This is a genomic window from Paraburkholderia sp. BCC1886, from assembly GCF_900996245.1.
GTDB lineage: Bacteria > Pseudomonadota > Gammaproteobacteria > Burkholderiales > Burkholderiaceae > Paraburkholderia.
The window spans coordinates 1-115,343 of record NZ_CAAJGK010000085.1; the positions used below are offsets into that span (position 1 = coordinate 1).

Below are 115,343 nucleotides of genomic sequence, written 5' to 3' on the forward strand. Positions count from 1 at the left end.
CTGCGCACGCTTTACGCCCAGTAATTCCGATTAACGCTTGCACCCTACGTATTACCGCGGCTGCTGGCACGTAGTTAGCCGGTGCTTATTCTTCCGGTACCGTCATCCCCCCAGGGTATTAACCCGAAGGTTTTCTTTCCGGACAAAAGTGCTTTACAACCCGAAGGCCTTCTTCACACACGCGGCATTGCTGGATCAGGCTTTCGCCCATTGTCCAAAATTCCCCACTGCTGCCTCCCGTAGGAGTCTGGGCCGTGTCTCAGTCCCAGTGTGGCTGGTCGTCCTCTCAGACCAGCTACAGATCGTCGCCTTGGTAGGCCTTTACCCCACCAACTAGCTAATCTGCCATCGGCCGCCCCTGTAGCGGGAGGTCTTGCGATCCCCCCCTTTCCTCCGTAGAGCGTATGCGGTATTAATCCGGCTTTCGCCGGGCTATCCCCCACTACAGGACACGTTCCGATGTATTACTCACCCGTTCGCCACTCGCCACCAGGGTTGCCCCCGTGCTGCCGTTCGACTTGCATGTGTAAGGCATGCCGCCAGCGTTCAATCTGAGCCAGGATCAAACTCTTCAGTTCAAACCTGTTACTGTTTTTCGGTCTCTTTCGAAACCGGTCGCTCACTCAACGTACTGACGAATTGTTCAACCATCTTGCGACGATCAAACCTTCCTTTCATTACTGTGTGAGACTTGATACTTTCGCTTTACCCGGCAAACCCCGAAGAGCCCGCCGGCGCATCGCGCATCAAGCGCCCACACTTATCGGCTGTTAATTTTTAAAGATCATTCGCTCAGAAGCTCTGCTTTCTTCGCGTCCGTCATCTAACGGGAGGCGAATTATGCAGGGCGATCTTCTAATGGTCAACCCTATTCACGAATTAATTTTTTCGATGCCCGGCAACGCGGTGAGTGCGCGCTCCCAGATCTGACGTGTGCGCTGCCAGACTACCGCGCGCCAATCGTCATCGGCGGGCATGAACGATTCGAATAGCGCCTGTGTGATCGCTCTACCCGTAGCGTCGAGTGGATCGCCATACAGATGCAACCAGTGATCGTCGCGTAGTGCTTTATGCATCGGCGCGTCGGGATACGTTCCGCACTCGATGACGAGTTGCATCAAATGCGTCGAGCTCAACGTGTCGAGCAGCGCCTGCGACGTATAGCCCGCCGCACGCGCCACGACACCGGTGTCGCTAATAGCCGCGTTGGAACCGGTCACCAACGTATAGAGCCACGGCCCGTATAAAGCCTCTGCATCCGCGAGTGCGGGATAGCGACGCTGCGCAATCGCCATCAACATCGGATGACCAAAGGCGCCTGCACCGGTGTGCAGATCGAATGCAATAGCCACTTGCGCAGGTTGCAGGAAGCGCTCCGCAATCGCGCGTAATGTCCGGTTCGACCACGTCGCTTCTGTCCCGCCGAAATAAACGCCGTCGGCATGCACGTACTGCCCCGCTCCGACAATCGCCTGATATTCCGCCGCGCGGATCGACTCGAATTGCGCAGCCAGCAATCGATCGGCACGTTGCCGCTCGGGACCGTCGATATCGCGGCAGGTATAAATCTCGTGGATTGCCTCGTACCGCGCGTTCACCGGAAGCGGCGCGTTGAAGTCCACGTAATTGCGATTCAGATCGACATTGTCTTCATTCACGCGCCGCGACCATGCCGTGCCCCACGGATTGATCAGATGCACCATCAACAGTGCGACGCCTTCGGGCAACGAGCGCGCGCCGAGCTCATACAGCCACGAACTCTGACACGCCGAGCCGTAATACCCTTCCACGCCATGTGTGCCCGAAATCGACACGAGCACGCGCTGCGCATCGGGCGCACCTAGCCACGCGACATCGGTAGCGAGTGCTTCGCCACCAGGGCCTTTCAAAGGATGCGCGCAGGACGTGAGCGTCGCGCCGGCCGCCGCCGCGGCTTCCAGAAACTGCGCGCGGAGCCGGTCGAACCCGGGGCGATGTGCAAAGCCGTACTTCATCTATTCCTCGACGAGTGCTGCGCGCAGCGGGAACGCCGCGCAGGAATTCACAGACAGAAACCCGTCATTGTATGGCGCTACGCGTTCTGCCAGACAACCGGAAACAGAGGATGATCGAGCGGCGCACCCTCCGGCAGACTCTCCGCAAGACCCGGAAAGTCGGGGGACGTACGCCACGGACGCGGCGCATGACGAATATCGTCGCCGACGAAACGCACCGAGAAAGCACGCCGACGCGTCTGCCCGCTCACGCCGCCGGACGCATGCAAGGTCAGCATGTTGAAGCACACCATGTCGCCGGGTTGCAGGTCCCAGCCCACGATCGGAAACGCCGCACGATCCGCCTCGACGTCGGGCAGATCGGCGAGACTGCCTTCGGGAAACCACTTCGCCTGGTTGTCCATGAACGTACGCGGCATGAGCCACGGTCCGAGATGCGAACCCGCGACGAATTCCAGCGTCGACTCGCGCGTGACCGGATCGACTGGAATCCACATGCTCACGTTGTCGCCGCCGACGATGTTGTAATACGGCTGATCCTGATGCCACGGCGTACGTTGCCGCGTATTGGGCTCTTTCACGAGCAGATGATCGTGATAGAGCCGCACCGTCTCACTGCCCAACAACGCACCGGCCACCGCTGGCGCCGCCGATTCGAAAATGAAGTCGCGATACGCGTCGTTTTCCTGCCAGTTGCAGAAGTCTTCGAAGAACCAGCCTGGATCGTCGGGACGGCTCGCGACTTTCGCGCGCGGGCTCGGCGTTTTCAGATTGCTCTCGATCCCTCTGCCCAGCAGCGCGACTTCGTCCTGCGTGAAGATCTGGCGGATGACCACCGCGCCGTCGCGGCGAAAATCGTCGATCGTCGCCGACGTCACCGCTCGCGCAACCCGCTCGCTCACACTGTCCACCATGCCCGCCTCCTGCGATAAACCGCCACCGTACGCCCGAATCACTCGCCGTAGATATCGAAGTTGAAATACTTCGCGGCAACTTTCTGATACGTCCCATCATGCCGGATCGCCACGATCGCCTGATTGATGCTCGTCGCGAGCGGCGTGTCGCCTTTGCGGATGCCGATGGCCACGTCACCCGACACGCGGCTGTCCTTGACCGGCTCGCCGGCCAGCGCAAAACCCTGACCGCGCGGCTTCTTCAGAAAACCGAAGTCGGCTTGCACGGCCGACTGAAAAGACGCATCGAGCCGCGCGTTCGTGAGATCTTCATAGATCTGGTCCTGCGTCTGATACGGCACCACCGTCACCCCGTTCGGCTCCCATTCGGTCTTGGCGAAGGTTTCCTGAGTCGAGCCCTGCACGACGCCAACCCGCTGACCCTTGAGCGCCTGAGCGGTCGGCAACAGCTTCGATCCCGCGCGCGCGATCAGCGACGAGGGACTGCTGTACAGCCTGTCACTGAAGTCGATTTGCTGACGCCGCGCCGCGGTTGCCGACATCGCCGAGAGAATCGCATCGAACTTTCGCGCCTTGAGCGCGGGAATCATGCTGTCGAAATTCTGTTCGACCCACACGCACTTTTCGTGGAGGCTCGCGCAGATCGCGTTACCCAGATCGATATCGAACCCGACCAGCGTCCCGTCCGGCGCCTTCGACTCGAACGGCGGATAACTCGGATCCACGCCAAAACGGATCGTCTGCTGATCCTGCGCGTGAACGACGGCGGGCAACAGCGCGAGCCCGCATAAGGCCGAAAGAAGAAGCTGCTTCATGAAATCCCCTGTGGAGAGCGGTTCGATCGCGAGTGAGCCCCTACCGTATCCCGCCAGAATGCGGCGAGCGAGAGCTAGAATCGTGAACGTGGCAACTTTTGGCGAACACGCCACTGCATTCCGGTCCACTCATGGGAATCCACCGACACGCATGAAACTCCATCAACTCAGCACGCTCGTCGCCATTGCCGACGCGGGCGGGATTCGCGGCGCAGCGCGTGCGCTGAATGCATCGCCCGCCGCCGTCACCAAGAGTCTTCGGCAACTCGAAGAAAGCGTGCAGATGCCGTTGGTGCTGCGTACGTCCTCGGGCGTCACGCTGACCGAGAGCGGTCGGGCGCTGCTGGTGCACGCAAGGCTCATGGTCGGACAAATGGCACGCGCGCAGGACGCCATGAACACGATGCGCGGCGCGCCCGAAGGCAAACTCGTCGTTGCCGTGACGCCGTGGATCGCCATTACGTTCTTGCCGGACACGGTGACGCGATTTTGCGCACGCATGCCCGATGTTCAGCTCGAGTTCTTCGAAGGCTTGCTGTCGATTGCGAACCCGCGGCTGCGCGACGGCAGTCTGGACTTCTTCGTGGGCCGGCCGGCGCCCGGTGTACCCGGTGTCGATTTCCAGTACCGCCCGCTGTTTTCGTCGACCTGTGCGCTCGTGGCGCGAGCGGGGCATCCGCGAGCGGACGCCCGTTCACTGGCCGAATTGATCGATCAGGACTGGATCCTGACGTGGGACCCGACCAACGAAGGCTCGCTAAGCGAAAACATGTTCACGCGTCATGGCGTCGCCATGCCGCGAAAGCTTCATCTGACGCATTCGTTTTCGATTGCCATCTCGCTGCTCAGAAAGACCGATATGGTCAGCGTGTTCCCCTGGCCGCTGGTCGAAGTCAGCGCGGTGCGCGAGAACCTGTGCGTCTTTCCGCTACGCGAGCAACTCGAAGATGCGATGGTCAGCGTGATTTCGCGTAAAGGGCATCCATTGAGCGCTGCGGCCGAGTGCTTCATCGACTGTCTGATCGAGACGATACGCGAAGGCTTCGAATCGACGTCCTCGCAAACGCGCAATGTGTTGCAGTCGGTAGAGTTGCTCATCTGAACTTAACCGAAAAAAAGCAGGCGCCGCCCACGACGGGCGGCGCCTGCTGATTGCCTGCTTATTGGCCTGATTCGGCATCCAGTTTTATTGCAATCGCGCCTTCAATTCGTTACCCAACTGACGCGTCGCGGCTTTCGTCGCTGCGTCGTCGGCGAGCGCATTCAGCAAGCCGAAGTCGTGAATCGTGCCGTCGTAACGCACGGTCGCCACTTCGTTGCCCGCTGCGTCCAGCTTGCGGCCATAGGCTTCGCCTTCGTCGCGCAACACGTCGGACTCCGCAACCTGAATCAGCGCCGGCGGCAAGCCCTTCAACTCGTCGTTAGACGCGCGCAGCGGCGACGCATAGACCTCGTTACGCTGTTTCGGGTCTTTCGTGTAGGCGTCCCAGAACCACTTCATCATCGGACGGGTCAGGAAATGGCCTTGCTGGAACGTGTTGTACGAGCCGTCTTCGAAGTTGTTGTCGGTGACAGGCCACATCAACCCCTGGAAGCGGATGGCCGGTCCCTGCCTGTCTTTCGCCATCAGGCTAACGACCGCCGCCATATTGCCGCCGACGCTGTTGCCGACCACCGCCAGCCGCTTGCCATCCACACCGATTTCGTCGCCATGCGCGGCAACCCATTTCGTCGCGGCATACGCCTGGTTGATCGCGACGGGGTAGCGTGCTTCCGGCGACGGCGTGTAGTTCACGAACACGGCCACGGCGCCCGATTGCACGACCAGATCGCGAACGAGTCGCTCATGAGTCTGGAAGTCGCCGAGAATCCAGCCGCCGCCGTGGAAGAACATGAAGACCGGCAACGTGCCCGAAGCACCTTGCGGACGCACGATCGTCAACGCAACGCTAACACCGTCCTGATCGATGGTTTTCGTGCTGACGTCGATGCCGGACAGGTCCACCTTGACGCCGTTCTGCGCGTCGATCAACACTTGCCGTGCTTTGGCGGGCGGCAGTGTATTGATTGCGGGACCCGTGCCGCTATTCAACGCATGCAGGAAGTCACTCGTCACGCGATCCGGTCTGGCCGGCGCGCCGGTCGTTGCGGCAGCGGCGAAGGTCGTGCTGGCAGCCAGGGCGGCCGCGACTAACAAAGGCTTGAAGGACTTCATGGTATTTCCCCGTTTCTCGATGGATTGGCAGCAATGTTCTGTTGGATGGCTTAGACCAACGTCAACGTGACGTCGATGTTGCCGCGCGTTGCATTCGAGTAAGGGCACACGATATGCGCCTTGTCGACCAGCGCTTGCGCCGCTTCGCGCTCCATGCCCGGCAGCGAGATCTTCAATTCCACCTCGATGCCGAAGCCATTCGGAATCGCGCCGATGCCGACGCTACCGTCGATTGCCACGTCAGCCGGAATCGAAATCTTGTCGCGCATCGCGACGAACTTCATCGCGCCAAGGAAACAGGCGCTATAGCCGGCCGCGAACAGTTGTTCCGGGTTTGCCCCTTCGCCGCCTGCACCGCCCAGTTCACGCGGCGTCGTCAACTTGAAATCCAGCGCGCTGTCGGCGACGACTGCGCGGCCATCGCGGCCACCGGTTGCATGAGCGTGAGCACGGTAGAGAACTTTTTCGATCGACATGATGAAACTCCAATTCAGGTATGAGAGAAATTTATCTACTACTAGATAGATAACAGTTTAAAAAGCGACAGCTCGACGGTCTTACGACCAACCCGGTTATCTATCTATGTACAGGTAGATAACCGGGTATAAATAAAGAGGTGGCAAACCACCCCAGTACACGACGTTACTTCGTAATCTTCAACGTGGCCTCGACGTCTTCGAGGCGCGACTTCGTACGAAACAGACGGCTGGCAAGAACACTACCCTGATAAGCCGCAAACAACGCACGTGCTGCATTCTCAGGCTTGCCATTCAACGCCAGGGTGCCTTCCTGCGCGCCCTGCTTCAGCACTTTAGTCAGCCATTCTTCGTTAGCCTTGAAGAACGCCTTGACGGCCAGGCGGATTTCTTCGGGCAACGATTCGATGTCCGCAGCCAGCATGCCACACAGGCAAATCTGGTTGCCATCGCCCAACGTTTTGCCGAACAGCTTGGTGTACTTGCTCAACTTCACATCCGCAGGCAGGGTTTCGTCCACCGCGTACACGGCAGCGAACACCGACTTGCTGTACTCATTGACCGCTTCCAGAACCAGATCGTCTTTCGACGGGAAGTAGTAATGGATACTCGATGTTTTCACACCCACCAACGTGGACAGGTCGCGATAACTAAACCCGTTGTAGCCGCGCAGCATGATTTGCGTGACCGCATGGTCCAGGATCTGTTCGCGTACGGATGTGTTCGTGTTCATGAGCCGAACTTTATCTACCTATAAGTAGATAGTCAAGCGGTTTTTATGAAACTACCGCTTTCCGCTGCCGGCCGCCGCCTGTTCGATCAGCTTCGCAATCTCGGCGGGATGCGACAGGTACGCGACGTGACTCGACCTGACTTCGACCGTCGTGCTGTTCGCGCGCGTTGCCATCCAGCGTTCGAGGTCCGGGTTGACGGTTCGATCTTCGGTCGCCACGGCGGCCCAGCTCGGCCTGGATTTCCACGCCGGCTCAGTGACGGGCGCGGTGAACGATGCAACCGACGGCATGACCTGCGAACTCGCCATGAAGGCGGTCTCGGCTGCCGGCACGTCGGCGGCGAAGTCGGCCCGGAAGTGCGACGGGTCGAGATACAGGTGGCCGTCGTCGGTCGCCTTGATCGACTTGCCCGCGGGCGGCATCCGCGTGACCAGATCCTTGAGGCTTTCACCGGCGTCCGGCTCGAATGCCGATACGTAGACGAGACCTGCAACACGGGCGTCGTTACCGGCCTGGGTGATCACCGCGCCGCCATAGCTGTGACCGACGAGAATGCTGGGACCGTCCTGCGCATCGACGACCCGCGTGGTGGCATCGACGTCGTCCTTGAACGAGGTTTCGGGTTCCTGCACGACGGCGACCTTGTAGCCGTCACGGGTGAGTATCTTCGATACGGCTTGCCAGCCCGAGCCGTCGGCGAAGTATCCGTGGACCAGTACGACGTTTTTGACCGGTGCGGCGACGGCGAGCTGCGAGGTCAGGGTCGCGGCACCGAGGGTAAGGGCAGCAGCGATACGGCGAAGGGTAGTTGCGGGTTTCATGTCAAAGCTCCAGAGGTTTCGAAAAAAACAGAGGGGGTAAAGGATCAACGACGCATGTCGGGCCAGTCCGAATACCCGGTCGAATCGCCGCCATACCAGTACTCTTTCGGCGCTTCGGCGAGAGGCGCGCCGGCGCGTAACCGGTCGACCAGATCGGGATTGGCAATGAACGGACGTCCGATGCTGAAGAGGTCGGCATCGCCGCTTGCCAGCGTCTTCTCGGCAAGGCTCAACGTGTACTGATTGTTTGCGATGTACGCACCGTTGAACCGCTTGCGAAGCTCGCTGAAGCTGACTTCGCTACCGGTCTCCCGGCTCACCTGCGTCACGCCTTCGATGTCGTGGATATACAGCAGTCCAAGCTCCGACAGAGCGCTCAGGTAGGCACCGAAAGTCGACATCGTGTCGCTATCGACGGGTGTTTCTCCGGGCGACGTGGTCACGGGCGAAATTCGGATACCCACGCGCTCGCTGCCCCACACGTCGATCACCGCCTTGACGACCGCGAGCGGGAAGCGCAACCGGTTTTCGATCGAGCCGCCGTATTCGTCGGTCCGGTGATTCGTGCTGTCGCGAACGAACTGTTCGAGCAGATAGTTGTTGGCGGAATGAATCTCGACGCCGTCGAAGCCCGCGCGCTTCGCATTCGCCGCGGCCCGTCGATAATCCTCGACGATGCCCGGGATTTCGTCGGCATCGAGTGCGCGCGGCGTCACGAAATCCTTCATACCGTCGTGCACGCGTATCTGCCCCTGCGGCCTGATCGCGGACGGCGCTACCGGCAAGGCTCCGTCGTGCATGTCGGGGTGAGACATCCGGCCGGTGTGCCACAGCTGCAAAAAAATCTTCCCTTCGCGCCGATGAACGGCGTCCGTGATCTGCTTCCACGCAACCACCTGCTCATCGGTCCAGATACCCGGCGTGCGCGGATAACCACGAGCTTGCGCCGAAATATTGGTCGCCTCCGTGATGATCAGGCCGGCGTTGGCGCGTTGCGCGTAATAGTCGGCGGCGTAGTCGGGCGGCACGCCGGCGTCGTCGGCGCGGCTGCGCGTCATCGGCGCCATCACGATGCGGTTCTTCAGTTCCAGGTGGCCGATGGTGGCCGGCTGCAGGACGGGGCTAACGGATTGAGTGGCCATGATTTCATTTCCTCGATGATTCGAACGATGGATCGACAGCTAACGGCGTCGCGGATCAGTCGACCGTCTTCACCCACACCGCTTGCGGATTGGTGAACTCGCGCAGACCGAAATGCGACAGCTCGCGTCCGTAACCGCTCTTCTTCACGCCGCCGACCGGAATGCGCGGGTTCGAGGCAGAGAATCCGTTGATGAACACGCCACCCGTTTCGAAGCGACGCGCTATGCGCCGGGCCGCAGCGACATCGTTCGTCCAGAGGCTTCCGCCGAGGCCGTAGTCGCTGGTGTTGGCGAGTTCGATTGCGTGCTCGGCGTTATCAGCCACAGTGATGGCGGCAACCGGGCCGAACGTTTCTTCGTCGAACGCGGCCATGCCGGGGGCGACATCGGCGAGGACGGTCGGCTCGTAGTAGTTGCCGACACCTTCCACCTTCCGGCCGCCGAGCAGCAGCGTCGCGCCCGCCGCGATCGTGCGCTGCACCTGGTCGTGCAGTTCGTCACGCAGATCGGGACGCGCCATCGGGCCGATCGTGCTGGACGGATCGAGCGGATCGCCGGCCTTGATCTGCGCCGCGGCCGCGACGAACTTGCGCGTGAATTCTTCGGCAATGGGTCGTTCGAGAATGAAGCGCTTCGCTGCCAGACAGACCTGACCGGCGTTCTGAAAGCGCGCTTCAATGGCCGCCTCGACGGCCAGGTCGATGTTCGCATCGGCCAGCACGATGAAGGCGTCGGCGCCGCCCAGTTCCAGCAAGGTCTTCTTGAGCGCCTTGCCGGCGGTCGCCGCCACTGCCGAGCCGGCACGCATGCTGCCCGTCAGCGTGACTGCGGCGACCCGGGAATCTTCGATCACGTGCGCCACCGTTTCGTTGTCGGCGTTCAGATTCGTGAACAACCCTGCCGGGAAACCGGCGGCTTCATAAGCGTCTTGCAACGCGTAGGCCGCGCCCATGACATTGCCGGCGTGCTTGAGGATGAAACCGTTGCCGGACAGCATGATCGGGCCCGAGGCGCGAATCACTTGCCACAGCGGGAAGTTCCACGGCATGACCGCGAGGATCGATCCGATGGGCAGGTACGAGACGTAGACGTCGTCGTCGCCATCGACCGGCGCGGCTTCGTCGGCGAGGAATGCGGGACCGTTTTCGGCAATCCAGTCGATCGCCGCGGCGCACTTTGCGACTTCGGCGCGGGCAGCGGCGAGCGTCTTGCCCATTTCGGCGGTGATCACCGAAGCCAGCGCTTCGGAGCGCTCGCGCAACGTGGCGGCGAGGCGGCGATAGGTTTCGACGCGCACGGTCATCGGCGTGGCGCGCCACAGACGGTAGGCTGCCGCGTTGTTTTCCAGCAGGCGTTCGACTTCGTCCGCCGTCTGGAACGCGTAGTGCGCGATGAACTCGCCGGTGGCGGGGTTACGTGACGTTGCGCCAATCGTGGTGGGAGTGTTCAGGTTCGACATGATTGCCTCGAAGAAGTGAAGGACAGTGGGAAAGTTGCTGCACTGGCGTCACTTTAGGCAAATCAAACCGGGCCAAGAAGGCGTCTTGTGATCCTATGAGTCGGAGTCCCTGCCAGAGACTCGCGGGATGTAAGTCACGACCGACAGGTCGGGTCTGCCGGTCGGCGTGAGCGCCACGTAGGTGAACTCGATGTGGCCGCCCGCCGGATGGCGCAGCCGTTTGTCGCCCTCGTCGAAACCTTTGACGTCGGTGTCCTGCCACCACGCGCGAAACTCCGGGCTCAATTCCGTCAGCTCGTCGATGAGACTGTCGAAGGGCGCTTTGTCCGGCGCCTGCGCGCGTGCGGCGCGAAAGGCGGAGATCATGCCGCGGGTCATCTGTTCCCAATCGAGAATCAACGTGCGGTACGGCTTGTAGAGGAACAGCAGGCGCAGCGTATTGCGCTCGTGCGGCTCAAGCGACCCGTAGTCGACGAACAGGTCGGCAATCGCGTCGTTCCACGCGAGGATGTCGAGCCGCGTGTTGCGCACGTAGGCCGGGAAGTTGATCGAGCGGACCAGCAGTTCGAGTCCGTCGCTGACGCCGGTACCGGTGGCGACCTGCGACAACTCGCGTGAGGACAGCGCGAAGAGATGCGCCGATTCGACGGCATCGAGCTTGAGCACACCCGCAATTCTACGCAGCGCATCGGCGGACGGTTGAATGTCGCGGCCCTGCTCGAGCCAGGTGTACCAGCTCACGCTGACGCCCGCGAGCACGGCGACCTCTTCGCGTCGCAGGCCCGGCGTGCGACGTGCGCCTTCCGGCAGGCCGAACTCGGCAGGCTGCAGGCGGGCGCGACGGCTCGACAGAAACGTCCCCAGTTCGCGTCGTTGTTCGGGAGAGGGTCTTCTCGACATAGAGGCTTGAATCACGAAAGGATCGACAGGCGATTGGGAGCGGAGCCGGGCACTGGATCGGGCGAAGACGGCGCGTTGCGATCCTGTGACCTGGTTGGGTCGTCGGTCGCGCGCCAGAGGGCACGCGGCTAGCACATGCTGTTGAGACGGGAGAGGCGAAACTTGTGGTGGGCCGGGTCGGAGTCGAACCGACGGTGTCCTTTCGGAGGCGGATTATGAGTCCGCTGCCTGCAACCAGCACGGCGTCCGGCCCAAGAAAAAGACCCGGTCTGAAGGCCGGGCCTAATCACTGATTGGCCGACATACTACACGAAAAAAGAGCCTCCGCAACCGCAACGCCTAAGCGCCACGACCGGAGGCTCTTTGCCGGTGCCAAACCGCAGCGCCGGTTCAGCGGGTGTCGATCAGTTGCCTTCGAGGAACGACTTCAGCTTGTCGGAACGGCTCGGGTGACGCAGCTTGCGCAGCGCCTTGGCCTCGATCTGACGGATACGTTCCCGCGTCACGTCGAATTGTTTGCCGACTTCTTCGAGCGTGTGGTCCGTACTCATCTCGATACCGAAGCGCATGCGCAACACCTTCGCTTCGCGCGGCGTGAGCGAGTCGAGCACGTCCTTCACGACGTCGCGCATGCTGGCATGCAACGCCGCGTCGGCCGGCGCCACCGTGTTCGAATCTTCGATGAAATCGCCCAGATGCGAATCGTCGTCGTCGCCGATCGGCGTTTCCATCGAGATCGGCTCCTTCGCGATCTTCATGATCTTGCGGATCTTGTCTTCCGGCATTTCCATCTTTTCGGCCAGCGTTGCCGGATCCGGCTCGAGACCGGTTTCCTGCAAAATCTGCCGCGAAATACGGTTCATCTTGTTGATCGTTTCGATCATGTGAACCGGAATCCGGATGGTGCGTGCCTGGTCCGCGATAGACCGCGTGATCGCCTGACGGATCCACCACGTGGCATACGTGGAGAACTTGTAGCCGCGACGGTATTCGAACTTGTCCACCGCCTTCATCAGGCCGATATTGCCTTCCTGAATCAGGTCGAGGAACTGCAGACCACGGTTGGTGTACTTCTTCGCGATCGAGATAACCAGACGCAGGTTGGCCTCGGTCATTTCGCGCTTGGCCTGACGCGCCTTCAGTTCGCCGGCCGCCATTTGACGGTTGGTTTCTTTCAGGTCCTTGAGCGGCAACACGACGCGCGCCTGCAAATCGAGCAAACGCTGCTGCTGCTCGACGATGGCCGGAATGTTACGCGTGAGGATCGCGCTATACGCGTGACCTTCGCCGACGATCTTGTCCGCCCACGTCAGGTCTGTTTCGCTACCGGGGAAACGCGCGATGAATTCGGCGCGCGGCATGCCGCACTTGTCGACCACCGTGTGCAGAATCTGCCGCTCGACCTGACGCACTTCGTCCACCTGGGCACGCAGCGTGTCGCACAGACGCTCGACGGTACGCGCGGTGAAGCGGATGCTCATCAACTCGTTCTGGATGGTTTCCTGCGCCTTCAGATACGACTTGGACTTGTAGCCTTCCTTCTCGAACGCGCGACGCATCTTGTCGAACCATTCGCTGATCATCGCGAACTTCTCGAGCGACGCACGCTTGAGCGCTTCCATCTGCGCGGCGTTGGCGGTGGCTTGCGCCGCGCCGTCGTCTTCTTCCTCTTCTTCGTCGGACTCTTCCTCGACTTCCTCGTCTTCGCTCTCGATGGCTTCCGCCTCCTGCGCGGAGAAACCGTCGACGTCTTCCGCGTCGGCGTCGATCAGGCCGTCGACCAGTTCGTCGATGCGGATTTCCTCGTTCGCGACGCGCTCGGCCATGGCCAGGATATCGGCGATGGTGGTCGGGCACGCGGAAATGGCCATGACCATATGCTTCAGGCCGTCTTCGATACGCTTCGCTATTTCGATTTCGCCTTCACGCGTGAGCAACTCGACCGTTCCCATTTCGCGCATGTACATGCGGACCGGGTCGGTCGTGCGGCCGAATTCGGAGTCGACCGTGGAGAGCGCGACTTCCGCTTCTTCTTCCACTTCGTCGTCCGACGAGGCGGCCGGCGCGTTGTCGTTCAGCAGCAGCGTTTCGGCATCGGGCGCCTGTTCGTACACCGCCACGCCCATGTCGTTGAACGTGCTGATAATGCCTTCGATCGCCTCGGTTTCGGTGAAATTGTCCGGCAGATGATCGTTGATTTCGGCGTAGGTCAGGAAACCGCGTTCCTTGCCGAGCTTGATGAGTGCGCGCAGTTTCGAGCGACGTTCCTCGAGTTCCTCGACCGTGCCAGGCTGCGACGACGCGAACGCGTCTTTCAGCAGGGCTTTTTCCTTCGCACGACGATCGCGAGCCTTAGCCTTTTCAACCTTGGCCGGAACGGCCGCAGCGGGCTCTTCGCTTTGGGTTGCGTCGTCTTCGACGGGTACTTCGTTCAGCTTTTTCGTCATGGAGTTCGCCGTACCGGCTGTAGTCTCGACTCGCGGCTGGTGGACAGCAGCCTGGCGAACCGTGGATACTGAAGTCTCGCGCACTACCGCATCGTCCCGCGCGGCAGCCGCTTCCCTTGCGCTTTTGACACCCGGCTCACTGGCCGGTGGTGGTACATGTTTCGCTGACTCCGCCGACGCCGCTCGCGCAGCGGCCGTGGTAGAAGCCAGCTTCCCGGCATGAATTGCGACGCTCGCGGAAGACGATTTTCTGGTGGAAGAAACTAAACTGGCCCCGGTTACCTTTCTGGTCGGCTTTCGTGAATCCGATGAGCCTGATGTGCCGGTTGCTTTCTTTTTGCCTGAAATTTCACCTTGAGTCTTTGCCATCGCATCGCCTTTCGCCTTTGCTAGGAAAACCTTTGAAAAACAGACCGCTAGAAACCTTCGATTGTACCACCCGGGTTTCCGTCTCCCCGCTTGCGGGCCTAGGTGCAAGCCCGCCCTGGAACCTGCCTTTCAGCCCGTTTCAGTGCCCGCTCATCGACCCATTTACAGGCCGAGCTGGCGCTTCATGTCGGCCCGTTTGCGATTGAGGTCCGAGAGTTCCGCGAACTCCTCCGGCGTGTGCCGGGATTGCCGGGAAAGCTGCTCGAGACGGTCGCAATAAGCGTCGTACCGCATCTTCAGAATCGCCGCCTTCAATTCCTCGCCGACGATCCGTTCCTGCTCGCGCCGTTCCTCGATAACGGTCGCATCCTCCGGGTCTTTCAGCAGCAAATCCCGGACGTTTTCATCATAGTCTAGAATTTTGCGAAAGATTTCCTCGAAAGTTGGGGCATTTGCGCCATTTCGCAATAGGTCCGACAGCAACTGGAATTCCGCCGAATCGCCCAAGGCACGCGCATGCGTGGTCACTTCCTCGAAGAGTTCGCCGTGCCGGGTGACGGTTAGCAATGCCTGCTCCGCCTCGTCGTCGAGCACGCCGACCGTGCGCGGGTACATCACCAGATTGCGCAGCGTCTTCTCTTCGATGCCGGTCACGCTGCGGCGGTCTTTACGCGCCGGCGCCGCACGGGCCGCGGCGGCGATTCGCGAGTCGACTTCGCACAGCGAGGCCACCTCGTCGAACGGCACATCCAGCCGGTCGGCGAACATGTGCATGATCTGCGCGCGCAATGCGTTGGCGGGCAAGGCCTGCAGCAACGGCTTGGCGTCGAACAACGCCCGCGCCCGACCTTCCGGCTGGTCCAGCTCCTTGCCCGTCAGCACCTCGTTCAGCATGAACTGCGACAGCGGCATCGCGCGCTCGACCTGCTCGGCGAAACCCTCGGTGCCGAATTCGCGCACATAGCTGTCCGGATCGTGCTCGGACGGCAAAAACAGGAACCGGATGGTCCGGTTGTCCGCCGCGTGCGGCAAGCAGGCGTCCAGTGCGCGCCGCGCCGCGCGCCGGCCGGCCGAGTCGCCGTCGAAGCTGAAAATGACCGTATCGGTCTGGCGCATCAGCTTTTGCACGTGAACCGGCGTGCAGGCCGTGCCGAGCGTGGCGACCGCGTTCTGAAACCCCAACTGGGCCAGCGCAACCACGTCCATGTAGCCTTCGACCACCAGCACGTAATGCTGTTCGCGGATCGCAAGGCGTGCTTCGAACAGCCCGTACAGTTCACTGCCCTTGTTAAATAGAGGCGTTTCCGGCGAATTCAAATACTTGGGCTCGCCGCCGTCCAGTACGCGTCCGCCGAAGCCGATGACCTGGCCCTTGACATTGCGGATCGGGAACATGATCCGCTCGCGAAAGCGGTCGTAGCGGCGATTCTGCCCCTGCGCGTCGGCTTTTTCGCTGACGATCACCAGACCGGATTCGACCAGCGCATCGTCCCGATAGTTCGGAAAAGCGGGTTCGAGGTTCTGCCAGCCGTCCGGCGCGTAACCGAGTCCGAATCGGGCCGCGATCTCGCCGGTCAAACCGCGTTTCTTCAGATACTGGATCGCGACGGGCGCGCCGCGCAATTGCTTGCGGTAGAAGTCGCAGGCGGTTTGCATCACCTCGGACAGCGCCGTGGTGACCGCCCTGGAGGCCGCCGGCGCATAGCCGCCCGAACCGCCCCCGCCGCCGCCCCCGCCCCCATAGCCCGGCGACGGCTCGTTCGGCACGGTGAGACCGACCGATTGCGCGAGTTCGTTGACCGCCTCGGGAAACGATGAGCCGACATGTTCCATCAGAAAGCCGATGGCGGTCCCGTGCGCGCCGCAGCCGAAGCAGTGATAGAACTGCTTGGTCGGGCTGACGGTGAAAGACGGGCTTTTCTCGTTATGGAACGGACAGAGCCCCATGAAGTTCGCGCCGCCCTTCTTCAACTGCACATACCGGCCGACCACGTCGACGATATCGACGCGGTTGAGCAGGTCCTGCAGAAATGACGGAGGAATCACGGTAAATGACGCAACCTGAAAAGCTCGAACCGCGACGCGCCGCCAGAAGCGGCATGGGGAGTTCGAAAAATACGGGAATTACTTCGTCAACGCGGCTTTGACCAGCGCGGAGACGGCGGTCATGTCGGCGCGACCGGCCAGCTTCGGCTTGAGCACGCCCATCACCTTGCCCATGTCCTGCGGACCGGCTGCGCCGGTTTGCGCGACCGCGGCCTGCACTTCGGCGGCGATGTCCGCGTCGGACAGTTGCTCCGGCATGTACGCCACGAGAATGGCCAGCTCGGCCTTTTCCTTGTCCGCCAGATCCGTGCGGCCGGCGGCTTCGAACTGGCTGATGGAGTCCTTGCGCTGCTTGATCATCTTGTCGACCACGGCGGTGATGGCCGTGTCGTCGAGCGTGATGCGTTCATCGACTTCGCGTTGCTTGATCGCGGCCAGCAGCAGGCGGATCGTGCCGAGACGCTCGGTTTCACGCGCCCGCATGGCGGCTTTCATATCGTCATTGATCTGATCTTTGAGACTCATGATTCACCCGAATGCGTTGGAATTTGAAAAAACCGCCGGCGGACCGCATCGACACGCTGAACACGAACGCCCGCTTGGGACAGCTTCCTCAAGCGGGTTGGCACGATGTGCGCGACTTGCGTAATGGATGCGACCCGGCCGACTGACCCGAAAAGGGCCGTGTTTTCCGCGCCGGCACATTGTTGCGCCGGCGCCGGTTGGATGCTGCTGCTCCGCTAAACCGGAACCGCGGCAACGCCAGAATCTGTAGAACTTTTGGGTGGTTTGCTAGCAGGCCGGCCGTTGCGTTTCACCACACCCGAACCGCTGCCATGCCCGCTTTCCTGTGGAAAACCGAACCTCGTGAAGGTTCAGGAGTATAGCAGAGCATGCCTGCAAAGCCATTGCGCGTCAGGCTGCCCGGGCGTACTCCGCGGCCGCCTGACCGGCCGCCACACCGGACGCCCACGCCCATTGAAAGTTGTAGCCGCCGAGCCAGCCTGTCACGTCTACCGCTTCGCCGACGAAGTACAGGCCGGCGGCACGCGCGCTCATCATCGTCGCCGAGGAGAGTTCGCGGGTGTCGACGCCGCCGCGCGTCACTTCCGCTTTCCGGTAGCCCTCGGTGCCGTTGGGCGTCAACGTCCAGCGCGACAGCGCCTCGCCAATACGCCGAAGCGTCTTGTCCGGCAAATCGGCCACGCGGGCATCGGCGGGAATCTGGTGGGTGTCCAGCCAGACATGAGCGAGCCGTTGCGGCACCCATTCCGCGAGCAGGTTGGCGATTTGCCGCTTCGTGCCGGTTTTGGCTTCCAGCAGCGCCGCCGTAGCGTCCCGCTCGGGCAGCAGGTCGATGTGAAGCGGCTCGCCCGGCTGCCAGTAACTCGAGATTTGCAGCACGCCGGGGCCTGACAGACCGCGGTGAGTCAGCAGCAGATCTTCGTTGAATTGCGCGACGGTTTTCCGGCTGCCGGTTGCGAGCTGCACTTCCAGCGAGACGCCGGATAGCGCCGAAAACGGCTCCCAGTCGGCGGCGGCAAACGTCAGAGGAACCAGCGCCGGCCGCGTGTCGATCAGTTTGTGGCCAAACTGTTTGGCGAGCCGGTACGCAAAGTCGGTGGCGCCGATCTTCGGGATCGACAGCCCGCCGGTCGCGACGATCAACGCGCGCGCGCCGATCGGCCCGGCGGGCGTGTCCAGCGTGAAGCGGTGCTCGGCGTCCTGCCGAACCTGGTCGACCGACAGCGGCATGCGCCACGCGACGCGCCCGGCGTCGCATTCGCGCTTCAGCACGTCGATGACCGCCTCGCTGGACTGGTCGCAGAACAACTGCCCCTTGTGCTTCTCGTGCCACGTCACGTGATGGCGCTTGAGCAAGTCCATGAAGTCGCGAGGCGTGTAACGCGCCAGCGCGGAACGGCAAAAATGCGGGTTAGCCGACAGGTAATTCGCCGGGCCGGCATGCAGATTGGTGAAGTTGCAACGGCCGCCGCCGGAGATGCGGATCTTTTCCGCGAGGCGCTCGGCGTGATCGATCAGCACGACCCGCGCGCCCGACTGGCCGGCCACGGCCGCGCACATCATGCCGGCTGCGCCCGCGCCGATTACCGCTATGTCAAAGGATTCCATGGGGCCGCATTGTACCTGCGCGTCCGCGGCGCTCTGGCCGCGCTGCTATACTTTCAGGCTTGTCTTTTCCGCTGCCCGGCCGCTGGAATCGCGGTTTCCTGCCATTTCCTGCGTTTGGCAGGACCGCGCCACGCTCGCTCAGTCCTCACTCACCGCTTACCAGGCATCGCGCACCATGCTCGTTCTCGGCATCGAAAGCTCCTGTGACGAAACCGGTCTCGCGCTCTACGACACAGAGCGCGGATTACTCGCGCACGCGCTGCATTCGCAAATTGCGATGCATCGGGAATACGGCGGCGTAGTCCCGGAACTGGCGTCGCGCGACCACATCCGGCGCGCGCTGCCGCTTCTGGAAGAAGTCATGGAGCGGGCCGGCACGGCACGCAGCGAGATCGACGCGATCGCCTATACGCAAGGCCCCGGGCTCGCGGGCGCGTTGCTGGTAGGCGCAAGTGTCGCCAACTCGCTGGCCATGGCCTGGGACAAACCGACGATCGGCATTCACCATCTCGAAGGGCATCTGCTGTCGCCGCTGCTGGTCGACGAGCCGCCGCCGTTTCCGTTCGTCGCCTTGCTGGTGTCCGGCGGCCATACGCAACTGATGCGCGTGACCGACGTCGGCGTCTACGAGACGCTCGGCGAGACGCTCGACGACGCCGCCGGCGAAGCCTTCGACAAAACCGCCAAGCTGCTCGGCCTCGGCTACCCGGGCGGCCCGGAAGTCTCGCGACTGGCCGAATCCGGCACACCGGGCGCAGTCGTGCTGCCGCGTCCGATGCTGCATTCCGGCGACCTCGATTTCAGCTTCAGCGGGCTGAAAACCGCCGTGCTCACGCAGGCGAAGAAGCTGGGCGGCGCAAATATCGGCGAGCAGGACAAAGCGGATCTGGCGCGCGGTTTCGTCGATGCCGCCGTCGACGTGCTGGCGGCCAAATCGCTGGCCGCACTCAAGCGCACCAAGCTGAACCGGCTGGTAGTCGCAGGCGGCGTCGGCGCGAACCGGCAACTGCGCGAGGCCCTCTCGGCGGCCGCGAAAAAGCGCAACTTCTACGTCCATTACCCCGATCTTTCGCTGTGCACCGACAACGGCGCGATGATCGCGCTTGCCGGCGCGTTGCGCCTGCAGCGCTGGCCGGAGCAGTCGGGCAAGGACTACGCATTCACCGTAAAGCCGCGCTGGGATTTGACCTCGCTGGCACGCTGAAATAGAAAAGCCGCCCGGTTTGAGCCGGGCGGCTTTTCAACGTGTACGACAGGCAAATTCCGCCCGCTCAAACCGCCCGCTTATCCCGCTCGATCACCGCATAGGCGCTGTGATTGTGAATCGACTCGAAGTTTTCGGCTTCGAGCACGTAAGCCACGATGCGTTCATCGGTATTCAGACGCTGCGCCACGTCGCGCACGAGGTCTTCCACGAACTTCGGGTTTTCATACGCGCGCTCGGTGACGAACTTCTCGTCGGGGCGCTTGAGCAAGCCCCACAGCTCGCACGACGCTTCTTCCTCGGCGATACGGATCAGTTCTTCCACGGCCACGTCGCCGGCCAGTTCGGCGTCGATCGTGACGTGCGAGCGCTGGTTGTGCGCGCCGTACTGCGAGATTTTCTTCGAGCACGGGCACAGGCTCGTTACCGGCACCAGCACTTTCAGAAACAGCCGTGTCGCGCCATTGCGGGTTTCGCCCGTCAGCGTGACTTCGTAGTCGAGCAGGCTTTGCACGCCCGACACCGGCGCGGTCTTGTTCACGAAATACGGGAACGACACTTCGATGCGCCCAGCCCCGGCTTCGAGCTTTGCCAGCATCTCGACGAGCAGCGTGCGGAAACTGGCCGGTTCGAGCGGCGCGTTGTTGCCCTCGAGCAGCGCGACGAAGCGCGACATATGCGTGCCCTTCTGGTCGGCGGGCAGATGCACGTCGAGGTTCCAGGTGCCGACCGTCGGTTGCGCTTCGCCGCCGGGCGTACGCACCGTCAGCGGATGACGCACGCCTTTGACGCCGACGCGCTGGATAGGAATCTGACGCGTGTCGGGCGTGCTCTGCACGTCGGGCATCACGAAGGCGGGGTTCATCTGGTTCATGGTTTTTGTCCTTTCGGGAAGACGCCGGGTCGTCCGGTTTTCCGCAGCTTGGGAGGCTGGCCGTACGCAACGTGACGGCCTGGCAACGCCCAGGTCAGGGAGAACGACGCCTGGCAACCGTGCGCGGCAGGCGATGGGCAGCGCGCGCAACGGCAAACGCCGGCCCCTGCCGGCGTCGGTCGATGAACCCGAAGGTTCATCGCGTCGAGATGGAGAAGTCGCTAGTCGACGCTGCTAGTCGACGTTCACAGCGATGACGTTAAAGACGACGCCGAACGCGCCCGCCATCAGGCGACGCGTTTCACCGTCGATTGACCAGCCAGTGCACCGCCGGTCAGAAAGCGCTCGCGAATCGAGCGGGCGATACCGGCCGCGTCGAGACCGCAGTCGGCGAGCAGTTTGGCCGGGTCGCCATGATCGATGAAGCGATCCGGCAAGCCCAGTTGCAGCACCGGTCGCGCGACGCCTTCGGCCAGCAGCGCTTCGACGCAAGCCGAACCCGCGCCGCCCATCACGCAGCCTTCTTCCACAGTGACGATGGCGTCGTGTGTCTCGGCCAGCTGGCGGACCAGCGCGGCGTCGAGCGGCTTCACGAAGCGCATGTTGGCCACCGTGGCGTCCAGTTGCTCGGCCGCAGCCAGCGACGGCGCGACCATCGTGCCGAACGCCAGAATCGCGATCCGCTTGCCGGCGGGCTGCGACGTCTCGCGACGGATCTCGCCTTTACCGAGCGGCAGCGCCGTCATCTGCTTGACGGTTGCCACGCCCGTACCGGCGCCGCGCGGATAGCGCACCGCCGTCGGATTCGGCTGCTGCAATGCCGTGTAGAGCATCTGACGGCATTCGTTTTCGTCCGATGCGGCCATCACCGTCATGTTCGGGATGCAGCGCAGGAACGCCAGATCGTAAGCGCCCGCATGCGTAGCGCCGTCCGCGCCGACCAGACCCGCCCGGTCGATCGCAAACACCACCGGCAGGTTTTGCAGCGCGACGTCGTGAATCAGCTGGTCGTAAGCGCGTTGCAGGAAGGTCGAGTAGATCGCGACCACCGGCTTCATGCCGTCCGCGGCGAGACCGCCGGCGAACGTCACCGCGTGCTGCTCGGCGATACCGACGTCGAAGTAACGCTCCGGGAAGCGCTTCTCGAATTCGACCATGCCCGAGCCTTCACGCATGGCCGGCGTGATACCGACCACACGCGGGTCCAGTTCGGCAGCGTCGCACAGCCATTCGCCGAACACCTGCGTGTAGGTTTTCTTCGACGGCGTGGTGGCCGGCTTGATCCCTTCGGCGGGATTGAACTTGCCCGGCCCGTGATACAGCACCGGATCGGCTTCGGCGAGCTTGTAGCCCTGGCCTTTCTTGGTGACCACGTGCAGGAATTGCGGACCGCGCAATTCCTTGATGTTCTGCAGCGTCGGGATCAGCGAATCGAGGTCGTGACCGTCGATCGGGCCGATGTAGTTGAAGCCGAACTCTTCGAACAGCGTGGCCGGCACGATCATGCCCTTCGCGTGTTCTTCGAGCTTGCGCGCCAGATCGAGCATGGGCGGCGCCACGCGCAGCACGCGTTCGACGCCGGCACGCGCCGCGGCATAAAAGCGGCCCGACATCAGACGCGCCAGATGGCGGTTCAACGCGCCGACCGGCGGCGAGATGGACATGTCGTTGTCGTTCAGGATGACCAGCAGCGGCACGTCGTCTTCGACGCCCGCGTTGTTCATGGCTTCGAAGGCCATGCCGGCGGTCATCGCGCCGTCGCCGATCACCGCGATGCCGGTGCGGTTCTCGCCCTTCAGCTTGCTGGCGATCGCCATGCCGAGCGCGGCCGAAATCGAGGTGCTCGAATGCGCGGTACCGAAGGTGTCGTACTCCGACTCGTCGCGCTTCGGGAAACCGGAGATGCCGCCGAACTGACGCAGCGTAGGCATCTGCTCGCGGCGACCCGTCAGGATCTTGTGCGGATAAGTTTGATGGCCCACGTCCCAGACGATCCGGTCACGCGGCGTGTCGAACACGTAGTGCAGCGCAATGGTCAACTCGACCGTGCCGAGGTTTGACGAAAGATGGCCGCCCGTCTGCGAGACGCTGTCGAGCACGAAAGCACGCAGCTCGTCGGCAAGCGGTTGCAATTGACGGCGATCGAGGCGGCGCAAGGCAGCCGGGTCGTCGATGGTTTTCAGCAAGTCGTACATCGTCGTTCCATTGTAGGAAAACTTACGCGCCCGCACTTCATACATGCGGCTCCTCGCGAAGCTGCAAGGCGGCGGGCTTTCGCGTTTAGCTGACCCGGTTCACCACCAGGTCGGCCAGTTCGGCCAGGCGCTGCGCCCGTGCGCCGAACGGCGCAATCGCAGCGTGGGCATCGGCGCGTAGTTGCGCTGCGAGCGCACGCGATGCCTCCAGACCAATGATAGATACGTAGGTCGGCTTGCCGTCCTTCGCATCTTTACCCGCCGTTTTGCCAAGCGTCGCGGAATCGGTCGTGACGTCGAGAATGTCGTCGACCACCTGAAACGCAAGACCGATTGCAGCGGCATAGGCGTCGAGCGCACGCATCGCGTCGGCATCCGGCGCTTCGCCCGCCAGCGCGCCCATGCGCACCGCGGCGCGCAGCAGCGCACCCGTCTTCATGCGATGCATGGTTTCCAGTTGCGCGCGCGACAGCGCGTGTCCCACGCTCGCGAGGTCGATAGCCTGACCGCCGCACATGCCGATCGAGCCGCTCGCCAACGCCAGTTCCCGCACCAGCGCAGCCTGTTGAACGAACGCCAGCACGTCCGATGTCAGCGCAACGAAAGCTTGCGATTGGAGCGCGTCGCCGACCAGCAGCGCCGTCGCTTCGTCATATTGAACGTGTACCGTGGGCTTGCCGCGACGCAACGCGTCGTCGTCCATGCAAGGCATGTCGTCGTGCACGAGCGAATACACGTGAATCATTTCCAGCGCGGCCGCCGCGGCGTCGAGACACTCGGCGCGCGCGCCGGTCAGCTCACCGGCCGCGTGGCACAGCAGCGGGCGCACCCGCTTGCCGCCGCCGAGCACCGCGTAACGCATGGCCTGATGCAACGTGGCCGGTTCGGTGGCCTCGGTGGGGAGGTAATGTTCCAGTGCCGCTTCGACGCGGTCCAGCGTCGAGCGTGTCCATTGTTCGAATGTCATAGGTCGTCCCCGCTGTCGGCAGCGGCTGTTGTGCCTGCGCTATTCACGGGCAGCGGCTTGAGCGTCTCGCCGTCGAGCACGCGGACCTGCTGCTCGACTTTTTCGAGCTGCTGCTGGCAGAAACCCACCAGAGCCGCACCGCGCCGATAGGCGGTGAGCGACTCTTCGAGGCTCAGATTGCCGCTCTCCATACGCGCCACCAGCCCTTCGAGTTCGGCCTGCGCGGCTTCGTAGTTTTCGGGCAAGCTCTCGGGCGACAGCGCGCTGTCGACGCCACCCGCGGACGCTGCAGGGGAATCTGCAGGGGAATCTGCAGTTGGGTCTGCGGTTGAGTCTGCAGTTGGGTCTTTCGACGCGGTCTTCGCCATGAATAGTCGCAAAATTAAAACAAGTCGGACATTCTACGGCAAAAGCGCCTTTTCCGATCCGCTCGCAGCCTTCCGCCTTACCGGCGCGCGGTTTGCCCGGGCACTCCGCCCCCGCAGTCTCGCAGAAAAAAATCTATTAGTCTGCGACGGAAGTCTCGAACTTTCTTGACATTTTTGACCCAAATCAGGCACTTAAGCGCCCCTGAAACGGGGAACCAGGTATAATCGCGGGCTCCCTAAATCGAATCTTCGATGGTTGGGTTGTTCACTGCTTTCACGTCTTCATCGGGAGTGGGAATGTCCAATCTGAGCAATGCATTGCAGTTGCGGTCTGTTCACAGCCAGCTGCCAGTCACGGCTTACTTTGACGAAGCGCTTCTTACGCGCGAAATCGACACCCTTTTCAAGAAAGGTCCTCGCTACATCGGCCACGATCTCATGGTGCCCGAAGCGGGAAATTATTTTGCTTTGCCTAGCGAGAGCGAAGGGCGTGTGCTCGTCCGTAACCAGCAGTCGCAGGTCGAACTGCTGTCGAACGTGTGCCGCCATCGGCAAGCCATCATGCTCAACGGCAGCGGCCGGACGGAGAATATCGTCTGTCCGCTGCATCGCTGGACGTACGATCTGAGCGGTCAGCTTCTCGGCGCTCCGCATTTCGCGGACAACCCGTGCCTCAATCTCGGCGCCACGCCGCTGCAGAACTGGCAAGGTCTGTTGTTCGAGGCCGAGGGTCGCGACGTCGCGCACGACCTCGCCCGCCTCGGCACCAAGCAGCATTTCGATTTTTCGGGCTTCATGTTCGATCACGTCGAAGTGCACGAGTGCAGCTACAACTGGAAGACGTTCATCGAGGTGTATCTCGAGGACTACCACGTCGCGCCGTTTCATCCGGGCCTGGGCAGCTTCGTCAATTGCGACGATCTGACGTGGGAATTCGGCGAGTGGTATAGCGTTCAGACCGTCGGCGTGCACAAGGATCTCGAGCAGCCGGGCAGCCCGACGTACCGCAAATGGCACGACGAAGTGCTGCGTTTTCGCGGCGGCAATCCGCCCGAATTCGGCGCGATCTGGATGGTGTACTACCCGGGCATCATGATCGAGTGGTATCCGCACGTGCTGGTCGTGTCGTGGCTGATTCCGCGCGGTCCGCAGCAAACCACCAATGTGGTCGAGTTCTATTACCCCGAGGAAATCGCGCTGTTCGAACGCGAGTTCGTCGAAGCCGAGCGCGCCGCCTATATGGAAACGGCGCGCGAAGACGACGAGATCGCCGAACGCATGGACGCAGGCCGCCGCGCGCTGATGAACCGCGGCGAATCGCAGGTCGGCCCGTATCAGAGCCCGATGGAAGACGGCATGCAGCATTTCCACGAGTTCTTGCGACGCGAACTCGGCGCGATCTGAGCCGCTTCGATTCAGGAAAGACGGACTTCGGTCCGTCTTTTTTTGTTTAGACTGACGGAATCGTTCGGCCATCGCCGGCGGCGACGAGCCGCGGGAACGGAGCCGTCATCGCCTGTTCAGGAGACATCATGCCCCACACTCACTACACCACCCTGATCTCCGCGGCCAATCTCGCGGAGCGTCTGAGCGCCGCGCCAGGCAGCGTCTTTCTGATCGATTGCCGGTTCGAACTGACGGACCCGGAGGCGGGCGAAAAAGCCTATCTGGCCGGGCATCTGCCGGGCGCACATTATCTGAATCTCGACCGCGACCTGTCGGGCCCGAAGACCGGTGCGAATGGCCGCCACCCGTTGCCGGATCGCGCACGGCTGGTCGAAACGCTCGAATCCCGCGGCCTCAAGCAAGGCCAGCAAGTGGTGGCCTACGATGCCCAGGGCGGCATGTACGCGGCCCGCGCGTGGTGGCTGTTGCGCTGGCTCGGTCACGATGCGGTGGCGCTGCTCGACGGCGGACTGCAGGCCTGGCAAGCGGCCGGTCAACCGCTCACACAGGATGCTCCTGCGCAAAACACCGGCGACTTCAAGGCCGGCGCGCCGCTCTCGGTGACGGTAGACGTGCAGACGGTCGAGCGCAATCTCGGCTCGAAGGAACGCGTCGTGGTCGACGCGCGCGCGAACGATCGATATCGAGGCGAGAACGAGACGCTGGACCGCGTGGGCGGCCATATTCCCGGCGCGCTCAACCGCTTCTTCAAGGACAACCTCACCGCCGACGGCCGCTTCAAGCCAGCTCATACATTGCGCGAAGAATTTCACGGCCTGCTGGCCGACACGCCGCCCGAACACGTTGTGCTGCAATGCGGCTCGGGCGTTACGGCCTGCGTGAATGCACTGGCGATGGAAATCGCCGGCCTGCACGGCGCGGCGTTATATGCGGGCTCGTGGAGCGAATGGAGCGCGGACCCGAAGCGTCCCGTCGCGACGGGCGCGAACCCATAACAGGTTAGTGGCAGCGGTGAGGCATTATCGTCAGCCTACGTCAGGCTGACGATACCAGGAGCATCACGACCCGACGCTCACGCCACTCCATGCTGCCTGAACCAAACCAGCGCGCGACGCCAGCCATCTTCCGCGTCGCCCTTCTTGTAACTCGGCCGGTAGTCGGCGAAGAAAGCATGGCCCGCGTCGTCGTACACGACGAATTGCGAGCCGCGTCCGGCTTGCGGACCTTGCGCGATCGCCTGCTTCATCTGCTCGAGCGTGTCTTGCGGAATGCTCTGGTCCTGCAGGCCGTATAAGCCCAGCACCGGCGCGTGCAGGTCGGCCACCTGATCGAGCGGATTGCTCGGCGTCATCGCGTTCTTCGCGCCGGTCACGCGGCCGTACCACGCCACGCCCGCTTTCAACTGCGGATTGTGCTCGGCATAGAGCCACGCAATCCGGCCGCCCCAACAGAACCCGTTCACGCCCAGCCGCTTCAGATCGCCGCCGTTCTGTCCGGCCCACGCGACGGTCGCGTCGAGATCGGCCAGCACCTGCTCGTCCGGCACCTTGCTGACCAGTTGTTCGTTGAGTTGCTGCATGCTCGTGTAGACCGTCGGGTCGCCTTCCCGCTCGTACAGATTCGGCGCGATCGCGAGATAACCCTGCTTGGCGAAACGACGGCACACGTCGGCGATATGTTCGTGCACGCCGAAAATCTCATGGACGACGATGATCACCGGCAGATGCGTCTTGCCCTTCGGCTGCGCGCGATACGCCGGCACCAGCGTGTCGCCGGAACGAACGGCGATCTCGCCGGCTTCGAGGCCGTCGCTATCGGTATGGATGGTTTGTGCGGAAACCGGCATGACAGCCGCGGCGAAGCCGGTGCCGAGTGCGGCTTTGATGAACGTACGGCGATTGAAGGGAACGTGCGGGACAAGGCTGTCGATCTCGGGTTTCAGCATGCGGCGCTCCTCGGGTGACGTTGGAGGCAACAGGATACGCCTCAACCGTATCCCGTTGCACATGCCACCTTGTCGACGATGCTGGCCGAAAAACTCAGTGCAGCTTGACGCGCGGTAGCGTGGTACGCCGCAACCAGTGCGCGACCGTATCGAGCATCATGCGCGCGTAGCCATGCAACGCGGCGATATGCAGCCGGTACAGCGACATGTACATGAAGCGCGCGAACAGCCCTTCGATCAGCATATTGCCGCCGATCACCCCGCCCATCAGATTGCCGACTGCGCTGAAGTGGCCGAGCGACACCAGCGAACCGAAGTCGCGGTAGGTGAATTCCGGCAGCGGCTGGTTATCGAGCCGCGCGGTGAGCGCCTTCAGCAAAAACGTGGACTGCTGGTGCGCCGCCTGCGCGCGCGGCGGCACGTTGCGTTCGTTGCCCGGCCACGGGCACGCGGCACAATCGCCGAGCGCGAATACGTTGTCGTCGATTTCGGTTTGCAGCGTGCGCCGCACGGTGAGTTGACCGAGACGATTCACCGGCAAGCCGTCGAGTTGACTCAGAATGGCCGGCGCCCGGATGCCCGCCGCCCACACCGTCAGATCGGCCCGCACCGTATGGCCGCTCGCGGTGCGGATGATGCCGGGTGCGACTTCGGCCACCGTTTCACCGGTCATCAGCTTCACGCCGAGTTTGGTGAGCAGTTCCGCGGTCGCCGTCGACACGCGTTCCTGCAAAGCCGGCAGGATGCGCGGCCCTGCTTCGATCAGCACGATGCCGACGTCATGTTTTGGATCGAGCTTGTGCAGCCCATACGCGGACAACACCTGCGCCGTATTGCGCAACTCGGCCGACAGTTCGACGCCGGTCGCACCGCCGCCGACAATCGCGACCTGAATGCGCGGCTCGGTAGAAACCGACGTGGACACAGCCGCCTCCACCGGTTCATGCACCTGGAGATCGGCGCGAATACAGGCTGCGATAAGCCGCTTGCGAAAGCGCTCCGCCTGACTGACCGTGTCGAGCGCCAGAGAGAATTCCGGCGCGCCCTTCACGCCGAAGAACGCCGTCGTGCTGCCGATCGCGATGACCAGCGTGTCGTATTCCAGCTCACGTTCAGGTAATAACTCGGCGCCGTCCTCGTCGGGCACCGCGCCGATCGTGAGACGACGCTTCGCACGGTCCAGCCCGATCAGTTCGCCCTGCTGGAACTCGAAACCATGCCAGCGCGCCTGCGCCGCATACTCCAGTTCCTGCGTGAACGGGTCCATGCTGCCGGCCGCGACTTCATGCAGCAGCGGTTTCCAGATATGCGTCGGGTTACGGTCGACGAGCGTGACCTGCGCTCGCACATTGCCTTTGTTCTTATGAGGCGCGTAACGATCGCCTAGACGTGTTGCCAGTTCCAGACCACCTGCGCCCCCGCCAACGACGATAAATCGATGCATCGAACTCTCCCGTGTATGCCGACGTGTCGTGCATGGCACGAAGCACAGCGCGTTCCAGCAGGTTAATGCGCCTCCTCCCAATTCAAACCGGCGCCGACTTCGGCCACCAGTGGCACCTTCAACGATGCGACGCCGCACATCAGTTCCGGCAGACGCTGACGCACTTCGGACAGTTCGGCGTCCGGCACTTCGAGAATCAGTTCGTCGTGCACCTGCATGATCATGCGCGTGCCAATCTTCGAGGCTTCGATCCAGTCCTGCACGGCGATCATCGACAGCTTGATGAGGTCGGCCGCGGTGCCTTGCATCGGCGCGTTGATGGCCGCGCGCTCCGCTCCCTGGCGGCGCGGTCCGTTGCCGCCGTTGATCTCCGGCAACCACAGGCGCCGGCCGAAAGCGGTTTCCACGTAGCCCTTCGCTTTCGCGCTCAGACGGGTTTCGTCCATGTAACGCGCGACGCCCGGGTAACGAGCGAAGTAACGGTCGATATACAGCTTGGCCGCATCGCGCGTAATGCCGAGATTCGCCGCCAACCCGAACGCGCTCATGCCGTAGATCAACCCGAAGTTGATGACCTTGGCGACGCGCCGCTGGTCGTTCGATACTTCGAGCGGAGTAACGCTGAAAATTTCGGCCGCGGTCGCGCGGTGAATGTCCTCGCCTTGCGAGAACGCGCGCAGCAACGACTCGTCGCCGGAAATGTGCGCCATGATCCGCAACTCGATTTGCGAGTAATCGGCGGACACGAGCTTGTGACCCGGCGGCGCGATGAACGCCTCACGAATGCGGCGGCCCTCGCCGGTGCGCACGGGAATGTTCTGCAGGTTCGGCTCGTTCGACGACAATCGCCCCGTCACCGCCACGGCCTGCGCATAGTTCGTATGCACCCGCCCCGTGTTGGCGTTGACCATACGCGGCAACTTGTCGGTGTAGGTCGACTTCAGCTTGGACAGCCCGCGGTGCTCGAGCAGAATCTTCGGCAGCGGATAATCTTCGGCGAGCTTTTGCAGCACTTCTTCGTCGGTGGACGGCGCGCCGCTCGGGGTTTTCTTGACCACCGGCAACTCGAGCTTCTCGAAGAAAATCTGCCCGATCTGCTTGGGCGAACCGAGATTGAATTCGCCGCCGGCCAGTACGTAGGCCTCGCTCTCCAGCTGAATCAGACGCGTGGCGATTTCACTGCTTTGCGCGCGCAGCTTCTCCGAGTCGATCAATACGCCGGTGCGTTCCATCTTGCGCAGCACGCGTGAAGTCGGCACCTCGATCTTGCTGTACACGTAATCCAGCGTCTTTTCGGCCGTGACTTGCGGGTACAGCGCGAGATGCAGACGCAAGGTGATGTCGGCGTCTTCCGCTGCGTATTCCGCGGCGATGTCCAGCGCGACCTCGTCGAAACCGATTTGCGACGCGCCCTTGCCCGCCACTTCTTCGTACTTGATCGTCTTGATGCCGAGATGGCGCAGCGCGAGGCTGTCCATGTCGTGCGTGCGATGCGATTCGACCACGTACGATTGCAGCAGCGTGTCGTGTTCGATACCCCGCATCTCGATGCCGTAATTCGCGAGCACCTGTTCGTCGTATTTCAGATGCTGGCCGACCTTCTTGTGTTCCGCGCTTTCGAGCCACGGCTTGATTCTGGCGAGCACCTCGTCGCGCGGCAGTTGCACGGGCGCGTCCGGGCCGCGATGCGCGAGCGGCACATAAGCCGCATGACCCGGTTGCACCGACAAGGACAGACCGACGATCTGCGCGGTCATCGGATCGAGCGAGGTGGTCTCGGTGTCGAACGAAGTCAGTTCGGCCGCCTCGATTTTTGCGAGCCACGCGTCGAACTGTTCCCACGTCTGCACGGTTTCGTAGTGGCGTTCATGGTCGACCGACAGCGCAGGCGGCACGTCCGTTTCCGGACCCTCCACGGCGTCTGCGATTTCCACTTCGCGCAGCCAGGTTTTGAAGCCGTGCCGCGCGAACACGTCGCGCAGTTCTTCGCGCGACTCCGGCCGGCTTTGCAGACTTTCTTCGATCGACACGATATGGTCGGTGAGATCGCAATGGCGATCGACAGTGACGAGTTTTTTCGCCATCGGCAGGAAATCGAGCGCACGTCGCAGATTGTCTCCTACCGCACCTTTGATCTCGTCGGCATGTGCGACGATGCCATCTAGCGTTTCGAATTGCGTGAGCCATTTGATGGCTGTTTTAGGCCCGCATTTGTCGACGCCCGGCACGTTGTCGACGGTGTCGCCGATCAACGACAGATAGTCGATGATGCGCTCGGGCGGCACGCCGAACTTGGCGAGCACGCCGGCACGATCGAGCTTTTCGTTCGTCATCGTATTGATGAGGGTGACATGATCCGACACGAGCTGCGCCAGATCCTTGTCACCGGTCGACACGATCACGTTCATGCCGCGCTTTTCTGCCGCAGTGCTGAGCGTGCCGATCACGTCGTCGGCTTCGACGCCTTCGATCATCAGCAACGGCCAGCCGAGCGCGCGCACGGCCACGTGAATGGGTTCGATTTGCCGCGACAGGTCGTCGGGCATCGACGGACGGTTCGCCTTGTAGTCCGCGTACCAGTCGTCGCGAAACGTTTTGCCCTTGGCGTCGAACACGCACGCGCTATACTCTGCCGTGACTTCCTTGCGCATGCGCCGTAGCATGTTGATCATTCCATACAGCGCGCCCGTCGGCCCACCTTCGGGTCCACGCAGATCAGGCATCGCATGGTAGGCCCGGTACAGATAACTCGAACCGTCGACCAACAGCAGGGTCTTTCCTTCCAGCTCAGTTCCCAGCTTAGATTCCAGGACTCGTTCTTCAGGCATTATGACTAAGAGAAAAGTGATTCCGAGTCTGCGATCACTCGCAGATCAAGAGCGCGCGACAGCCAAGAAGGCCCGCGCATCGTGGCAGATGTTCACGATTATGGCAGAGTTTATCGAGGCGACCGAGTACCTCTCGGAGATTCGTCCGGCCGTCAGCATTTACGGTTCAGCACGTTTGAAACCGACTTCGCCGTACTACAAACTCGCTGCGAAAATCGCCCGCAAACTGTCTGACGCGGGCTTCGCGGTCATCTCCGGCGGCGGCCCCGGCATCATGGAAGCGGCCAATAAAGGCGCGCATGCGGGCAAGGCGCCGTCGGTCGGTCTGAACATCGAATTGCCGCACGAGCAGTCGGGTAATCAGTGGCAGGACATCTCGCTGCGCTTCCGCCATTTCTTCACGCGCAAAGTCACGTTCGTGAAGAACTCGGACGCGGTCATCGTCATGCCGGGCGGCTTCGGTACGCTCGACGAACTGGCCGAAGTGCTCACGCTCATTCAAACCAAGAAGTCGCGCCACGTACCGATCATTCTGGTGGGCGCCGAGTTCTGGGAAGGCTTGCTAGACTGGTTCAAGAACTCGCTTACGCCAATGGGCCTCATCAATCCGGCCGACATGGACCTGATGCAGGTCATCGACGATCCGGACCAGGTGCTCGAAGCGGTGCTGAAGTTCTACGAAGACCGCGAAGAAGCCGAGCCGCAACCGGCCAAGTCCGACGACGACCGGATGTTTTATCTGTAATGCTTTCGCAGTAGAACTGCAACGGTTTGACTGTCAACGGGCGTCCGGAAGGTCGCCCGTTTTCGTTTGCGCGGTCTGATCGCCCTGTGTTTGCAGCCACTCGCAGAACAGCGCCACCAACGGCGCATGCGCGACCTCACGCCGCGCCACCCACCAGTAACCGCGCGCATCCACACGCGGCCCCGGCAACGGCATGACCAGCCGGCCGGAGGCCAGTTCGTCGGCCAGCATCGGCAATGGACCGAGCGCGACGCCCAGTCCGTCCACCGCCGCCTGTAACGCCAGATAGAAGTGATCGAACGACTGCTTCTTGCGGCATCTAACGTTGACGCCCGCCGCCGTGAGCCAGTGACTCCACGCGTCCGGCCGCGTATCCGAATGCAGCAACACATGCCGCGCCAGATCGTCCGCGCTATGAATCGGCAGACGTTGCAGCAGCGCGGGACTGCATACGGGCACTTCGCTTTCGCCGAGAAAATGGCCGCTCACGCAATTCGGCCAATGCGCGGGGCCGCGCCGCACGGCTACGTCGAAACTGTCCAGCGTCTCGACCGGCGCGTTCGATGTAGACAGCCGCAACTCCACGTTCGGCACCTTGCGCTGGAACTGATGCAAGCGCGGCAGCAGCCATTTCATCGCGAAGGTCGGCAAGGCGCTCACACGTAACACCTGGATCACGCCCGTATCGCGCAGTTGATCCGTGGCGAGCGCAATGCTGTCGAACGCGGCCTGCACGGTCGACAGATAGCGACGACCGTCGTCGGTCAGCCGCACGCGTTTGCCGCGCCGCTGGAACACCTGCACGCCGAGCCAGATTTCAAAGGCCGCCACCTGCCGGCTGATTGCACCATGCGTCACATGCAGTTCGTTGGCGGCGGCGGTGAAACTCTCATGCCGCGCGGCGGCTTCGAAGGCGCGTAGCGCCGGAAAGGGAGGGAGATTTCGCGCCATGCTTGTGATTCTAAGTCACAAGGGCGGGCGCAAAAATCGTTTTGTGCGCGAGCCGTTCGGCGCTACCCTCCTGAGCTTGAATAAAAAGCTGGCCATATGAACCACGAACTCCCCTCCTCCGAGCCCGATCTGGCGCCCACCCCCACGTCGCAGCAGATCTTCGCCGGCTTTCTCGGCCTCGGGCTGATTTCTTTTGGCGGTGCCCTGCCGCTTGCGCGGCGCGCGCTGGTCGAACAGCGCCGCTGGCTGAGCGCCGAGGAATTCACCGATCTGCTCGGTCTGTGCCAATTCCTGCCGGGCGGCAACATCATCAATCTGTCGGTGGCGATCGGCATGCGCTTTCAGGGCATTCGCGGCGCGCTGGCCGGTCTGCTCGGGCTGATTGCCGGGCCGTCGCTCGTCGTCATCGGACTGGGCGTGCTCTACGAACATACGCAGAACGACCCGCACGTGCGCCATCTGTTTGCCGGTCTGGCCGCCGCCGCAGCGGGCCTGCTGATCTCGATGGCGGTGAAAATCGTGCTGCCGTTGCGCCGCAAACCGCTCGGCATGCTGATCGCGGTGCTGGGTTTCGTCGCAATCGCCGTGCTGCGCTGGCCGTTGCTGCCGACCATGCTGGTCCTGACGCCGCTCAGCATCTATATCGCTTCGAGGAGCGCCAGATGACCCACACCCTGCTCGCGCTCGCGATTATTTTCAGTCAGCTTTCGTTGCTGGCGTTCGGTGGCGGCAACACGATTCTTCCGGAGATGCAGCGGCAGGTCGTAACCGTGCATCACTGGATGCCGGCCAGCGAATTCAGCGCGCTGTTCGCGTTGGCGCAGGCCGCGCCCGGGCCCAATCTGATGATCGTTACCCTGGTCGGCTGGCACGTGGCCGGCTGGGCCGGGATGCTCGTGACATCGGTGGCGAAGTTCGGGCCGTCGTCGATCGTGACGGTTCTCGCGCTGCACGCCTGGGACCGATTCAAGGACCGCCCGTGGCGGCGCTGGGCGCAACTGGGTCTGGTGCCGGTGACCTCGGGCATCGTCGCCGCGAGCGCGGCGCTGATTGCCCAAGCCTCCGACCCGACGGCTATTGCGTGGGCTATCACCGCGTTCACCGCCGCGATGGCGTCGAAGACGCGGATTCACCCACTGTGGTTGCTGGCCGCCGGCAGCCTGATCGGCCTGACGGGTTTCGGCCAGTAGCGAGCTCGCGTTACTGGAACGCCACTTCCGCAAAGCTGCGCAGCTTGCGGCTATGCAGGCGATGCAGCCCGTTCATCCGCAGCAGTTCCATCGCCTTCACGCCGATCTGCAAATGCTGATCGACCTGCGCGCGATAAAACTGATCCGCCATGCCGGGCAATTTCAGTTCGCCGTGCAGCGGCTTGTCGGACACGCACAGCAACGTGCCGTACGGCACGCGGAAGCGAAACCCGTTCGCGGCGATCGTCGCGCTTTCCATGTCGAGCGCAATCGCCCGGCTTTGCGACAGACGCTGCACCGGTTCACGATGGTCGCGCAGTTCCCAGTTGCGATTGTCGACGCTGGCGACGGTGCCCGTGCGCATGACGCGTTTCAGTTCGACGCCGTCCAGCTGCGTGACCTGCGCGACCGCGCGTTCCAGCGCGACCTGCACTTCGGCGAGCGCCGGAATCGGCACCCACAAAGGCAGATCGGCGTCGAGCACGTGATCCTCGCGCACATAGCCGTGCGCCAGCACGTAGTCGCCCAGACGCTGCGTATTGCGCAGACCCGCGCAGTGCCCGAGCATGATCCACGCATGCGGACGCAGCACGGCGACGTGGTCGGTGATCGTCTTGGCGTTCGAAGGTCCCACGCCGATGTTGATCATCGTGATACCGCTGCCGTCGGCGCGTTTCAGGTGATACGCGGGCATTTGCGGCAGACGCGGCGGCGCGCTGCCTTCCTGCGCCTGTTCGCCGAGATTCTCGTTGTACGTGACCACGTCGCCCGGTTCGACGAACGAGGTGTATTCGCTGCGATACGCGCGCAACGCGTCGTCGTCGGTATGGGCCATCATCGTGCGGCCGAGCTTGACGAACTCGTCGATATAAAACTGGTAGTTGGTGTACAGCACGTAGTTCTGGCAATGCGTCGGCGAGGTGGCCGTGTAGTGCTTCAGCCGATGCAGCGAGAAGTCCACCCGTGCCGCCGTGAACAGCGCCAGCGGATGCGGATCGCCCGCGAGCGGCTCGTAAGTGCCGTTGACGATGCGGTCGTCGAGCAGCGCGAGGTCCGGCGTGTCGAACACGTCGCGCATCAGGAACAGCCGCTCGCGGTCCAGATCGCCTTCCAGATGAATGCCCTCGGCGAACGCGAAGTGAATCGGAATCGGCTGGTCGGACACGCCGACTTCGATCTGCACGTGGTGGTTTTTCGCCAGCAGGCGCAGTTGCTCGCGATAGTAATTGCCGAACAGGTCCGGCCGCGTGACGGTGGTTTCGAACACGCCCGGACCGGCTACGAAACCATACGAACGACGCGAGTCGATATGCGTGTTGACTTCGGTGCACACGCGCACGAACGGATAGCAGGCGCGCACGCGGCTCTGGAACGATTCGTTGCGGCGATATCGCGCGAAGGCGTCGCGCAGAAAAGAGGTGTTCGCTTCGTAGATGGCCGACAGACGCGTGACGGCCTCGGTGGCATCCTCGAAGGACTCGGTGGGGAAGCTGTTGGCGGGAGTCTGCACCGCGCGTTGATTGGTCTCGTTGTTCATCGTCGTTTGCCTCTTCGTCTTACGCCCGGTTTCATTCGGCCCTATTGATGCGACGACATTACCACGGAAGTTACGATCGCCAAATGGCCGGAGCGCGGTGGAATTAACGGGGCGATGGTGCTCCGATGACGACCTTCTGCCAGGCGGGATTTGCTAGAATCGGGCGACCCTATCGGAGAATCACCATGAAGTCGCTCCTTCCCGTCGCCGTGGCACTGGCCCTAGTCTTCGGCAACGCCGCGATGGCTGCCCAGCCCGTCGACGACACGCCGCCCGCCGGCGTGCCGCAGTCCGCCAACGAACGTGCCGGCCTGCCCGACCTGGACAAGATCAACCGGCCCGGCGCCGAGGTCAGCTCGAAGGTCGAAATCAACGTGCCGCGTACGCCCAGCTTCTATGAGCGCAGCGCGAACGGCACTGAAATCACCGAATTCCGCGACAAAGGCAAGCCCGTCGAAATCAACGTGCACTCCAACCTCGGCACGCGTTATCAGATGAGCGCGCCGCTCGACACATCGCCCACCGTGCGCGACAACGGCCGCGCCAGCACGCGCCTGCCGTCGGTGCATCTGAGCTACTGAGCGCAAGCCGGAGCGCGGGCTTCCGTTCCGGCCGAACCTGTTTCACGCTCCCGCTTCCGGTTGCATATCGTCCGTCGACCACCGGACGGTTTCAGACGAAGCCCGCCTACCTTACCGCGCCTTGATCCAAGCGCTCTTCTACCCTGGCGCTGAACGATACGCGCCAGTCCGATCAACCTGACCGACGTTTCCCGCATGGCTGTCTTCACCGCTGTTACCGAACCCCAACTTGCTGAATGGTTACGCCATTACGATCTCGGCGACGTCGTCGAGTTTCGCGGCATTCCATCGGGCATTGAAAACAGCAACTTCTTTCTGACGACGACGCGCGGCGAATACGTCCTCACGATTTTCGAAAAGCTGACGGCCGAACAATTGCCGTTCTATCTCGATCTGATGCGGCATCTTGCGGCGCACAGCGTGCCCGTGCCCGATCCGATGCCACGCGCCGACGGCTCGCTGTTCGGCATGCTGCACGGCAAGCCCGCCGCCATTGTCACGAAGCTCGAAGGCGCCCCCGAGCTGGCGCCCAAGGTCGAGCACTGCGTCGAGGTCGGGCACATGCTCGCGCGTCTGCATCTGGCCGGGCGCGGTTACACGCGTCATCAGCCGAATCTGCGCAGCTTGCCGTGGTGGCAGGAAACCGTGCCGACCGTCCTGCCGTTTCTCGAAGGCGCGCAACGCGAGCTGCTCTCGTCCGAACTCGCGCATCAAACCGCGTTCTTCGCCAGCGCCGATTACGCCGCGTTGCCCGAAGGCCCGTGCCATGCCGACCTGTTCCGCGACAACGCGCTGTTCGCGCATGCGGCGCCGGAGTCGGGTCACGCGGTCAGGCTGGGCGGTTTCTTCGACTTCTATTTCGCCGGTTGCGACAAGTGGTTGTTCGACGTTGCCGTCACGGTGAACGACTGGTGTGTCGATCTCGTGACCGGCCGGCTCGACCTCGCGCGAACCGATGCGTTGCTGCGCGCGTATCAGTCCGTACGGCCGTTTACCGTCGAAGAGGCCCGCCACTGGGGCGACATGCTGCGGGCCGGCGCTTACCGCTTCTGGGTCTCGCGCCTGTATGATTTTTATCTGCCGCGCGCGGCCGAATTGCTCAAACCGCACGATCCCGGTCATTTCGAACGCATTCTGCGCGAACGTTTGTCCGGCGTTCCTCTCCCAGACGCGCCAGGCACTGCAGACGCGTCTGGCACCTCAGGCATTTCAGGCACCCAACCCTCATGCAACTGATCGAAGTCCCCGCGAAAACCGGTTACGTCTGGTTCCGGCAGGGAATCTGGCTGTTCCGCAAGAATCCGCTCGCGTTTCTGACGCTGTTTTTCACCTATCTGCTGGTGATGACACTGATGTCGCAAATCCCGGTGATCGGCGGCGTGTTGCCGCTGGTCTTCATTCCGGGCGTCGCGGTCGGCTTCATGGCCGCGTGCCGCAACACGATCGCGGGCAAGCCGGTATTTCCCACTCTGCTCGTGGACGGCTTTCACTCCTATGGTCCGGGGGCCACGAAACGTCTGCTGGTGCTGGGCATTATCTATGTCGTCGCGATGGCGCTGGTGCTGGCCGGCTCGGCGCTCGCCGACGGCGGCATGCTGCTGAAGGTCATGCTCGGCACCGCGACCATGGACCAGGATGCAATCGCCAACAGCAACATCCCGTTCGGGGTGATGGCCGCGCTTGCGTTCTACATTCCCGTCGCGATGATTTTCTGGTTCGCGCCGATTCTCGTCGCGTGGCACGATGTGCCGCCGGTCAAGGCGATGTTTTTCAGCGTCGTCAGTTGCTGGCGCAATCGCGGCGCGTTCATCGTGTTCGCCGCGTTGTGGTTCGCGGTGGCAATGGTCGTATCGCTCGGTTTTTCCACGATCATGCAGGCAATGGGCGCAGGCGATTTCGCGTTCGCCGTGTTGATGCCCGCTACGATGATCGTCACGACCATGCTGTACTGCTCGTTTTACGCGACGTATCGCGGCTGTTTCGGCGTGCAGACGCCGGAAGCGCCGGATCTGCCGACGACGCCCGCGGCCTGATAGCGGACCGGCATAGTCCCGCTATAGCCACCGCCCGACCTGCGACACGCTGATTCGGGCACAATGATTCGTGCGCAATCTATTCGCACGCTATTTTTGGTCGGGAGGCATCATGGCCCAGCGCCCCGCTTCATCCGCTTCGCTCCCTTTGACGCTCGACGAGCAACTCTGCTTCGCGCTCTATTCGACGTCGCTCGCGATGACGAAGGCCTACAAGCCGTTGCTCGATAAACTCGGGCTGACCTATCCGCAGTATCTGGCCATGCTGGTCTTGTGGGAAGCCGACGATGTCACCGTCAAGGACATGGCGGCGCGACTTAACCTCGACTCGGCGACGGTCACACCGCTCCTCAAACGCCTGGAGATGCAAGGCTTGCTCGAACGCGTACGCGGCACCGAGGACGAACGGCTCGTCTTTATCCGGCTCACTCAAGCCGGCTCTGCGCTCAAGCGCCAGGCTCGCGAGCTGCCGGGCGAAATTCTCTGCGCGACCCAGCAGACGCCGGAGTTCCTGGTGCGTCTGCGTAACGATCTGACGCGACTGCGAACCACGCTCAACGATTTCATGGAGCAGTAAACACGCGTCTTCGACAACGCTATGTCGCGTGGCTATCGTAACGATTTGCAAATTCATTTGCACGCTAATGATTAGCGCGATATCTTACTCGCATGCCGCTTCGATAGAGCGCCGCCTTAGACGGCCGGCGAACCGATAGCGGCAAGCATGCACATCCTGATAACCCAGCTAAAGGAGCCGCACCATGAACATTCTCTACAAGGCAAGCGCAACGAGCACCGGTGGCCGCGATGGTCGTGCCGTGTCGTCGGACAATGCGCTGGACGTGAAGTTGGCCGCACCGCGTGAACTGGGTGGCAACGGCGCAGCGGGGACGAACCCGGAACAACTGTTTGCCGCCGGTTATTCGGCGTGTTTCCTGAGCGCCATGAAATTCGTCGCCGGCCAGCGTAAGCAGGCCTTGCCGGCCGACACGCAAGTCACCGCCGAAGTGGGCATCGGCCCGAACGACGCGGGCGGGTTCGCGCTAGACATCGATCTTCGCGTGACGCTACCGGGCTTCGCCGCCGACGCGGCCAGGGAACTGGTCGATGCAGCGCATCAGGTTTGCCCGTACTCGAATGCGACGCGCAACAACGTCGACGTGCGCCTGGAAGTGGCTTGAGCAACGTTGCAGCGTGATATGACGCGGCGATGCGCGTGAACCTCGCATCGCCGTGAAAAAAGCGCCCGCCTTTTCTACGAGAAAGGCCGGGCGCTTTGTCATTGGCGGAGGGGTGCGGTTTGCAGATCGGCAATAACGTGTTGCAACACGTCGCTCCACTCGCCGCGCCGCTGCTGCGTGATGACACGTAAGCCCGGATACCAGGGACTATCGTCGCGCCCACGCAACCAGCGCCAGCAACCGGCGAAACGGTTCAGCAGCCAGACCGGCTTGCCCATCGCGGCGGCGAGATGCGCGACCGACGTATCCACGGAAACGACCAGGTCCAGATTCGCGATCAGCGCGGCGGTGTCCGCGAAATCGGCGACGTCGTCCATCCAGTCGATCAGGCCCGCTGTGTTGTTCGCGTCGGCGCGCTTGGAGTGGTCGTCCGCCTTCTGCAAGCTGACCCAACGCACGTGATCGAGCGCCAGCAGCGGCGTAATCTGCGCGGAAACGAGGCTGCGCGCGGTGTCCGCACTCCAGCCTGTGTTACCGCCTGCCCAGACGATGCCGGCACGCGGCAAGTCCGCGTCCGGCAGACGAGCGAAACGCTCGCGCCACGACGCGACGAGAGCCGGATCGGCATGGAGATACGGGGTGTGCGATGGAATCGTGTCGAGCCGGGTACCGAAGGCCATCGGCAGGGACAACAACGGGCTGTACCAGTCCCATTCCGTCGGATCGTCAGGCCATGCATCGAGCAGCACGATGTCGGGCCAGCGCGACGAAAACGACTGTTCGAACAGTCGCCTGAGCGGAGGTGGGCAGACAAAGCCAACTTGTGAAAACCGCTCGAGCGCCATCGGCAGGTAGCGCGCGAACTGCAGACTGTCGCCGAAGCCTTGTTCATGCACGACGAGCAGACGCCGGGGTTTTTCTGCACTGGACGCGCTCTGCGGCGTTACGCTGCCGCCGGTCCACTGCGGCAGCGGCAGTCTCGGGCGATCGTGACGCGGCTGGTCGATCGCCATCCTCACGCCAGCCCAGCGATCTTCGAAGTAAGGCCACGCCTCTTCGTAGCGACCCAGCGCCAGCAGGACGTGACCAAGATTGCTGCGTGCTTCGACGTTCTGCGGATCGAGATGGACAGCGTGCCGGTAATGCGACTCGGCGCCCTGCAGATCGTCCAGCGCCTTCAGCACGGTGCCCATGTTGTTGCACGCCGCCGAGTGGTCGGGCGTGAGTTCGAGCGTGCGCCGATAGCAAGCGGCGGCATCTTCGAGACGGTCCTGCAACTGGAGCGCGAGCCCGAGGTTGTAATTCAGCACGTCGAACCCGGGATTCAACGCCAGCCCGCATCGCGCACTCTTCACAGCGTCGATGAAGCGACGCGACCTCGTCTGAACGACGCACAAGCTGTTGTAGAAAACGGCAGTGGCCTCGACTTCGATTGCCCGCTCGATCCACGCCGCGGCCGAGTCGGCGTCGTTCAGCGCGAATGCCACTAACCCGCGCAGATGCAAGCCTTCGGCATGATCCGGGTTGAGCGCGAAGACGTTCGCCAACGCGTCGCTCGCGGCCTCGAAGTGGCCCGACTGATAGGCGTCGAGCGCCCGCGCGTAATGGGCGAGGCTTGGGTCTGTGGACAAGGAAGTGGTAGGCATGACAGGCGAAATTCCGGTGATCTGCTCGAGAAAGCGGCAGCGGCGGATTATGAACCACCGTTGTCGAGGCTCATCCCAGAAAGGCACGACGATTGCGACACGCGATTCGAGCCTCATTCCCGCACAACGGCCTCGACGGTTTATGCTAGCGGGCCGCACCCATCACGCTACGCGCACCGCGAACCGACAGCAGCGGCCCGCGCTTCTCACTCCACGATCCCGATGACACGCGTCCGACGCCTGAACGACTCCTTCGATACCGGCCTTGTCTGGTTCCGCCGCGATCTGCGCAGCGCCGACCACGCCGCGCTTTACTACGCGCTCAAGCATTGCGAGCGTGTCTGGTGCATGTTCGTGTTCGACACGACCATTCTGCAACCGCTAGTCGATACGTGGCAGGCGAGGCATCCCGATACGGAGCCGCAAGATCGCCGCATCGAGTTCATTCTGGCGTCGCTCGGCCAGCTCGACGAGGCATTGCGCGCGAAGGGCGGCGGTCTGATCGTGCTGTACGGCGATCCCGCGGATCTGGTGCCGAAGCTTGCCGCGGAACTCGGCGTCGAAGCCGTGTTCGTCAATCACGACTACGAGCCGGTGGCAATCGCCCGCGACGAGGCCGTGCGGGAACAACTGAGCGACGCGTCGCGCCAGATGCTGACGTTCAAGGACCAGGTGATTTTCGAGCGCGACGAAGTGCTGACCGGCCAGAACAAGCCGTTCACGGTGTTCACGCCGTACAAGAACGCGTGGCTCAAGCAACTGAACGCGTTCGACCTGAAGCCTTATCCCGTCGATACGTATGCGAAACATCTGGCCGCCGTGCCGCGCAAACTCGACCGCAAACTGCCCACGCTGAAGCAACTCGGCTTTGCGCCGAGCAACCTCGCCGAGCTCGAATTGCCCACTGGGATGAGCGGTGCGCAGCAGCTGCTCGACGACTTCAAGACCCGTATCGACAGTTACGCCGATCGCCGCGATTTTCCCGCGGCGAAAGGGCCGAGCTATCTGTCTTTCCACCTGCGCTTCGGCACCGTGTCGATCCGCACGCTCGCCCGGCTCGCCCACGAGATGTCGCTACAACCGGACGGTAAAGGGTCGTCGACGTGGCTCTCGGAGCTGATCTGGCGGGACTTCTATTTCATGATTTTGTCGCATCATCCGCGACTGGCGAGCGGCGCGTCGTTCAAGGAAGAGTACGACCGCCTGCGCTGGGAGCGCGGCTCGCACGCCGACGAAGCGTTTGCCGCCTGGTGCGACGGGCGCACGGGCTATCCGCTGGTCGATGCCGCCATGCTGCAACTGAATCGCACGGGCTACATGCACAACCGTCTGCGGATGGTGACCGCGAGCTTTCTGGTGAAGGATCTGGGCGTGGACTGGCGGCTCGGCGAGCGCTACTTCGCCGAGCAGCTGAACGACTTCGATTTCTCGGCGAACAATGGCGGCTGGCAATGGGCGGCATCGACGGGATGCGACGCGCAGCCGTACTTCCGGATTTTCAATCCGGTGACGCAATCGGAGAAATTCGATGCAGAGGGCCGCTTCATCAAGCGATATTTGCCGCAACTCGCCAAAGTGCCGGCGAAATGGATTCACGCGCCATGGCAGGCGGGAGCGGAGCGGCTTGCGGAATTCGACGTGGTGCTAGGAAAAGACTATCCCGCGCCGATCGTCGATCACGCCGAAGCACGGCAGCGCACGCTAGCCCGTTTCGGCAAGTAAGAACACGCTAGATGTGATTTGCGCAGATTGCGCGGAGAGTCGAAAGGGGGGCGTTCGTCGCGTTGAAACTCGCTAGCTGCGCTAGCTGGCGACCGGAGCGCCCGACCCGGACGACTTAATACTGACCCATTTCGCCCATCCAGGACGGCTGGCGATTACGTGCCGAGCTGTCCAGTTTGCGCATACGGAATTCGAGGTCGTAAAGGTCCGTGGCTTCGGCCAGGAAGGCGTCGGCACGTTCTTTTGCGAGTTGATCGGGGGATTTGGTGAGAAACAGGAACAGGCGGCTAAGCAGGTACATGGTCGGCCTCGGCAATGAGATTAGGCGTTAACTCCTAAGGGATAACCCGCATTATAGGGAAAACCCTAGTCGCCGCCAACTCATTTCAAAAATGTCTTTTGCCGTTTATCTTCCGCCGGAAGAAGCCTCTGCCATGGCGTTTTCCGCGATACGACCGGTGCCCGTGCGCCGCTGGTGCTTGAAAAATTCCCAGATCATTGCGCTGGCGTCGGGTCCGGTGGCCGAGTGAAACGGCACCGCTTCGTCGCCACCGCTCCACGCATGAGCGAGCCCTTGTACGCGGCACAGGCGCACTACCCGGCGTCCGCCACGCACGTAATCGCGCGTTACCACGCCATTCTTACGATCTTCCCGCATTTCGCCGGATTTCCGGACGCTGTTTTCGTCGACAATTCGGTTGAGTCGGAGAAACTGCATGGCCAGTTGCTCGGAATTGACCGGGGCGACCACCTGATCGGAGTCGCCATGCAGGATGATGGCCGGCATACCGGGATAGCGGGCGACATCCACACTGTCGTCGATCAGCGCCGCCGGCTCACGCCGGGCGCCGCGCCGCATCACGTCCATGGCGGTAATGCCCGAGCGGGCTTCGCCGAAAGCCGGGCCCGAGTGCATGGCTACTGCGGCGAAATGCTCCGGATAGGTGACGGCCAGCAAAGCCGTTAACCCGGCGCCCGCGGAAATACCCGCGGCGTATACGCGCTCAGCGTCGAAACCGTGCTGAGCCACTAGCGCGTCCACCAGAGACACCACCGCGCGAGCTTCCGCGCCACCGGCGCTTTCGCTCGTGTCGTACCAGTGCCAGCAGCGATGCGAGTGCACATGCTTCGACTGCTCGGGATAAACGACGGCGAAGCCGAAGCGGTCCGCCAGCACGTTCATTCGCGAGCCTTCGGCGAATTCGTCGATGGATTGGGTGCAGCCGTGCAGCATGACCACGAGCGGCATGGTTTCGAACTCGTGCCCCGCCGGAATGTACAGCCCGTACTGCAGATGGTTGACCAACCGCCCGGGCGCCGCCGGCGCCGAGTGGAACGAACGGGTCCACGCACCGCTTGCCCAGGCGGAAGCGCGCGGGCGCACCCGAGATTCGCGCAGCGTGCGCGGCGCTTCCCGTTTGACTGGCGTACGCAGCGCGGCAGTCGGCTTGATTGGACGGACCTTGGCCGAAACCTTTTTGGCTGCGGGCCGCGCCGGACGTGTAGTCGCGCGCTTAACGGTTGCCTGCGTCTGCTCCGTCTGGATGACGAGCAGCCGCTTCAAACCGCGCAGCCAGATTTTCGAGAGACTTTTTGCCATCGGCGAATAACCTCGCAAAAAGGGACAGGGCCCGTTCATCCGAACGGCATTTTGTTGTGCAATGCACAATAACACCATTCCCCGTGCGATGCTGGAGGCCGGACCCGCACTTTCGCGCCGAAATTTCCGCTTGATGAACCCAACGGTCGGCCATCGATAGCGTCACCGAAGGACCTTGTTCGCCAGCCCACGTCCGGGCACAGATAGCTTGGTCGTCGGCCAACCTCGCCGGCGCAGCCCGTCTATACTGGCGAGGAATTTATTGGCGTGCGAGCCTGAGCCGGTCAATTTGCGGCAGACGCAGGTGTCGAGCGCGCGCCAGCACCAGCAACCAGGCAGCACCCGTTTATCCACCCAATCCTATGCGGCCCCCGGTCGCACTTCAGCCATGCCTGATTTACCCGTCCACCTGTGGTTCGCGATCACCAGCCTCGGCGGCGCCGGTATGACGCTGCCGCTCGCGTTGGCCATCGCGCTCTGGCTGGCGGTCGGCTACTCGTGGCGGCTCGCGGCGGGCTGGCTGCTGTTGCTCGGCGCGGCGATCGGTGTGGTCACCATCACCAAGCTGGCGTTTCTCGGATGGGGTGTCGGCGTGCGCGAGCTGGATTTCACAGGCGTCAGCGGGCACGCTACGCTATCCACCTCGGTGTATCCGGTCGCGTTTTTCCTGATGTTCCTGCCCGCGCGGTCGAAGTTGCGCGTCGTCGGCGTGTTGCTGGGCCTGGCAGTCGGCATTGCGGTAGGCCTGTCGCGCGTGGTGTTGAGCGCGCACTCGCCGTCCGAAGCGGTAACGGGCTGTCTGGTCGGCGCGCTGGCCGCTCTGCTGTTCGTGCGGATGGCGTGGGAGGCCAAGCCGGGACAATTGTCCGCGTGGCCGGTCACGGTGAGTCTGCTGCTGCTCGCGCTGCTCACCCATGGTGTTCACGTGCCGACCCAGCGCTGGGTCACGCACATCGCGCTGACGGTGTCCGGTCACGACCGGCCGTTCATCCGCGCGAAGTGGAAGGCGGTGCGAAAGGCCCACCGCGACATCGCGCCGTTGTCGCAGACATTCAATACGCTCGCGCCTGCGAGTAACCTTGCGGCCATCGCCTGACCTTCTGCGTGCGGCTCCCGCCGCGCCGGCCGTCCAGCGAAAGGCCGCCCGCGCGGCTTTCGTACCCAGCCTCCTCCCGCCGATCACCACCGCGCCGCCGACTGGCACAAGCCGTGCTGCCGCATTCATCCTTGCATCCGGCAGACGCGGCCACGAGCCGTCGTCGATTGCCGCCACGTCGAATCTACGAGGAGTGACCATGAACATCGATCTATCGGGCAAGACCGCCATTGTCAGCGCATCCACGGCAGGCATCGGTCTCGCCATCGCGACCGGCCTCGCCGCATCGGGCGCCGAAACGCTGATCAACGGACGCAAGCAGGAAGCCGTCGACCGCGCCATTGAAACGATCCGCAAAACCGCGCCGCAGGCCAAACTGCACGGCTTTGCCGGCGACCTCGGCTCGCGCGAAGGCTGCGATGCGCTGGCCAAGGCGGTGCCGCAAGCCGACATTCTCGTGAACAGTCTGGGTATTTTCGGGCCGGGCGATCTGTTCACCACCGGCGACGACGACTGGGAGCGCTACTTCCAGGTCAACGTGATGTCGGGTGTCCGTCTCACGCGCCACTATCTCAAGGGGATGATCGAGCGGCGCTGGGGCCGCGTCGTGTTCATTTCGTCGGAATCGGCACTGAATATTCCGCCCGACATGCTCGCCTATGGTTTCTCGAAGACCTCGCAGTTGAGCATTGCGCGCGGCATCGCCAAACAGGCGGCCGGCACGGGCGTGACGGTCAACTCGGTCTTGCCGGGACCGACGCTGTCGGACGGCTTCCGCGCGATGGTCGAAGACACGGCCAAAGAGCAGGGCAAGACCGTCGAACAGGTGGCGACCGAATTCGTCCGCGAGCATCGCAGCAGTTCGATCATCCAGCGCGCGGCGACGACCGAGGAAGTCGCGAACATGGTGGTTTACGTCTGCTCGCTGCAGGCCTCGGCGACTAGCGGCGCGGCGTTGCGCGTGGACGGCGGCGTGATCGATACGATCGCTTGAGGGAGCAGGCTTTCGGCTTCCTGGTGAATGCCGACACGCCGCTCAATGCAGGATAGGCGGCAACGACCCGCTATTTGCCGTGGCCGGACTGTCTCCCGGGCCAGCGGTGGCGGGCCGGGACGTCGCCGCGGCGTAGGTCGCGAGAGGTTTGTGCGCAGCGGACGGCGTGCCGGCCTGAAGCGTGTAGGACTTCGCATTGGGATTTTTCGCGAGGCTCGTGGTGTGGCGCGAGCCTTGCACCGGCGCCTTCGCCTTAGCGATCCGCACATCCCGTTTGTTGGTTTGAACGACCAGCGGCGCCTTACCGTGCGACTTGCTCCTGCCGGCGTGGTCCCCAGCCGTCGCGCCCTTCACGGCGCCCTTGCCCGCACTTTCCGCCGACGTCTTCTTCACGCTGCCATGCGCCGTCGCTTGACGACCCCGGCCCGGCACAGCCGCAACCTTCTGCGGCGTCTTCCCGTGCGCTCTGGTTTTCAGCTTCGACGACGCATGCTTCGCGCTCACGCTCTTCTTGCCGGTCCCGGCCTTCGCATGATGCGCGGCCGCCTCGGGCGGATTCCACACTTCGGCATAGTTAGCGGCCGTCGCTGCACCGGATACACACCATACGGCAAGCGCTGCGGCCGCCGTTGCTACTGCTCGAACCCACATCCCCTGCTTCTCCTGCTCTTCGATTAGCTAACGAGCCGCGATTATATTCCCTTGCATAAATCTCGATTTAGACTAATATCATTTTTCAGTACATAACAGGACTTACTCACCTCCCATGGCTCACGCTGCCCGCGCCACCCAATCCGAATCGCCCATTCGCCGGCCGGTTTCGGAGCCGTCCTTAACGGAAATGTCGGCGGCAGGTCTGCGCGCGTTCTTCAACATTGCACGCGACTGGGACTTGAGCGCCGAGGAACAAATCGTCCTGTTAGGCTCACCGGGCCGCTCCACCTACTTCAAATGGAAGGCGTCGCCTGCTTCGGCGCGCCTCGGTCGCGACACACTCGAGCGTCTGTCCTTGCTGCTGGGCATCTACAAGGCGCTGCAAATCCTCTTACCGCAACCCACCGCCGCCGACACATGGGTCAAGCGACCCAACAGCGCGCCGCCATTCGGCGGCCGGCGCGCACTGGACCGCATGCTGGCCGGCAATATCAGCGATCTGGTGGCGGTACGCCAATACCTCGACGCCATGCGAGGCGGCTGGGCGTGACTCCATCGCATTGGCAGGACCGCTGGCCGACAGCGCAGCTCGACTGGTCGCCCGCCTATCGGGTGATTCCCACGCGTTTTCCCGCCGTCAATCTGTTCGACCGGGTTGCCTCACCGGACGATTTCGACGCCCTCTACGCGCTCGAAGCCATGACCAACGACCGGTTGCGCACCGAGATCGGCGAACTCGATCTGGTGCCGCGCGAGGAGCGCCGTTTCGGCCCCGGCTACGGTCCGATCATGGCCGCGTTCACGCATCTGAATCCGCTGGGCAGCCGGTTTTCCGACGGCGCTTATGGGGTGTTCTATTGCGCCCGCTCACGGGATACCGCCATTGCCGAGACGCGGTACCACACCGCCCAGTTCATGCAGGCCACCCACGAAGCGCCCACGCGTGCGCAGATGCGGCTGTACACCGTGGTCGCGCAAGGGTCGGTGGTCGATATTCGCGGCGACGTGCGCAACGACGCAACGTCCGACGGCACGTCGGACCCGGCCGTGCTCTCACCCGTCGATTACCTGCCTGGCCAGTCGCTCGGGCGCGCGGTGCGCGAAGCAGGCGCGCCGGGCATCGTCTATCCGTCGGTGCGGGATCGGGCAGGCGCAGGCGAATGCCTCGCCGCGTTCAAGACCACGTTACTGCGCGATTGCCATCACGCGGCCTATCTCGAGTACAACTGGAACGGGTCGAGCGTCGATATGGTGTTCGAGCTGAATCAGGTCGGCTGACGCGCCTCACGTAGATTACGCAGATCAAGGCGGATCAAGGCAACGGCAGCGCCGCGGCGCCTTCCGCGCGCGCCGTCTCGACCGACACCGACCAGCGCCGCAACGCCTTCGGCTCGACGATCGTGAGCTTGCCGTCCTGCCCGAACGCGCCGGTGTCGATGAACACCTGCGAGCCGACCTGGCGGATATCGTGCATTGGCGTATGGCCGCAATAGGTCAGCGAGAGACCGCGTTGACGCACCGGGTCACCGTTGCCGAGTGCGAGTTCGCGTCCCCACAGCAATTGCTGGCGCGCTTCGGCGGAAAAGCTCCCGGCGTCGAGATCGGCGTCGCTGCCGAAGAACTCGGCATGCAGCACGTTGAAGCGTTCCTTGCCGCTGCCGACCACGCGCGCGAGCGGCAGCGCACGCAACCGCTCCGCGTAGTGCCGCAACCGTTCGTCCGGCACATTCGCCGCCCATATCCCGCCAATGTCGTACCACCATTGACGCCGCACGCGCCCTTCGGCGACCGCGCACAGCGTGTCTTCGTGATTGCCGAGCACGGCGTAGAACCACGGCTTGTCGAGCAGCGCCAGCGCTGCTTCGGAATGCTCGCCGCGATCCACCAGGTCGCCGACCGAGAACAACCGGTCGCAGGTGGGATCGAACGCAATGGAGCGCAGCAGGTGACGCAGCGCGTCCATACAGCCGTGCAGATCGCCGACGACGAAGTCGCGGCCGCGCAGATTGGCCGGATGATGCTCGACGACCCGCTGGGCGGCCGGCTGAACAGAGGTAGGAAGTACAGAAGCCATGACCGGATGATAGTGGGGCAACACGAATGCGTATGCGCGGTGCCCATCGTAACCCGACCTCGCGGACGGCGGAATCCGCGTAAAGCGAAACAAAAAAATCGCCGCATAACGGTGTGAACGAGGTGCACATGGCGCGTCTGAAAGCGGCACGCAAGCCCAATACGGAACACTGACGCAAACGGCGCTCCCCTCTTCCACAACCGGCTTGGGCTCGCGAGTAGAATCCGCGACACCCGACCCATACGGCGTACCTCATGCTCACGAAATACTATCCGCAGGTTTTCCGCAATCGGCCCCGCATGCTGATCGGTCTCGCGATCGGCATCGTCGCTGCACTGTTCGTCCCCGCCAGCACGCGCACCATGGTGCGCGTGCTGGCCGGCTGGGACGCGGCCGTCTGGAGTTATCTGTTGCTGATCTGGGTACACATGGCCATCGCCGATGAAGGACGTGTGCGCGAATTCGCCAGGCGTGACGACGAGAACGCGGGCGTCGTACTGTTCGTCATCTGCATTGCGACGATCGCCAGCGTCGCGGCCATCGTCATGGAACTGGCTTCCGCCAAAGCACCGGCAGGCGCCGGCGGTCCGGTCGCCTGGCATTACGTGCTGACCGGCCTCACGCTGATCGGCGCCTGGTTCATGATCCCGACCATCTTCACGCTGCATTACGCGCGGCTCTACTACGACGCCAACGCGCCGGAAACGCCGTTGCTATTCCCCGATCATCAACTCGAACCGAACTACTGGGACTTCCTGTATTTCTCCTTCACCATCGGCGTGGCTTCGCAAACATCGGATGTCGTATTGCGCTCGCGCACGATACGGCGCGCCGCACTCGCGCAGTCGATCCTGTCGTTCTACTTCAACGTGGCCGTGCTGGGCTTGTGCGTGAACATTGCCGCGGGGTTGCTCGGCTCGTGAGCGAAGCTGGCGCGCCTTCGCTTTTTGCGAGGCGCCCTTATGCGGCAAACGCGTGACAGTGGCGGCCAGCGCCCCCGCGCACACCATTCCACACGCAGGTAATTCCCACTCCCGTCCCACCTCTTTTACACGCGCCTGCCTCTGGCTCCGATGCCGCTTCAGGCATTGCAACGCCCCGAGACCTCGGCCAGCCCAACTTCCGACGATCCACACCCGCGCACTGGCACACGGTTTGCTGCAATCTGCGAATAGTTCTGGCCAGCCTCGTGCAGCCGTCGTTCGATATCAAAGCACTTCTTACTGGCCAGCGGCGTGACGATCTTTGCACTACATTGACCAGACGCGCCCTCGCTTCAAGCATTGCGCGGCAGTTGGCTCTGGAAGCCCAATGAGCGTTGTGATCGCATGCCACTTGCATCCACACCGCAGCAGGACGAATCTGGAAACCACCGATGGAATCTCCACACGGGTATGCGCCGCGGATCTACTTTTTCCATTCACTTCTGGTCGGGCCGCTCGATGCATGGCCCGCGCAGTTCGCCCACGCGGCCGGACTGGGCTTCGACCACGCACTGATCGGCAATCTCTTCGAGCCAGGCCAGGCCGGCCACGGACAGGTGGTCGGCAATCACGCACGCCTGCATCCGGTGTTCGAAGCCGGCGATCAGCCGGCGACCGACGCGCTGCGCAAGCTCGTCGAATCCGCCCGTCAGCAGAACATCAGCCTGCTGGTCGATCTGGTCATCGACCGCATGGCGGCGGACGGCGCGCTGTTCGCCGAGCACCCCGACTGGTTTCATCCATCCGAATCCGATGAGGCGCGGCTCGACCCGCGTCACGTGCATCGCGAGGACAACGTCGCCTATGCGAACTTCGACGAATCGACGCCGGGCGGTTCCGCGCTGATCGAATGGTGGACCCGCCAGTTGCTCGCGCTCGCCGAAGCCGGCGTGAAAGGCTTTCGCTTCGACTCGCCGCATCGTGTGCCCGCTTCGGTGTGGCGGCGTCTGGGCGACGTGGTGCGCGCCCAATATCCCGACGTCCGCTTTCTCGCCGCGACGCCGGGCCTCGCCCGCAGCGATCTGGCCGGCCTCGAAGGCGCGGGCTTCGACAGCGTGTTCTCTTCCGTGCGCTGGTGGGACTTCCGGTCCAGCTGGATGGTGGAAGAGCACGCGGTGCTCGCACGCATTGGCAGACCGATCACCTTCCCGGAAGCGCCCTATGGCAACCGCCTCGCCGCCGATCTCGGCGCCGCGCACGATGCCACGATCGTCGAGCGCGCCTATCGCCGTGCGCTGTTCACGTCGGCCGTGCTCGGCACTGGCTGGCTGATGCCGATGGGTTTCGAATACGGCCTGAGCGAAGCCATGTCGCAGAGTCGCGGCGACGCTTCGCAATTCGCCCTTGCGGTGCAAGCAAAACGCTTCGACCTGTCCGAACAGATCGCTCATGTGAACGACGTCGCGCGTAAAACGCACACGCTGCAAGCGAACGGCGAATTGCGTCCGCTGAGCGGTCCCGGCGCGAACGCCGCGGTCCTGCTCCGCGCGGATCAAGCCGATCTGCGCGACGCCCAGGAAGCGGTGTTGATCGCCATCAACCCCGAACTCGGCGCGCCGCTGCGCGTCGATCCGGCGCGCTTCCTCGCCGGCATACCGGGCAACTTCACGCGCTTCGTGCCGCTCGACGCACCCGGTCACGTCACGCCCACGGGCCTCACGCCATTCACGCTGGCGGCGGGTGCGGTGCGCGTGTTCCGCGCCATCAGCGAAAAGCCGATCCGCCTCGCGCCGCCCATCGACAAGGCGAACAGCAAACGCAGCGGTCGCAAGACCGTGCTCGAAGCGATCACCGCACCGCGTGTCGCGATCGAAAGCGTGTCGCCGTCGGTCGAGCATGGCCGTTTCGCCGCCAAGCGGACGATCGGCGAACGCGCCGAAATCAGCGCGGCGATTTTCGCGGAAGGTCACGACAAGATCGCGGCCGCCGTCGTCTGGCGCGCCGCCGACGAAACCGTCTGGCACGAAGCGCCGATGGCGCAGGCGCAGCCGGCCGGCCTCGATATCTGGAAAGCGCGCATTCCGCTCGAACGCATGGGCCGTCACGAGTTCACGGTGATCGCGTGGCGCGACGACTTCGCGTCGCTAGTCGAGCACGTGCAGAAAAAACTCAAAGCCGGTCAGACCGTCGAAACCGAACTCGACGAAGCGACGCATCTGTTCGCACTGGTGCTGGCCGAAGTGGAAACCGTGGAAGGCGCGGTGACCGAGCCGCTCGAACATATCGTCAAGGTGTTCACCAAGGCGGACCCCGAGACGAAGCTCGCTTTGCTGCTCGCGCCGACCACTGCGAAAGCGATGACCGCCGCGCGTCACCGGCCGTTCCTGAGCCGCGACCCGGTCATCTACAAGATCGACGCCGAGCGCACCGCCGCGAGTTTCGCAAGCTGGTACGAGATCTTCCCGCGCTCGATGAGCGACGACGAGTCGCGCCACGGCACCTTCGCGGATGTCACGACCAAGCTGCCGCGCATTCGCGACATGGGCTTCGACGTGCTGTATTTCCCGCCGATCCACCCAATCGGCGTGGCCAACCGCAAAGGCCGCAACAACACGCTGAACGCGCAACCGGGCGACGTCGGCAGCCCGTACGCAATCGGCGGCGTGGAAGGCGGCCACACCGCCGTGCATCCGCAACTCGGCACGCTCGACGACTTCAAGGCGATGCTGAAGGCCGCGCACGAGCACGGTCTGGAAATCGCGCTCGACTTCGCGGTGCAGTGCTCGCCGGATCACCCGTGGTTGAAGGAGCATCCGACGTGGTTCGCGTGGCGCCCGGACGGCACGCTGCGTTACGCCGAAAATCCGCCGAAGAAGTATCAGGACATCGTCAACCCCGACTTCTATGCGCACGACGCCAAGCCGGACCTGTGGCTCGCGCTGCGCGACGTGTTCCTGTTCTGGATCGACGCGGGCGTGCGCATTTTCCGCATCGACAATCCGCACACCAAACCGCTGCCGTTCTGGGAATGGGTGATCGGCGACGTGCGCGCGCGCTTCCCTGAAACCATCTTCCTCGCCGAAGCTTTCACCCGGCCGCGCATGATGAACCGGCTCGGCAAGATCGGCTTCTCGCAGTCGTACACGTATTTCACGTGGCGCGAATCAAAGCGCGATTTTATCGAGTACATGACCGAGTTGACGCAAACCGGCGCGCGCGATTCGTACCGGCCCAACTTCTTCGTCAATACGCCGGACATCAACCCGCGCCATCTGCAGTCGCAAGGACGCTCGGGCTTCCTGATTCGCGCCGCGCTCGCCGCGACGCTCGCCGGGGTCTGGGGCGTATATAGCGGCTTCGAACTGTGCGAGGCCGCGGCGCTCCCCAACAGCGAGGAGTATCTCGACTCCGAGAAATATCAGCTGCGTGCGTGGGACTGGAACCGGCCCGGCAATATCGTCGGCGAAGTGGGGGCGTTGAACCGGATTCGCCGCGCGAACCCGGCGTTGCAAACGCATCTCGGCCTGACGTTCCTCACCGCGCACAACGACCACATCCTGTTCTTCGAGAAAGCGACCGAGTCGCGCGACAACGTGATCGTCGTCGCGATCAATCTCGATCCGTTCAACGAACAGGGCGCGGACGTCGAATTGTCGTGGGACACTTTCCAGCAATGGAACCTGCACGACCATGGCGCACTGGAAGTCACCGACCAGATGACCGGCGCGCGTTTCGAATGGCACGGCCGCTGGCAGCATATCCGGCTCGGCTCGGGCCAGCCGTTCTCCATCTGGCGCATCGCGCCGCTGGGCGGCCTGCCCGCCGAGCGTCCCGATGAATCTGCCAGCGACTCCGACAGCGACTCCGACAGCGCCTATCACGCAGACGCTGACAAACCCACTCCTACGGAAGGTGCGACATGAAGCGTGACGACCCAGCTCAAACCAAGTCGCCGACCCAGACGGACGCCGCCACCGGCGGCGCCGCGAAAGCCCGCACGAATCGCCGCGGCAAGCCCGCGGCGCTGAGCGACGATCCGCTCTGGTACAAGGACGCGATCATCTATCAGGTGCACATCAAGTCGTTTTTCGATGCGAACAACGACGGCGTGGGCGACTTCCCCGGTCTGATCGCAAAGCTCGACTACATCGCCGAACTCGGCGTGAACGCGATCTGGCTGCTGCCGTTCTATCCGTCGCCGCGTCGCGACGACGGCTACGACATCGCCGACTACCGCAACGTGCATCCCGACTACGGTCAACTGTCGGACGTCAAACGCTTCATTCAGGAAGCGCACGCGCGCGGCATCCGCGTAATTACCGAGCTGGTGATCAACCACACGTCCGACCAGCACCCCTGGTTTCAGCGCGCGCGCCGCGCGAAGCCGGGCTCGAATCATCGCAACTACTACGTGTGGTCCGATACGGACAAGAAGTACGAAGAGACGCGCATCATCTTCATCGACTCGGAGCCGTCGAACTGGACGCACGACCCGGTGGCCGGCGCGTACTACTGGCACCGTTTCTATTCGCACCAGCCCGATCTGAACTTCGACAATCCCGCCGTGCTGAAAGAAGTGCTGCAGGTCATGCGGTTCTGGCTCGATATGGGGATCGACGGGCTGCGACTCGATGCCGTGCCGTACCTCGTCGAGCGCGACGGTACGAACAACGAGAACCTGCCCGAAACCCACGCGGTGCTGAAGAAAATCCGCGCGACCATCGACGCGGAATATCCGAACCGGATGCTGCTCGCCGAAGCGAACCAGTGGCCGGAAGACGTGAAAGAATACTTCGGCGACGAAGACGAATGCCACATGGCGTTCCACTTCCCGCTGATGCCGCGCATCTACATGTCGATCGCGAGCGAAGACCGCTTCCCGATTACCGACATCATGCGGCAGACGCCGGACTTGCCCGAATCGAACCAGTGGGCCATCTTCCTGCGCAATCACGATGAACTGACGCTCGAAATGGTCACGGATTCCGAACGCGATTACTTGTGGAATACGTATGCGAGCGATCGCCGCGCCCGTCTGAACCTCGGCATTCGCCGCCGTCTCGCGCCGCTGATGGAGCGCGACCGCCGCCGTATCGAACTGATCAACTCGCTGCTGCTGTCGATGCCAGGCACCCCCGTGATTTATTACGGCGACGAACTCGGCATGGGCGACAACATTCACCTGGGCGACCGCGACGGCGTGCGCACGCCGATGCAATGGTCGTCCGACCGCAACGGCGGATTCTCGCGCGCCGATCCCGAGCAACTCGTGTTGCCGCCGGTGATGGGCTCGCTGTACGGCTTCGACGCGGTGAACGTGGAAGCGCAAAGCCGCGACCCGCATTCGCTGCTGAACTGGACGCGCCGCATGCTCGCCACGCGACGTGCCAAGCAGACGTTCGGACGCGGCACGATCCGCTTCCTGAAGCCGGAGAACCGCAAGATTCTCGCGTATCTGCGGGAGATTCCCGGCGAGCCGCCGATTCTCTGCGTGGCCAATCTGTCGCGCGCACCGCAAGCCGTCGAACTCGATCTGTCGGAATTCAACGGCTCGGTGCCGATCGAAATGACTGCGGATTCCGTGTTCCCGCCCATCGGCCAGCTGACCTATCTGCTGACGTTCCCGCCGTACGGTTTCCTGTGGTTCATGCTGTGCCCGGGCGGACAACGTCCGACATGGGCGCAGGCGCCGTCGGAGCCGCTGCCCGAATTCGTCACGATCGTGATACGCGACGGCCAGGCCGGCCCGACGCCGGAAAACGTCCGCTTGCTCGAATCCGAAGTGTTGCCGTCCTGGCTAAGCCGCCGCCGCTGGTTCGCGTCGAAAGACAAGAAGATGCATGCGGTCCGCCTCGCCGCGCTCACGACGATTCCTCAAGGCGGCTTCGCGTTCACCGAGATCGAAGCGGATGTCGGCGACCACACCGAGCGCTATGTGGTGCCGATCGCGATTACCTGGGGTGGCGAGACCACCACGCCGCTCTTCATTCAACTCGCGCTGGCGCGCGTGCGCCGCGGCCGCAACGTCGGCCATCTGACGGATGCGTTCGCGCTGCCCATCTTCGCGCACAACGTGATGCGCAAGCTGCGCGAACGCGCGGTCGTGCCGACCGTGCAGAAGAGCGAGATCCGCTTCATTCCGACCGATCGTTTCGACGAACTCGCGTCGCTCGGCGAGCAGCCGGAGATTCGCTGGCTCGCGGCGGAACAGAGCAACAGTTCGCTGATCATCGCCGACGCGGCCGTGCTGAAACTGGTGCGCCGTCTCGCCAGCGGGATTCATCCCGAAGCGGAAATCAGCCGTTATCTGACCAAGCTCGGCTATGCGAATACCGCGCCGCTGTATGGCGAAGTGGTGCGCGTCGATCCGGAAGGCGTGCCGCATACGCTTTGTATTCTGCAAGGCTTCATCGACAATCAGGGCGATGCGTGGAACTGGTCGCTCGACTATCTGCGCCGCTCGGTGGACGAACTCGCGATTGCCGTCGACACGGAGTCGACCACGCCGGATCGCGGCAACGAAGCCGTTCTCATGGAAGGCTATAGCGCGCTCGCGGGCATCATCGGCAAGCGGCTCGGCGAGTTGCACGTTGCGCTCGCGTCGCCGACCGACGACGAAGCCTTCGCGCCCGAACCCGCCAACGCCGCGCAAGTGAAGGCGTGGGTGGACGGCACGCAGACAATGCTCGCCAGCGCGCTCGACCTGCTCGCGCCGCGTATCGAGCAGATTAGCGAGCCGGAAACCAAAGCGCTGGCGCAAAGCCTGATCGACCGCCGCGCTGCGCTGGTCGAGGCCGTCGACAAGCTGGTTCCCGCCGATGCCGCCGCGCTGCGCATTCGCATTCACGGCGACTTCCATCTGGGGCAGGTGCTGGTTGCGCAGGGCGACGCCTATCTGATCGACTTCGAAGGCGAGCCCGCACGCTCGCTCGACGAGCGTCGTCAGAAGTCGAGCCCGCTGCGCGACGTGGCCGGCCTGATGCGCTCGCTGTCGTATGCGAGTGCCGCCGCGCAGTCCACGACGGAAAGCGCGCCGCAGCAAACGGCCGACCGCAAGCGCGCCTTGTTCGATCGCTTCCGCGCGCACGCCACGCAGCAGTTCCTCAACGAATACCGCGCGGCAGTCGCGTCGTCTCCCGAACCGCTCGTCGCACCGGAATTCGAAGAGAAGCTGCTCGATCTGTTCCTGATTGAGAAAGCCGCCTACGAAATCCGTTATGAAGCGGCGAACCGCCCGACCTGGCTCGGCTTGCCGGTCCGTGGTCTGGCCGCGCTCGCGAGCCGTCTGCTCGGCGATACCGGCGCGTCGCAAGATTCTTCCACCCAGGCGCCCGGCGCCGCCACACCGCCTAATTCGGCCGAGGGTGACCATGAGTGAGCATGATCCGGCCATAGGCCTCCAACCGCTCGATATCGACGCACTCGTCGAAGCGCGGCATCCCGATCCGTTCTCGCAACTCGGGTTGCATCAGACCGATGCGGGACCGGTCGTGCGCGCGTTCCTGCCGAACGCGGCGCGGGTCACCGTCGTCGCGCGCGCCGACGGCGCGACGCTCGGCGAACTCGAACAGCTGCGCCCGGGACTGTTCTCGGGACGCGTGAGCTCGGCCGCGCCGTATCGCTTGCGGATCGACTGGCATGGCGTCGAGCAGGAAGTCGAGGACACGTATTCGTTCGGTCCGGTGCTCGGCGACGAACCGCTCGGGCGCATCGCGGGCGGCGATCCTTATGCCGTGCTCGAATGCCTCGGCTCGCGGCCGATGGAAATCGACGGCGTGCCCGGCGTGCGCTTCGCGGTCTGGGCGCCGAATGCGCGCCGCGTGTCCGTGGTCGGCGACTTCAATGCATGGGACGGTCGCCGTCATCCGATGCGGTTGCGGCATCAGGCCGGCGTGTGGGAATTGTTCGTACCGCGCGTCGGTCCGGGCACGCGCTACAAATACGAGCTGCTGTCGCGCGACGGCCATCCGTTGCCGTTGAAGGCCGACCCCTGCGCAATGCAGACGGAAAAGCCGCCGGGCACCGCGTCGATCGTCGCGCATGTCGACGAGATCGAGCAGTTCCCGTGGACCGACCACGACTGGATTCATTCGCGGGCGGACAAGCAGACGCCGCGCTCGCCGATCTCGATCTACGAAGTGCACGCGGAATCGTGGCTGCGCATCGCGGAAGAAGGCAACCGCGCGCTCGATTGGGAAGAACTGGCCGAACGCCTGATTCCGTACGTGAAGAGCATGGGCTTCACGCATCTGGAATTCATGCCGATTGCCGAGCATCCGTTTGGCGGTTCGTGGGGCTATCAGCCGCTCGGGCAATTCGCACCGTCGGCGCGCTTCGGCAAACCGGAACAGTTCGCGCTGTTCGTCGACAAGGCGCACGAGGCGGGCATCGGCGTGATTCTGGACTGGGTGCCCGCGCACTTTCCGAACGACGCGCATGGGCTGATCGAATTCGACGGTACGCCGCTCTACGAGCACGCCGATCCGCGCGAAGGCTATCACCAGGACTGGAACACGATGATCTACAACCTCGGTCGTAACGAGGTGAGCGCGTTCCTCGTGGCGTCCGGTCTCGCGTGGCTCAAGCGCTATCACGTGGATGGTTTGCGAGTCGACGCGGTGGCGTCGATGCTGTATCGCGACTACTCGCGCGCCGCCGATCAGTGGGTGCCGAACATCTACGGCGGCCGCGAGAATCTCGAGTCGATCGCGTTTCTCAAACGGCTCAACCACGAAGTCGGCTACGTCCCCGGCGTGCCGGGCGCGATCACCATCGCGGAGGAGTCGACCGCATGGCCCGGCGTGACCGCACGCGTCGAAGACGGCGGGCTCGGCTTCCAGTTCAAGTGGAACATGGGCTGGATGCACGACACACTGCATTACATGGAAGAGAACCCGGTCTATCGCCAATACCATCATCACATGCTGACGTTCGGCATGGTGTACGCGTATTCGGAGCGCTTCGTGCTGCCGCTGTCGCACGACGAAGTGGTGCACGGCAAGGGTTCGTTGCTCGGCAAGATGCCTGGCGACACGTGGCAGCGCTTCGCCAACCTGCGCGCGTATTTCGGTTTCATGTGGACCCACCCTGGCAAGAAGCTGCTGTTCATGGGCGGCGAATTCGGGCAACTGGCGGAGTTCAATCACGACGCGTCGCCGCACTGGCATCTGCTCGACGATCCGAACCATCACGGCGTGCAGAAGCTGGTGCGCGATCTGAACCACCTGTACAGCGCGGAGCCCGCGTTGCATCTGCTGGACACCGAGCCGGGCGGCTTCGAGTGGCTGGTCGGCGACGACAGCGGCAACAGCGTGTATGCGTATCGTCGCACCGACGGTGCGGGCCGCGAAGTCGTCGTCCTCTGCAACATGACGCCGGTGCCGCGAGTGGGGTATCGCGTCGGCATGCCGCGCGGCGGTCGCTGGGCCGAGGTACTCAATACGGATGCGGGCGTCTATGGCGGTTCGAACATGGGCAACGGCGGCCTGATCCACACCGAGGAAATTTCCAGCCACGGCCGGCCGCATTCCGCCGCGCTGACGCTGCCGCCTCTGGCGACCATCGTATTGCGAGCCGAGTAAAGCGGGTGGGTTGAGACGAGCGCGCGGGTGCCAACCCGCGCGCTCGTTGCATGGAGGTCCGCGATAGGGCTGATCACTCAGAACCAGCAAGGGGAAACATGTCGCACGCAATGCCTGACCGGCTGCTGCCCGGCTCGCCCTATCCGCTCGGCGCCAAGTGGGACGGCCTCGGTGTCAACTTCGCGGTGTTCTCGGCGAACGCGCAGAAAATCGAGCTTTGCCTGTTCGATCCAACGGGTCGCAAGGAAATCCGCCGCTACCCGCTTCCCGAATGCACCGACGAGGTCTGGCACGGCTATTTGCCGAACGCGCATCCGGGCACCGCTTATGGTTTTCGTGCGCACGGTCCGTATCAGCCGCAGCAGGGACATCGCTTCAATCCGCACAAGCTGTTGCTCGACCCGTATGCGCGCAAGCTGGTAGGACAGTTCCGCTGGTCCGATGCTTTGTTCGGCTATCGCGTGCATTCGAACCGCGCCGACCTGTCCATCGACCGGCGCGACTCGGCGCCGGCGATGGCCAAGTGCGTGGTGATCGACGAAGCGTTCGACTGGTCGCACGACACGCGGCCCAACGTGCCGTGGGGCGAAACCATCGTCTACGAAACGCATGTGCGCGGCGCGTCGATGCTGCGTGCCGATTTGCGTCAGCACGAGCGCGGCACCTTCGCCGCGTTGTCCTCGCCGGAATTCATCGACCATCTGCAGAAGCTCGGCGTGACCGCGGTCGAACTGCTGCCCGTGCATGCGTTTCTGAACGACCGCTTTCTCGTCGAACGCGAACTGCGCAACTACTGGGGTTACAACACCGCGTCGTTTTTCGCGCCGGAGCCGTCCTATCTCAGCACGCACCGGCTCGACGAAATGCGCATTGCCGTGCGCCAGTTGCACGCGGCCGGTATCGAAGTGATTCTCGACGTGGTCTACAACCACACGTGCGAAGGCGGCGAGATGGGGCCGACCGTGTCATGGCGCGGACTCGACAACGCCAGCTACTACCGGCTGATTCCCGGCGACGAACGACGCCATATTAACGACACCGGCTGCGGCAACACGCTCGACCTGACGCATCCGCGCGTGCTGCAGATGGTGATGGATTCGCTGCGTTACTGGTCGACGGCGTTCAACATCGACGGCTTCCGTTTCGATCTCGGCGTGACGCTCGGGCGTGAGCAGCACGGCTTTGATCCCGGCTCCGGCTTCTTCGATGCGTTGCGCCAGGACCCGATCCTGTCGACGCGCAAGCTGATCTCCGAACCGTGGGACATCGGTCCCGGCGGTTATCAGCTCGGCAATCATCCGCCGGGTTTCGCCGAATGGAACGACCGATTTCGCGATACCGTGCGCCGCTTCTGGCGCGGCGATGCCGGCTTGCGGCCCGATCTCGCGGCGCGCCTCACGGGCTCCGCCGATCTGTTCAACCGGCGCTTCAGGAAACCGTGGGCATCGGTCAATTTCGTCTCGTCGCATGACGGATTTACGTTAGCCGACATCACCGCCTACGAGCACAAGCACAACGAAGCCAATCGCGAAGGCAACAACGACGGCCACAATGAAAATTGCAGCCGCAACTGGGGCGTCGAAGGACCGACCGACGATCCGGCGATTCTCGCCACGCGCAAACGCGTCGCCCGCTCTCTCATCGCCACGCTGCTGATGGCGCTCGGCACGCCGATGCTGCTGGCCGGCGACGAGTCGCTGCGCACGCAGAACGGCAACAACAACGCGTATTGCCAGGACAACGAGCTCTCGTGGATCGACTGGGACCGCGCGCAATCGCCCGATGGGCAACAGATGGCCGCATTCGTCGCGCGCGTGATCGCGCTGCGCAAGCAGCATCCGTTGCTGCGCGAGACGCGCTTTCTGTTCGGCGACCGCGAAGTGTTGCCGGGGCTGTTCGACGTCGGCTGGTTCGACGAACACGGCGATCCGCTCACCATCGAGGCATGGCAGGACCCCGAAGGTCGCGCGTTCACATTGCGACGCGCCGGACCTGGCCTGAACGGCGCCACCGAAGTTTTGCTGCTGATGCTCAACGCGGCGCCCGAACCGCTGCGTTTCACACCGCCGGCCCCGCACCTGGAATGGCACGTGCTGCTGAACACTGCCGAGCCGGAAAGCGCACCGTTCCGGCTGGCGTCGCCGGATATCGAAGTGGCGGCGCACGGCCTCGTCATGCTGGCCGCGCAACCGGTCGGCGAAGCAGATTGGCAGGCCGGCTGGAAAGCCGGCCCGCAACATGGACCGCGCCTGTTGACCGCGCTGCCGCCGGATCCCGGCGCGCATGCGCCGTCCGACGATACGTCGCCGACTACGTGAGTCGCGACCAGTCGGTCAGGCGAAAAGCACAAACGCAGCTCTCGAGCAAAACCGAATGGTGAAGAATCATGTCCGAAACACCGATTGATCCGCACGCGCATCATCACGCGCACTGCCTGCCCTTCGGCGCCCAGTTGCTGGGCGCGTCGGGCACGAAGCCGCGCACGCGCTACCGTTTCTGGGCACCGTCCTGCACGCGCGTCGACGTGGACATCGAGAATGGACCCGCGCAAGGCGTGCACGCCATGACGCCGAGCGGCAATGGCTGGTTCGAAGCGACCGTCGATGGCGGCGCCGGCACGCTGTACCGCTTCCGGCTCGATGGCGAGCAACCGGTGCCCGATCCGGCCTCGCGTTTCCAGCCGCAGGACGTGCATGGTCCGAGCGAAGTCATCGACCCGCGCGCTTACCGTTGGGAGCACACCCGCTGGCACGGACGTCCCTGGGAAGAGACCGTGCTGTACGAGTTGCATGTCGGGACGATGGGCGGTTATGCGGGCGTGCAGAAGCGCTTGCTTGAACTCGCCGCGCTCGGCGTGACGGCCATCGAACTGATGCCGCTAAACGACTTTCCCGGCAAGCACAACTGGGGTTACGACGGCGTTCTTCCGTATGCGCCCGATTCCGCTTACGGCCGCCCCGAGGAACTCAAGGCACTGGTCGATGCGGCCCACGGCCTGGGCCTGATGGTGTTTCTCGACGTGGTCTATAACCACTTCGGGCCGGACGGCAATTATCTGCACGCGTACGCGAAGCCGTTTTTCCGCGAAGGCACGCATACGCCGTGGGGTCCGGCCATCGACTTCGACCGCAGCGAAGTGAGCGAATTTTTCACCGACAACGCGGCGTACTGGATCAACGAATACCGGATCGACGGTCTGCGTTTCGACGCGGTGCATGCCATCGACAATCATGCGTGGCTGCGCGAACTGTCCGACCACATTCGCGCAAAAGTGCAGCATGGGCGGCATGTGCACCTCGTGCTCGAAAACGAGCACAACAGCGCGAGCCTGCTGGAAACGCATTTCGACGCGCAATGGAACGACGACGCGCACAACACGCTTCACGTGTTGCTGACCGGCGAAACCGAAGGCTACTACCACGCGTACGAAGATCAACCGATTCGCCGCCTTGCGCGCGTGCTGTCGGAAGGTTTCGTGTATCAGGGCGAGCCTTCGCCGCTGCACGACGGCGCACCGCGCGGCGAACCGAGCGGCGATCTGTCGCCGACCTCGTTCGTGATGTTCCTGCAGAACCACGACCAGGTCGGCAACCGCGCGTTCGGCGAGCGTCTGCGCAAGCTGACCACCGACGACGCGTTGCGCGCCGCGACCGGTTTGCTTCTGCTGTCGCCGCAAATTCCACTGCTGTTCATGGGCGAAGAATACGGCTCGACCCAGCCGTTCCTGTTCTTCACCGACTACACCGGCGAGCTGGCCGATGCCGTGCGCGAAGGACGCCGCCGTGAATTCGCCCGCTTCTCCTCGTTCAGCGACGAAAAGCGCCGCGCGCAGATTCCCGATCCGAACGATGTGAAGACTTTCGCCGCGTCTTCGCCGCCTGTCGAAGCAACTCACACGAGCGCCGGCGACGACGCGCGCGACCGGCTCGACTGGCTGCATTTCTACCAGACCGCACTGGCCGTGCGCGCCCGCCTCATTACGCCGCGGCTCAAACACAGCAAGGCGCTCGGTGCGACCGTGCTGACCCACGCCGATGGCGCCGATGCGCATGCGCTCGTCGCGCGCTGGAGGCTCGGCGACGGCGAGACGCTGTCCATTGCATTGAATCTGTCGAAGGACAGTGTGCCGCTCGCGGAAGTGCCGGACGGCAAGGTGATTTTCGAAACGCCGCCGCGCGTACACGAGCAACTGGACAGCGGTTCGTTGCCGCCCAATACGTTCATCGCGTGGGTGAGTGGCGACGTCGGCAGCTATGCGGCCCGTCACGATGCACGCATTGCCAGCAGCCAACAGGAGCGCTCCGAGTGACCACCCGACGCCCCAACAACGACACGATCGTCACGCTCGCGCAACGCGCGGGCTTCGAGGTCGAATGGCAGGACGCGCATCATCAAACCCGTAGCGTGCCCGAACACACGCTCGCCGTGTTGCTCGAACGGATGGGTTTGCCCTGCGCGAACGCCACGCAGATTCGCCAGAGCGCCGCCGCGCTCGAAGCCGAAACGTCCGGCCGCAAATTGCCGCCGCTGATGACCGCGCAAGTCGGCCGCGGTATTGCGCTGCCGTCCGCCGCGGTGAAGTCGGCCAGTCACTACCGGATCGAACTCGAAAGCGGCTCGATTATCGATGGACGATTTACCGCGCCCAAGGGTGAGGAAGCGTTGCTCTCGCCGATCGACGAAGCCGGGTATCACACGCTGGTGCTCAACGAGCAGCGTGTCACGCTGGCGGTCGCGCCGGCACGCTGCTATACCGTGGCGGATGCGTGGCGCACGCAGCATGGGGAAAACGGTGGCGATGCCGATAGCGCTGGCGAAGCGCCGCCTTTGTGGGGCGTCGCCGCGCAGTTGTACGGTTTGCGTCGCGACGGCGACGGCGGCATCGGCGATTACACGGCGCTCGCGCAGATTGCCGCGCAAAGCGCGAAGCATGGCGCGCATGCCCTCGCTGTCAGCCCGACTCACGCGATGTTCAGCGCGGAGCCCAACCGCTTCAGCCCCTACTCGCCGTCGTCGCGTTTATGGCTGAACGTCACGCATATCGATCCGGCCGCGGTGTTCGGCGAGGAAGCGGCGCGTGCCGCGCGTGACTCGGCCCGCAGCGACGATACGTGGTCGCAACTCGAAGCATTACCGCTGATCGACTGGCCGGCTGCCGTCACGCTGAAACTCAAGGTGTTGCGCGCGCTGTACGAGCACTTTTGCAGCGAAGACCGGGCGCAGGATACGCAGCGTGCGCTGGAATTCCACGGCTTCTGCGAACGGGCCGGTCGTGCGCTCGAAGATCACGCGCGCTTCGAAGCGCTGCAGGCCGTTCAGCTTTCGCAGCCAGACGGTCACGGTCATTGGCGCGACTGGCCCGATGCATTGCGCGATCCGCGCAGCCCCGAGGTCGAGGCCTTTGCCGACGCGAATCGCCATGAAGTGGACTTTCATCTGTTCCTGCAATGGCTCGCGGCCAAGGGTTTGTCGCACGCCCAGCATGCGGCGAGCGAGGCCGGCATGTCGGTCGGACTGATCGCCGACCTGGCCGTCGGTTGCGATAGCGCCGGCAGTCATGCGTGGTCGTATCGGGACGACATGCTGCAAGGCGTGTCGGTCGGTGCGCCGCCCGATCTGTTCAATCAGGCGGGCCAGGCGTGGGGACTCACCACGTTCTCGCCGCGCGCGATGCGAACCCAGGGCTTCGCCGCGTTCATCGACATGTTGCGCGCCGCGTTCGCGCATGCCGGCGGCATTCGTATCGATCACATTCTCGGCTTGCGTCGACTGTGGCTCGTGCCCGAAGGCGAGAGCGCGGCGAACGGCGCGTATCTGCGCTATCCGCTCGAAGATCTGCTGCGTCTGATCGCGCTCGAATCGTGGCGGCATCGCGCGATCGTGATCGGCGAGGATCTCGGCACCGTGCCGCCGGGCTTTCGCGAACGCCTCGACGAACATGGCATTGCCGGGATTCGCGTGCTGTGGTTCGAAGGCGCGCACGACGGCAAGGGTTTCAAGCCGCCGCACGAATGGGATCGCAATGCGGTCGGCACCACGACCACGCACGATCTGCCGACGGTCGCCGGCTGGTGGCGCGGCAGCGATATCACGTGGCGTAACAAAATCGGTCAGACCATGGCCCGCTCCGACGGCCGCGATGCCGAAGCGGTCGCGCAGGAAGAGCGCGCCGCCGACCGTGCGTTGCTATGGCAGGCGTTCCAGCAGGCCGGCGTCGCCGCGCCCGATGTCGATACGCCGCCGGTCGACCAGCCGCCCGTGGACGAAGCGCTGGCGTTCGTCGCCGCGACGCCCGGACCGCTGGTCACGTTCCCGCTCGAAGATCTGCTTGCGCTGGTGGATCAGCCGAACCTGCCCGGCTCGATCGACGAGCATCCGAACTGGCGACGCCGGATGGCGTTGTCCGTCGACGAGATGTTCCAGGACGACGGCTTCTGCGATCGCCTGCAGGCCGTCGAGCATGCGCGACGCGCTGTTATTGCTACTCCCCACACTCCTTCCAACGCTTCTTCGGAGCCTGACACGCCATGACCGTTCCGCGCTCCACGCTACGCCTTCAGTTTCATAAAGGCTTTACTTTCGACGATGCCGCGAAGCACGTCGACTACTTCGCCGCGCTCGGCATCAGCCACCTGTACGCGTCGCCTGTCACGACGGCTGAACCCGGCTCGATGCACGGATACGACACCGTCGACTACACCCAGGTCAATCCGGAATTGGGCGGCGAAGCGGGCCTCAAACGCCTCGTCGACAGGTTGCGGGCGCACGAGATGGCGCTGATCGTCGACATGGTGCCGAACCATATGGGCGTCGGCGGTTCCAGCAACGCCTGGTGGCTCGATATTCTCGAATGGGGCCGTCATAGTGCGTACGCCCGGCACTTCGACGTCGACTGGCATTCGCCCGATCCGGCGTTGCGCGGCAAGGTGCTGCTGCCGACGCTCGGCGCGTCGTACGGCGAAGAACTCGCGTCGGGCCGTATCACGATGAAATTTGCGGCCGATACGGGGGGCTTCTATATCTCTTACGGGCCGCATGTGTTTCCGGTGTGTCCGACCGATTACGCGGCCATTCTGCAAAGCGGCGATCGCGCCGACCTCAGCGCGCTGGCCGAGCGTTTCCAGGGCTTGACCACCCAGCCCACCGATCAGCCGCGCGCGGCCGAAGCGCGCGACATGTTGCGCGAATTCGTCGCGCAACACGGCGACGGCGCGATTCAGCTGGCGCTGCAAACGTATTCCCCCGACGAGCCGGCATCGCGCGATCGTCTGCATCGTTTGATCGAACGTCAGCACTTTCGTCTCGCGTGGTGGCGCACCGCGTCGGACGAAGTGAACTGGCGGCGCTTCTTCGACATCTCGACGCTCGCGGGTGTGCGGGTCGAGCGGCCTGAAGTGTTCGACGCCGTGCATGCACTGGTTTTCCGGCTGTATCAGGAAGGCGTGGTGGACGGCTTGCGGATCGACCACGTCGACGGTCTCGCGGAACCGCGTGAGTATTGCCAGCGTTTGCGGCAGCGCCTCACCGAGTTGCGCGACAGCGCGCCTTACGTCGTGGTCGAGAAGATTCTCGCGCGCGGCGAACCGTTGCGCGACGACTGGCCGGTGGACGGCACAACCGGTTACGACTTCATGAGCGACGTCGGCGCGTTGTTGCACGACCCCGCCGGTGCCGGGACGCTGGCGCAAACGTGGACCGAACTCACTGGCCGCAGCCCGCTTTTCGCCGACGAGGCGATGATCGCGCGTCGCAAGATTCTGGCTGAGAACCTGTCGGCGGAACTGGATCGTGCGGCGCGTGCGCTGCATCGTATTGCACGCGATTCGCTGACGACGCGTGACTTCACGTTCACGACGTTGCGGCGTGTGCTGACCGAACTGGTCGTGCATTTTCCGGTGTATCGCGTGTATCCGCAGAACGGCTTGCGCAGCGCCACGGATAACGTGTATTTCGACCAGGCGTTGGCGGGTGCGAGGGCGTCGCTGTCGCGCGCCGATCATGTCGTGCTGGATCGCGTGAATGCGTGGCTGGGCGGTAGTGCGGAGGAAGCGCCTGCGGCGCGGGCGTCGGCTGGATCGTCTGCGTCGTCTGGATCGTCTGCGGCGGCGAATGGTTCGGCGCCGAGTCATGCGAGTTCATCGCGGCGGACGGCGCAGACGTTGTTCTCGCAACTGACCGCGCCGGTTGCCGCGAAGGCCGTGGAAGACACGGCATGCTATCGATATGGGCGGCTGTTGTCGCGCAACGAAGTAGGCTCGGACCCGGGCGAATTTGCGTTGTCGGTCGAGCGGTTTCACGCGGGCAATCTCGAACGCTCGCAGCGTTTTCCGCACGCGATGCTGGCGACGGCGACGCACGATCATAAGCGCGGTGAGGATGTACGCGCGCGGCTGGCGGTGCTGAGTGAGATTGCGCCCGAGTGGAGTGCGACGTTGCGGGCGTGGTCGACGTTGAATGCGCCGCATCGTCGCGCGCTGGATGGCACGCCGATCAGCAGTGTGGGGCGGGACACGAGTGATGACTGGGCGCCGGGGCCGGCTGCCGAGGCGATGTTGTATCAGACGCTGGTGGGCTGCTGGCCGCCGGATTTGCAACCGGACGACGAAGCCGGCGTGAAGGCGCTGGCCGAGCGTGTTGCGCAGTGGCAGTTGAAGGGGTTGCGCGAGGCGAAGCTGCAGACCAACTGGCTCGCGCCGGATGAAGCGTACGAGGCGGGGTGTCGCGATTTCCTGTTCGACATTCTGGCGCCGCAGCGGCGTGATGGTTTTCTGAAGGAGCTGTCTGGATTCGTGGCGAAGATTGGGCGGGCGGGTGCGCTGAACAGTTTGCAGCAGACGGTGTTGCGGCTCGCTTCGCCGGGGATTCCCGATTTGTATCAGGGCACGGAGTTGTGGGACTTCAGTCTGGTGGATCCGGATAATCGCCGGCCGGTGGATTTCGCTCAGCGTGAGGCGTGGCTTGCGCAGACGCCGCCTTCGGAGTTTTTGTCGACGTGGCACGATGGGCGGGTGAAGCTGGCGGTTATTCAACGGGTGTTGGCGCTGCGCGCGCATTTGCCTGAGTTGCTGAGGCAGAGCGAGTATTTGCCGCTCGAGGTGCGCGGCGAGCATGCGCGGAGTGTGATTGCATTTGCGCGGCGCAATGGGAATGCATGGGCAGTAGTTATTGCTAGCCGGCTGGCGGCGGGGTTGCTGCGGGAGGATGGGGTTCTGCCTTTAGTCGACCCTCAGGATTGGGGGGATACGGCGGTGATCGTGCCGGGGGATCTCGCTGCGCGGGCTTTGTTCGATTGGTTGAGTCCGGCTGCGCCTAAGGTCGATGAACAGGGGGCTTTGTTTTTGCGCGATGCGGTGGGGGTGATGCCTGTGGCACTGCTGGTTGAGGATGGGGTGCCTCGGAGTTAAGGGTTGGTTCGTTGCACTTGGCTTTTTTTTCGTTGCACTGGCTTTTTTGGCCTTTCCTTGATTTGTTAGTGGTCTATTAGCGTTCCCCCTGTGCGGGGGGGCACCTACTTTTCTTTGCCGCCGCAAAGAAAAGTAGGCAAAAGAAAGCGGCTCACACCGCTAATTCTTAAGCGGGAACCCCAGCATTTCATTGGTAGTGGTGCATCTGGAATCCGGTCCCCCGCACATTCCGCGGTAGTGACAAAGCACTCATCAGCTCCCACTCCGCACTGCGTGCGTCGCGGATGGGTACACCACGGAAAACGAAAAACCGAAGGTTCTAATACCGGCCCGGGGGCGCGCGGAGCGCCGCCGGAAGAATGACTGCTGTGTCACGAACGCGGAATGTGCGGGAGCACGGATTCCAGATGGACCACTACCAAAAAACCCGCGCGGTTCCCGCTTAAGAATTAGCGGTTTGAGCCGCTTTCTCTTGCTTACTTCTCTTTGCGGCGGCAAAGAGAAGTAAGTGCCCCCCCGCACAGGGGGAACGCTAATAGACCACTACCAAATCAAGGAAAGGCCCAAAAGCCAGTGCAACGAAAAAGCAGCCCAGTGCAACGACCAACTTTTATCCCCCCTCATCCTCGAAAACCTTCGGATAAACCCTCACCAGCACGATCCTCGGCCCCTTCATCTTCTTAACAACCACATCGAACCGATCAAACTCAACCCGCTGCCCTTCCGATGGAAGATCATTCAACGCCTGAATCACCAACCCACCCACCGACTCCGCTTTCCCTTCATCGATATCAATCCCCAACGCGCGCTCCAGCGACACCACCGGCAAACTCCCCTTGCCCATCAACGTGCCGTCGTCCATCCGCGTCCAGTCGGCGTCGCCCTGCCTGAATTCGTCGTGAATCTGTCCCACCAGCGCACCAAGCAAATTGTCCAAAGTAAGAAACCCAATCGGCTTCGAATTCTTATGCCCCACCAGCGCAAAATGCGGCGCCCCCTTTCGGAATCGCCTGAATAAATCGAGCGCCGGCATATCAGGCATCACGTACTGCACCGGCCGCGCATACTTCGACAGATCGTCGAGCGTGCTACCCGCATGCCGAGCCAATAACAGATCCTTCAAATGAATCATGCCCGCCACCCGCTCGCCCTTGGCGTCCTCGAACAACGGATAACGGCTGAACCGGTGCTGCGCCACCACCTGCATGTTGTCGCGCAAAGGAACGTCGCGCCGCAACGCAATCATCTCGTACGCCGGCCGCATTAAATCCGACACCGTCATACGCGAGAAATCGAGCGAGTGCGCAATCGTATTCCACTCGTCCTGACTATAAGCACCACCCGTCGAACCCAACTCGCTCACGACGTTCGTGCGACGCCCGCGCAATATCAACTTGAGTTCGTCGGTCGAATAGTGCGAGTCGTGTCCATGGTCGGCGTCGAGACCCGCCAGCCGCAATACCGCATTGGCACTCGAATTCAGTACCCAGATGGCCGGGTACATCGCCCAGTAAAACCCATACAGCGGCGTGGCCGCCCACAGCGATACCTTCTCCGCTTCGCGGATAGCCAGCGACTTCGGCGCCAGTTCACCCACCACGATATGCAGAAAAGAAATGCAGGAAAACGCGAAGAACAACGAGATGCCGTGGATCAGCTTCTCCGATTCCACGCCCAGCAACTTGAATAGCGGTGTAAGCAACTCGGCAAAAGCCGGCTCGCCAATCCACCCGAGCCCGAGTGAAGCCAACGTAATACCAAGCTGGCAAGCCGACAGATAAGCATCGAGTCGACCATGCACTTTTGCCAGCAGACGTCCGCGCATGCCATGCTCGGTCGCGAGACTCTGAACGCGCGTCTGCCTCAGCTTGACCAGGCCGAATTCGGCGGCGACGAAAAAACCGTTGAGGGCAACGAGAAACAACGCACCGATAAGGGCGACAACCTGGATCAAAGCAGAAAGCTCCGGCAACAAAAGTTGTCAGTATAGAGGGTGAAAGCTCGGTGAAAAGCTACACGCCGCGCGCGGTCACGTTTCCACCGGGCTAAGCTCAGCGCGCCGACGTGGCAGTCAAGGGCACGCGCAGCGCCAGCGTCGCACTAACGGCAACATTCGCGGAGCCAGCATCACCAGCAGCAGCATCGCCAACCCCAGCACCGCCGTTGCCCGCCGTGCTCGCTACCGGATCGCCCTGCTCGAAGTTGCCGCCATGCGCCTCCGCAACACGCTTGCACAACGCCAGCACCCACGAAATACGCTTCGCCTCACGCGGCTCGCGTGCCTGTTTGCGGGCAAACGGCTCGAGTACATGTGGCAGCGCCGGGTCGTCCAGCGCGGTGGCGTGCGCGTCGTAAGCGACGGTGGCATGCAGGGCGCTGCCGTCCGCACGCGCGGTGAGCGTGACCGTCGAGCCTTCAGCGCTCGCTTCGACAGCGAACGTGAGCATCAGCCACAACGCCGCCGCGAGGCGCTCGCGGTCGCCATTCAATTGTTCCGTGCCGAGTTGCGAGTCGAGCGTGACCGTCACGCCGCGCGTGCGGGCAAGCCCGGCACTGACCTCCTGCAAGGTTTCATCGAGTAAAGGATGCAGCGAGAACGACGAACGCTCCAAAGTCAACGAACGCGTTTCGGCACGTGTGGCATCGACGATCGTCTCGAGCAATTTGACCTGCTGATCAACGCCATTGCGAATGCCGGTGACGGCGCGTTGTGCGTTCGGATCGTTAGCATCGAGCTTGCGCTCGAGCACGTAAGCCCAGCTATGAATGGCGTTCAACGGACCGCGCAGATCGTGCGACACCAGCGAGAGCACATGATCGCGCATGAAAAGCGCGGTTTCCGCGCGCAGATAAGCTGTGCGGTCAGAGACGAGGAAGCCGGAAGGCGCCGGCGCTGCGCCGGTCGTCCCGGTGGAAGACGTTGTCACGATCGAGCCCTCTCAGGCGGTGCTGGATGGTTAAAAGGAGCCCCATTATAGGCATGCGTACCGGCATAACCAGTTAGCCAGACGGCCTATCCGACGCAATCCGCATGCCACACGCAATCCTCCAGCAAGGCCTCAACGCGCCTACAATGTCGGTCTTTACATTTTTGACTCGAGGAGCAATCCATGTCGACCGTGACTACCGAATCCGGCCTGAAATACGAAGACATCGTCGAAGGCAGCGGCGCCGAAGCCGTGGCGGGCAAGACCGTCAGCGTGCACTACACCGGCTGGCTGACCGACGGTCAGAAGTTCGACTCGAGCAAGGACCGCAACGACCCGTTCGCCTTCGTGCTCGGCGGCGGAATGGTCATCAAGGGCTGGGACGAAGGCGTGCAAGGCATGAAAGTCGGCGGCACGCGCAAGCTGACCATCCCGCCGCAACTCGGTTATGGCGTGCGCGGCGCAGGCGGCGTGATCCCGCCGAACGCAACGCTCGTGTTCGAAGTCGAACTGCTCGACGTTTGAGTGTCGGCACGTAGTAACCGTTGTAACCGCCGAAGCGCGCGATGAACCACCCCACCGTCCTCTCCCCTAGCGTTGCGTTGCGCCGATATGGCGCAATCGAAGCGTCGGACGTGCACGACTTTCACCAGGTCGTGCTCGGTCTGGACGGCGCCATGGTGATGGCGGTGAAAGGCATCGCCGAGCAGATCGACGCCGGGTCCGCCTGGTTGATCCCGGCAGGCTCGCGGCACGATTACGCGGGCATCGGCGAAAACCGGCAGTTGGTGCTGGATTTGCCGGCGGCATCGCTCGCCGTACCGGAGCGCCTGTTCGATCGTGCGCGCGCCGTCACGATCGACCCTTCGCTCACGCAACTGGTGCGGCATATCGCGGCGCACGCGACCGGCGACGCCGCAGGCGATCTCGATACACGGCGTTTTCATTGGGATGCGGCCGCGCGCCTGGGCGCTGCGCTAGTCGCCGATTCGGGGACGTCGACCGGTTCGGCCGCGCTCGCTGCCGGCGGTCTGGATTTCGCGCGTATCGACCGCTGGTTGCGCGCGCATTTATCGGAACCGCTGCGCATTGCCGATCTCGCCGGCCATTGCGGCTTCGGCATGCGGCGTTTTCATCAGCTTTTTGTCGATGCTTTCGGCGAGACTCCACATCGTTATTTGCAGCGCCTGCGACTCGATACGTCGCTCGCCTTGCTCGCCGAGCCACAACGCTCGCTCAGCACGATCGCGCTGGATATCGGTTTTGGCGATCAGAGCGCCTATACGCACGCCTTCACGCGACGTTTTGGACTTGCGCCCGGACAGTGGCGCGCATTGCGTCATACATTGCGTCACTGAGTGAGTCAGTCCGAGGTTTGCCAGGCGAACCGCATTCGAATGCGCGGCCCGCTGTTCTGCTTTTATTCTCCAACCTCGGACCGCCCCGCCGCTTTAGCTCCCCAGGCCACGCTCCAGATCGCCGCGAATATCGCCGGCGTTTTCCAGGCCCACGGCCAGACGGATCAAGCCTTCGCTAATCCCCGCAGCCGCGCGCGCTTCCGGCGTGACGCGGCCGTGCGTGGTGGTCGCCGGATGGGTGATGGTCGTGCGCGTATCGCCGAGATTGCCGGTAATCGAACAGATCTTCGTGCTGTCGATCACGCGCCATGCGTTTGCACGCATCTGTTCGGGCGTGTCGCCCTTCAGCTCGAACGAGAGGATCGCGCCGCCCGCCTTCTGCTGCCGCATGGCCAGTGCGTGTTGCGGATGCGATTCGAGCCCCGGATAGAACACGCGGTTCACGGCCGGATGCGTGTCGAGCCAGCGCGCGATTTCGAGCGCATTCGCCGACTGCTTTTCGACGCGCAGCGACAGCGTTTCCATGCCCTTCAGGAGTACCCATGCATTGAAGGCGGACAATGTCGGCCCGGCGCTGCGCACGAACGGAAACACTTTTTCCATGATGAATTTCTTCGAGCCGACCAGTGCGCCGCCCAGCACGCGCCCCTGGCCGTCGAGGAATTTGGTCGCCGAGTGCATCACGACATCCGCGCCGAGTTTGAGCGGCTGCTGCAGCGCCGGGCTGCAGAAACAGTTGTCGACCACGAACAGCGCATTCGCCGCTTTGGCGATCTTGCTGATGGCTTCGATATCGGAGACTTCGGTCAGCGGGTTCGACGGCGTTTCGAGGAAGAACATTTTCGTCTCGGGGCGCACGGCATTTTTCCAGGCGTCGAGATCGGTCGGATCGACGAACGTCGTGGTAATGCCGAACTTCGAGAAGATCTGCGAGAACATGCCGAGCGTCGAACCGAACAGCGCCTGCGAGCTGACCAGATGGTCGCCGGCCTGCAGTTCGGACATCACCACCGACATGATCGCGGCCATGCCCGATGCCGTCGCCATGCACGCTTCGCCGCCTTCCAGCGCGGCGAGGCGATCCTGAAACATCGAGACCGTCGGATTCGTGAAGCGCGAGTAGGTGTAATAGTCTTCCGATTTCTTGAAGCGCTCGGCAGCGTCGGCGGCGTTCGCGAAGACGAAGCTAGAGGTCAGGAAAATCGCTTCCGAATGTTCGTTGAAGTCGCTGCGCACGGTGCCCGAGCGGACCGCCAGCGTATCGAAGTTCAGGGAGTCGTCCATGTTGGTTCTGGTTTCCAGTGGTCCATGGCTGCATCCGGTGCGCGTCGATCACTCAACGTGTGACGCGTACGCGCTACGGTATGACAGCAATAAAAAAGCCCGCTTTGCGTCGGCATAAGCGGGCTTCATGTGCGGGGACAAGCTGGAGCGTAGGCGGATGACTGCGGCTTTTTCCACCCTTCGCTTTAGCTGTTTTGGGTTGCCCCGCGTCCGCAAGCTGAGATCAAATCGACGCAAGCCGCCATGCTAACACGCTGACAGCACGGCGTGCAGTGAGCGCGGCTCGCCAGCATCTCAACCCACCGACAGTTGCAGATGCAACTGCGAGCGAGCCGGAGCGCCGCCGTCGATCGCTTCGCTCGCGGCGTCGCGATCCGATTGCGAGGACGGTGCGAGACGCGCGGTTTCGATGCGATCGAGGTACTCGGTCGTGATGTCGCCGGTCACGTAGTTGCCGTCGAAGCACGAGGCTTCGAATTCCTTGAGCGCCGGGTTGATGTCGCGCACCGCCTGCTTCAGCGCATCCACGTCCTGATAGACGAGATGATCCGCGCCGATCATGCGCGCCACTTCGTCGTCCGTGCGGCCGTGAGCGACGAGTTCGCCGCGCGTCGGCATGTCGATACCGTAGACGTTCGGGAATTTCACCGGCGGCGCCGCCGACGCGAAGATCACCTTGTTCGCGCCCGCGTCACGCGCCATCTGCACGATCTCGTGCGAGGTGGTGCCGCGCACGATGGAATCGTCGACGATCAGCACGTTCTTGCCCTTGAACTCGATGCCCATCGCGTTCAGCTTCTGGCGCACCGACTTCTTGCGCACGGCCTGGCCCGGCATGATGAAGGTGCGGCCGACGTAACGGTTCTTGAAGAAGCCTTCGCGATACTCCACGCCCAGCTTTTTCGCGACCTGCATCGCGGCGGGACGCGAGGAATCGGGAATCGGCATGACGACGTCGATCGCGACGTCGGGCAACTCGCGGCGGATCTTCTCAGCGAGATAGTCGCCCATGCGCAGACGCACGTTGTACACCGGTACGCCGTCGAGCACCGAGTCGGGACGCGCCAGATACACGAGTTCGAAAATGCACGGGTTCAGGCTCGGCGTGCTCGCGCATTGCTGCGAGTGCAGGTTGCCTTCGATGTCGATGAAAATCGCTTCGCCCGGCGCCACGTCGCGCACGAACTCGAAGCCGATGCCTTCGATCGCCACCGATTCCGAAGCCAGAATCCATTCGACGCCTTCCGGCGTTTCCTGCTTGCCGATACACAGCGGACGAATCCCGAACGGGTCGCGAAAGCCAAGCAGACCGTAGCCTGCGATCAGCGAAACGATCGCGTACGAACCGCGAACCCGCCGATGCACGCCCGAGACCGCATTGAACAGCGCCGCCGGATCGAGTTGCAGGCCGGAACTGGAGAGCTGCAGTTCGTGCGCGAGCACGTTGAGCATTACTTCAGTGTCAGAGTTGGTATTGATATGGCGGCGATCGATGCGGAACATCTCATCTTTGAGTTGCTGCCAGTTGGTCAGATTGCCGTTGTGGGCGAGGATGATGCCGAACGGCGCGTTCACGTAGAACGGCTGGGCTTCTTCTTCGCTCGATGCGGAGCCTGCGGTCGGGTAACGGACCTGGCCGATGCCGGTAGTGCCGGGCAGGCTTCGCATGTTGCGCGTGCGGAACACGTCGCGCACCATGCCGTTGGCCTTGTGCATGTGGAAATTGCTGCCGTTCGCGGTTGCGATGCCGGCGGCGTCCTGACCGCGGTGCTGCAGAAGCAGCAGGCTGTCATAGATCAGCTGATTGACCGGAGAATGGGAAACTACGCCTACGATGCCGCACATGGCATGTCCTTCAAAGGTACGAAATTCGTCATGACGCCCGGTGCCCGCAATCGAAAACGGTGCTGCGTGCGCTACACGTCGTTGCACGCTATTGCCTGATGGCAACCGGGTTGTGCCGGGGGATGCGCCGGAGTTCTGCTGAGCTTTCCGGGCTGGCCGCCTCGTCGTCACACACGGACGTAGGCAGCGAGCGTCTCGGGAAGCAGCGGTTTCATTACGTGCACGCCTTCGACCGCATAAGGTCGTAGCAAGGCGTTGCGCCAGAATTCCTGTTGGGGCAGTTCGGTCAAGCCGGCAAGGGCGACCAGAATCAGCACCAGAATGACCCCGCGCACGAGGCCGAACATCAAACCGAGCGAACGGTCCACGCCGCCCAGACCGGTAGCCTGCACGAGGCGGCTCAGTAGCGCATTCAGCACGCTCGCTACCAGCACCACGCCGATCACCACCAGCGCGAACGCCAGCAGCCACTGTGTCAGCGCACCGCCCGGCCACGTGGCTGGGATATACGGCACGACGTAACCGACGAAGCGGCAGGCAATGAAGAACGCCGCGATCCAGCCGATCAGTCCGAATATCTCGGACAGAAAACCTCGCCAGGCGCCGCGCAAGGCCGACAGACCGATCACCGCCATTACAGCGTAGTCGAAGGCAGTGAACATCGCTCGCTTACTGTGCCGCGTTGCTGCTGCTGCTACCACCACCATTTCCGCTGCCGGCGCTCGTGCCCGACGACAGGCCGATTGCGCGAACCTTCGCGACCGCGGCGCTCGCAGCCGCACGGTCGGCGAACGGGCCGGCGCGCAACAGCGTGAGTGTCGAGCCGTCCGGCTGCTTACGATGTTCGGTATATGCGGGCACGCCTGCCGCTTTCAACTTGGCAGCCAGATTGCGCGCGTTGGCGTCGTTTGCAAAGGCGCCCAGTTGAACTTCGAAACGGCTGCCGGGCGGCGATGCCGGCGTGCCGGTGGTCGCGTTCGCTTTGGCTGCGGAGGACGTCGTCGAGTCGTCGTCGGCCGATGCGGTGTTGGCTGCGGTGGTCGTCGCACTGCGCTGCGCGGCAGATGTTTTCGGTGCGACCGGTGCGGTGTTGGCGGCTACCGATGGCGCCAACGATTTTGCCGACGGTTTGCCGGTGTTCGTGGTCGGTGCGGTGTTCGCGGTTTGCTGGCTATGGCTCGGGGTCGGGGTCGCGCTCGGACTTGCACTCGGCGTGGCGGCTTGTTGCGATGGCTTCGTCGAAGTCGAAGTCGATGTCGCCGGAGCCAAACCGGAGGCGGCGAGACCCGCGTCGGCCGTGGTGGGATTATCGGGTGCTACACCGCCCTGCGTATCGACGTCGGCCTTCGCTACCTTTGGTGCGGGACGGCTGGGAATGTCGATGGAAATGTCGTCGGTGACGGGCTTGGGGTGCGAGTCGAGCACCATGGGCAGAACGATGACCGCGGCCACGACCAGCGCAATCGCGCCGACCAGCCTGCGACGCGCACGCTGCTTTTCCGGCAGCGTAGGGTCGAGCAGCATCGCATCGGCCTCGACCGCGCGCTCGGTGCGGCGGGTTCGCCGCTCCACGCGCTCGCCACGGGCGGCCCGGTTGGAACTGGTATTTGCGCCGCGCCGGGTAGGTGCGTCGTCTTTCTTGCCGAACGAGAAAATTCCCATGAATCGCTTGGTTCGAGCCTGGTGCCCGTTCAGTGTTGCTGCGATTTACGGTAGGCCATCACACCCGCTACCGTATAGAAACTGCCGAAAACCACGATTCTATCATTCTCTGACGCTCGTTTTAGCGCGTCTTGGAAAGCCTCCGCCGGGCTCGCATGGCAGGTCACGCTGCTGTCGGCCGTCTCGCCGACACCGTGCTCGCGCAATACCGTTTCGAGTTCCCGGGCCGACGCGGCACGCGGAGTCGGCAGATCGCTCACGCACCAGTGGTCGATTTCGCCCTTCAGGTGCGCCAGCACGCCGGCAATGTCCTTGTCCCGCATTGCCCCAAAAACCGCGTAGGTGTAGGGGAAGAAGCCCATATTGCCCAGGTTTTGCGTGAGAACGGCAGCCGCGTGCGGATTGTGCCCGACGTCCAGGACGATGGCGGGCTTGCCGGGCAGCACCTGGAAACGTCCGGGCAATTCGACGTTGGCGAGACCGAGGCGGATGTCCTGCGCCGATACCGGCAAGCGCTCACGCAACGCTTCGAGTGCCGCAAGCGCCGCCGACGTATTGATCAACTGATTCGCGCCGCGCAGTGCGGGATAGGCCAACGCGGAGCGGCGCATGGTCGGGCCGACGTAGCTCCATTGCTGGCGCTCGCTGCCCGCCTGCCCTTCGTAGCGAAAATCGCGGCCGAATAACCACAACTCGGCGCCGATTTTTTCTGCGTGATCGATCAACGATTGCGGCGGGACCGGATCCGCACAGATGGCCGGTTTGCCCGGCCGGAAAATACCGGCTTTTTCGAACGCGATTTTTTCGCGGGTGTCGCCGAGATATTCGGTGTGATCGATGTCGATGCTGGTGATGATCGCGCAATCGGTATCGAGGACGTTGACCGCGTCGAGCCGGCCGCCGAGTCCCACTTCCAGGACGACGGCGTCGAGATCGCGCGAGGCGAACAGGCTCATGATTGCCAACGTCGTGAACTCGAAATAGGTCAGCGTCACCGGTTCGGGCAGGCTCAGGCGCGCGGCTTCGACGGCGTGGAAATGCGTGAGCAGTTCGGTATCGCTAGCCATTTCGCCGTTCACTCGCGCGCGTTCGTTGAACGACAGCAAATGCGGGGAGGTATGGCAGCCGACCGAGAAACCTGCGCGGATCAGAATCGATTCGAGAATCGCGCATGTCGAACCCTTGCCGTTGGTGCCCCCGACGGTGATGACCGGGCAGGCAAACGAGAACGCCATCGCATCGCGAACCTGCTTGATGCGCGCCAGACCCATGTCGATACCGACCGGATGCGCGGATTCGAGGTGCGTGAGCCACGCGTCGAGGGTGGGGAATGTGGTCATCGAGTGAATCGGTTTTTGGCGGTAGAGCGGGGAGGCGCAGGCAGTTTATGCGCACAAAGCCGGCGGGCGAGCCGAGCAATGCCGGGGCAATCGAGCCGCCACAGCGTTGCGAGACCGTGATTATCCCGGAAATGACAGCGCGCCGCTTGATCACTCTCGCGGCGCGCTATTTTTGCCAGCTTCTCTACATTCGGGCGACGCCAGTCAGCGCGACGCTCGGGACTATCTATGCGACGGCATCTGCCGGCTGGTGGCTCAACAGCGCCATCAACCTGGCAATCTCTTCGCGCAGCTTGCGACGGTCGACGATCATGTCGATCGCGCCCTTCGTGATCAGGAATTCGGAGCGCTGGAAGCCTTCCGGCAGTTTCTCGCGCACGGTCTGTTCGATCACGCGCGGGCCGGCAAAGCCGATCAGCGCCTTCGGCTCGGCAATCACCACGTCGCCCAGGAAAGCGAAACTGGCCGACACGCCGCCCATCGTCGGATCCGTCAGCACGGAAATGAACGGCAATTTGGCTTCGGCGAGTTTGGTCAACATGGCCGTGGTCTTCGCCATCTGCATTAGCGAGAGCAGGCTTTCCTGCATCCGCGCACCGCCCGAAGCGGTGAAGCAGATGAACGGCACTTTCTGCTCCAGCGCGTTCTGGGCGCCGCGCGCGAAGCGCTCGCCGACCACCGATCCCATCGATCCGCCCATGAACGAAAACTCGAAACACGCGACGACGACCGGCAGCGTGTGTATAGCCCCACCCATGACGACCATTGCATCGGTTTCGTCGGTGTCGTCCATCGCTTCTTTCAGACGGTCGGGATATTTACGGCTGTCCTTGAATTTCAATGCGTCGACCGGGACGATCTCCTGGCCGATTTCATAGCGGCCTTCCGGATCGAGCAGCCCGTCGAGTCGCTCGCGCGCGCCGATGCGCATGTGGTGGTCGCACTTAGGGCACACATGCAGATTGGCCTCGACGTCGTTGCGGTACAGCACCGCTTCGCACGATGGGCACTTGATCCACAGTCCTTCCGGAATGCCTTTGCGGCTTTTCGGATCGGTTTGCTTGATCTTCGGCGGCAGCAGTTTATCGAGCCAGCTCATATCGAATCCTTCTGGGGTCAACGGTCGCAACAGTCGCACGAACGGCGGGACTTGCCCGCCGCTCACACTACAGACGACAAAAATAACTGTTATCGGACAACGGTGGCGATGCTATCCAGCGCTTCGCGCACCTCGGCGACGAAACGCGTGAGCGTTTCGACGGCGGCTTCGGGCGCCGCTTGTTCGAGCAATTGCACGATCCGGCTTCCGATCACGACGGCATCGGAGACTTCGGCTACCAGACGCGCGGTTTGCGCATCGCGGATGCCGAAACCGACACCCACCGGCAACGGCACACGCGACTTGATCGCCGGGATTTTACTCGCGATGCTGGAAACGTCCAGATTTGCAGATCCGGTCACGCCTTTCAGCGAGACGTAATAGACGTAACCGCTGGCAATTTTGCCGATTTCGGCGATGCGTTCGTCAGTCGACGTGGGCGCCAGCAAAAAGATGGGATCGATACCGGCAGAACGCATCTGTTCGGCGAAGTTGACGCACTCTTCCGGCGGGTAGTCGACAACTAGCACGCCGTCCACACCGGCTTCTTTCGCCGCGGCGGCAAATGCTTCGGCGCCCATGCGTTCGATCGGATTGGCATAGCCCATCAACACGACCGGCGTCTTGTCGTTGGTTTCGCGGAACCGCTTGACGTCGGCCAGCACGTGACGGAGCGACACGCCGTGAGCCAAAGCGCGCTCGGACGATTGCTGGATGACGGGGCCGTCGGCCATCGGATCGGAAAACGGCACACCGAGTTCGATCACATCCGCGCCGCCAGCAGCCAGTGCGTGCATGAACTCGACCGTGCGCGCCGGGTCCGGGTCGCCGGCCGTCATGAACGGGATCAAACCTTTTTTACCTTGCGCAGACAGCGCAGCAAACGTGCTCTTGATACGGGACATGAGTGTTCTCGAATGGAGGGTAACTGCGCGTTCATTGAGGCTCGGTTTGCTGCTCGGCCTTTTCCGCCTTCAGGGAAACCTTGCGAACCTTGCGCGGCGTCGCGGCGGGTTCTGCCGCCAGACTGACGCGTTCACGCGCTATCGCGCAGTAACTTTCATTAATTTCATAGCCGACGAATTCGCGCTGGTGCCGCACGCAAGCGACTGCCGTGGTGCCACTGCCCATGAACGGGTCGAGTACCCGACCGCCCTTCGGGCAACTGGACAGCACCATTCGCTCGACGATCTCCAGAGGTTTCTGGGTGGGGTGCGCGACGCGTTCGGCGTGTTGCCGATGCAGCCTCGACACCGACCAGACGTCCTTCGGGTTGTAGCCGACCTCGAGCCACTTGCTACCTTCGAACAACTTACGCGAACGCGCCTTCTTCGTAACTGCATCGTACGGAATGCGGACGGGATCGAGATCGAAGAAATAATCCTTCGAGACCGCGAAGAAACCGATGTTGTCGTGCACCGACGTAAAACGGCGCACGGTTCCGCCCATGCTCGGCACGCGCCGGTCCCAGATGATTTCGTTGATCATCGTGAGTTTTGTCTTCAGGAAACTGAAGATTTCCGGCGCGTATTGCCAGGTGCAGAAAATGTAGAGGGAACCTGACGGCTTGAGCTTCGGAATAGCCAACTCGAGCCAGCTACGCGTCCACGCGAGAAAGTCGTCGCCCGAACGCATATCGGAGTCGTTGCCGTAATCCTTGCCGAGCCCGTAAGGCGGATCGCAAAGGATCAGGTCGACGGAGCCGTCGGGAATGTTCGCCGCATCGGTCAAAAAATCGCGGTTCAGGAGTTGAATGCCGGCGGGTGCTGGCGGCAGAAGTGAAGACACCTCTGCTGTCACGCTTCCCGCCGGGGTTTCGCCCAAGGCTTGCGCCGCTGGCGTCAACTCGTCGAACTCGTCACGCATCGCCGCGGCGCTCAGAACTGAATGCCCGATCGCTCGGCGACCGTATGCATGTCCTTGTCGCCGCGACCCGACAGATTGACCAGAAGCACCTTGTCTTCGGGCAATGTCGGGGCGATTTTCGCCGCGTACGCGATGGCGTGGCTGGACTCCAGGGCCGGGATGATGCCCTCGATCCGGCAGCAGTCGTGAAACCCTTTAAGCGCTTCTTCGTCCGTGATCGACACGTATTGCGCGCGCTTGCTGTCTTTTAGCCACGCGTGCTCAGGACCGACGCCCGGATAGTCCAGGCCTGCGGAGATCGAATGTGTCTCCATGATCTGGCCGTTTTCGTCCTGCAATAGATAGGTGCGGTTTCCATGCAGTACGCCGGGAGTACCACCAAGCAGCGAGGCCGCATGGCGCCCGGTTTCGATACCATCGCCGGCCGGCTCCACGCCAATCAACTGCACCGAAGTATCGTCGATATACGGATAAAAGATACCCATCGCATTCGAACCGCCGCCAACGCAGGCAATGACCGCATCCGGCTGACGGCCGACGAGTTCGGGCATCTGCACCTTGCACTCATCGCCGATCACGCGTTGGAAGTCGCGCACCATCATCGGATACGGGTGCGGACCTGCTACGGTGCCGATGATATAAAACGTGCTTTCGACGTTGGTAACCCAGTCGCGCATGGCTTCGTTCAGCGCGTCTTTAAGCGTGCGCGAACCGGATTGGACCGGCACGACGGTCGCCCCCAACAGTTTCATCCGGTAGACATTCGCCGCCTGGCGATGGACATCTTCCACGCCCATGTAGACCACGCATTCCATACCGAAGCGGGCCGCAATCGTGGCCGTCGCTACACCGTGCTGGCCCGCGCCGGTTTCCGCGATCACACGCTTTTTGCCCATGCGTTTGGCCAGCAGCGCCTGCCCGATCACGTTATTAATCTTGTGCGCGCCCGTGTGATTCAGATCTTCCCGCTTGAGGAAAATCTGCGCGCCGCCGAGCAGTTCGCTCCAGCGCTGGGCGTGATAAATGGGGGATGGGCGACCCACGAAATGTTTGAGTTCGCGCTCGTATTCGGCGACGAACTCCGGGTCTTTCTGATATCTCTCGTACGCGCCGCGCAGCTCATCAAGCGCGTGCACCAACGTTTCGGCGACGAACACGCCGCCAAATTGGCCGAAATGGCCGCGTTCATCAGGCAAGTTATACATGGTGATCACTCTTCTCAGTGGCGGGCAATGCGCTCGAGAGGCACTGCGCCGCCGGACTCATTCGGCGTCTGCCGCGCGGACTGCGCGTACGAACGCCGCCATCCGGGCGTGATCTTTCACGCCCTTGGCGCCCGGGGTTTCGATGCCGCTCGAGACATCGACCGCGTACGGGCGCACGCAATGGATCGCATCATTGACGTTTTGCGCGTTCAACCCACCACTCAAAACGGCCCGACGCGCGAGCTCTGCTGGAATAAGTGACCAATCGAAAACCTTCCCGCCGCCGCCATAACCGTCGACATGGGTGTCGAACAGGAGGCCGCTGGCTGCTGAATAGTTGAGCGCCGATTTTACCAAATCGGCCGGTTGAGTATCCGTCGCGATGCGCAAAGCGCGCAACCAAGGCAAACCCGCGACGCCGGCCAGCATTTCGCATTGATCGGCGGTTTCGTCACCGTGGAATTGCAGCAGCGTCAGGCCGACGTTGCTGACGACTTCGCGAATCCATTCGGGCGTCGCGTTGACGAACAACCCCACCACCGAGACGAACGGCGGCACGTCGTGCACCAGCTCGACTGCCTGCGCAACGCTGACCGAGCGCGAACTCGGCGGATAGAACACGAGACCGATCGCGTCCGCGCCGAGATCGATTGCACACGACACGTCATCGGGCCGGGACAGGCCGCAGAGCTTGATGCGGGTGCGACGCGGCACGGCGCTGGCCTTTGAAACCACTGGAATTTCGTTCGGGATGCTGTCGGTAACCATCATATTGACGTCAGTTTGGCGCGAGTTCGGTCCATATCGTGCTCCATGGCACGCTGCCGGTTTGCGGCGCGGGCACGGCGAACTGCTCAGGATAGCCCACTTGCGCCAGATATAAGCCGTCCGGCATGAAAGTGGGCGCGGCGCAATCGCGATCGCCGCTCGCCAGCACGTCGGCCAACCACTGCGCAGGGTGACGGCCACGGCCGACGTAGACCAGGCAACCCATCAGGTTACGGACCATGTGATGCAGAAACGCATTTGCCCGAAAGCGGAAATGCACGAAGTCGCCCTGCTTCCGTACGTCGATTGCGTACATCTGCTTGACTGGCGTCTTCGCCTGACACTGCGACGAGCGAAACGCCGAAAAATCGTGTTCGCCGATCAAATGAACCGCGGCAGCGCGCATCGCGTCGACATCGAGTGGCGCGTGGCTCCAGCCTACGCGACCGTCCAGCATCGGCGAGCGGACCGGGTTCACGTACAGCACGTAGTAATAGGTCCTCTCGAATGCCGAAAAACGCGCGTGGAATTCGTCGGGCATCGGCTTTGCCCATTGCACCGCGATCGACTTCGGCAGGAACGCGTTGGTCCCGCGAATCCACGACGCGTCGGTGCGCTCGAGGTCCGTGTCGAAATGCACGACCTGTCCGAGCCCGTGCACGCCCGTGTCCGTGCGGCCGGCGACGATGGTATTGACGGGCGTTCGCGCAAACTCGCACAACGCCCGTTCCAACTCGTCCTGAACCGTACGGCCATGCGTTTGCGACTGCCAGCCGCTGAACGCCGAGCCGTCGAACTGAACGCCGAGCGCTATCCGCGTCACGACAAGGGCGCGAGCGTCGAGAGCAACGCGCGCGCTTCGGTCCGCGTAGCGGGATCGTTCGCCTCGATCACCTCGTTGATCAGCGTGCGCGCGCCCGCCAGATCGCCGAGGTCGATGTATTCGGCGGCCAGATCGAGCTTGTTGCGCGCGATACGGCCGAGATCCGCCTGCGTGAACGCGGGTAGCGGTTGAGCCGCGCCGGGCGGCAACTCCAGATCGAAATCGAGCTTGAGCGCGCCGAATCCGAACGCGCCCAAGCCGGCTACGGAAGCGTGGCCGGCCGTGCCCGCGGCAATTTCATCGGTGACGGATGGCGCGACCCGCGCAGGCGGCTGCGTGTCCGGCGCAAGCGGGACAGCCGGCGGCGGGGTCTCTGAACCAGCGTGTTGCCAATTGCCGTCGGCCTCGTTGTCGAACGACTCGACGCGCGGCGGCAAAGGCATGTCCAGGCTGCCGAACGCCTCCACGGCATCGCGCGGAAACTCGGTCGGGACCGGCGGCAACGACAGCGTCGGAACGGGTGCGAAAGCGGTTGGCTGGGTGTGCGCTAAGGGCTCTAAGGGCTCGAAGGGCTCGGTCGTTTCGAACTCGGCGTCGGTCAGCGGTTCGGGTTCGGGTGGCAACAGGGCGGGCAACTCACGGCTGGACAGGTCGACCGCCACTTGCGCAACTTCATCGGAAGCGGTCGGCAAATGCTCGAAATCGGTTAGCGGCGGCGGAGCTTCCAGCGGCGTGTGCAGCGGCGTGCGCAGCGGCGTGCGCAGCGGCGTGCGCAGCGGCGTAGACGGTTCTTCCAGCACGTTCGCCGCAGGCTCGTCGTCCCATTGCAAACCATGAGCAGGCGCTGCTTCGTGGAAAGCGGTGTCGTGCGGCTCCACGGGTTCGAGAGGCGTCAGCGGCAGTGCGTCGGCTCCGAGTGCCGAGGCAGCGTCTAGGCTCGCCGCCGTGGTTGCGGCGTCGAAATGTTCCTCGTGAACGCCAGGCAGCGGCTCTTCCGGACGGACGCCATCATGGTCGGTCGGTTCGAAATGCGGCGCGGCTTGTGTGGCTTCCCTTTCTGCGGACTCGCGTTCGATGGCGCCAGCCGATTCCGTGGGCTCATGGTCAACGTCCACCGGCGACGCGATGTGTTCCGCCACCTCGTGGGTCGGCGCGTCGCTATCGTGGACGGCAACTTCGTACGCGGCCAGAGCGGCGGCGTTCCCCTGCGCATCAGACGAGGCTGCAGGCACCGGCGTAGCCTGGCCGGGCGTCGGCGCTCCATGGTCGGCCGCAGCGGCTTCGGCTTCGCCGTCCCGCTTGCGTCTACGCAGTCGCAATGCCGCCAGCACCACCACCAGCGCCGCGCCGACAGCCGCCGCCACGCTCAACCCGGTTTGCGACATCCCTGCATCGTGCGCCGGCGTCGTGCTGGCATTGCCAGTCGCCGTATTGTTTGCGGCAGACGTCCCGGCAGCCGGTTGTGCGCCAGTAGAGGCGCTCGTACCAGCCGGCGACCCGCCGATGCCATGCTTCTGCAATTCCATCAACACGCGATTTTTCAGCGCAAGCAGTTGTTGCAGACTGGACACGTGCGTGGCCGGCTGCGCTGCAGTTTGTCCGCTTGCCGCCGCGTTTCCCGAAGCACCGACGGCTGAACTGGCGGGCGCCTGAATCGACCCGGACCACTCGTGTGCGCCGCTTGCCGGTGATCCCACGGCTTGCGAGCCCGCGACGGGCGCCGTGGGCGCCGTGGACGACCCGGGACCGCTGGCTGCCGCACCGGTCTGAACCGCATCGGAGCCAGCCACGTTAGCGCTAGCACTGGCGCCAGTCGCGGCCGCAGCCGAAGAACCTTCAACACCACCAATCGCGCCGACCTCGCTAGCCGCTGCGTGGCCCGGTGCCACGCTACTAGCCGAACCACCACTCGTAACAGCCGCCGCGTTCGGCGCAGCAGCCGAAGCCCCATCCGACACAGACGCTGCCGGAGCCGACGAAGCCGCCGCGCCCCCCGACGCCGCCACCAACGCCCCCGACGCATCCAGCGCCGGCACTGTCAGCACCGCGCCGAGCCGCAGCCGGCTCGGGTCGTTCTTCATGAACGCGTTCGGATTCGTATCGAACAGCGCCCGCGTCGCGCGCGCGAGCGTCGCCTTGTCGTGCGACTGGGTGACGGCAATCGCGAGATCGTTCAACGATTGCCCGGGCTTCACCGTCAACTGACTGCCGACGGCAGCCGGCGCCGACGCGGCATCCGGTGCGCTCGCCGCCGCAGCCGGCGCGGCGCTCGCGCTACCCACGCCGGCACCCAGCAAGAGGGTCAACGCGGCAGCAGCGGCTACCCGATCGAATCGGCCCATGGCTCGACGGTTGAACATGGCCCGAAGGGTGGAGTGTCGAAAGTTCATCGGGACACCTGGCGCATCGGCGCGCAGCCCTTTTTTACGGTTAATAAACGAGAAGGAGACAGACAAGATAATCCGGAGCGAACAATAAAAAAGCGCCGCACAAAGGCGACGCTTCCTGAGTTTCCACGCGTCGTGAGCGCGTAGTTTACTTTACTTGTCGAGCACAATGCGAAGCATGCGACGCAGCGGTTCCGCCGCGCCCCACAGCAGCTGGTCGCCGACCGTGAACGCCGACAGATATTCGCCGCCCATCGCCAGCTTGCGCACCCGGCCGACCGGCACCGTCAACGTACCCGTGACCACCGCCGGCGACAGATCGCGCATCGACGCTTCGCGTTCGTTCGGCACGACCTTCACCCAGTCGTTACCCGACGCGAGGATGCTGTTCACTTCGTCGAGCGGCACGTCCTTGTTCAGCTTGATGGTCAGCGCCTGCGAGTGACAGCGCATGGCGCCGATCCGCACGCACAAACCGTCGACCGGAATCGAACCCGGCGTGCCCATGGCCGGCTTGCCGAGGATCTTGTTGGTTTCCGCGCCGCCCTTCCATTCTTCCTTCGACATGCCGTTGCCGAGGTCCTTGTCGATCCACGGAATCAGCGAGCCGGCGAGCGGCACGCCGAAGTTGTCGGTCGGCATGCGGTCGCTGTTCATCGCGGCCAGCACGCGGCGGTCGATGTCGAGAATCGCCGACGACGGATCGGCCAGGTCTTCCTTCGCCGCGCCGTACAAGGTGCCCATTTGCTGCAGCAGTTCGCGCATGTTCTGCGCACCCGCGCCCGATGCAGCCTGGTACGTCATGGCCGTCATCCAGTCGACGAGGTTTTCGCGGAACAGACCGCCCAGCGCCATCAACATCAGGCTGACCGTGCAGTTGCCGCCGATGAAATTCTTCTGCCCCTTGACCAGCGCGTCCTTGATCACGTCGAGGTTGACCGGATCGAGAATGATGACCGCGTCGTCCTTCATGCGCAGCGACGAAGCCGCGTCGATCCAGTAACCGTTCCAGCCTGCCGCGCGAAGCTTCGGGAACACCTCGTTCGTGTAATCGCCGCCCTGGCAGGAGATGATGGCTTCACACTTCTTCAGGTCTTCGATGCTCGTCGCATCTTTGAGCTTGGTCTCGTTTTTGGCGAACGACGGCGCGTTGCCGCCCGCGTTGCTGGTGCTGAAGAACACCGGTTCGATCAAGTCGAAATCGCCTTCCTGTTGCATGCGCTGCATCAGGACGCTGCCGACCATGCCGCGCCAACCTACGAGACCTACGTTCATGACTTCATACCCTTCGAGTGGAAACTTCCCCGCATCTTTGCCCGCAGTGACCGCGCGGGGAAGATGAGCGGGCACGACGGACGATCAGCGTTTCGTGATCGTTTTCGGGGTAATCGTTTTGGTAATGGATTTGCCGATAATGGCGTGCTTCGTGGTGTGCTTCATGGCGAACTCAACCGCACGGGCCGTCTTGCCGTGCAGGTTATCAATCGAGGAGATTGTGGAGATTTGCGCCATCGCGACAATATACACGAAAAACCGAATCGGACGACGCGATTCGCTGCTATCGCCCGAATGACGCGCGAATCGGCCCCATTCGGAGCCAATTCGCGTTTTAAAGGCCGTTTTGCGGGCCTTTTGCTTTCAATGCAGGAAGACGATGAATACCCGCCCGCTGTCCGGTGTCAAAGCGCTGCAATCACCGCGTCGCCCATCTCGACGGTGCCGACCTGCTTGCAACCCGGCGTGAGAATGTCGCCAGTCCGGTAACCCTGCTCCAACACCTTCTTCACCGCGCTTTCGATACGGTCGGCCTGCTCCACCTTGTTCAGCGAATAACGCAGCAGCATCGCGGCCGACAGGATCGTCGCGAGCGGATTCGCCACGCCCTTGCCCGCGATATCCGGCGCCGAGCCATGCGACGGCTCGTACAAGCCCTTGTTGTTCTTGTCGAGCGAGGCCGATGGCAACATGCCGATCGAACCCGTCAGCATCGCGGCTTCGTCCGACAGGATGTCGCCGAACATGTTGCCCGTGACGACCACGTCGAAGGCTTTCGGCGCCTTGACCAGTTGCATCGCGGCGTTGTCGACGTACATATGCGACAACTCGACATCCGCGTATTCCTTCGACACGTCGATCATCACGTCGCGCCAGAATTGCGACGTTTCCAGCACGTTCGCTTTGTCGACGCTCGTGAGTTTCTTCTGACGCTTCTGCGCGGCCTGAAACGCCACGTGCGCGATACGGCGCACTTCGGGTTCCGAATAGCGCATCGTGTCAAAACCTTCCTTCGCACCGGCGAACAGACCGTCCGGCGCTTCACGCACGCCGCGCGGCGCGCCGAAGTAAATGTCGCCGTTCAGTTCGCGCACGATCAGGATGTCCAGACCCGAGACGATCTCTTCCTTCAACGACGACGCCGCCGTCAGTTGCGGATAGCAGATCGCCGGACGGAAATTCGCGAACAGTTGCAGGTGTTTGCGCAGGCCCAGAATGGCCTGTTCCGGCCGCAGCGCGCGTTCGAGCGAATCGTATTTCCAGTCGCCGACCGCGCCGAACAGGATCGCGTCGGCTTCCTTAGCCAGCGCCAGCGTCGAATCGGGCAGCGGATGACCCTTCGCTTCGTAGCCCGCGCCACCGACCGGCGCTTCTTCGAGTTCGAATTTCTCGCCGAGTACGTTCAGAACCTTGACGGCTTCCTTGACGATTTCGGGACCGATGCCGTCGCCCGGCAACACTGCGATCTTCATGCGAATTCCTTGATGTGGGTGCTTCGAGACTGATGGGCCTGCTTCAGACACGCCAAAGACGCGCGAAACGCGCGTCCAGCGTCCTTACCCGACGATGCGATGCGCGAGCCACGGCTGCTTCGTAATACGCTCCGCTTCGAACTGGCGAATCTTGTCGGCGTGACGCAGCGTAAGGCCGATATCGTCGAAACCGTTCAGCAGACAATACTTGCGGAAACCCGCGACGTCGAACGGATACTCCGTGCCGCCGTCCGACGTGCGCACGACTTGCGCTTCCAGGTCGATGGTCAGCTTGAAGCCGTTGAACGCGTACGTCTCGTTGAACAGATGATCGACCTGCTGTTCGGTCAGCGGAATAGGCAGCAGCCCGTTCTTGAAACAGTTGTTGTAGAAGATATCGGCGAAACTCGGTGCGATGACCGCGCGGAAGCCGTATTGCTGCAACGCCCAGGGCGCGTGTTCGCGCGAACTGCCGCAGCCGAAATTCTTGCGCGCCAGCAGCACGGTGGCGCCTTGATAACGCGGCTGGTTCAGCACGAAGTCCGGGTTCAGCGGACGCTTCGAGTTGTCCTGACCGGGCTCGCCGTGGTCGAGATAACGCCACTCGTCGAACGCATTCGGACCGAAGCCCGTGCGCTTGATCGACTTCAGGAATTGCTTCGGAATAATCGCGTCCGTGTCGACGTTCTCGCGATCGAGCGGCGCCACGACGCCGGTGTGTACGGTAAATTTATCCATGACGCTTTCCGCCTGTCTAAGGTCCGGGCGATGCGCGGTCGGCCTGAAAGCCGTTTGCCGCATCGCCGGCAAAAATCAAAAAACGCTTATTTGTCAGCGTGGTTGCTGATCGAATTGCCGAGGTGCGACATGTCCTCGCCGAATCCGTGCACCGTGTTGCAGCCGGTCAGACCGAGCAGAAGCCCAGCCAGCGAACCGAGTGCGAAGCGGCGCAATAGAGTGCTGCGATTCGTCTGAAGCATGTTGCGCTCAACCCAGCTTGCGAATGTCGACGAAATGCCCTTCGATGGCAGCGGCTGCCGCCATGGCCGGACTGACCAGGTGAGTGCGGCCACCGGCGCCCTGACGACCCTCGAAATTGCGATTCGACGTGGACGCGCAACGCTCGCCCGGATCGAGCCGGTCGGCGTTCATGGCCAGACACATCGAGCAACCCGGCTCACGCCATTCGAAGCCCGCGTCGATGAACACTTTATCCAGGCCCTCGCGCTCGGCTTGCGCCTTCACGAGACCCGAGCCCGGCACCACCATCGCGAGACGGATGTTCGGTGCGACCCGGCGGCCCAGTTTCTTGACGACGTACGCGGCTGCGCGGATGTCTTCGATACGCGCATTCGTGCACGAGCCGATGAAAATCTTGTCCGGCTTGATCGATTCGATCGGCGCGTTCGGTTCGAGCGCCATGTACTTCAACGCGCGTTCCATTGCGTCGCGCTTGACCGGATCCTTTTCGCGCTCGGGATCGGGCACGCGGCCGTCGACGGCGATGACCATTTCCGGCGACGTGCCCCACGTGACTTGCGGCACGATTTCCGCGGCATTGATCTCGACCACGCGGTCGAAGTGCGCGCCGTCGTCGCTCCTGAACTGCTTCCAGTACTCGACCGCGTGATCCCATTCGACGCCTTGCGGCGAATACGGGCGGCCTTTCAGGTAATCGATGGTGGTGTCGTCCACCGCGACCATGCCGGCGCGCGCGCCGCCTTCGATCGCCATGTTGCAGACCGTCATGCGGCCTTCCATGGAGAGCGCGCGAATGGTCGAGCCGCCGAATTCGATCGCGTAACCCGTACCGCCGGCCGTACCGATCTTGCCGATGATGGCGAGCACGATGTCTTTCGCCGTACAGCCACGCGGCAGCGGACCTTCGACCTTCACCAGCATGTTCTTGCTCTTCTTCTGCAGGAGCGTTTGCGTGGCCAGCACGTGCTCGACTTCCGAGGTGCCGATACCGTGCGCCAGCGCGCCAAACGCGCCGTGCGTGGACGTATGCGAATCACCGCAGACGATCGTCATGCCGGGCAGCGTCGCGCCCTGCTCCGGCCCGATGATGTGCACGATGCCCTGACGCAGGTCGTTCATCTTGAACTGCGTGATGCCATAAGCGTCGCAGTTCGTATCGAGCGTATCGACTTGCAGCTTCGAGACCGGATCGGCAATGCCGTGACTGCGATCGGTCGTGGGGACGTTATGGTCCGACACCGCCAGATTCGCGCTGATGCGCCACACCGGCCGTTCAGCGATCTTCAGGCCTTCGAACGCCTGAGGGCTGGTGACTTCGTGCAGCAGGTGACGGTCGATATAGAGAATCGTCGTGCCGTCTTCTTCCGTGTGGATCACGTGTGTGTTCCACAATTTGTCGTAGAGAGTCTGTGCCATGGTATCGGGGAAATAGTATTGACTGCGGGGCTGACCGTGTCGGGCGATTATGCCACGCGCGCCGCGCGTTTAACCCCTATACCAGGGAGAAAACCGATAAAAAACAGGGAGTTGGGTGGTAGTAGCGATACCTGTATCGACGTTACCCGGCACGCTGCCGACGGGTCGCGCGATGCCGCAGCGCAATAGAAAACGCCCCGACGGTTTGACCCGTCGGGGCGTTTTTCCTGCGTTTTCAGCGACGTGGATCTACACCGAAAACGCGTTCGGCTTAGCGTTGATCGAGCGGCTTCGCTTCACGTTGCGTGTCGCCGATGAACAGCTGACGCGGACGGCCAATCTTCTGTTCCGGATCGGCGATCATTTCGTTCCATTGCGCGATCCAGCCCACCGTACGCGCCATCGCGAAGATACAGGTGAACATCGACGTCGGGATGCCCAGTGCGCGTTGCACGATGCCCGAGTAGAAGTCGACGTTCGGGTAGAGCTTGCGCGACACGAAGTATTCGTCTTCCAGCGCGATTTTTTCGAGCGCCATGGCCAGCTTGAACAGCGGGTCGTCGTGCAGACCCAGTTCTTCCAGCACTTCGTGGCAGGTTTCGCGCATCAGCTTTGCACGCGGATCGTAGTTCTTGTACACGCGGTGACCGAAGCCCATCAGCTTCACGCCGGAGTTCTTGTCCTTCACCTGCTTGATGAACTCGGGGATGTTGTCGACCGAGCCGATTTCTTCCAGCATGTTCAGCGCGGCTTCGTTCGCGCCACCGTGCGCCGGGCCCCACAGACACGCGATACCGGCAGCGATACACGCGAACGGGTTGGCACCCGACGAACCGGCCAGACGCACCGTCGAGGTCGACGCGTTCTGTTCGTGATCGGCATGCAGAATCAGGATACGGTCGAGCGCGCGAACCAGCACGTCGTTGACCTTGTACTCTTCGCACGGGTTCGAGAACATCATGTGCATGAAGTTCGCGCTGTACGAGAGTTCGTTCTTCGGGTACGCGAACGGCTGACCGATGCTGTACTTGTACGCCATGGCCACCAGCGTCGGCAGCTTCGCGATCATGCGAATGGCCGACACGTCACGGTGACGCGGATTGTTGATGTCGAGCGAGTCGTGATAGAACGCCGACAGCGCACCGACCGCCGCCACCAGAATCGCCATCGGGTGAGCGTCGCGACGGAAACCGCGGAAGAAGAAGTGCATCTGCTCATGCACCATCGTGTGCTTCGTGACGGTGTTCACGAACTCTTCTTTCTGCTCGGCGGTGGGCAATTCGCCCTTCAGCAGCAGGAAGCAGGTTTCGAGGAAGTCGGCGTTTTCAGCGAGGTTGTCGATCGGGAAGCCGCGATACAGCAGCTCGCCCTTGTCGCCGTCGATGTAGGTGATCGCCGAATTGCAAGCCGCCGTCGACATGAAGCCCGGGTCGTACGTGAACTTGCCGGTCTGGCCGTACAGTTTGCGAATGTCGATCACGTCCGGGCCGAGAGTGCCCTTGTAAATCGGCATTTCAACGCTCGGCGAATTGTCGCTGAACGATAGCGTGGCTTTAACATCTGACGGGGTCATAGCACATCCTCAATCGAAGTATGGAAACAGGGTTTCGATAATTGCACGCCGGGAACAACGGACAAGCAGCGCTCAGTCCTTGCGCAGCAGCTCCAGCACCCGGATAACGTCCGGGTCGGCAAGGTCGCCTTCCGGTTCCTTGCGCGCGAGCAGCAAGTCCATCAGGTCGTTATCGCTCAGCTCGAGCAGGCGGGTGAGAGCGCCTACGTCGGCGTCGCTGAGGTCATGCTCATATCGGCCGAAAAAACGTTCAAAGATCAGATCGTTTTCCAGCAAGCCGCGCCGCGCGCGCCAGCGAAGGCGCGCGCGGCGAAGAGGGTCGGACTGATGTGACTCGTCCATCTCAAACAGCGCGGCGAACCATCAGTTCCTTGATCTTGCCGATCGCCTTGGTCGGGTTCAGGCCCTTCGGGCAGACGTCGACGCAATTCATGATCGTATGGCAACGGAACAGACGGTACGGATCTTCCAGGTTGTCGAGGCGTTCGCCCGTCGCTTCGTCACGGCTGTCCGCGATGAAACGATAGGCTTGCAACAGGCCGGCCGGGCCGACGAACTTGTCCGGATTCCACCAGAAGCTCGGGCACGACGTCGAGCAGCTGGCGCACAGGATACATTCGTACAGGCCGTCGAGTTCGTCGCGTTCTTCCGGCGTTTGCAGACGTTCTTTTTCCGGCGGCGGCGTATCGTTGATCAGGTACGGCTTGATCGAATGATACTGGTTGAAGAAGTTCGTCATGTCGACGATCAGGTCGCGAATGACCGGCAGGCCCGGCAACGGGCGCAGCACGATTTTCTGCGGCAGATCGTTCATGTTCTGCAGGCAGGCCAGACCGTTCTTGCCGTTGATGTTCATCGCGTCCGAACCGCACACGCCTTCGCGGCACGAACGGCGGAACGACAGGGTTTCGTCGACCGCTTTCAGCTTCAGCAGTGCGTCGAGCAGCATGCGTTCGTGCGAGTCGATTTCGATCTCATACGATTGCATGCGCGGCGCTGCGTCCTTGTCCGGATCGTAGCGGTAGATTTCAAATGTACGCTTAGCCATTTCTGAATTCCTTTGACGTGTGCCTTAGAAGGTCCGCGCTTTCGGCGGCACCGATTCGACGGTCAGCGGTTGCATGTGCACCGGCTTGTAGTCGAGGCGGTCGCCTTCGCTGAACCACAGCGTATGACGCATCCAGTTTTCGTCGTCGCGATGTTCGAAGTCGTCTTGCGCATGCGCGCCGCGGCTTTCCTTACGCGCTTCGGCGGAGACCATCGTGGCGCGAGCCACTTCGATCAGGTTCGCCACTTCCAGCGCTTCGACGCGTGCCGTGTTGAACACCTTCGACTTGTCTTTCAGATGGATGTTGTCGACCCGTTCCGCCACTTCGCGAATCCGCTCGACGCCTTCGGCCAGCAGCTTCGACGTGCGGAACACGCCGGCATGCGCTTGCATCGTGGCGCGGATGTCGTTCGCGACGCTTTGCGTGTACTCGCCCGACGACGATTTTTCCAGCTTGTCCAGACGCGACAGCGCGAAATCGGCGGCGTCGGCCGGCAGCGGCTTGTGCTCCTTGATTTCCCGCACGTGCTTGACGATATGGTTGCCGGCCGCACGGCCGAACACCACGAGGTCGAGCAGCGAGTTCGTGCCGAGACGGTTTGCACCGTGCACCGATACGCACGAGCATTCGCCCACGGCGTAGAAACCGTTGACCGCTTCTTCGTGACCGCGCGACGTACCCACCACCTGACCGTTGATGTTCGTCGGGATACCGCCCATTTGATAATGAATGGTCGGGACGACCGGGATCGGCTCTTTAATACAGTCGACGTTCGCGAACTTCATCGCGATTTCGCGGATGGACGGCAGACGCTTCATGATCGTCTCGGCGCCGATGTGCGACAGGTCGAGCAGCACGTGATCCTTGTTCGGACCCACGCCGCGGCCTTCCTTGATTTCCTGGTCCATCGAACGCGAAACGAAGTCGCGCGGCGCCAGATCTTTCAGCGTCGGCGCGTAACGTTCCATGAAACGCTCGCCGTCGGAGTTACGCAGAATCCCGCCTTCACCGCGCACGCCTTCGGTAATCAGCACGCCCGCGCCGGCCACGCCAGTCGGGTGGAATTGCCAGAATTCCATGTCTTGCAGCGCGATGCCCGAACGCGCCGCCATGCCCAGACCGTCGCCGGTGTTGATGAACGCGTTGGTGGACGCCGCGAAAATACGGCCTGCGCCGCCCGTGGCGAACAGCGTGGTCTTGCCTTCGAGAATGTAGACGTCGCCCGTTTCCATTTCGAGCGCCGTGACGCCGAGCACGTCGCCGTCGGCGTCGCGGATCAGATCCAGCGCCATCCATTCGACGAAGAACTGCGTCTTGGCCGCGACGTTCTGCTGATACAGCGTGTGCAGCAGCGCGTGACCGGTACGGTCGGCGGCCGCGCAAGCGCGTTGCACCGGCTTCTCGCCGTAGTTGGCGGTGTGGCCGCCGAACGGACGCTGGTAAATCGTGCCGTCGGCATTACGGTCGAACGGCATGCCCATGTGTTCGAGTTCGTAGACGGCGTTCGGTGCTTCGCGGCACATGAACTCGATAGCGTCCTGGTCGCCGAGCCAGTCGGAGCCCTTGATCGTGTCGTAGAAGTGGTAGTGCCAGTTGTCTTCGCTCATGTTGCCGAGCGAGGCGCCGATGCCGCCTTGCGCCGCGACCGTGTGCGAACGCGTCGGGAACACTTTGGACAGCACACAGACCGACAGACCGGCGCGCGCGAGTTGCAGCGAAGCGCGCATCCCCGAGCCGCCTGCGCCGACGATGACCACGTCGAATTTGCGACGCGGCAGAGAATTCTTGATTGCAGCCATTCTTTTACACTCTCCAGAGAATCTGCGCAGCGTAGCCCGCACACGCGAGCAGCCAGAGGATCGTCAGCACCTGCAGGAACAGGCGCGTGCCAGCGGGCTTCACATAGTCCATCCAGATGTCGCGAATACCCACCCACGCGTGATAGAACACCGACAGCAGCGTGACGAACGTTGCGAGCTTCATCCATTGCGTAGCGAAAATCGAGGCCCAGCCGTCGTACGAGAAATCGTGCGCGCCGAAGAACCAGGCGAGCAGGATGACCGTATAAACCGCCATCACACAGGCGGTAATGCGCTGCGCGAGCCAGTCGCGCAGACCGTAATGCGCGCCGACGACGAGACGCTTCGGGCCAATTCGGTTATTAGCTGCCATTTTTTAGAATGCTCCGAACAGTTTGGCCGCGAATGCGAGAGTGAGCAGCGACGACACGACGAGAACGACGATGGAGGTTTGCTTGCCGCCTTCCTTGCTCACGGCACGGTGCGTGTCCATGACCAGATAGCGGATGCCGGCGCAGAAGTGAAACAGGAAAGCCCACGCCAGAACGAGCGTGATGAGCTTGATGATGATGTGGGAGAGAAAACCTTTGAATACGTCGAAACTAAGTTCAGATGTCAGGCTCTGATCGAAGAGGTACAGCAGGAACGGAAGAAAAACAAAAAGCAGACCACCGCTCGCGCGGTGCAAGATCGACACTCGCCCCGCTAGAGGGAGACGGTATGCCGTCAATATCTGCCCGACACCGATGTTCCGGAATTCCGGCCTCGGTTTTTTTACGGCTTCAGCCATGCTAGACCCCTACTATGTAGTCACACTAATCCGCAATTTTAGCGCCTTTTTATATCGCGCTGCAGCGAAAACCACTACAGGTCCGTTACAGATTGCGCGATGAAGACGCCTTCAAACAGGCACGTGTGTGGGACACGTCACCTGTATTCAGCCCGATTCAACTGAGATCGTTCTGATAGTAATACCCGGTTGTGACATACCAACCTCGCCGGACTTCGACCGGCCGGTCCCCGTATGTATACGACACGCGTTCGACCGAGAGCAGCGGAAAACCCGCCGGCACATGCAGCAGATCGGCCACAGCGGGTTCGGCCGCGACCGCGCGGATTTTCTCCGTCGCACGGATCATGCGCGTGCCGAAATCCGTCTCGAACATCGCGTACAGGGGACCCTTGTATTCCGACAACCGCTCGAACGTGAGCCCGCGAAACACGGCGCCCGGCAGCCAGATTTCGTCGAGCACGGTGACTTCGCCGTCGAACTGCAGCAGGCGTTTGATCAGCACCACCGGATCGGCGGGCTTCAGATCGAGTTGCCGCGCAATGTCCGCCGAGGCGCGCAGCCGCCGGCACTCGAGCAGGCGACTGACGTGCGGATGCTCCGCGCCGTCATCGGCCAGTAATCTGAGGAAGCGAAACTGGGCGCGGTCTTCGTTGTGCGTCGCAACAAACGTGCCCTTGCCCTGACGGCGCACCAGCAGGTTATCGGCGGCGAGTTCGTCGATCGCTTTGCGCACGGTGCCCTGGCTGACCTTGAATCTGGCCGCCAGTTCGACTTCACTGGGGATGATCTCGCCCGGCTTCCATTCACCGCTTTCGAGGCTCTGCGTAATCAAGCCCTTGATCTGCTGATACAAAGGGCTGAAAGTGGGCGACGTGGCAGGGGTGGCAGCGGGTACGCCTTCGCCCGCGGCAGCCTGGCCGTTCGGGTGAGTCGTGTTCGCCGGGTTCGAATTCATGCGCGCATTTCATCATAAAGCGTCGGGTTGCGTCTAGGGTTTTCCCGTCGATAGATATGTCTTATATAAGACATAAGATAATGTTGACTTTGTGTCTGTCGAATCCTACACTCCCTGGCGAGCAAGGGTTTGCGGGGTTTTCAACGCTATTCGGCCACCGTTTTTCATGTCGCCGTATTGCGCCGGAACGACCGCCGGAGACACTGCACCATGCCGTTCCCCAGCAGTCCAGATTTCGCCTCGCCGCCATCAGTTTGGCCAGACGCTTGCCGAAAACGCGCTGTTTGCAGGAGCCCGCACCGTGCAGCGGCTTTCCGGCACCACCGGCGGCGTCAACCGCCCCGCTTCCCGTTTTACCGCTCGGCAATCCAGGTTTCCGGCATGACGGTCTTGCCGCCACGCGCCACACGGCCCCGCCACTTTTCAGGGCCGCTCGCGAACGGTCTGTTCCGCCGTGTTTCACAACGCTTCGCTAAACGCCCATATAGAATGGCGTTTTTCCCTAGCGTCTAACGCATCGTCCAGGAGATTTCTAAATGGCTAAGCCCGCAAAGCGCGTTGCCGTCACCGGCGCCGCAGGTCAAATCGCTTACTCCCTGCTGTTCCGCATCGCCAACGGCGACCTGCTCGGCAAGGACCAGCCGGTTGTGCTGCAACTGCTCGACCTGCCGCAAGCGCAAGGTGCCGTCAAAGGCGTCGTGATGGAACTGGATGACTGCGCATTCCCGCTGCTGTCGGGCGTCGTGATCACCGACGATCCGAAGGTCGCGTTCAAGGACGCCGACGTCGCCCTGCTGGTCGGCGCCCGCCCGCGTTCGAAAGGCATGGAGCGTAAAGACCTGCTGTCGGCCAACGCCGAAATCTTCACGGTTCAGGGCAAGGCGCTGAACGAAGTCGCGAGCCGCGACGTCAAGGTGCTGGTGGTCGGCAACCCGGCTAATACCAACGCCTACATCGCCATGAAGTCGGCGCCGGATCTGCCCAAGAAGAACTTCACCGCCATGCTGCGTCTGGATCACAACCGCGCGCTGTCGCAACTGGCGGCCAAGTCGGGCAAGCCGGTCGCGTCGATCGAAAAACTGGCTGTGTGGGGCAACCACTCGCCGACCATGTACCCGGACTTCCGCGTCGCGACGGCCGACGGTCAAGACCTGACCAAGCTGATCAACGACGACGAATGGAACCGCAACACCTTCATCCCGACCGTCGGCAAACGCGGCGCTGCGATCATCGAAGCGCGCGGCCTGTCGTCGGCAGCGTCGGCGGCCAACGCAGCGATCGACCACGTGCGTGACTGGGTGCTCGGCACGAACGGCAAGTGGGTCACGATGGGTATTCCGTCGGACGGCTCGTATGGCATTCCGGAAGACATCATCTACGGTGTGCCGGTTACGTGCGAAAACGGCGAGTACAAACGCGTCGAAGGTCTGGAAATCGACGCGTTCTCGCGCGAAAAGATGGACGGCACGCTGAACGAACTGCTGGAAGAACGCGACGGCGTTCAACATCTGCTCGGCTAAGCGCCCGATGCAGTCAAACCGGAACGCCAACGCGTCAACGCGGCGGGTTCCGGTTTTTTTCGTGCGCATCGCGCGCATCGAACATCTCCAACTCCAACGCCCCTGACGCCGAAGATGCGCGCCCTCACCCCCGCCGAAGTGCTGTTTGACGGCGAAGCGCCGCCCGCCGTGCTGCCCGTTTGCGATCACTACGCCGGCAGCGAGAAGCTGATGCTGAAATCGCTCGCGTTGCAGCAGCAACTCGGGCCGGTTTTCGACATCACGCTCGACTGTGAAGACGGCGCGCAGGTCGGCCGCGAAGCCGAACACGCGGATCTCGTCGCGTCGCTGCTGGGTAGCGAACACGACCGTTTCGGCCGCGTCGGCGTTCGTATTCACGATTTCGATCATCCGCACTGGCGCGACGACGTGCGCCTGATTCTGCGCGCCGCAAAGCGCGCACCCGCCTACATCACCTTGCCGAAAGTGCGCAATGTGCCTGACGCTGCCGAGATGGTCGCCTTCATCGAGGCGACGCGGCGCGAACTGGGTATCGCACAACCGGTGCCGGTGCAATTGCTGGTCGAGACACACGGCGCGCTCACGCGCGTGTTCGATCTGGCCGCGCTGCCCGGCGTGGAAGCACTCAGCTTCGGTCTGATGGATTTCGTCTCCGCGCACAACGGCGCGATTCCCGATACCGCGATGCGCTCGCCCGGTCAGTTCGATCACCCGCTGGTGCGGCGCGCGAAGCTCGAGATTTCGGCGGCCTGCCATGCATTCGGCAAAGTGCCGTCGCATAACGTCAGTACCGAAGTGCGCGATATGAGCGTGGTCGCCGGCGACGCCGCCCGCGCCCGCAACGAATTTGGCTATACCCGCATGTGGAGCATCCATCCGGCGCAGATCGAGGCGATCGTCGCCGCGTTCGCACCGCGTGACGAAGAGATCGTCACGGCCACGGAAATTCTGCTTGCCGCGCAGTCCGCGCAATGGGGCCCGACACGTTATCGGGACACATTGCACGACCGCGCCAGCTACCGCTATTACTGGTCGGTCCTGAGCCGCGCGCAGGCGACGGGCCGGACCGTTCCGCAAGACGCACAGCCGCTGTTCGCCGAGGTAAAGGCCGGCACATAAACGAGATCGAAAGCCATATCGACGCGCGTTGCAGCGAAGCGCTTAACGCCCGCTTGCGACACCGTCCCGGAGAATTTGAAGTGCGCGCCGCTAAATAGGGGAAAATAGCGGTCGCTGCGCGCTTTGAGAGCGCGTGCAGTTCAACCTCGCGGTTGCCAGGACCGGTAGCCCGCGACCTGCTCAACTGAAATTAGATAGAAAGGTTTTCTCCATGAAAAAACTGATGATCGCCGCCGTGATTGGCGCCCTGTCCACGACGATGCTGACCGTCGCGACTGACGCCTCCGCGCAAACGGCGACCACCAAGAAGCCGGCTGCGAAGGCTGTTGCAAAACGGCCGCAGCCGAAGCGTCTGCTCAAGCGCAAGGTCAACCCGGCCAAGGAAGCCGCGGTCGATCCGGTACCGGAAGGCGCGGAAAAGTGGTCGTGCAACGAAGGCCTGGCTTTCGATCTGAAAGGCGACATGAAGCGTGACCAGATCGTCACGGTTCACTGGGCAAACAAGAACTACAACCTGCCGCGCGAAGCGACCACCACGGGCGCGGACCGCTTCCACGACGCAGCGTCGGGCATGGATCTGGTTGTGATCCCGACCAAGGCAATGTTGTTCTCGGACAAGGACAGCTCGCGTCTGGCCGACGAGTGCAAGACGGCAGCCATGATTCAGGGCGCGCCGGCTCCGACGCAATCGAACGCGATCAACAAGACGAACTAATCCGTCACATCAGGAAAGCTCCCCGATGTCCGCTCCGATTTCCAACGTGCGACCCGACCCGGATTCCGTCCTGGTCGATATCGTCGACTACGTCCTGGATTTCCCGATCGACGACGGCACGCTCGCGCTGGAAACGGCGCGTTACTGCCTGATCGATACGCTCGGCTGCGGGTTCGAGGCGCTCACCTACCCGGCCTGCACCAAGCTGTTGGGACCGATCGTGCCGGGCACGATCGTCCCCAACGGCGCGAAGGTGCCTGGCACGTCGTTCCAGCTGGATCCCGTTCAGGCTGCCTTCAATCTTGGCGCCATGATCCGCTGGCTCGATTTCAACGACACCTGGCTCGCCGCCGAATGGGGCCATCCGTCGGATAATCTCGGCGGCATTCTGGCGACCGCCGACTGGCTGTCGCGTAGCGCCATCGCGGCAGGCAAAGCGCCGCTGACGATGAAAGCCGTGTTGACCGCGATGGTCAAGGCGCACGAAATTCAAGGCTGCATCGCGCTCGAGAATTCGTTCAACAAGGTCGGGCTCGACCATGTCGTGCTCGTCAAGCTGGCCTCCACGGCCGTGGTCGGTCAGATGATCGGGCTCTCGCGCGACGAACTGATCAACGCGGTGTCGCTGGCGCTGGTCGATGGGCAGGCGCTGCGCACCTATCGGCATGCGCCGAACACCGGCTCGCGCAAGTCGTGGGCCGCGGGCGACGCAACCTCCCGCGCCGTGCGCCTCGCGTTGATCGCGAAGACCGGCGAGATGGGTTACCCCTCGGTGCTGAGCGCGCCCACTTGGGGGTTTTACGATGTGCTGTTCAAAGGCAACGCGTTCCGGTTCCAGCGTCCGTACGGCACGTACGTGATGGAAAACGTGTTGTTCAAGATTTCGTTTCCGGCCGAGTTCCACGCGCAGACTGCCGTAGAAGCGGCCATGACGCTGCACGCCCGACTGCAGGGTGCCGGCAGACGGGTCGAAGACATCAGGGCCATCACGATCCGCACGCACGAAGCGGCGTTGCGCATCATCGACAAGAAAGGCCCGCTGAACAACCCGGCCGACCGCGATCATTGCATCCAGTACATGATCGCCGTGCCGTTGATCCACGGCCGCCTGAACGCCGCGGATTATGAAGATTCGGTCGCGCAGGACGCGCGAATCGATGTGCTGCGCGGCAAGATGCACTGTGTCGAAGACGTGCAGTTCACCAAGGATTACCACGATCCCGAGAAGCGTTCGATCGCCAATGCACTGACGATCGAATTCAACGACGGATCGACGTTCGACGAAGTCGTAGTCGAATACCCGATCGGGCATAAGCGTCGGCGCGAGGACGGCATTCCGTTGCTGGTCGAGAAGTTCAGGACCAACCTCGCACGCCGCTTTCCGGTCAGGCAGCAACTGGCGATTCTCGACGTGTCGCTCGATCAGGCAAGGCTCGAAGCCATGCCGGTCAATGAATACGTCGATTTGACCGTCATCTAGTCAAGTACTGTAGTTCCGCGATCAAACCAAGGAAAACACCATGGCCCACAACCTCCACAAAACGCTCAAGGAATTCGACAGCGGTTCCGGCAAAGGCAAGTTCTACTCCCTGCCGCAACTCGGCAAGGCACTGAACATCAAGATCGACCGTCTGCCGGTTTCGATCCGTATCGTGCTGGAATCGGTGCTGCGTAACTACGACGGCAAGAAGATCGCCGAAGAACACATCACGCAACTCGCGAACTGGAATCCGACGGCTGCCCGCGTCGACGAAATTCCGTTCGTCGTGTCGCGCGTCGTGCTGCAGGACTTTACCGGTGTGCCGCTGCTCGCCGACATCGCGGCAATGCGCGGCGTCGCCCAGCGCGTCGGCAAGAACCCGAAGTCGATCGAACCGCTGGTCCCGGTCGATCTGGTTGTCGATCACTCGGTGACGATCGATCACTTCCGCGAAAAGAACGCGCTCGATCTGAACATGAAACTGGAATTCCAGCGCAATAACGAGCGCTACCAGTTCATGAAATGGGGCATGCAGGCATTCGACACGTTCAAGGTCGTGCCGCCGGGCGTCGGTATCGTTCACCAGGTGAACCTGGAATACCTCGCACGCGGCGTGCACAAGAAGGCCGAAGGCGCGGACACGGTGTACTACCCGGATTCGCTGGTCGGCACGGACAGCCACACCACGATGATCAACGGTATCGGTGTGGTGGGCTGGGGCGTGGGCGGTATCGAAGCGGAAGCCGGCATGCTGGGTCAGCCGGTGTACTTCCTGACGCCGGACGTGGTCGGTGTCGAACTGAAGGGCAAACTGCGCGAAGGCCTGACGGCGACCGACCTGGTCCTCACCGTGACGGAACTGCTGCGTAAGGAAAAAGTGGTCGGCAAGTTCGTCGAGTTCTTTGGCGAAGGCACGCGTTCACTGTCGCTGCCGGACCGCGCGACGATCGGCAACATGGCGCCGGAATACGGCGCAACGATGGGCTTCTTCCCGGTCGACGAAAAAACCATCGACTACTTCAAGGGCACGGGCCGCACCGACGCTGAAATCTCCGCCTTCGAAAACTACTTCAAGGCGCAAAACCTGTTCGGTATTCCGAACGCCGGCGAAATCGACTACACGAAGGTCGTCACGCTGGACCTCGGCACGGTGACGCCGTCGCTGGCCGGTCCGAAGCGCCCGCAAGACCGTATTGAAATCGGTCACGTGAAGTCGACTTTCAGCGACCTGTTCTCGAAGCCGGTTGCCGAAAACGGTTTCGCCAAGAAGGCCGACGATCTGGACGCGCAATACACGACGACCAACGGCGTCGACGTGAAGAACGGCGACATCCTGATTGCCGCCATCACGTCGTGCACGAACACGTCGAACCCGAGCGTGCTGCTGGCCGCCGGTTTGCTGGCGAAGAAGGCGGTCGAAGCCGGTTTGACGGTCGCGCCGCACATCAAGACCTCGCTTGCGCCGGGATCGCGCATCGTCACGGAATACCTGACGAAGACTGACCTGCTGAAGTACCTCGACAAGCTCGGTTTCACGCTGGCCGCTTACGGTTGCACGACCTGTATCGGCAACGCGGGCGACCTGACGCCGGAACTGAACGAAGCCATCACGAAGAACGATATCGTCGCGGCAGCCGTGCTGTCCGGCAACCGTAACTTCGAAGCGCGGATTCACCCGAACATCCGCGCCAACTTCCTGGCCTCGCCGCCGCTGGTCGTCGCGTACGCGATTGCCGGCAACATCACGCGCGACCTGATGACCGAACCGGTCGGCAAGGGCAAGAACGGCAAGGACATCTACCTGGGCGACATCTGGCCGACCAGCGAAGAAGTCGACAGCCTGCTCAAGTACGCGCTGGACGCGGACGCGTTCCGCAAGAACTACTCGCAGCTCACCAAGAAGGGTGACCTGTGGAGCAAGATCGAAGGCGAAGAAGGTCAGGTCTACGACTGGCCGAAGTCGACGTACATCGCCGAGCCGCCGTTCTTCGGCAAGGACTTCTCGATGACGCCGGCCGACAGCATCGCACCGGTCACGGGCGCGCGCGCACTGGGCATTTTCGGCGACTCGGTGACGACCGACCACATCAGCCCGGCTGGCTCGATCAAGGAAGATTCGCCGGCAGGCAAGTGGCTGAAGGCAAACGGCGTGCAGAAGGCCGACTTCAACAGCTACGGCTCGCGCCGCGGCAACCACGACGTGATGATGCGCGGCACGTTCGCCAACGTCCGGATCAAGAACCTGATGATTCCGGCGAAGGCAGACGGTTCGCGCGTGGAAGGCGGCCTGACGATTCATCAGCCGAGCGGCGAACAGGAATCGATCTACGACGCAGCGATGAAGTACATCGACGCCGGCACGCCGACCGTGGTGTTCGCGGGCGAAGAGTACGGCACGGGTTCGTCGCGTGACTGGGCGGCCAAGGGTACGCAATTGCTGGGCGTGAAGGCCGTGGTCGCACGCAGCTTCGAGCGGATTCACCGTTCGAACCTGGTCGGCATGGGCGTGTTGCCGCTGCAGTTCAAGGGCTCGGATAGCGTGCAGTCGCTCGGTATTACCGGCGAAGAAACGTACGACGTCGAAGGCCTGGGCGACGACTTCAAGCCGCAACAGGAAGTGACGCTGGTGATTCACGGCAAGGACGGCAAGGAAAAGCGCGTGCCGGTTCTGCTGCGCATCGATACGCCGATCGAAGTGGATTACTACAAGCACGGCGGCATTCTGCCGTTCGTTCTGCGTTCGCTGCTGGCTGCTTGAGGATCGCCGGATTAGATATCCGCGATTAGCGTTTTGCAGGGGCTGCATCCTGTGGAGGGTGCAGCCGACTTTAGAAGCCCGGCCTTTCGGCCGGGCTTTTTTTATGGGCGCCTGGTTTGCGGGCGCGATTATGGTTGCCCGCCGGTGGGTTCGAATGCCCCGGGGTTCTCGGTGATCCTGCGCTGGGTCATATGGGTGCTCCAGTCCGTGTCGCCTGCGATCGGGACGTTTGCCCGGGTTGTGATCTGGGCTTGCCGCAGTTGCGCGGCCCAGTTCAGTAGCGCGGCGGAGTCCGGGGACCGCGCGGGCGAACGTGCGGCAGTGTCGTCGCGAACGGGTGGACGAGCAGTCCATTCGGGTTGCTTCGATACGGATGGGCGAGCGGTTGCCGTCGCCGTCGCCGTCGCCGTTGTGCGGGCGGGGGGACTCGGGGCGACGCGCGGGTCGGGACGCCGGTCTGGGCGCAGTTCGGGGCGCGGGTCGGGACGCCGGTCCGGGCGCAGTTCGGGGCGCGGCGCGGGCCGCAAAGCGCTGGAGCGCGCTGCTGGCGGATTGATTTCAGACACTGCCCGGCGCTCGAGTGGAGCGGCTTCGCGAGTGATAGGCGTTCCCAGTTGGCTTGCTGACTGAGGCGTCGCGTCGCTGGCGGCGGCCCGGAGGCCACGCTCGTCGCGTGGCGACGACAGCGTAGCAACGGCTTGCGGCGCAGCCTTCTTCTCCACGTCGACGGGCTGCGTTGGCGTTGCGGGGCTCACCGCTCCTCGCGACACCGGCACCGTTGCGGCGGTCGGCGGCAAGCGTTTTTCGGCTGTGCCTGGCGTCACATGAGATGCGTTCGGCACGGGCGGCGTCACCTTGCCCGACTCATGTGTCGAACAGGTAGCAAGCAACCAGGCGAGCGCGATGCTGCAACTCACGAATATCGCTGCACCGAGCACATGATCGGACCGCGACGACGCGAACCTCGACTTGCCCATCTCGAGATAACGTCTGGCCTCGACCAACTGCGCGTCGATGCGATGAGAGAAGTCAGGCTGCTTCGGCAACTTGTAGAGAAAGACGTGCTTCACCCCAGCGGGAAACGGGTTGCCCCGCATCGATGAGGCCGGCTTGCGTTGCACGGCGTCCTGCATCGCTTGCTGAGCGGGTGTGGATGCCAGCGGATGCGGTTGACGCGACGCCGCGGCCGGCGACGCGCGTCGCCACGAGCCGAAGGGAGGCGGAACGCCGTTGAATGGAAGTGCCTTGGGAAGCGCCAGACGGCCTTCGATCAAAGCCAGCGGTCGGGTCGTCATAGGGTGCTCCGTCGTGAGTCGGGGACGGCTTCGAGTTGTGCAACCAGCCTGGTGGTGCGCGCCGTCAGTGTGTCGAGCGCGCTTGCGTCGAAAGGTGGACGCTCGACACTTGCCTGCCGCAGCGCTTCCATCAGATCGCGCGCGCCGATCAGGCCGACTGCGCCGCTCAATCGATGCAGTAAAGCCTGAATGCCCGTTTCGGCACCTTCATGCCGCAGGACGCCGAGGCGCTCGATGTCGTCGTTCATGGCATCGCGCCAATCTCCTAAAAACGTCGGGATATCGACGCCTTCGTCAGCCAGCGAGTCGAGATAGCGACGCTCGATCGACTCATCGGTATTAGCCGAGGAAGCCCGCTCGACGTGAGCAGCCCGCGAAGTCTGGACTTTCCGCTGTTCGACAGGGAAGTCGGCATTGAAACTTGCGTGGATGCCGCTGACCGAAAATTCGCCGCGCATCCGCTGAGCCAGCAACTTGCAAAGCGGCACACAGAAATCGGCGTAGGCGGATTGCGCCGACGGGGATAGCGAACCAGGCTGTCTGCTCGAAGCCTGAGCAACTGAAGGCGCACCCGCCCCGGTTTCCTCGAGGCTGAAGAAAATGCGCTGATTGCCCGGCGTCGCCGGTTCGGCGCGCACAACGAGCGCGATGTCGCCTCGGCTACCGGACTGGATTGCCCGGTTGACCATATAAAAGAACACCTGACCGAGCCGCGTGCCGTCGGCGAGAATCGCCTCGGCCACGCCCGACTCCACGCTGACGCTCAAACGCATGCCCTGCTGCGCGGCGGACGGTGTCAGCAGTGCGATGACGCCACCGATTACTTCGCGCACGTGCGTGACACTTTCATCCAGCACGAAAGCGCGTGATTCCAGTGAGGAAGCGTCCAGCAGATCCGCTAACGCCTGGGTCCATGTGCGCATTGCCGATTGGACCCACTGCAATTCCGTACGAGCTTCGGCTGATGGCATGGTCGCGCCGAGCGCGTCGAGCAGACCGGTGATGGCGGTCAGGGGTGCCTCGGCGTGGGTGCGTATCAAACCCAGGAGCCAAAGCCGGTCCAGTTGCGCCGATGCGCTTGCTTGCTGTGTGGCTTGTTGCACTGCTGTGAGATTCGCCGCCTGCTCGATGGATTGAGCGGCTTGGGCGGCTTGGGCGGCTTGGACGGCTTGGGCGGCTTGGGCGGCTTGGGCGGCTTTGCACCGCGTCTCCCATTCGCCGATTAACCGTTCGTGCTTCTCAGCGACGCTTCTCAGCGCGGCACGCGACAGACATGCTCCCGCCAGTGCGACCGCCACCGGCGCAGCGAGTGTCAGCAACCACGTTTGTCGTTCGATCACGACGTCTTGCGCGGCTGATGTCGAGGTGACCGCGGAGTCACTGCCACTGCCACTGCCGCCAGTCGAGGCGAAGGCATCCCGCGCTTCCGACGTGACCATTGGAGGTACTTCATGCACTTGCGTACCGTACTGAACGCTCTCGCTCGACACCGCCACATTCGCGCGAATAAAAAACACGCAGAGGAAAATGAATGCAAACAAACAGCCCAGCACCGTGGCGAATCGAATCGAAGCCGAACCGGCATGATTGAAGCGGCGCGGCAAACCTCGGTTCGCCCGGTTGAAAGAACCTGCCAGGCTCGTATTGTTCATAGCCTGCAAACTCAATCAATTAAACGGTGCAACGAGGCGAATTCGATCATTGCCGCCAGAGAAGACAGGCCAAGCTTTTCCTGAATACGACCTTTATAAGTACTCACTGTTTTGTCGCTCAAATATAAGCGACTTGCTATATCGCGGTTGCTGACCCCTCGCGCGAGAAACTGCAAGACTTCCACTTCGCGAGCCGATAACAGAGCCAAACCACTCTCCGCATTGGAACTGCTGGCTTCGGCCGGAAAACAGTCGTAGCCGAAAAGAACCGTCTTTAACGCGGTAATCAGTTCGCTGATTTCACGGCCCTTGCCGACATAGCCGTTCGCGCCGGCATGACGGGTGTACCCCGCCATGACATGTTCCGGCTTGGCGGACAGCACCAGAATGCAAATTTTGGTGTCGTGCGCGCGGATGCGACGGATCATTGAAAGTCCGTCTAGACGAGGTATATCGAGATCGAGAATAACGAGATCGGGACACTCCGTTAAAACCATCTTGAGGCCGTCTTCGCCATCGCCGCACTCGCCAATTAATTCGAGCTCGGGATCGGCACGTAATACCTTGCCGATGGTACCTCGAATTATTGGATGGTCGTCGATGATTACGATTCTCTTCATTTACCGCTCCACTTAAATATTCAGCAATGGGCGTAAAACTGAATCGAAATAGCCCAACAGAAACTGATTAAAATATTAACAACATTACGGAAACATTTTTTCGCCAAGATGGACGGATATTTCCGCAATATATGGGGATTCTTCCTGCGCGACCGCGCGAAATTTCCCAAAGGCAGAGTCGAACTTCGATAGACGCGCAGAAGGTAAAGGAGCGCGAACCAGATTCGCGCTCCCGACAAGCTATAAAACGCCTACAGATGGGTGGAATAACCGTACAGAAGTCGTCCGGTCATCCTTGCGCTTCAGTCATCCTGCTCGACAAACGAAGCCTCCTTCGACCTCGGCGTCGTGCGCATGCTCTGCACCTGGGAAGGCGCCGGCGCTTGCGTGCCGCCGTGCGTGAACTCCAGTTCGACGCGACGGTTGGGCGCGAGGCAGTCGATCAGCGCCTGACGGTTCCGGTCGTTACACTGCACCACCGGGTCGTCCTTGCCGCGGCCCTGTGCAGACATCGGCACCTTCACGCCACCGCTCTGCAAATAACGCCTGACCGTCTCGGCCCGCTTGGTCGACAACTGACGGTTGTAGCTATCGCTACCGAGGCGGTCCGTATAGCCCTCGATGCGGATACCGGTTACGTCGTCGGCCTGTTTGAGGTCATGCACCAACTGATCGAGCTTGGCCTTGCCCTGCGGCAGCATGCCTGCCAGGTCGCCGCGATCGAATCTGAAGGTCGCGTCGGCCTGCAGGGTCATCTTCTGCGGAATCGGCGAAGGAGCTGCTGTCACCGGCGGCGTGCACGCATTGAGCGCGGCGCCGACGACGGGCATGCCCTTCTCCACACCGGCGACGATACGCTGGCTTTCATCGAAATCGCGCGTCCAGGCTTCGTGCCCGGCGTGAACCAGTTCGACTTCGGAACACGCCGTCAACCGTTGCGCTTCCTGGCATTGCGGGAAAAGCGGCGACGACTTGACTGCCAGAATCTGCTTCCACAGGTCGGGGCGGAGAATCGATGCCGTACGCAGGTCGGGATTGTCGGCCGTGAGACCCTGGCCGGTTTCCAGTGCGGTGGTCAAACGGTTGGCCTGGTTCAGCGCCTCTTCGACAAAGCCCCAGCCGTCGTGCGCAGCACGTTCGTCGTGGGCAGCATCGAGCCAGCACTGCGCCTTGTCGCCAAAATAATTGGCCTTGCGATCGCCGAGCGCGTTCAGCCGCGTCTGCACATCCTTCAACATCGCGCCGTTTTTAGCGCCGCCATACGTGGCGATCCATGCCGGCGTCACCGCTCCGGCCGCCTGACTTTGCGTTGCGTTGAACCCGGTTTGCAACACCGTGGGATCCTGAATCTGCAACTTATCGCGCGTCGCAGATGACGAGCATCCCGCGAGCATCGCGGCAAGCGCGATGGCAATGAGTGAATACTTCATGTTTGTTTCTCATGGAAAGAGGGTCGCACGGAAGCTTCCCGTGCGACCCATACAGCTAACGTCTCGAACTTCTAATCAAAGCCTTGCGGCCGTGGCTTAGTTGCCGAGGACGATGCCGATACCAGCGCGAACGATGGTGCTATTGCCGCCCGAAGTGGACACGCCGAGGTTGTAGTTGATCGTGCCTTTCTCGTTCCAGCGAGACACGCCTACACCCACAGCCTGGTAGCCACGGTAGTTGGCAATACCCGCATTCACCGTCGTACGACCCGGCAGATACGGCGTAACGATGTTCAGCGCCGATGCCGAAGCGATACCCTTGGCAGCGTTACGGTCAACGTTGTTGATCGAGTTGCTCATATTGCCCATGGCACTGTTCAACTGATTCAGGTTGACCGCGTCGGTACCCTGCGTACCCGCCGCGAGATTGGTGATCTGACGCTCTGCACCGGCGGAACCCACCGATACCGAGTTATCGCGATCCGTGGTCGAGTTCGCACCCAAGGCCACCGCATTGGTGTTCGGCGCCGATGCGCCTGCACCCATCGCGACCGAGCTATCGCCCGTGGTCACCGTGTTCTTGCCGATTGCAATCGACTCGTTACCGGATGCCGAAGCACCGTTACCGATCGCGATCGAGTCCGAACCGGTGGCGGCCGCCGACGTGCCACCCGATGCCGGGGTGTTGATGTTCACGTAGGTGGTGTTACCCGCGCCGCCGTTCAGGGCGTTGTTCACCTGGCTTTCGAGGGCCGAGAACTGCGAGTAGTTGACTGCGTCCGTCGCGCTTGCACCTGCCGCTACGTTCGTCAACGTCACTGCCTCCGTGGCACCTGCGCCACCCAGCGTCACCTTCTTCTTCGACGCGTCGTCGTAAGCAACGCCGTTCGTCGTGCCGTTGCCGCCGTGGTCAGCTACATACGTTTGCATCTGACCGAGGTTGACCGCATCGGTCAGATCGGTACCGATGGCCACGTTCTTCAACTGGGTCGGCAAGCCACCCGCATTGAAGGTCACCGAACCCTTCGTCGCGTTGTCGTACGCGACGAATGCGTTCGTGACGGTGCCGCTCGTGTCGACATTCAAACCAGCGTCCTTCAACTGCTTGAGGTTCACTGCTTCGTAGTCGCTGGTGGCGGCGGCCACGTTGGCGAGTTTCACCGGCGTAGTCGAGTTTTCGCCGCCCAGCGTCAACTTGTCATGCGCCGACGTGTCGTACACCACACCGTCCGTCGAACCCGTAGCAATCTTCGAATTCATTGCGTCGAGTGTCGAACCGACGTTGTTGTACGTCTTGCCGTCCAGCGAGTAGGACGTCGTGATCTTGCCGTCCGAACCCACCGTCGAATTGCCGCCGAGTGCCGCTGCCGTGCTGCTCATCGCGCCGTACAGTTGCGAGCCGTTGATGGCTTCCTTGCTGTTCGACGTGACCTGACCCACGGCAACATTGCTCAACGTCACCGGCGTGGTCGAACCGACACCGCCGAACGTCACCTTGCTCTTGCTCGTATCGTCGTAGGCGACGAACGAGTTCGACAGATGGCCGCTCGTGTCGATGCTGGCGCCCATGGCCTTCAGTTGCTGCACGTTCACGGCGTCGTTGTTCGCCACACCGTTCGCCACGTTCGCCACCGTCACCGGCGTGCCCGTATTGCCCAGCGTAATCCTGGCATGCGCCGACGTGTCGTACTTCACCGCGTCGGTCGTATCGCCGCCGCTGCCGCCAGTTGAAGCAGCCGCAACCAGCGCTGCGCCCACGTCGCTGTAGGTCGCGCCGTTCAGCGTGTAGGACGGCTTGGTGACCTTGCCGTCCGCACCCACCGTCGAGCCGCCGCCCAGCGCCGCTGCCGTGCTGCTCATCGCGCCGTACAACTGCGAACCGTTGATAGCGTCCTTGCTGCTCGACGTGACGCCGCCTGCCGCGACATTGGTCAACGTCACCGGCGTGGTCGAACCGACGCCGCCGAACGTCACCTTGCTCTTGCTCGTATCGTCGTAAGCGACGAACGCGTTCGAGAAGTGGCCGCTCGTGTCGATGCTCGCGCCCATCGCCTTCAGTTGCTGCACGTTTACCGCGTCGTTGTTGGCGACACCGTTTGCCACGTTCGCTACCGTTACCGGCGTACCCGTGTTGCCCAGCGAGATCTTCGTGTGCGACGTGGTGTCGTACACCACCGCTTCCGTCGAACCACCGCTTGCAGCCGCGTTGATGGCCGTCGTCATCTGAGCCAGATTGACTGCGTCGGTATCGGACGTACCGGCCGCGACGTTGATGATCTGGCTCGCCCTGGTCCTGCTACCCACCGACACCGCGTTCGCACGGTCCGCGACCGCACCGTAGCCAATCGCCACGGCATTTGCCGCGCTAACCGACGAGTTGAGGCCGATTGCCATGCTGTTCGTGGCAACCCGGTCGATGAACGCGTTGTAACCGATCGCAATCGCACCTGCGGCTGTAGCGCCGGCTTCCGTACCAATCGCGATGGCGTTATTCCCCACGACTCGCGAGTTGTAGCCGATAGCCAGGGCGTTTTCCGAGTAGGCACCCACCGACGCGCTATAACCAATCGCGGTCGCATTGATCGACGCAATGGTTGCGCCCGTACCGACCGCCGTAGAGGCCGTGCTGCCGGCGATGGAGCCTGCGCCCACTGCCAACGCGCCTGCACCCGTTGCTGCCGCAGCCGGGCCGATCGCCATGGTGTTCAGGTCGTTCGACGCGGACGTGCTCGAGCCACCCGTGACGGTCGAGCTAACGGCAATGTAGTTCGTGACCGGAGTCGCGCCCAACAGCATCGACCTCACGCCGCCGCTTTGTTGCGTGGACTGCACCAATTGCGTCTGCAATGCATCGAGTTGCGCCACCGTAGCCGCGTCCGTTGCATTGACGCCATTAGCGACGTGCGTAATACGCATTTCTGCACCACGGCTGCCGACCGACACCGTGTTGGCTGCATCCGTGCTCGCATTCACGCCGATGGCGGTGGAGTTGTCATATCTCGAGACTGCGCCTGCACCGATTGCCAGCGAGTTCGTCCCGGTTGCCATTGCGTTGCCGCCGATGGCCACCGATTCGCCGCCGCTTGCCTGCGCCGCGCCGCTCGCCGAAACAATCTTTACGTACTTCAGGTTCGTCGAGAAGTTCGTGTTGATATCGCCGAGTTGACCGTCGACAGCAGCCAGCGCATCGCCGACATTGCTGTAGGTCGAACCGGTAATTTCGTACGCCGGCGCGGAAATCGAGCCGTTTGCTGCCACCGACGCACCA

Annotated in this window: 92 protein-coding genes, 1 tRNA gene and 1 rRNA gene (1 of these 94 running past the window's edge); 32 read left to right on the forward strand and 62 right to left on the reverse strand. The window is 62.7% G+C overall.

Annotated elements, in window-relative coordinates:
- The 4 genes from FQ746_RS26685 to FQ746_RS26700 form a co-directional block, all read right to left on the reverse strand.
- A 16S ribosomal RNA gene (locus FQ746_RS26685) occupies window positions 1-578 on the reverse strand; the annotation flags it as partial.
- Window positions 579-872: 294 nt separating this feature from the next.
- On the reverse strand, window positions 873-1,994 hold the full coding sequence (locus FQ746_RS26690; RefSeq protein ID WP_144112794.1) for a DUF2817 domain-containing protein: 1,122 nt from the start codon (window positions 1,992-1,994) through the stop codon (window positions 873-875).
- Window positions 1,995-2,071: 77 nt separating this feature from the next.
- Window positions 2,072-2,908 (reverse strand): phytanoyl-CoA dioxygenase family protein, encoded by an 837-nt coding sequence (locus FQ746_RS26695; RefSeq protein ID WP_144112795.1) that lies wholly within the window; start codon window positions 2,906-2,908, stop codon window positions 2,072-2,074.
- A gap of 38 nt (window positions 2,909-2,946) precedes the next feature.
- The gene (locus FQ746_RS26700) at window positions 2,947-3,723 is read right to left on the reverse strand and encodes an ABC transporter substrate-binding protein (protein WP_144112796.1); all 777 of its coding nucleotides are present in this window, start codon (window positions 3,721-3,723) and stop codon (window positions 2,947-2,949) included.
- Between the two features lie 151 nt (window positions 3,724-3,874).
- Between FQ746_RS26700 and FQ746_RS26705 the strand changes: the two genes are divergently transcribed.
- A complete protein-coding gene (locus tag FQ746_RS26705) occupies window positions 3,875-4,825 on the forward strand; it encodes a LysR substrate-binding domain-containing protein (protein WP_144112797.1) in 951 nt (316 codons plus the stop codon).
- A gap of 84 nt (window positions 4,826-4,909) precedes the next feature.
- On the opposite strand, the gene FQ746_RS26710 is transcribed toward FQ746_RS26705, so the two are convergent.
- The 12 genes from FQ746_RS26710 to FQ746_RS26765 form a co-directional block, all read right to left on the reverse strand.
- Window positions 4,910-5,938, reverse strand: coding sequence for an alpha/beta hydrolase (locus FQ746_RS26710; protein ID WP_144112798.1), 1,029 nt, complete (start codon window positions 5,936-5,938; stop codon window positions 4,910-4,912).
- 50 nt (window positions 5,939-5,988) lie between these two features.
- Complete coding sequence (locus FQ746_RS26715; protein ID WP_144112799.1) at window positions 5,989-6,414, reverse strand: organic hydroperoxide resistance protein; 426 nt, start codon at window positions 6,412-6,414, stop codon at window positions 5,989-5,991.
- A 166-nt stretch (window positions 6,415-6,580) separates the two neighbouring features.
- Window positions 6,581-7,147 carry a TetR/AcrR family transcriptional regulator gene (locus FQ746_RS26720; protein WP_144112800.1) on the reverse strand — a complete coding sequence of 189 codons (567 nt, stop codon included), beginning with the start codon at window positions 7,145-7,147 and terminating at the stop codon, window positions 6,581-6,583.
- Window positions 7,148-7,198: 51 nt separating this feature from the next.
- Complete coding sequence (locus tag FQ746_RS26725; RefSeq protein ID WP_144112801.1) at window positions 7,199-7,969, reverse strand: alpha/beta hydrolase; 771 nt, start codon at window positions 7,967-7,969, stop codon at window positions 7,199-7,201.
- 44 nt (window positions 7,970-8,013) lie between these two features.
- The gene (locus FQ746_RS26730; RefSeq protein ID WP_144112802.1) at window positions 8,014-9,111 is read right to left on the reverse strand and encodes an alkene reductase; all 1,098 of its coding nucleotides are present in this window, start codon (window positions 9,109-9,111) and stop codon (window positions 8,014-8,016) included.
- 55 nt (window positions 9,112-9,166) lie between these two features.
- A complete protein-coding gene (locus FQ746_RS26735; RefSeq protein ID WP_144112803.1) occupies window positions 9,167-10,570 on the reverse strand; it encodes an NAD-dependent succinate-semialdehyde dehydrogenase in 1,404 nt (467 codons plus the stop codon).
- 93 nt (window positions 10,571-10,663) lie between these two features.
- The gene (locus FQ746_RS26740; protein ID WP_144112804.1) at window positions 10,664-11,470 is read right to left on the reverse strand and encodes a helix-turn-helix transcriptional regulator; all 807 of its coding nucleotides are present in this window, start codon (window positions 11,468-11,470) and stop codon (window positions 10,664-10,666) included.
- A gap of 165 nt (window positions 11,471-11,635) precedes the next feature.
- Window positions 11,636-11,723 (reverse strand) — tRNA-Ile (locus FQ746_RS26745).
- 151 nt (window positions 11,724-11,874) lie between these two features.
- Window positions 11,875-14,286 (reverse strand): RNA polymerase sigma factor RpoD, encoded by a 2,412-nt coding sequence (gene rpoD / locus FQ746_RS26750; RefSeq protein WP_144112805.1) that lies wholly within the window; start codon window positions 14,284-14,286, stop codon window positions 11,875-11,877.
- Between the two features lie 162 nt (window positions 14,287-14,448).
- The gene (dnaG, locus tag FQ746_RS26755; RefSeq protein WP_144112806.1) at window positions 14,449-16,332 is read right to left on the reverse strand and encodes a DNA primase; all 1,884 of its coding nucleotides are present in this window, start codon (window positions 16,330-16,332) and stop codon (window positions 14,449-14,451) included.
- A 78-nt stretch (window positions 16,333-16,410) separates the two neighbouring features.
- Window positions 16,411-16,857: a GatB/YqeY domain-containing protein gene (locus FQ746_RS26760; protein ID WP_144112807.1), complete on the reverse strand. Its 447-nt coding sequence runs from the start codon at window positions 16,855-16,857 to the stop codon at window positions 16,411-16,413.
- A 390-nt stretch (window positions 16,858-17,247) separates the two neighbouring features.
- Window positions 17,248-18,465, reverse strand: a complete 1,218-nt coding sequence (locus FQ746_RS26765) for an NAD(P)/FAD-dependent oxidoreductase (RefSeq protein ID WP_144112808.1) — start codon at window positions 18,463-18,465, stop codon at window positions 17,248-17,250.
- A gap of 175 nt (window positions 18,466-18,640) precedes the next feature.
- Between FQ746_RS26765 and tsaD the strand changes: the two genes are divergently transcribed.
- Complete coding sequence (tsaD, locus tag FQ746_RS26770) at window positions 18,641-19,669, forward strand: tRNA (adenosine(37)-N6)-threonylcarbamoyltransferase complex transferase subunit TsaD (protein ID WP_144112809.1); 1,029 nt, start codon at window positions 18,641-18,643, stop codon at window positions 19,667-19,669.
- 67 nt (window positions 19,670-19,736) lie between these two features.
- Here the strand turns inward: tsaD and folE2 are convergent, their stop codons facing one another.
- The 4 genes from folE2 to FQ746_RS26790 form a co-directional block, all read right to left on the reverse strand.
- On the reverse strand, window positions 19,737-20,543 hold the full coding sequence (gene folE2 / locus FQ746_RS26775; RefSeq protein WP_144112810.1) for a GTP cyclohydrolase FolE2: 807 nt from the start codon (window positions 20,541-20,543) through the stop codon (window positions 19,737-19,739).
- Between the two features lie 287 nt (window positions 20,544-20,830).
- Entirely contained in the window at window positions 20,831-22,738 is a 1,908-nt protein-coding gene (dxs, locus tag FQ746_RS26780; RefSeq protein WP_144112811.1) for a 1-deoxy-D-xylulose-5-phosphate synthase, read from the reverse strand.
- A gap of 85 nt (window positions 22,739-22,823) precedes the next feature.
- Window positions 22,824-23,705 carry a polyprenyl synthetase family protein gene (locus FQ746_RS26785; RefSeq protein ID WP_144112812.1) on the reverse strand — a complete coding sequence of 294 codons (882 nt, stop codon included), beginning with the start codon at window positions 23,703-23,705 and terminating at the stop codon, window positions 22,824-22,826.
- Window positions 23,702-24,073: an exodeoxyribonuclease VII small subunit gene (locus FQ746_RS26790; protein WP_144112813.1), complete on the reverse strand. Its 372-nt coding sequence runs from the start codon at window positions 24,071-24,073 to the stop codon at window positions 23,702-23,704. Before FQ746_RS26790 ends, FQ746_RS26785 begins: the two co-directional genes overlap by 4 nt.
- Window positions 24,074-24,370: 297 nt before the next feature.
- Between FQ746_RS26790 and FQ746_RS26795 the strand changes: the two genes are divergently transcribed.
- Both FQ746_RS26795 and FQ746_RS26800 read left to right on the forward strand, forming a co-directional pair.
- Window positions 24,371-25,477 carry an aromatic ring-hydroxylating oxygenase subunit alpha gene (locus FQ746_RS26795; RefSeq protein WP_144112814.1) on the forward strand — a complete coding sequence of 369 codons (1,107 nt, stop codon included), beginning with the start codon at window positions 24,371-24,373 and terminating at the stop codon, window positions 25,475-25,477.
- A gap of 128 nt (window positions 25,478-25,605) precedes the next feature.
- Window positions 25,606-26,475: a sulfurtransferase gene (locus tag FQ746_RS26800; protein WP_144112815.1), complete on the forward strand. Its 870-nt coding sequence runs from the start codon at window positions 25,606-25,608 to the stop codon at window positions 26,473-26,475.
- A gap of 77 nt (window positions 26,476-26,552) precedes the next feature.
- Here FQ746_RS26800 and FQ746_RS26805 read toward each other — a convergent pair whose 3' ends face one another.
- The 3 genes from FQ746_RS26805 to polA form a co-directional block, all read right to left on the reverse strand.
- Window positions 26,553-27,425 (reverse strand): dienelactone hydrolase family protein, encoded by an 873-nt coding sequence (locus FQ746_RS26805; RefSeq protein ID WP_144112816.1) that lies wholly within the window; start codon window positions 27,423-27,425, stop codon window positions 26,553-26,555.
- Between the two features lie 94 nt (window positions 27,426-27,519).
- Window positions 27,520-28,869, reverse strand: a complete 1,350-nt coding sequence (locus FQ746_RS26810; RefSeq protein WP_144112817.1) for an NAD(P)/FAD-dependent oxidoreductase — start codon at window positions 28,867-28,869, stop codon at window positions 27,520-27,522.
- Window positions 28,870-28,931: 62 nt separating this feature from the next.
- Entirely contained in the window at window positions 28,932-31,697 is a 2,766-nt protein-coding gene (gene polA / locus FQ746_RS26815; RefSeq protein ID WP_144112818.1) for a DNA polymerase I, read from the reverse strand.
- A gap of 1 nt (window position 31,698) precedes the next feature.
- Between polA and FQ746_RS26820 the strand changes: the two genes are divergently transcribed.
- Entirely contained in the window at window positions 31,699-32,442 is a 744-nt protein-coding gene (locus FQ746_RS26820; RefSeq protein WP_144112819.1) for a TIGR00730 family Rossman fold protein, read from the forward strand.
- Between the two features lie 33 nt (window positions 32,443-32,475).
- Here FQ746_RS26820 and FQ746_RS26825 read toward each other — a convergent pair whose 3' ends face one another.
- Window positions 32,476-33,393 (reverse strand): transcriptional regulator GcvA, encoded by a 918-nt coding sequence (locus tag FQ746_RS26825; protein WP_144112820.1) that lies wholly within the window; start codon window positions 33,391-33,393, stop codon window positions 32,476-32,478.
- A gap of 96 nt (window positions 33,394-33,489) precedes the next feature.
- Between FQ746_RS26825 and FQ746_RS26830 the strand changes: the two genes are divergently transcribed.
- On the forward strand, window positions 33,490-34,059 hold the full coding sequence (locus FQ746_RS26830) for a chromate transporter (RefSeq protein WP_144112821.1): 570 nt from the start codon (window positions 33,490-33,492) through the stop codon (window positions 34,057-34,059).
- Window positions 34,056-34,583 carry a chromate transporter gene (locus tag FQ746_RS26835; RefSeq protein WP_144112822.1) on the forward strand — a complete coding sequence of 176 codons (528 nt, stop codon included), beginning with the start codon at window positions 34,056-34,058 and terminating at the stop codon, window positions 34,581-34,583. The genes FQ746_RS26830 and FQ746_RS26835 overlap by 4 nt, the downstream gene beginning before the upstream one ends.
- A gap of 10 nt (window positions 34,584-34,593) precedes the next feature.
- Here FQ746_RS26835 and FQ746_RS26840 read toward each other — a convergent pair whose 3' ends face one another.
- A complete protein-coding gene (locus FQ746_RS26840; RefSeq protein ID WP_144112823.1) occupies window positions 34,594-36,120 on the reverse strand; it encodes an AMP nucleosidase in 1,527 nt (508 codons plus the stop codon).
- A gap of 185 nt (window positions 36,121-36,305) precedes the next feature.
- On the opposite strand from FQ746_RS26840, the gene FQ746_RS26845 reads away from it, so the two are divergent.
- The 5 genes from FQ746_RS26845 (at window position 36,306) to FQ746_RS26865 (ending at window position 39,915) form a co-directional block, all read left to right on the forward strand.
- Entirely contained in the window at window positions 36,306-36,701 is a 396-nt protein-coding gene (locus tag FQ746_RS26845) for a hypothetical protein (protein WP_144112824.1), read from the forward strand.
- A 195-nt stretch (window positions 36,702-36,896) separates the two neighbouring features.
- The gene (locus FQ746_RS26850) at window positions 36,897-37,937 is read left to right on the forward strand and encodes a homoserine kinase (protein WP_144112825.1); all 1,041 of its coding nucleotides are present in this window, start codon (window positions 36,897-36,899) and stop codon (window positions 37,935-37,937) included.
- Complete coding sequence (locus FQ746_RS26855; protein WP_144112826.1) at window positions 37,928-38,734, forward strand: BPSS1780 family membrane protein; 807 nt, start codon at window positions 37,928-37,930, stop codon at window positions 38,732-38,734. The genes FQ746_RS26850 and FQ746_RS26855 overlap by 10 nt, the downstream gene beginning before the upstream one ends.
- A 112-nt stretch (window positions 38,735-38,846) precedes the next feature.
- Window positions 38,847-39,311: a MarR family winged helix-turn-helix transcriptional regulator gene (locus FQ746_RS26860; protein ID WP_144112827.1), complete on the forward strand. Its 465-nt coding sequence runs from the start codon at window positions 38,847-38,849 to the stop codon at window positions 39,309-39,311.
- A gap of 184 nt (window positions 39,312-39,495) precedes the next feature.
- Window positions 39,496-39,915, forward strand: a complete 420-nt coding sequence (locus tag FQ746_RS26865) for an organic hydroperoxide resistance protein (protein WP_144112828.1) — start codon at window positions 39,496-39,498, stop codon at window positions 39,913-39,915.
- Between the two features lie 98 nt (window positions 39,916-40,013).
- On the opposite strand, the gene FQ746_RS26870 is transcribed toward FQ746_RS26865, so the two are convergent.
- Window positions 40,014-41,561 carry a tetratricopeptide repeat protein gene (locus tag FQ746_RS26870; protein ID WP_144112829.1) on the reverse strand — a complete coding sequence of 516 codons (1,548 nt, stop codon included), beginning with the start codon at window positions 41,559-41,561 and terminating at the stop codon, window positions 40,014-40,016.
- Window positions 41,562-41,783: 222 nt separating this feature from the next.
- On the opposite strand from FQ746_RS26870, the gene FQ746_RS26875 reads away from it, so the two are divergent.
- A complete protein-coding gene (locus FQ746_RS26875) occupies window positions 41,784-43,283 on the forward strand; it encodes a cryptochrome/photolyase family protein (protein ID WP_144112830.1) in 1,500 nt (499 codons plus the stop codon).
- A gap of 115 nt (window positions 43,284-43,398) precedes the next feature.
- Here FQ746_RS26875 and FQ746_RS26880 read toward each other — a convergent pair whose 3' ends face one another.
- Together FQ746_RS26880 and FQ746_RS26885 are read right to left on the reverse strand one after the other, a co-directional pair.
- Window positions 43,399-43,584: a DUF3563 family protein gene (locus FQ746_RS26880; RefSeq protein WP_144112831.1), complete on the reverse strand. Its 186-nt coding sequence runs from the start codon at window positions 43,582-43,584 to the stop codon at window positions 43,399-43,401.
- 105 nt (window positions 43,585-43,689) lie between these two features.
- A complete protein-coding gene (locus FQ746_RS26885) occupies window positions 43,690-44,883 on the reverse strand; it encodes a PHB depolymerase family esterase (protein WP_144112832.1) in 1,194 nt (397 codons plus the stop codon).
- Window positions 44,884-45,271: 388 nt separating this feature from the next.
- Here FQ746_RS26885 and FQ746_RS26890 point away from each other — a divergent pair, with 388 nt between their 5' ends.
- Together FQ746_RS26890 and FQ746_RS26895 are read left to right on the forward strand one after the other, a co-directional pair.
- A complete protein-coding gene (locus FQ746_RS26890) occupies window positions 45,272-45,979 on the forward strand; it encodes a phosphatase PAP2 family protein (RefSeq protein ID WP_144112833.1) in 708 nt (235 codons plus the stop codon).
- Window positions 45,980-46,178: 199 nt separating this feature from the next.
- Window positions 46,179-46,973, forward strand: a complete 795-nt coding sequence (locus FQ746_RS26895) for an SDR family NAD(P)-dependent oxidoreductase (RefSeq protein WP_144112834.1) — start codon at window positions 46,179-46,181, stop codon at window positions 46,971-46,973.
- Window positions 46,974-47,015: 42 nt separating this feature from the next.
- On the opposite strand, the gene FQ746_RS26900 is transcribed toward FQ746_RS26895, so the two are convergent.
- Window positions 47,016-47,624, reverse strand: coding sequence for a hypothetical protein (locus FQ746_RS26900; RefSeq protein WP_144112835.1), 609 nt, complete (start codon window positions 47,622-47,624; stop codon window positions 47,016-47,018).
- Between the two features lie 115 nt (window positions 47,625-47,739).
- On the opposite strand from FQ746_RS26900, the gene FQ746_RS26905 reads away from it, so the two are divergent.
- Entirely contained in the window at window positions 47,740-48,177 is a 438-nt protein-coding gene (locus FQ746_RS26905; RefSeq protein ID WP_144112836.1) for an MbcA/ParS/Xre antitoxin family protein, read from the forward strand.
- Window positions 48,174-48,905 (forward strand): RES family NAD+ phosphorylase, encoded by a 732-nt coding sequence (locus FQ746_RS26910; RefSeq protein ID WP_144112837.1) that lies wholly within the window; start codon window positions 48,174-48,176, stop codon window positions 48,903-48,905. The genes FQ746_RS26905 and FQ746_RS26910 overlap by 4 nt, the downstream gene beginning before the upstream one ends.
- Window positions 48,906-48,939: 34 nt before the next feature.
- On the opposite strand, the gene FQ746_RS26915 is transcribed toward FQ746_RS26910, so the two are convergent.
- The gene (locus FQ746_RS26915) at window positions 48,940-49,701 is read right to left on the reverse strand and encodes a metallophosphoesterase (protein ID WP_144112838.1); all 762 of its coding nucleotides are present in this window, start codon (window positions 49,699-49,701) and stop codon (window positions 48,940-48,942) included.
- Between the two features lie 254 nt (window positions 49,702-49,955).
- Between FQ746_RS26915 and FQ746_RS26920 the strand changes: the two genes are divergently transcribed.
- The 8 genes from FQ746_RS26920 to treY all read left to right on the forward strand — a co-directional run bounded on the left by FQ746_RS26920 (window position 49,956) and on the right by treY (window position 69,609).
- Window positions 49,956-50,624: a DUF1345 domain-containing protein gene (locus tag FQ746_RS26920; protein ID WP_144112839.1), complete on the forward strand. Its 669-nt coding sequence runs from the start codon at window positions 49,956-49,958 to the stop codon at window positions 50,622-50,624.
- A 452-nt stretch (window positions 50,625-51,076) separates the two neighbouring features.
- Complete coding sequence (locus FQ746_RS26925; protein ID WP_144112840.1) at window positions 51,077-54,547, forward strand: maltotransferase domain-containing protein; 3,471 nt, start codon at window positions 51,077-51,079, stop codon at window positions 54,545-54,547.
- Window positions 54,544-58,002, forward strand: a complete 3,459-nt coding sequence (gene treS, locus FQ746_RS26930) for a maltose alpha-D-glucosyltransferase (protein ID WP_144112841.1) — start codon at window positions 54,544-54,546, stop codon at window positions 58,000-58,002. The genes FQ746_RS26925 and treS overlap by 4 nt, the downstream gene beginning before the upstream one ends.
- Window positions 57,995-60,205, forward strand: a complete 2,211-nt coding sequence (gene glgB / locus FQ746_RS26935) for a 1,4-alpha-glucan branching protein GlgB (RefSeq protein WP_144112842.1) — start codon at window positions 57,995-57,997, stop codon at window positions 60,203-60,205. Before treS ends, glgB begins: the two co-directional genes overlap by 8 nt.
- Window positions 60,206-60,303: 98 nt before the next feature.
- On the forward strand, window positions 60,304-62,523 hold the full coding sequence (gene glgX, locus FQ746_RS26940; protein ID WP_144112843.1) for a glycogen debranching protein GlgX: 2,220 nt from the start codon (window positions 60,304-60,306) through the stop codon (window positions 62,521-62,523).
- Between the two features lie 68 nt (window positions 62,524-62,591).
- Window positions 62,592-64,514, forward strand: a complete 1,923-nt coding sequence (gene treZ / locus FQ746_RS26945; protein WP_144112844.1) for a malto-oligosyltrehalose trehalohydrolase — start codon at window positions 62,592-62,594, stop codon at window positions 64,512-64,514.
- Window positions 64,511-66,736: a 4-alpha-glucanotransferase gene (gene malQ, locus FQ746_RS26950; RefSeq protein WP_144112845.1), complete on the forward strand. Its 2,226-nt coding sequence runs from the start codon at window positions 64,511-64,513 to the stop codon at window positions 66,734-66,736. Before treZ ends, malQ begins: the two co-directional genes overlap by 4 nt.
- Window positions 66,733-69,609, forward strand: a complete 2,877-nt coding sequence (gene treY / locus FQ746_RS26955) for a malto-oligosyltrehalose synthase (RefSeq protein WP_144112846.1) — start codon at window positions 66,733-66,735, stop codon at window positions 69,607-69,609. The genes malQ and treY overlap by 4 nt, the downstream gene beginning before the upstream one ends.
- A gap of 610 nt (window positions 69,610-70,219) precedes the next feature.
- Here treY and FQ746_RS26960 read toward each other — a convergent pair.
- On the reverse strand, window positions 70,220-71,563 hold the full coding sequence (locus tag FQ746_RS26960; protein ID WP_144113143.1) for a hemolysin family protein: 1,344 nt from the start codon (window positions 71,561-71,563) through the stop codon (window positions 70,220-70,222).
- A 97-nt stretch (window positions 71,564-71,660) separates the two neighbouring features.
- On the reverse strand, window positions 71,661-72,536 hold the full coding sequence (locus FQ746_RS26965; RefSeq protein ID WP_144112847.1) for a sensor histidine kinase: 876 nt from the start codon (window positions 72,534-72,536) through the stop codon (window positions 71,661-71,663).
- Window positions 72,537-72,719: 183 nt separating this feature from the next.
- Between FQ746_RS26965 and FQ746_RS26970 the strand changes: the two genes are divergently transcribed.
- Together FQ746_RS26970 and FQ746_RS26975 are read left to right on the forward strand one after the other, a co-directional pair.
- Window positions 72,720-73,061, forward strand: coding sequence for an FKBP-type peptidyl-prolyl cis-trans isomerase (locus FQ746_RS26970; RefSeq protein ID WP_074770998.1), 342 nt, complete (start codon window positions 72,720-72,722; stop codon window positions 73,059-73,061).
- Between the two features lie 41 nt (window positions 73,062-73,102).
- Window positions 73,103-73,894 (forward strand): AraC family transcriptional regulator, encoded by a 792-nt coding sequence (locus FQ746_RS26975; protein WP_144112848.1) that lies wholly within the window; start codon window positions 73,103-73,105, stop codon window positions 73,892-73,894.
- A 93-nt stretch (window positions 73,895-73,987) separates the two neighbouring features.
- On the opposite strand, the gene FQ746_RS26980 is transcribed toward FQ746_RS26975, so the two are convergent.
- From FQ746_RS26980 to FQ746_RS27095, 25 genes are all read right to left on the reverse strand, one after another.
- Window positions 73,988-75,178 (reverse strand): O-succinylhomoserine sulfhydrylase, encoded by a 1,191-nt coding sequence (locus FQ746_RS26980; protein WP_144112849.1) that lies wholly within the window; start codon window positions 75,176-75,178, stop codon window positions 73,988-73,990.
- Window positions 75,179-75,472: 294 nt separating this feature from the next.
- Window positions 75,473-77,023 (reverse strand): amidophosphoribosyltransferase, encoded by a 1,551-nt coding sequence (purF, locus tag FQ746_RS26985; RefSeq protein ID WP_144112850.1) that lies wholly within the window; start codon window positions 77,021-77,023, stop codon window positions 75,473-75,475.
- 167 nt (window positions 77,024-77,190) lie between these two features.
- Window positions 77,191-77,685 carry a CvpA family protein gene (locus FQ746_RS26990; protein WP_144112851.1) on the reverse strand — a complete coding sequence of 165 codons (495 nt, stop codon included), beginning with the start codon at window positions 77,683-77,685 and terminating at the stop codon, window positions 77,191-77,193.
- A 7-nt stretch (window positions 77,686-77,692) separates the two neighbouring features.
- Window positions 77,693-78,685, reverse strand: coding sequence for an SPOR domain-containing protein (locus tag FQ746_RS26995; RefSeq protein WP_144112852.1), 993 nt, complete (start codon window positions 78,683-78,685; stop codon window positions 77,693-77,695).
- A 29-nt stretch (window positions 78,686-78,714) separates the two neighbouring features.
- Complete coding sequence (folC, locus tag FQ746_RS27000; RefSeq protein ID WP_144112853.1) at window positions 78,715-80,025, reverse strand: bifunctional tetrahydrofolate synthase/dihydrofolate synthase; 1,311 nt, start codon at window positions 80,023-80,025, stop codon at window positions 78,715-78,717.
- Between the two features lie 226 nt (window positions 80,026-80,251).
- Complete coding sequence (accD, locus tag FQ746_RS27005; protein ID WP_144112854.1) at window positions 80,252-81,124, reverse strand: acetyl-CoA carboxylase, carboxyltransferase subunit beta; 873 nt, start codon at window positions 81,122-81,124, stop codon at window positions 80,252-80,254.
- Between the two features lie 89 nt (window positions 81,125-81,213).
- Window positions 81,214-82,029: a tryptophan synthase subunit alpha gene (trpA, locus tag FQ746_RS27010; RefSeq protein ID WP_144112855.1), complete on the reverse strand. Its 816-nt coding sequence runs from the start codon at window positions 82,027-82,029 to the stop codon at window positions 81,214-81,216.
- Between the two features lie 31 nt (window positions 82,030-82,060).
- On the reverse strand, window positions 82,061-82,990 hold the full coding sequence (locus FQ746_RS27015) for a DNA-methyltransferase (RefSeq protein ID WP_144112856.1): 930 nt from the start codon (window positions 82,988-82,990) through the stop codon (window positions 82,061-82,063).
- Window positions 82,991-83,001: 11 nt separating this feature from the next.
- Window positions 83,002-84,195, reverse strand: coding sequence for a tryptophan synthase subunit beta (gene trpB, locus FQ746_RS27020; RefSeq protein WP_144112857.1), 1,194 nt, complete (start codon window positions 84,193-84,195; stop codon window positions 83,002-83,004).
- 57 nt (window positions 84,196-84,252) lie between these two features.
- On the reverse strand, window positions 84,253-84,963 hold the full coding sequence (locus FQ746_RS27025) for a phosphoribosylanthranilate isomerase (protein WP_144113144.1): 711 nt from the start codon (window positions 84,961-84,963) through the stop codon (window positions 84,253-84,255).
- 10 nt (window positions 84,964-84,973) lie between these two features.
- Window positions 84,974-85,786, reverse strand: a complete 813-nt coding sequence (gene truA, locus FQ746_RS27030) for a tRNA pseudouridine(38-40) synthase TruA (protein ID WP_144112858.1) — start codon at window positions 85,784-85,786, stop codon at window positions 84,974-84,976.
- Window positions 85,783-88,176 carry a FimV/HubP family polar landmark protein gene (locus FQ746_RS27035; RefSeq protein WP_144112859.1) on the reverse strand — a complete coding sequence of 798 codons (2,394 nt, stop codon included), beginning with the start codon at window positions 88,174-88,176 and terminating at the stop codon, window positions 85,783-85,785. Before FQ746_RS27035 ends, truA begins: the two co-directional genes overlap by 4 nt.
- A 150-nt stretch (window positions 88,177-88,326) precedes the next feature.
- Entirely contained in the window at window positions 88,327-89,448 is a 1,122-nt protein-coding gene (gene asd, locus FQ746_RS27040) for an aspartate-semialdehyde dehydrogenase (RefSeq protein WP_144112860.1), read from the reverse strand.
- A gap of 84 nt (window positions 89,449-89,532) precedes the next feature.
- Window positions 89,533-89,700 (reverse strand): hypothetical protein, encoded by a 168-nt coding sequence (locus FQ746_RS34905; RefSeq protein ID WP_186310865.1) that lies wholly within the window; start codon window positions 89,698-89,700, stop codon window positions 89,533-89,535.
- Between the two features lie 152 nt (window positions 89,701-89,852).
- On the reverse strand, window positions 89,853-90,920 hold the full coding sequence (gene leuB, locus FQ746_RS27045; protein ID WP_144112861.1) for a 3-isopropylmalate dehydrogenase: 1,068 nt from the start codon (window positions 90,918-90,920) through the stop codon (window positions 89,853-89,855).
- Between the two features lie 84 nt (window positions 90,921-91,004).
- A complete protein-coding gene (leuD, locus tag FQ746_RS27050; RefSeq protein ID WP_144112862.1) occupies window positions 91,005-91,658 on the reverse strand; it encodes a 3-isopropylmalate dehydratase small subunit in 654 nt (217 codons plus the stop codon).
- An 86-nt stretch (window positions 91,659-91,744) separates the two neighbouring features.
- Window positions 91,745-91,900 carry an entericidin A/B family lipoprotein gene (locus tag FQ746_RS27055; RefSeq protein ID WP_144112863.1) on the reverse strand — a complete coding sequence of 52 codons (156 nt, stop codon included), beginning with the start codon at window positions 91,898-91,900 and terminating at the stop codon, window positions 91,745-91,747.
- A 7-nt stretch (window positions 91,901-91,907) separates the two neighbouring features.
- The gene (gene leuC, locus FQ746_RS27060) at window positions 91,908-93,317 is read right to left on the reverse strand and encodes a 3-isopropylmalate dehydratase large subunit (RefSeq protein ID WP_144112864.1); all 1,410 of its coding nucleotides are present in this window, start codon (window positions 93,315-93,317) and stop codon (window positions 91,908-91,910) included.
- A 271-nt stretch (window positions 93,318-93,588) separates the two neighbouring features.
- Window positions 93,589-94,890 (reverse strand): citrate synthase, encoded by a 1,302-nt coding sequence (gene gltA / locus FQ746_RS27065; RefSeq protein WP_144112865.1) that lies wholly within the window; start codon window positions 94,888-94,890, stop codon window positions 93,589-93,591.
- Window positions 94,891-94,962: 72 nt separating this feature from the next.
- Window positions 94,963-95,232, reverse strand: coding sequence for a succinate dehydrogenase assembly factor 2 (locus FQ746_RS27070; RefSeq protein WP_144112866.1), 270 nt, complete (start codon window positions 95,230-95,232; stop codon window positions 94,963-94,965).
- Between the two features lies 1 nt (window position 95,233).
- Window positions 95,234-95,938, reverse strand: a complete 705-nt coding sequence (locus FQ746_RS27075; RefSeq protein ID WP_144112867.1) for a succinate dehydrogenase iron-sulfur subunit — start codon at window positions 95,936-95,938, stop codon at window positions 95,234-95,236.
- A 24-nt stretch (window positions 95,939-95,962) separates the two neighbouring features.
- Complete coding sequence (sdhA, locus tag FQ746_RS27080; RefSeq protein WP_144112868.1) at window positions 95,963-97,738, reverse strand: succinate dehydrogenase flavoprotein subunit; 1,776 nt, start codon at window positions 97,736-97,738, stop codon at window positions 95,963-95,965.
- A gap of 4 nt (window positions 97,739-97,742) precedes the next feature.
- Entirely contained in the window at window positions 97,743-98,111 is a 369-nt protein-coding gene (sdhD, locus tag FQ746_RS27085; RefSeq protein WP_144112869.1) for a succinate dehydrogenase, hydrophobic membrane anchor protein, read from the reverse strand.
- A gap of 3 nt (window positions 98,112-98,114) precedes the next feature.
- Window positions 98,115-98,528, reverse strand: a complete 414-nt coding sequence (sdhC, locus tag FQ746_RS27090) for a succinate dehydrogenase, cytochrome b556 subunit (protein ID WP_144112870.1) — start codon at window positions 98,526-98,528, stop codon at window positions 98,115-98,117.
- 157 nt (window positions 98,529-98,685) lie between these two features.
- Window positions 98,686-99,486: a GntR family transcriptional regulator gene (locus FQ746_RS27095; protein ID WP_144112871.1), complete on the reverse strand. Its 801-nt coding sequence runs from the start codon at window positions 99,484-99,486 to the stop codon at window positions 98,686-98,688.
- A gap of 536 nt (window positions 99,487-100,022) precedes the next feature.
- Between FQ746_RS27095 and FQ746_RS27100 the strand changes: the two genes are divergently transcribed.
- The 5 genes from FQ746_RS27100 to acnA all read left to right on the forward strand — a co-directional run bounded on the left by FQ746_RS27100 (window position 100,023) and on the right by acnA (window position 107,078).
- A complete protein-coding gene (locus FQ746_RS27100) occupies window positions 100,023-101,006 on the forward strand; it encodes a malate dehydrogenase (RefSeq protein WP_144112872.1) in 984 nt (327 codons plus the stop codon).
- Between the two features lie 114 nt (window positions 101,007-101,120).
- The gene (locus FQ746_RS27105) at window positions 101,121-102,125 is read left to right on the forward strand and encodes an HpcH/HpaI aldolase/citrate lyase family protein (protein WP_144112873.1); all 1,005 of its coding nucleotides are present in this window, start codon (window positions 101,121-101,123) and stop codon (window positions 102,123-102,125) included.
- Between the two features lie 211 nt (window positions 102,126-102,336).
- Window positions 102,337-102,840 carry a hypothetical protein gene (locus FQ746_RS27110; protein ID WP_144112874.1) on the forward strand — a complete coding sequence of 168 codons (504 nt, stop codon included), beginning with the start codon at window positions 102,337-102,339 and terminating at the stop codon, window positions 102,838-102,840.
- Between the two features lie 25 nt (window positions 102,841-102,865).
- Window positions 102,866-104,320, forward strand: a complete 1,455-nt coding sequence (locus FQ746_RS27115) for a bifunctional 2-methylcitrate dehydratase/aconitate hydratase (protein WP_144112875.1) — start codon at window positions 102,866-102,868, stop codon at window positions 104,318-104,320.
- Window positions 104,321-104,360: 40 nt separating this feature from the next.
- Window positions 104,361-107,078 carry an aconitate hydratase AcnA gene (gene acnA / locus FQ746_RS27120; protein WP_144112876.1) on the forward strand — a complete coding sequence of 906 codons (2,718 nt, stop codon included), beginning with the start codon at window positions 104,361-104,363 and terminating at the stop codon, window positions 107,076-107,078.
- Window positions 107,079-107,206: 128 nt separating this feature from the next.
- Here acnA and FQ746_RS27125 read toward each other — a convergent pair whose 3' ends face one another.
- From FQ746_RS27125 to FQ746_RS27150, 5 genes are all read right to left on the reverse strand, one after another.
- Entirely contained in the window at window positions 107,207-108,373 is a 1,167-nt protein-coding gene (locus FQ746_RS27125; protein WP_144112877.1) for a hypothetical protein, read from the reverse strand.
- Window positions 108,370-109,914 carry a sensor histidine kinase gene (locus FQ746_RS35340; RefSeq protein WP_260854174.1) on the reverse strand — a complete coding sequence of 515 codons (1,545 nt, stop codon included), beginning with the start codon at window positions 109,912-109,914 and terminating at the stop codon, window positions 108,370-108,372. Before FQ746_RS35340 ends, FQ746_RS27125 begins: the two co-directional genes overlap by 4 nt.
- A 122-nt stretch (window positions 109,915-110,036) precedes the next feature.
- Complete coding sequence (locus tag FQ746_RS27140; protein ID WP_144112878.1) at window positions 110,037-110,645, reverse strand: response regulator transcription factor; 609 nt, start codon at window positions 110,643-110,645, stop codon at window positions 110,037-110,039.
- A gap of 302 nt (window positions 110,646-110,947) precedes the next feature.
- Window positions 110,948-112,075, reverse strand: coding sequence for an OmpA family protein (locus FQ746_RS27145; protein WP_144112879.1), 1,128 nt, complete (start codon window positions 112,073-112,075; stop codon window positions 110,948-110,950).
- Between the two features lie 96 nt (window positions 112,076-112,171).
- Window positions 112,172-115,343, reverse strand: the 3' end of a protein-coding gene (locus FQ746_RS27150) for a YadA-like family protein (protein ID WP_409932445.1). The gene runs 5,648 nt beyond the window's last position; only the last 3,172 of its 8,820 coding nucleotides appear in the window; its start codon lies beyond the right edge, outside the window; it ends in the stop codon at window positions 112,172-112,174.

Excerpts from the sequence above, each read along its gene's own strand:
- FQ746_RS26690 (WP_144112794.1), bottom strand. The coding sequence starts at position 1,994 with ATGAAGTACGGCTTTGCACATCGCCCCGGGTTCGACCGGCTCCGCGCG.
- FQ746_RS26695 (WP_144112795.1), bottom strand. The coding sequence starts at position 2,908 with ATGGTGGACAGTGTGAGCGAGCGGGTTGCGCGAGCGGTGACGTCGGCG.
- FQ746_RS26700 (WP_144112796.1), bottom strand. The coding sequence starts at position 3,723 with ATGAAGCAGCTTCTTCTTTCGGCCTTATGCGGGCTCGCGCTGTTGCCC.
- FQ746_RS26705 (WP_144112797.1), top strand. The coding sequence starts at position 3,875 with ATGAAACTCCATCAACTCAGCACGCTCGTCGCCATTGCCGACGCGGGC.
- FQ746_RS26710 (WP_144112798.1), bottom strand. The coding sequence starts at position 5,938 with ATGAAGTCCTTCAAGCCTTTGTTAGTCGCGGCCGCCCTGGCTGCCAGC.
- FQ746_RS26715 (WP_144112799.1), bottom strand. The coding sequence starts at position 6,414 with ATGTCGATCGAAAAAGTTCTCTACCGTGCTCACGCTCATGCAACCGGT.
- FQ746_RS26720 (WP_144112800.1), bottom strand. The coding sequence starts at position 7,147 with ATGAACACGAACACATCCGTACGCGAACAGATCCTGGACCATGCGGTC.
- FQ746_RS26725 (WP_144112801.1), bottom strand. The coding sequence starts at position 7,969 with ATGAAACCCGCAACTACCCTTCGCCGTATCGCTGCTGCCCTTACCCTC.
- FQ746_RS26730 (WP_144112802.1), bottom strand. The coding sequence starts at position 9,111 with ATGGCCACTCAATCCGTTAGCCCCGTCCTGCAGCCGGCCACCATCGGC.
- FQ746_RS26735 (WP_144112803.1), bottom strand. The coding sequence starts at position 10,570 with ATGTCGAACCTGAACACTCCCACCACGATTGGCGCAACGTCACGTAAC.
- FQ746_RS26740 (WP_144112804.1), bottom strand. The coding sequence starts at position 11,470 with ATGTCGAGAAGACCCTCTCCCGAACAACGACGCGAACTGGGGACGTTT.
- rpoD (WP_144112805.1), bottom strand. The coding sequence starts at position 14,286 with ATGGCAAAGACTCAAGGTGAAATTTCAGGCAAAAAGAAAGCAACCGGC.
- FQ746_RS26760 (WP_144112807.1), bottom strand. The coding sequence starts at position 16,857 with ATGAGTCTCAAAGATCAGATCAATGACGATATGAAAGCCGCCATGCGG.
- FQ746_RS26765 (WP_144112808.1), bottom strand. The coding sequence starts at position 18,465 with ATGGAATCCTTTGACATAGCGGTAATCGGCGCGGGCGCAGCCGGCATG.
- tsaD (WP_144112809.1), top strand. The coding sequence starts at position 18,641 with ATGCTCGTTCTCGGCATCGAAAGCTCCTGTGACGAAACCGGTCTCGCG.
- folE2 (WP_144112810.1), bottom strand. The coding sequence starts at position 20,543 with ATGAACCAGATGAACCCCGCCTTCGTGATGCCCGACGTGCAGAGCACG.
- dxs (WP_144112811.1), bottom strand. The coding sequence starts at position 22,738 with ATGTACGACTTGCTGAAAACCATCGACGACCCGGCTGCCTTGCGCCGC.
- FQ746_RS26785 (WP_144112812.1), bottom strand. The coding sequence starts at position 23,705 with ATGACATTCGAACAATGGACACGCTCGACGCTGGACCGCGTCGAAGCG.
- FQ746_RS26790 (WP_144112813.1), bottom strand. The coding sequence starts at position 24,073 with ATGGCGAAGACCGCGTCGAAAGACCCAACTGCAGACTCAACCGCAGAC.
- FQ746_RS26795 (WP_144112814.1), top strand. The coding sequence starts at position 24,371 with ATGTCCAATCTGAGCAATGCATTGCAGTTGCGGTCTGTTCACAGCCAG.
- FQ746_RS26800 (WP_144112815.1), top strand. The coding sequence starts at position 25,606 with ATGCCCCACACTCACTACACCACCCTGATCTCCGCGGCCAATCTCGCG.
- FQ746_RS26805 (WP_144112816.1), bottom strand. The coding sequence starts at position 27,425 with ATGCTGAAACCCGAGATCGACAGCCTTGTCCCGCACGTTCCCTTCAAT.
- FQ746_RS26810 (WP_144112817.1), bottom strand. The coding sequence starts at position 28,869 with ATGCATCGATTTATCGTCGTTGGCGGGGGCGCAGGTGGTCTGGAACTG.
- polA (WP_144112818.1), bottom strand. The coding sequence starts at position 31,697 with ATGCCTGAAGAACGAGTCCTGGAATCTAAGCTGGGAACTGAGCTGGAA.
- FQ746_RS26820 (WP_144112819.1), top strand. The coding sequence starts at position 31,699 with ATGACTAAGAGAAAAGTGATTCCGAGTCTGCGATCACTCGCAGATCAA.
- FQ746_RS26825 (WP_144112820.1), bottom strand. The coding sequence starts at position 33,393 with ATGGCGCGAAATCTCCCTCCCTTTCCGGCGCTACGCGCCTTCGAAGCC.
- FQ746_RS26830 (WP_144112821.1), top strand. The coding sequence starts at position 33,490 with ATGAACCACGAACTCCCCTCCTCCGAGCCCGATCTGGCGCCCACCCCC.
- FQ746_RS26835 (WP_144112822.1), top strand. The coding sequence starts at position 34,056 with ATGACCCACACCCTGCTCGCGCTCGCGATTATTTTCAGTCAGCTTTCG.
- FQ746_RS26840 (WP_144112823.1), bottom strand. The coding sequence starts at position 36,120 with ATGAACAACGAGACCAATCAACGCGCGGTGCAGACTCCCGCCAACAGC.
- FQ746_RS26845 (WP_144112824.1), top strand. The coding sequence starts at position 36,306 with ATGAAGTCGCTCCTTCCCGTCGCCGTGGCACTGGCCCTAGTCTTCGGC.
- FQ746_RS26850 (WP_144112825.1), top strand. The coding sequence starts at position 36,897 with ATGGCTGTCTTCACCGCTGTTACCGAACCCCAACTTGCTGAATGGTTA.
- FQ746_RS26855 (WP_144112826.1), top strand. The coding sequence starts at position 37,928 with ATGCAACTGATCGAAGTCCCCGCGAAAACCGGTTACGTCTGGTTCCGG.
- FQ746_RS26860 (WP_144112827.1), top strand. The coding sequence starts at position 38,847 with ATGGCCCAGCGCCCCGCTTCATCCGCTTCGCTCCCTTTGACGCTCGAC.
- FQ746_RS26865 (WP_144112828.1), top strand. The coding sequence starts at position 39,496 with ATGAACATTCTCTACAAGGCAAGCGCAACGAGCACCGGTGGCCGCGAT.
- FQ746_RS26870 (WP_144112829.1), bottom strand. The coding sequence starts at position 41,561 with ATGCCTACCACTTCCTTGTCCACAGACCCAAGCCTCGCCCATTACGCG.
- FQ746_RS26875 (WP_144112830.1), top strand. The coding sequence starts at position 41,784 with ATGACACGCGTCCGACGCCTGAACGACTCCTTCGATACCGGCCTTGTC.
- FQ746_RS26880 (WP_144112831.1), bottom strand. The coding sequence starts at position 43,584 with ATGTACCTGCTTAGCCGCCTGTTCCTGTTTCTCACCAAATCCCCCGAT.
- FQ746_RS26885 (WP_144112832.1), bottom strand. The coding sequence starts at position 44,883 with ATGGCAAAAAGTCTCTCGAAAATCTGGCTGCGCGGTTTGAAGCGGCTG.
- FQ746_RS26890 (WP_144112833.1), top strand. The coding sequence starts at position 45,272 with ATGCCTGATTTACCCGTCCACCTGTGGTTCGCGATCACCAGCCTCGGC.
- FQ746_RS26895 (WP_144112834.1), top strand. The coding sequence starts at position 46,179 with ATGAACATCGATCTATCGGGCAAGACCGCCATTGTCAGCGCATCCACG.
- FQ746_RS26900 (WP_144112835.1), bottom strand. The coding sequence starts at position 47,624 with ATGTGGGTTCGAGCAGTAGCAACGGCGGCCGCAGCGCTTGCCGTATGG.
- FQ746_RS26905 (WP_144112836.1), top strand. The coding sequence starts at position 47,740 with ATGGCTCACGCTGCCCGCGCCACCCAATCCGAATCGCCCATTCGCCGG.
- FQ746_RS26915 (WP_144112838.1), bottom strand. The coding sequence starts at position 49,701 with ATGGCTTCTGTACTTCCTACCTCTGTTCAGCCGGCCGCCCAGCGGGTC.
- FQ746_RS26920 (WP_144112839.1), top strand. The coding sequence starts at position 49,956 with ATGCTCACGAAATACTATCCGCAGGTTTTCCGCAATCGGCCCCGCATG.
- FQ746_RS26925 (WP_144112840.1), top strand. The coding sequence starts at position 51,077 with ATGGAATCTCCACACGGGTATGCGCCGCGGATCTACTTTTTCCATTCA.
- treS (WP_144112841.1), top strand. The coding sequence starts at position 54,544 with ATGAAGCGTGACGACCCAGCTCAAACCAAGTCGCCGACCCAGACGGAC.
- glgB (WP_144112842.1), top strand. The coding sequence starts at position 57,995 with ATGAGTGAGCATGATCCGGCCATAGGCCTCCAACCGCTCGATATCGAC.
- glgX (WP_144112843.1), top strand. The coding sequence starts at position 60,304 with ATGTCGCACGCAATGCCTGACCGGCTGCTGCCCGGCTCGCCCTATCCG.
- treZ (WP_144112844.1), top strand. The coding sequence starts at position 62,592 with ATGTCCGAAACACCGATTGATCCGCACGCGCATCATCACGCGCACTGC.
- treY (WP_144112846.1), top strand. The coding sequence starts at position 66,733 with ATGACCGTTCCGCGCTCCACGCTACGCCTTCAGTTTCATAAAGGCTTT.
- FQ746_RS26970 (WP_074770998.1), top strand. The coding sequence starts at position 72,720 with ATGTCGACCGTGACTACCGAATCCGGCCTGAAATACGAAGACATCGTC.
- FQ746_RS26975 (WP_144112848.1), top strand. The coding sequence starts at position 73,103 with ATGAACCACCCCACCGTCCTCTCCCCTAGCGTTGCGTTGCGCCGATAT.
- FQ746_RS26980 (WP_144112849.1), bottom strand. The coding sequence starts at position 75,178 with ATGGACGACTCCCTGAACTTCGATACGCTGGCGGTCCGCTCGGGCACC.
- purF (WP_144112850.1), bottom strand. The coding sequence starts at position 77,023 with ATGTGCGGCATCGTAGGCGTAGTTTCCCATTCTCCGGTCAATCAGCTG.
- FQ746_RS26990 (WP_144112851.1), bottom strand. The coding sequence starts at position 77,685 with ATGTTCACTGCCTTCGACTACGCTGTAATGGCGGTGATCGGTCTGTCG.
- FQ746_RS26995 (WP_144112852.1), bottom strand. The coding sequence starts at position 78,685 with ATGGGAATTTTCTCGTTCGGCAAGAAAGACGACGCACCTACCCGGCGC.
- folC (WP_144112853.1), bottom strand. The coding sequence starts at position 80,025 with ATGACCACATTCCCCACCCTCGACGCGTGGCTCACGCACCTCGAATCC.
- accD (WP_144112854.1), bottom strand. The coding sequence starts at position 81,124 with ATGAGCTGGCTCGATAAACTGCTGCCGCCGAAGATCAAGCAAACCGAT.
- trpA (WP_144112855.1), bottom strand. The coding sequence starts at position 82,029 with ATGTCCCGTATCAAGAGCACGTTTGCTGCGCTGTCTGCGCAAGGTAAA.
- FQ746_RS27015 (WP_144112856.1), bottom strand. The coding sequence starts at position 82,990 with ATGCGTGACGAGTTCGACGAGTTGACGCCAGCGGCGCAAGCCTTGGGC.
- trpB (WP_144112857.1), bottom strand. The coding sequence starts at position 84,195 with ATGTATAACTTGCCTGATGAACGCGGCCATTTCGGCCAATTTGGCGGC.
- FQ746_RS27025 (WP_144113144.1), bottom strand. The coding sequence starts at position 84,963 with ATGGTTACCGACAGCATCCCGAACGAAATTCCAGTGGTTTCAAAGGCC.
- FQ746_RS27035 (WP_144112859.1), bottom strand. The coding sequence starts at position 88,176 with ATGAACTTTCGACACTCCACCCTTCGGGCCATGTTCAACCGTCGAGCC.
- asd (WP_144112860.1), bottom strand. The coding sequence starts at position 89,448 with ATGAACGTAGGTCTCGTAGGTTGGCGCGGCATGGTCGGCAGCGTCCTG.
- leuB (WP_144112861.1), bottom strand. The coding sequence starts at position 90,920 with ATGAAGATCGCAGTGTTGCCGGGCGACGGCATCGGTCCCGAAATCGTC.
- leuD (WP_144112862.1), bottom strand. The coding sequence starts at position 91,658 with ATGGATAAATTTACCGTACACACCGGCGTCGTGGCGCCGCTCGATCGC.
- FQ746_RS27055 (WP_144112863.1), bottom strand. The coding sequence starts at position 91,900 with ATGCTTCAGACGAATCGCAGCACTCTATTGCGCCGCTTCGCACTCGGT.
- leuC (WP_144112864.1), bottom strand. The coding sequence starts at position 93,317 with ATGGCACAGACTCTCTACGACAAATTGTGGAACACACACGTGATCCAC.
- gltA (WP_144112865.1), bottom strand. The coding sequence starts at position 94,890 with ATGACCCCGTCAGATGTTAAAGCCACGCTATCGTTCAGCGACAATTCG.
- FQ746_RS27070 (WP_144112866.1), bottom strand. The coding sequence starts at position 95,232 with ATGGACGAGTCACATCAGTCCGACCCTCTTCGCCGCGCGCGCCTTCGC.
- FQ746_RS27075 (WP_144112867.1), bottom strand. The coding sequence starts at position 95,938 with ATGGCTAAGCGTACATTTGAAATCTACCGCTACGATCCGGACAAGGAC.
- sdhA (WP_144112868.1), bottom strand. The coding sequence starts at position 97,738 with ATGGCTGCAATCAAGAATTCTCTGCCGCGTCGCAAATTCGACGTGGTC.
- sdhD (WP_144112869.1), bottom strand. The coding sequence starts at position 98,111 with ATGGCAGCTAATAACCGAATTGGCCCGAAGCGTCTCGTCGTCGGCGCG.
- sdhC (WP_144112870.1), bottom strand. The coding sequence starts at position 98,528 with ATGGCTGAAGCCGTAAAAAAACCGAGGCCGGAATTCCGGAACATCGGT.
- FQ746_RS27095 (WP_144112871.1), bottom strand. The coding sequence starts at position 99,486 with ATGAATTCGAACCCGGCGAACACGACTCACCCGAACGGCCAGGCTGCC.
- FQ746_RS27100 (WP_144112872.1), top strand. The coding sequence starts at position 100,023 with ATGGCTAAGCCCGCAAAGCGCGTTGCCGTCACCGGCGCCGCAGGTCAA.
- FQ746_RS27105 (WP_144112873.1), top strand. The coding sequence starts at position 101,121 with ATGCGCGCCCTCACCCCCGCCGAAGTGCTGTTTGACGGCGAAGCGCCG.
- FQ746_RS27110 (WP_144112874.1), top strand. The coding sequence starts at position 102,337 with ATGAAAAAACTGATGATCGCCGCCGTGATTGGCGCCCTGTCCACGACG.
- FQ746_RS27115 (WP_144112875.1), top strand. The coding sequence starts at position 102,866 with ATGTCCGCTCCGATTTCCAACGTGCGACCCGACCCGGATTCCGTCCTG.
- acnA (WP_144112876.1), top strand. The coding sequence starts at position 104,361 with ATGGCCCACAACCTCCACAAAACGCTCAAGGAATTCGACAGCGGTTCC.
- FQ746_RS27125 (WP_144112877.1), bottom strand. The coding sequence starts at position 108,373 with ATGACGACCCGACCGCTGGCTTTGATCGAAGGCCGTCTGGCGCTTCCC.
- FQ746_RS27140 (WP_144112878.1), bottom strand. The coding sequence starts at position 110,645 with ATGAAGAGAATCGTAATCATCGACGACCATCCAATAATTCGAGGTACC.
- FQ746_RS27145 (WP_144112879.1), bottom strand. The coding sequence starts at position 112,075 with ATGAAGTATTCACTCATTGCCATCGCGCTTGCCGCGATGCTCGCGGGA.